Source organism: Streptomyces sp. NPDC052496 (genome assembly GCF_040679095.1).
Lineage (GTDB): Bacteria > Actinomycetota > Actinomycetes > Streptomycetales > Streptomycetaceae > Streptomyces.
Map to the genome: position 1 here is coordinate 1 of NZ_JBFAUH010000025.1, position 115343 is coordinate 115343.

84 protein-coding genes, 1 tRNA gene and 1 pseudogene (1 of these 86 running past the window's edge) are annotated in these 115343 nt (G+C 72.4%); 59 read left to right on the forward strand and 27 right to left on the reverse strand.

Going from position 1 to position 115343, the window contains the following annotated elements:
- Positions 1-156: 156 nt before the first annotated feature.
- Together AB0L45_RS29280 and AB0L45_RS29285 are read left to right on the forward strand one after the other, a co-directional pair.
- Positions 157-843 carry a DegT/DnrJ/EryC1/StrS family aminotransferase gene (locus AB0L45_RS29280; protein WP_365845158.1) on the forward strand — a complete coding sequence of 229 codons (687 nt, stop codon included), beginning with the start codon at positions 157-159 and terminating at the stop codon, positions 841-843.
- Between the two features lie 98 nt (positions 844-941).
- A tRNA-Thr gene (locus AB0L45_RS29285) sits at positions 942-1014 on the forward strand.
- Positions 1015-1100: 86 nt separating this feature from the next.
- Here AB0L45_RS29285 and AB0L45_RS29290 read toward each other — a convergent pair.
- On the reverse strand, positions 1101-3743 hold the full coding sequence (locus tag AB0L45_RS29290; protein WP_365845160.1) for a SpoIIE family protein phosphatase: 2643 nt from the start codon (positions 3741-3743) through the stop codon (positions 1101-1103).
- Positions 3744-4030: 287 nt separating this feature from the next.
- Between AB0L45_RS29290 and AB0L45_RS29295 the strand changes: the two genes are divergently transcribed.
- The 9 genes from AB0L45_RS29295 to AB0L45_RS29335 all read left to right on the forward strand — a co-directional run bounded on the left by AB0L45_RS29295 (position 4031) and on the right by AB0L45_RS29335 (position 19111).
- Positions 4031-9544 carry a HAMP domain-containing protein gene (locus tag AB0L45_RS29295; protein ID WP_365845162.1) on the forward strand — a complete coding sequence of 1838 codons (5514 nt, stop codon included), beginning with the start codon at positions 4031-4033 and terminating at the stop codon, positions 9542-9544.
- A 253-nt stretch (positions 9545-9797) separates the two neighbouring features.
- On the forward strand, positions 9798-10460 hold the full coding sequence (locus AB0L45_RS29300) for a response regulator (protein WP_365845164.1): 663 nt from the start codon (positions 9798-9800) through the stop codon (positions 10458-10460).
- Between the two features lie 225 nt (positions 10461-10685).
- Entirely contained in the window at positions 10686-13511 is a 2826-nt protein-coding gene (locus tag AB0L45_RS29305) for a DNA translocase FtsK (RefSeq protein WP_365845166.1), read from the forward strand.
- A gap of 272 nt (positions 13512-13783) precedes the next feature.
- Complete coding sequence (locus tag AB0L45_RS29310) at positions 13784-14599, forward strand: RodZ domain-containing protein (protein WP_365845168.1); 816 nt, start codon at positions 13784-13786, stop codon at positions 14597-14599.
- Between the two features lie 78 nt (positions 14600-14677).
- Positions 14678-16171 (forward strand): 30S ribosomal protein S12 methylthiotransferase RimO, encoded by a 1494-nt coding sequence (rimO, locus tag AB0L45_RS29315; protein WP_365845170.1) that lies wholly within the window; start codon positions 14678-14680, stop codon positions 16169-16171.
- Positions 16168-16857, forward strand: a complete 690-nt coding sequence (gene pgsA / locus AB0L45_RS29320) for a CDP-diacylglycerol--glycerol-3-phosphate 3-phosphatidyltransferase (RefSeq protein WP_365845172.1) — start codon at positions 16168-16170, stop codon at positions 16855-16857. Before rimO ends, pgsA begins: the two co-directional genes overlap by 4 nt.
- A gap of 324 nt (positions 16858-17181) precedes the next feature.
- Positions 17182-17673 (forward strand): CinA family protein, encoded by a 492-nt coding sequence (locus AB0L45_RS29325; RefSeq protein WP_365845355.1) that lies wholly within the window; start codon positions 17182-17184, stop codon positions 17671-17673.
- A gap of 109 nt (positions 17674-17782) precedes the next feature.
- Positions 17783-18166 carry a helix-turn-helix transcriptional regulator gene (locus AB0L45_RS29330; RefSeq protein ID WP_365845174.1) on the forward strand — a complete coding sequence of 128 codons (384 nt, stop codon included), beginning with the start codon at positions 17783-17785 and terminating at the stop codon, positions 18164-18166.
- A gap of 474 nt (positions 18167-18640) precedes the next feature.
- On the forward strand, positions 18641-19111 hold the full coding sequence (locus AB0L45_RS29335) for a DNA starvation/stationary phase protection protein (protein ID WP_365845176.1): 471 nt from the start codon (positions 18641-18643) through the stop codon (positions 19109-19111).
- Positions 19112-19205: 94 nt separating this feature from the next.
- Here AB0L45_RS29335 and AB0L45_RS29340 read toward each other — a convergent pair whose 3' ends face one another.
- A complete protein-coding gene (locus AB0L45_RS29340; RefSeq protein WP_365845178.1) occupies positions 19206-20588 on the reverse strand; it encodes a methyltransferase domain-containing protein in 1383 nt (460 codons plus the stop codon).
- Positions 20589-20770: 182 nt separating this feature from the next.
- On the opposite strand from AB0L45_RS29340, the gene AB0L45_RS29345 reads away from it, so the two are divergent.
- The gene (locus AB0L45_RS29345) at positions 20771-21190 is read left to right on the forward strand and encodes a PPOX class F420-dependent oxidoreductase (protein WP_365845180.1); all 420 of its coding nucleotides are present in this window, start codon (positions 20771-20773) and stop codon (positions 21188-21190) included.
- Positions 21191-21321: 131 nt separating this feature from the next.
- Here the strand turns inward: AB0L45_RS29345 and AB0L45_RS29350 are convergent, their stop codons facing one another.
- Entirely contained in the window at positions 21322-21831 is a 510-nt protein-coding gene (locus tag AB0L45_RS29350) for a hypothetical protein (protein WP_365845181.1), read from the reverse strand.
- Positions 21832-21909: 78 nt separating this feature from the next.
- A complete protein-coding gene (locus AB0L45_RS29355) occupies positions 21910-22992 on the reverse strand; it encodes a hydroxymethylbilane synthase (protein WP_365845183.1) in 1083 nt (360 codons plus the stop codon).
- 349 nt (positions 22993-23341) lie between these two features.
- Here AB0L45_RS29355 and AB0L45_RS29360 point away from each other — a divergent pair, with 349 nt between their 5' ends.
- Positions 23342-23770: a hypothetical protein gene (locus AB0L45_RS29360; RefSeq protein WP_365845185.1), complete on the forward strand. Its 429-nt coding sequence runs from the start codon at positions 23342-23344 to the stop codon at positions 23768-23770.
- Between the two features lie 201 nt (positions 23771-23971).
- On the opposite strand, the gene AB0L45_RS29365 is transcribed toward AB0L45_RS29360, so the two are convergent.
- Complete coding sequence (locus tag AB0L45_RS29365) at positions 23972-24805, reverse strand: DNA-formamidopyrimidine glycosylase family protein (protein ID WP_365845187.1); 834 nt, start codon at positions 24803-24805, stop codon at positions 23972-23974.
- Positions 24806-25032: 227 nt separating this feature from the next.
- Positions 25033-29892 carry an ATP-dependent helicase gene (locus AB0L45_RS29370; RefSeq protein ID WP_365845189.1) on the reverse strand — a complete coding sequence of 1620 codons (4860 nt, stop codon included), beginning with the start codon at positions 29890-29892 and terminating at the stop codon, positions 25033-25035.
- Positions 29893-30034: 142 nt separating this feature from the next.
- Here AB0L45_RS29370 and AB0L45_RS29375 point away from each other — a divergent pair, with 142 nt between their 5' ends.
- From AB0L45_RS29375 to AB0L45_RS29390, 4 genes are all read left to right on the forward strand, one after another.
- Positions 30035-31042, forward strand: a complete 1008-nt coding sequence (locus AB0L45_RS29375; protein ID WP_365845191.1) for an AraC family transcriptional regulator — start codon at positions 30035-30037, stop codon at positions 31040-31042.
- Between the two features lie 277 nt (positions 31043-31319).
- A complete protein-coding gene (locus AB0L45_RS29380; protein WP_365845193.1) occupies positions 31320-32093 on the forward strand; it encodes an AzlC family ABC transporter permease in 774 nt (257 codons plus the stop codon).
- Entirely contained in the window at positions 32090-32398 is a 309-nt protein-coding gene (locus AB0L45_RS29385; RefSeq protein WP_365845195.1) for an AzlD domain-containing protein, read from the forward strand. The genes AB0L45_RS29380 and AB0L45_RS29385 overlap by 4 nt, the downstream gene beginning before the upstream one ends.
- A gap of 104 nt (positions 32399-32502) precedes the next feature.
- A complete protein-coding gene (locus AB0L45_RS29390) occupies positions 32503-34188 on the forward strand; it encodes a thiol-activated cytolysin family protein (protein WP_365845197.1) in 1686 nt (561 codons plus the stop codon).
- 102 nt (positions 34189-34290) lie between these two features.
- Here the strand turns inward: AB0L45_RS29390 and AB0L45_RS29395 are convergent, their stop codons facing one another.
- On the reverse strand, positions 34291-35217 hold the full coding sequence (locus tag AB0L45_RS29395; RefSeq protein ID WP_365845199.1) for a hypothetical protein: 927 nt from the start codon (positions 35215-35217) through the stop codon (positions 34291-34293).
- Positions 35218-35532: 315 nt separating this feature from the next.
- Here AB0L45_RS29395 and AB0L45_RS29400 point away from each other — a divergent pair, with 315 nt between their 5' ends.
- The 5 genes from AB0L45_RS29400 to AB0L45_RS29420 all read left to right on the forward strand — a co-directional run bounded on the left by AB0L45_RS29400 (position 35533) and on the right by AB0L45_RS29420 (position 41242).
- On the forward strand, positions 35533-35727 hold the full coding sequence (locus AB0L45_RS29400; protein WP_365845201.1) for a DUF3046 domain-containing protein: 195 nt from the start codon (positions 35533-35535) through the stop codon (positions 35725-35727).
- A gap of 260 nt (positions 35728-35987) precedes the next feature.
- Complete coding sequence (locus AB0L45_RS29405; protein ID WP_365845203.1) at positions 35988-37286, forward strand: AI-2E family transporter; 1299 nt, start codon at positions 35988-35990, stop codon at positions 37284-37286.
- A gap of 370 nt (positions 37287-37656) precedes the next feature.
- Complete coding sequence (gene recA / locus AB0L45_RS29410) at positions 37657-38784, forward strand: recombinase RecA (protein ID WP_365845205.1); 1128 nt, start codon at positions 37657-37659, stop codon at positions 38782-38784.
- Positions 38785-38790: 6 nt separating this feature from the next.
- Entirely contained in the window at positions 38791-39480 is a 690-nt protein-coding gene (gene recX / locus AB0L45_RS29415) for a recombination regulator RecX (RefSeq protein ID WP_365845207.1), read from the forward strand.
- A 679-nt stretch (positions 39481-40159) separates the two neighbouring features.
- Positions 40160-41242 (forward strand): hypothetical protein, encoded by a 1083-nt coding sequence (locus AB0L45_RS29420; RefSeq protein ID WP_365845209.1) that lies wholly within the window; start codon positions 40160-40162, stop codon positions 41240-41242.
- A 106-nt stretch (positions 41243-41348) separates the two neighbouring features.
- Here AB0L45_RS29420 and AB0L45_RS29425 read toward each other — a convergent pair whose 3' ends face one another.
- The 8 genes from AB0L45_RS29425 to AB0L45_RS29460 all read right to left on the reverse strand — a co-directional run bounded on the left by AB0L45_RS29425 (position 41349) and on the right by AB0L45_RS29460 (position 48481).
- A complete protein-coding gene (locus AB0L45_RS29425) occupies positions 41349-41726 on the reverse strand; it encodes a rhodanese-like domain-containing protein (RefSeq protein WP_365845211.1) in 378 nt (125 codons plus the stop codon).
- Positions 41723-42262 carry a cysteine dioxygenase gene (locus AB0L45_RS29430; RefSeq protein WP_365845213.1) on the reverse strand — a complete coding sequence of 180 codons (540 nt, stop codon included), beginning with the start codon at positions 42260-42262 and terminating at the stop codon, positions 41723-41725. The genes AB0L45_RS29425 and AB0L45_RS29430 overlap by 4 nt, the downstream gene beginning before the upstream one ends.
- A 75-nt stretch (positions 42263-42337) precedes the next feature.
- Positions 42338-42424 (reverse strand): putative leader peptide, encoded by an 87-nt coding sequence (locus AB0L45_RS29435; protein WP_365845357.1) that lies wholly within the window; start codon positions 42422-42424, stop codon positions 42338-42340.
- On the reverse strand, positions 42421-44640 hold the full coding sequence (locus AB0L45_RS29440) for an FAD-dependent monooxygenase (RefSeq protein ID WP_365845215.1): 2220 nt from the start codon (positions 44638-44640) through the stop codon (positions 42421-42423). Before AB0L45_RS29440 ends, AB0L45_RS29435 begins: the two co-directional genes overlap by 4 nt.
- Before the next feature lie 226 nt (positions 44641-44866).
- Positions 44867-45832 carry an amino acid ABC transporter permease gene (locus AB0L45_RS29445; protein ID WP_365845217.1) on the reverse strand — a complete coding sequence of 322 codons (966 nt, stop codon included), beginning with the start codon at positions 45830-45832 and terminating at the stop codon, positions 44867-44869.
- The gene (locus AB0L45_RS29450; protein ID WP_365845219.1) at positions 45829-46476 is read right to left on the reverse strand and encodes an amino acid ABC transporter permease; all 648 of its coding nucleotides are present in this window, start codon (positions 46474-46476) and stop codon (positions 45829-45831) included. Before AB0L45_RS29450 ends, AB0L45_RS29445 begins: the two co-directional genes overlap by 4 nt.
- Positions 46477-46731: 255 nt before the next feature.
- Positions 46732-47640 (reverse strand): glutamate ABC transporter substrate-binding protein, encoded by a 909-nt coding sequence (locus AB0L45_RS29455; RefSeq protein WP_365845221.1) that lies wholly within the window; start codon positions 47638-47640, stop codon positions 46732-46734.
- Between the two features lie 55 nt (positions 47641-47695).
- On the reverse strand, positions 47696-48481 hold the full coding sequence (locus tag AB0L45_RS29460; RefSeq protein WP_365845223.1) for an amino acid ABC transporter ATP-binding protein: 786 nt from the start codon (positions 48479-48481) through the stop codon (positions 47696-47698).
- A gap of 338 nt (positions 48482-48819) precedes the next feature.
- Between AB0L45_RS29460 and AB0L45_RS29465 the strand changes: the two genes are divergently transcribed.
- The 4 genes from AB0L45_RS29465 (at position 48820) to AB0L45_RS29480 (ending at position 53072) form a co-directional block, all read left to right on the forward strand.
- Positions 48820-49560 carry a response regulator transcription factor gene (locus AB0L45_RS29465; RefSeq protein WP_365845226.1) on the forward strand — a complete coding sequence of 247 codons (741 nt, stop codon included), beginning with the start codon at positions 48820-48822 and terminating at the stop codon, positions 49558-49560.
- A gap of 19 nt (positions 49561-49579) precedes the next feature.
- Positions 49580-50989 carry a HAMP domain-containing sensor histidine kinase gene (locus tag AB0L45_RS29470; protein WP_365845228.1) on the forward strand — a complete coding sequence of 470 codons (1410 nt, stop codon included), beginning with the start codon at positions 49580-49582 and terminating at the stop codon, positions 50987-50989.
- A 225-nt stretch (positions 50990-51214) separates the two neighbouring features.
- Entirely contained in the window at positions 51215-51418 is a 204-nt protein-coding gene (locus AB0L45_RS29475) for a cold-shock protein (protein ID WP_031008163.1), read from the forward strand.
- Positions 51419-51548: 130 nt separating this feature from the next.
- A complete protein-coding gene (locus AB0L45_RS29480) occupies positions 51549-53072 on the forward strand; it encodes a DEAD/DEAH box helicase (RefSeq protein WP_365845231.1) in 1524 nt (507 codons plus the stop codon).
- A 388-nt stretch (positions 53073-53460) separates the two neighbouring features.
- Here the strand turns inward: AB0L45_RS29480 and AB0L45_RS29485 are convergent, their stop codons facing one another.
- Positions 53461-54459 (reverse strand): TAXI family TRAP transporter solute-binding subunit, encoded by a 999-nt coding sequence (locus AB0L45_RS29485; RefSeq protein ID WP_365845233.1) that lies wholly within the window; start codon positions 54457-54459, stop codon positions 53461-53463.
- A gap of 78 nt (positions 54460-54537) precedes the next feature.
- Between AB0L45_RS29485 and miaB the strand changes: the two genes are divergently transcribed.
- The gene (gene miaB / locus AB0L45_RS29490; protein WP_365845235.1) at positions 54538-56022 is read left to right on the forward strand and encodes a tRNA (N6-isopentenyl adenosine(37)-C2)-methylthiotransferase MiaB; all 1485 of its coding nucleotides are present in this window, start codon (positions 54538-54540) and stop codon (positions 56020-56022) included.
- A gap of 253 nt (positions 56023-56275) precedes the next feature.
- Complete coding sequence (locus AB0L45_RS29495; RefSeq protein ID WP_365845237.1) at positions 56276-56986, forward strand: class III extradiol dioxygenase subunit B-like domain-containing protein; 711 nt, start codon at positions 56276-56278, stop codon at positions 56984-56986.
- 154 nt (positions 56987-57140) lie between these two features.
- Here the strand turns inward: AB0L45_RS29495 and AB0L45_RS29500 are convergent, their stop codons facing one another.
- Both AB0L45_RS29500 and AB0L45_RS29505 read right to left on the reverse strand, forming a co-directional pair.
- The gene (locus tag AB0L45_RS29500) at positions 57141-57407 is read right to left on the reverse strand and encodes an antitoxin (RefSeq protein WP_365845239.1); all 267 of its coding nucleotides are present in this window, start codon (positions 57405-57407) and stop codon (positions 57141-57143) included.
- Between the two features lie 38 nt (positions 57408-57445).
- On the reverse strand, positions 57446-57730 hold the full coding sequence (locus AB0L45_RS29505) for a gliding motility protein (protein ID WP_365845241.1): 285 nt from the start codon (positions 57728-57730) through the stop codon (positions 57446-57448).
- 182 nt (positions 57731-57912) lie between these two features.
- Between AB0L45_RS29505 and miaA the strand changes: the two genes are divergently transcribed.
- From miaA to hflX, 6 genes are all read left to right on the forward strand, one after another.
- Complete coding sequence (gene miaA / locus AB0L45_RS29510; protein ID WP_365845244.1) at positions 57913-58851, forward strand: tRNA (adenosine(37)-N6)-dimethylallyltransferase MiaA; 939 nt, start codon at positions 57913-57915, stop codon at positions 58849-58851.
- Positions 58852-58958: 107 nt separating this feature from the next.
- The gene (locus AB0L45_RS29515; RefSeq protein ID WP_365845246.1) at positions 58959-59528 is read left to right on the forward strand and encodes a hypothetical protein; all 570 of its coding nucleotides are present in this window, start codon (positions 58959-58961) and stop codon (positions 59526-59528) included.
- 412 nt (positions 59529-59940) lie between these two features.
- Positions 59941-60885 carry a diaminopimelate epimerase gene (gene dapF / locus AB0L45_RS29520; protein WP_365845248.1) on the forward strand — a complete coding sequence of 315 codons (945 nt, stop codon included), beginning with the start codon at positions 59941-59943 and terminating at the stop codon, positions 60883-60885.
- A gap of 140 nt (positions 60886-61025) precedes the next feature.
- Positions 61026-63332 carry an HD domain-containing protein gene (locus tag AB0L45_RS29525; RefSeq protein WP_365845250.1) on the forward strand — a complete coding sequence of 769 codons (2307 nt, stop codon included), beginning with the start codon at positions 61026-61028 and terminating at the stop codon, positions 63330-63332.
- 389 nt (positions 63333-63721) lie between these two features.
- A complete protein-coding gene (locus AB0L45_RS29530) occupies positions 63722-65491 on the forward strand; it encodes a M1 family aminopeptidase (protein WP_365845252.1) in 1770 nt (589 codons plus the stop codon).
- Between the two features lie 278 nt (positions 65492-65769).
- The gene (hflX, locus tag AB0L45_RS29535; protein WP_365845254.1) at positions 65770-67257 is read left to right on the forward strand and encodes a GTPase HflX; all 1488 of its coding nucleotides are present in this window, start codon (positions 65770-65772) and stop codon (positions 67255-67257) included.
- A 280-nt stretch (positions 67258-67537) separates the two neighbouring features.
- Here the strand turns inward: hflX and AB0L45_RS29540 are convergent, their stop codons facing one another.
- A complete protein-coding gene (locus AB0L45_RS29540; RefSeq protein ID WP_365845256.1) occupies positions 67538-68725 on the reverse strand; it encodes a hypothetical protein in 1188 nt (395 codons plus the stop codon).
- A 548-nt stretch (positions 68726-69273) separates the two neighbouring features.
- On the opposite strand from AB0L45_RS29540, the gene AB0L45_RS29545 reads away from it, so the two are divergent.
- The 5 genes from AB0L45_RS29545 to AB0L45_RS29565 all read left to right on the forward strand — a co-directional run bounded on the left by AB0L45_RS29545 (position 69274) and on the right by AB0L45_RS29565 (position 78889).
- Positions 69274-70761 (forward strand): diaminobutyrate--2-oxoglutarate transaminase family protein, encoded by a 1488-nt coding sequence (locus AB0L45_RS29545; RefSeq protein WP_365845258.1) that lies wholly within the window; start codon positions 69274-69276, stop codon positions 70759-70761.
- 451 nt (positions 70762-71212) lie between these two features.
- A complete protein-coding gene (locus AB0L45_RS29550) occupies positions 71213-73366 on the forward strand; it encodes an IucA/IucC family protein (protein WP_365845260.1) in 2154 nt (717 codons plus the stop codon).
- Positions 73367-73582: 216 nt separating this feature from the next.
- Positions 73583-74299, forward strand: coding sequence for a GNAT family N-acetyltransferase (locus tag AB0L45_RS29555; RefSeq protein ID WP_365845359.1), 717 nt, complete (start codon positions 73583-73585; stop codon positions 74297-74299).
- A 712-nt stretch (positions 74300-75011) separates the two neighbouring features.
- Positions 75012-76874 carry an IucA/IucC family protein gene (locus AB0L45_RS29560; RefSeq protein WP_365845361.1) on the forward strand — a complete coding sequence of 621 codons (1863 nt, stop codon included), beginning with the start codon at positions 75012-75014 and terminating at the stop codon, positions 76872-76874.
- Positions 76875-76915: 41 nt separating this feature from the next.
- A complete protein-coding gene (locus AB0L45_RS29565; RefSeq protein ID WP_365845262.1) occupies positions 76916-78889 on the forward strand; it encodes an ATP-dependent DNA helicase in 1974 nt (657 codons plus the stop codon).
- A 203-nt stretch (positions 78890-79092) separates the two neighbouring features.
- On the opposite strand, the gene AB0L45_RS29570 is transcribed toward AB0L45_RS29565, so the two are convergent.
- Positions 79093-79395, reverse strand: a complete 303-nt coding sequence (locus AB0L45_RS29570; RefSeq protein ID WP_365845264.1) for a hypothetical protein — start codon at positions 79393-79395, stop codon at positions 79093-79095.
- 324 nt (positions 79396-79719) lie between these two features.
- On the reverse strand, positions 79720-80508 hold the full coding sequence (lexA, locus tag AB0L45_RS29575) for a transcriptional repressor LexA (protein WP_365845266.1): 789 nt from the start codon (positions 80506-80508) through the stop codon (positions 79720-79722).
- 543 nt (positions 80509-81051) lie between these two features.
- Here lexA and nrdR point away from each other — a divergent pair.
- Together nrdR and AB0L45_RS29585 are read left to right on the forward strand one after the other, a co-directional pair.
- Positions 81052-81582 (forward strand): transcriptional regulator NrdR, encoded by a 531-nt coding sequence (gene nrdR, locus AB0L45_RS29580; protein WP_365845268.1) that lies wholly within the window; start codon positions 81052-81054, stop codon positions 81580-81582.
- Between the two features lie 119 nt (positions 81583-81701).
- Positions 81702-84575: a vitamin B12-dependent ribonucleotide reductase gene (locus AB0L45_RS29585; RefSeq protein ID WP_365845270.1), complete on the forward strand. Its 2874-nt coding sequence runs from the start codon at positions 81702-81704 to the stop codon at positions 84573-84575.
- A 568-nt stretch (positions 84576-85143) separates the two neighbouring features.
- Here AB0L45_RS29585 and AB0L45_RS29590 read toward each other — a convergent pair.
- Positions 85144-85665: a TerD family protein gene (locus tag AB0L45_RS29590; protein ID WP_365845272.1), complete on the reverse strand. Its 522-nt coding sequence runs from the start codon at positions 85663-85665 to the stop codon at positions 85144-85146.
- 583 nt (positions 85666-86248) lie between these two features.
- A complete protein-coding gene (locus tag AB0L45_RS29595) occupies positions 86249-86836 on the reverse strand; it encodes a TetR/AcrR family transcriptional regulator (RefSeq protein ID WP_365845274.1) in 588 nt (195 codons plus the stop codon).
- A 126-nt stretch (positions 86837-86962) separates the two neighbouring features.
- Between AB0L45_RS29595 and AB0L45_RS29600 the strand changes: the two genes are divergently transcribed.
- Both AB0L45_RS29600 and AB0L45_RS29605 read left to right on the forward strand, forming a co-directional pair.
- Entirely contained in the window at positions 86963-88387 is a 1425-nt protein-coding gene (locus AB0L45_RS29600; protein WP_365845276.1) for an amidase, read from the forward strand.
- Between the two features lie 68 nt (positions 88388-88455).
- Positions 88456-89061 carry a YdbC family protein gene (locus AB0L45_RS29605; RefSeq protein ID WP_365845278.1) on the forward strand — a complete coding sequence of 202 codons (606 nt, stop codon included), beginning with the start codon at positions 88456-88458 and terminating at the stop codon, positions 89059-89061.
- A 155-nt stretch (positions 89062-89216) separates the two neighbouring features.
- On the opposite strand, the gene AB0L45_RS29610 is transcribed toward AB0L45_RS29605, so the two are convergent.
- A complete protein-coding gene (locus AB0L45_RS29610; protein ID WP_365845280.1) occupies positions 89217-89921 on the reverse strand; it encodes a TetR/AcrR family transcriptional regulator in 705 nt (234 codons plus the stop codon).
- A gap of 110 nt (positions 89922-90031) precedes the next feature.
- Between AB0L45_RS29610 and AB0L45_RS29615 the strand changes: the two genes are divergently transcribed.
- The 5 genes from AB0L45_RS29615 (at position 90032) to AB0L45_RS29635 (ending at position 95056) form a co-directional block, all read left to right on the forward strand.
- Complete coding sequence (locus AB0L45_RS29615) at positions 90032-91651, forward strand: ABC-F family ATP-binding cassette domain-containing protein (protein ID WP_365845282.1); 1620 nt, start codon at positions 90032-90034, stop codon at positions 91649-91651.
- 107 nt (positions 91652-91758) lie between these two features.
- Complete coding sequence (locus AB0L45_RS29620; protein WP_365845284.1) at positions 91759-92418, forward strand: histidine phosphatase family protein; 660 nt, start codon at positions 91759-91761, stop codon at positions 92416-92418.
- A gap of 11 nt (positions 92419-92429) precedes the next feature.
- Positions 92430-93335 (forward strand): ADP-ribosylglycohydrolase family protein, encoded by a 906-nt coding sequence (locus AB0L45_RS29625; RefSeq protein WP_365845286.1) that lies wholly within the window; start codon positions 92430-92432, stop codon positions 93333-93335.
- A gap of 296 nt (positions 93336-93631) precedes the next feature.
- Complete coding sequence (locus AB0L45_RS29630; protein WP_365845288.1) at positions 93632-94333, forward strand: ribonuclease HII; 702 nt, start codon at positions 93632-93634, stop codon at positions 94331-94333.
- 66 nt (positions 94334-94399) lie between these two features.
- Positions 94400-95056, forward strand: coding sequence for a hypothetical protein (locus tag AB0L45_RS29635; protein WP_365845290.1), 657 nt, complete (start codon positions 94400-94402; stop codon positions 95054-95056).
- A gap of 462 nt (positions 95057-95518) precedes the next feature.
- Here AB0L45_RS29635 and AB0L45_RS29640 read toward each other — a convergent pair.
- Positions 95519-96034, reverse strand: a pseudogene (locus tag AB0L45_RS29640) (hypothetical protein); the annotation flags it as partial.
- A gap of 235 nt (positions 96035-96269) precedes the next feature.
- Positions 96270-98435, reverse strand: coding sequence for a RecQ family ATP-dependent DNA helicase (locus AB0L45_RS29645; RefSeq protein ID WP_365845292.1), 2166 nt, complete (start codon positions 98433-98435; stop codon positions 96270-96272).
- 429 nt (positions 98436-98864) lie between these two features.
- On the opposite strand from AB0L45_RS29645, the gene AB0L45_RS29650 reads away from it, so the two are divergent.
- From AB0L45_RS29650 to AB0L45_RS29680, 7 genes are all read left to right on the forward strand, one after another.
- Positions 98865-100418, forward strand: a complete 1554-nt coding sequence (locus AB0L45_RS29650; RefSeq protein WP_365845294.1) for a DUF4192 domain-containing protein — start codon at positions 98865-98867, stop codon at positions 100416-100418.
- A gap of 215 nt (positions 100419-100633) precedes the next feature.
- Positions 100634-102616: a glycogen debranching N-terminal domain-containing protein gene (locus AB0L45_RS29655; RefSeq protein WP_365845296.1), complete on the forward strand. Its 1983-nt coding sequence runs from the start codon at positions 100634-100636 to the stop codon at positions 102614-102616.
- 48 nt (positions 102617-102664) lie between these two features.
- The gene (locus AB0L45_RS29660) at positions 102665-103429 is read left to right on the forward strand and encodes an NUDIX domain-containing protein (RefSeq protein WP_365845297.1); all 765 of its coding nucleotides are present in this window, start codon (positions 102665-102667) and stop codon (positions 103427-103429) included.
- 273 nt (positions 103430-103702) lie between these two features.
- Positions 103703-105928, forward strand: a complete 2226-nt coding sequence (locus AB0L45_RS29665; RefSeq protein ID WP_365845298.1) for an ATP-binding cassette domain-containing protein — start codon at positions 103703-103705, stop codon at positions 105926-105928.
- Positions 105929-106099: 171 nt separating this feature from the next.
- Positions 106100-107053 (forward strand): FCD domain-containing protein, encoded by a 954-nt coding sequence (locus tag AB0L45_RS29670; protein ID WP_365845299.1) that lies wholly within the window; start codon positions 106100-106102, stop codon positions 107051-107053.
- A 579-nt stretch (positions 107054-107632) separates the two neighbouring features.
- Positions 107633-109189, forward strand: a complete 1557-nt coding sequence (locus AB0L45_RS29675; RefSeq protein WP_365845301.1) for an RNA polymerase sigma factor — start codon at positions 107633-107635, stop codon at positions 109187-109189.
- A gap of 151 nt (positions 109190-109340) precedes the next feature.
- Positions 109341-110153 (forward strand): serine protease, encoded by an 813-nt coding sequence (locus AB0L45_RS29680; protein ID WP_365845303.1) that lies wholly within the window; start codon positions 109341-109343, stop codon positions 110151-110153.
- A 218-nt stretch (positions 110154-110371) separates the two neighbouring features.
- Here the strand turns inward: AB0L45_RS29680 and AB0L45_RS29685 are convergent, their stop codons facing one another.
- Complete coding sequence (locus AB0L45_RS29685) at positions 110372-110602, reverse strand: hypothetical protein (RefSeq protein WP_003981845.1); 231 nt, start codon at positions 110600-110602, stop codon at positions 110372-110374.
- Between the two features lie 446 nt (positions 110603-111048).
- Between AB0L45_RS29685 and AB0L45_RS29690 the strand changes: the two genes are divergently transcribed.
- The 4 genes from AB0L45_RS29690 to AB0L45_RS29705 form a co-directional block, all read left to right on the forward strand.
- Positions 111049-113169: a DNA topoisomerase IV subunit B gene (locus AB0L45_RS29690; protein WP_365845305.1), complete on the forward strand. Its 2121-nt coding sequence runs from the start codon at positions 111049-111051 to the stop codon at positions 113167-113169.
- 181 nt (positions 113170-113350) lie between these two features.
- Positions 113351-113839, forward strand: a complete 489-nt coding sequence (locus AB0L45_RS29695) for a DUF1453 domain-containing protein (RefSeq protein ID WP_365845307.1) — start codon at positions 113351-113353, stop codon at positions 113837-113839.
- Positions 113840-113912: 73 nt separating this feature from the next.
- Positions 113913-115103, forward strand: coding sequence for a histidine kinase (locus tag AB0L45_RS29700; protein WP_365845310.1), 1191 nt, complete (start codon positions 113913-113915; stop codon positions 115101-115103).
- Positions 115100-115343, forward strand: the 5' portion of a protein-coding gene (locus AB0L45_RS29705; RefSeq protein WP_365845312.1) for a response regulator transcription factor. It continues 434 nt past the right edge of the window; 244 of the gene's 678 nt are visible here — the first part of the coding sequence; the start codon lies at positions 115100-115102; its stop codon lies beyond the right edge, outside the window. The genes AB0L45_RS29700 and AB0L45_RS29705 overlap by 4 nt, the downstream gene beginning before the upstream one ends.

The following is a 115343-nucleotide window of genomic DNA, read 5'->3' on the forward strand; positions in this document are numbered from 1 at the left end:
CTGCAGAGGGGACTCTGTGGGAGAGTAGGACGCCGCCGAACAATTTTTCAGCTCCGGTCCCTGAACCTTGTGGTTCAGGGACCGGAGCTTTTTTGTTTTCGTGGTGCCCTGCTGCGCGTTACTTCATGTTCACTTCAAGTGGTCAGGCTCCCTGGCATGGGGACAGTGGGAACGCTCAGGTCGGCCGGTGTCCGCGCAGGCGACGAGGTGGTGGTGCCGGCGTACGGCAACCCCGAGGTCGCCGAGGCCGTCGTGGAGCTGGGCGCGCTGCCGGTCTTCGCCGACGTGGACGCGGACAGTCTCTGCCTCGACCCGGCCGCGGTGGCCGACGCGGTCACCCCGCGCACGGCGGCCGTCGTCGCCGTACACCGCTTCGGCCGGCCCGCGGACATGGGCTGGATACGGGAGACCGGGCGGCGGTACGGACTGCTGGTCGTCGCCGCCCACGAACCCGGAGCCGACCGGGCCGACCAGGACGGTGTGCGGCGCAGGCAGGACCGTGCGGCCTACCTGAACGGCCGGCTGACCGGCGTGGTGACGCCGGCCGCCGTAGCGGGCCACACCTACGAGCAGTACGTCGTCCGCGTCCCGGGGAACGGCCGTCCGGACCGGGACGCCTTCGCGCGGGCCCTGCGCTCCCGGGGCGTCGCCTGCCACGTGCCCGTACAGGCGCCCGTGTACCGCACGCCGGGGCTGCGGAGGGATGTCTTCCTGCCGCAGACGGAGCGGGCCGTCGACGAGACGCTCGCGCTGCCGGTCCGCAGCGACCTGTCGCGGCGCGAACTGCACAAGATGGCCGGCGCCTGCAACGCGCTCGGCGGTCTGCTGCAGCCGGCGGGTTGAACATCCCTTTTGCGGCGGAGTGCGCTGCGCTTTCCGGGGGATGCGGTGCGCGATTCGGTTTATCGGACGAGTTCGGGTAGAGTTTTCTTCGTTGCCGCGCCCCAATAGCTCAGTCGGCAGAGCGTCTCCATGGTAAGGAGAAGGTCTACGGTTCGATTCCGTATTGGGGCTCCGAGAAAAGGCCCCCGCCATGTGGCGGGGGCCTTTTTCGTGCGCAAGGGCCGGTGCCTACAGGAAGGCCGGGGCTGGCCCCCGGGTCACGCGTTGAGCGCGACCTCGGGGACACGCATGGCGAGAATGGCCATGTCGTCGGAGGCCGGTTCGGCGGCGAAGCGCTCCACCGCCCGCAGGATGCGCGCGGCCACGGCGCCGGCCGTCAGGCCCGTACACGTCGTCAGTACGTCCGTGAGGCCGTCGTCGCCCAGCATGCGAGTGCCCTCGCGGCGCTCGGTGACGCCGTCGGTGACGCACAGCAGGACGTCGCCCGGATCGAGGGTGACGGTCTGTTCGTACAGCTCCAGATCCTCCATGACGCCCAGCAGGGGCTGCGGCTCGGCGGCGGGCTCGACCGTGCCGTCCTGGCGCAGCCGCAGCGGCAGCGGATGGCCGGCGCAGACGACCTTCAGCACGGCGCTGCCGTCGCGCTGCGGCCACAGCTCGCCGTAGAGCAGCGTCAGGAAGCGGCTGCGGGCGCCCTCGTCGAGGATCGCGGCGTTCAGCCGCTCCAGGACGGCGGGGCCGCCGAAGCCCTCCCGGGCGAGCAGCCGCAGCGCGTGCCGGGCCAGGCCGGTGACCGCGGCGGCCTCCGGGCCCGTACCGCAGACGTCGCCGATGGCGAAGCCGTACGCGCCGTCGCGGATGGGGAACAGGTCGTAGAAGTCGCCGCCGACCTCGTTGCCCTCGCCGGCCGCGCGGTAGATGACCTCGACCTCGACGCCCGGGACCTCGGGCAGCTCCGGAGGCAGCAGGCTGCGCTGGAGGGACTGGCTGATGGCCGTGCGCTCCGAGTACAGGCGCGCGTTGTCCAGCGCGAGCGCGGCCCTCCTGGAGAGGTCCTCGGCGAGCTCCAGGATCTCCTGGCGGAAGTGTTCCTCACTGGGCTTGCCGAGCGTGAGCATGCCGATGACGCGATTGCGGGCCACCAGCGGCAGCACGACGGTCTCGCCGCCCACCGCCGACGCGGTCGCCAGGGTGGCGCCGGGGCCCTTGGAGGGGCGGGCCGAGTTGCCGAGGCCGAGGCTGCGCAGGGAGGTGCGCAGGGCCGCGTCGTGGGCGGCGTCGGTCGGCGCGTTCCACAGCCGGGCTCCGGGGGTGGGCACCGGCTCCGGCGGGTCGACCTTCATCAGGAGCGACTTGAGGCCGTCGATGCGGTCCTCGTCCTCGTGCAGGACGTAGGACAGCTCGGGCTCGGAGGCCTGGTCGGCGACGGTGTACACGGCGCACCAGGTGGCGAGGGTGGGCACCGTCATCTGGGCCATCAGGGCCAGCGTCTGGTCCCGGTCGAGGGTGCCGGCCAGCAGGTCGGAGGCCTCGACGAGGAAGGAGAGGGAGCCGCGGCGCAGCCGTTCCAGCTCGGTCAGGCGGGCCCGCTCGACGGCCAGCGCGATGCGGTCGGCGGCGAACTGGAGGCGCAGCGCCTCCTCGTTCGTGTAGCGGCCGGGGGCCTCGGCGGCGACGCCCAGGGAGCCGGTGAGGCGGCCCTCGACCTTCAGGGGGACCGTGACGACGGAGCGCATGCCCGTACCGGAGAGCAGCGGTACGGCGCCCGGGACGGCCGTCAGGTCCTCGTGGACGGCCGGCATGCGGGCGGAGCCGTACCGCCCGGAGCCCGCCTCGACCGGAACCCGGGCGAAGCGCTGACGGGCCGAGGGCAGGCCGGTGGAGGCCCGTACCTCCAGCTCGGTCTCGTCGTCGGTGGCCAGGAGCAGGTACGCGGCGTCGCCGTCGAGCATGTCGCGGGCGCGCTCGACGGTGCGCTGGAGCAGGCCGTCCAGGTCGTCGGGGGCCGGCGAGCCGATGAAGACCTCGAACGGGTCGGCGGGGCCGCGGCCCTCGGGCGGCTGGGCGGCCTGGTCGGGGGCGGGGGTGCGCAGCGGGCTCTGGAGGACGGCGCGCTCGTGGTCGCGCACCAGGAGGCAGACCGTGTACGGCTCGCCGTCGGCGTCGCGGACGCGCAGGTGGGAGGCGTACACCGGGACGACCCGCCCGTCGGCGCCCCGTATGCCGTACGAGCCCTCCCAGCGGGAGAGCTGGAGCGCCTCGGCGATGCCGGTGCCGGTGCCGGGGGTGTGCGGCCAGGCGGCGAAGTCGGTGAGCGGCTTGCCGACGACCTGCTCGGGGTCGTACGCGAAGAGGTCCCGGGCGTCCTCGTTCCAGAAGCTGATGCAGCCGCCGCGGTCGATCTGGACGACGGCGACGCGGACCCGGCTGTCGGCGACCGGCAGGGCGTCCACGGGCAGCGCGGGGCCCGCCGAGCGGGTGCCGGCGGGGCGCTCGGGCAGGTCGAGCTGGAACCAGACGTGCTTCTGCGAGGCGGTGTACTCCACGCCCCAGCGGCTGGCCAGCGCGCCGCACAGCAGCAGCCCGCGGCCGCCCTCGCGGTCCGGATGGGCGAACGCGCGGCCGGTGTTTTGCAGGGGGATCTCCCGCTCCGGATAGCGGTCCGCGACCTCGATGCGCACGCCGCCGTCCGTGCGCAGACACAGTACGTCGGCGGCGGTGCCCGCGTGGACGACGGCGTTGGTGACCAGTTCGCTGGTCAGGACGACGGCGTCGTCGACGATGTCGCCGTAGCCCCAGCCCTGGAGGGTGTCGCGCACAAAGGCGCGGGCGGTGGCGACCGAGCGGCCGACCGGCTCGAACGTGGCAGCGGCCCGCGCGGTGATCACTGGTCTCCTCATGCGTGTGTCGGTGATCTGCTCTCCCACCATGGCGGCGCCCCTCCGAAAGCCTGGTGTGCTCGCCCACTGCCCGTGCTGGACGGCCAGGGCGGGTGGACAGCCGGATGCCAGGTTACTTACCTTCGCCGCGCGTGCGGATGCCGGTCACGTCTGATTGCGCCCCGATCGTGCTCGGGACGGTATGCGATGCTGCCGAACTGTTATGGCCTGGTTGGGCCATGGTGAAACACTGGGCAAGCTCAAAGAGAAGGCCCGGGTAGAACGGTCGACCCTGCGGGAGGGACACGGTGGAGTCTGGCGCAGCGGCGCGGGGCACGAGCACGCGCGCGAAAGGCGGACGTTCCCGGAGCAACGGGACGACTGAGGTGGATACGGCTGCGCTGAACCGGCTGCTGGCTGCACTCGTCTCGATGCGGGACGGGAATTTCCGTAAGCGGCTGACGGTCTCCGGAGACGGAGTGCTGTCGGAGATCGCCGCTGTCTACAACGAGGTGGCGGACCGCAATCTGCACCTGACGGGAGAGCTGGCGCGGGTGCGCCGGGTCGTCGGCCGTGAGGGAAAACTCACGGAACGGCTGGAGGCCGGTGCCTGCGAGGGCTCCTGGGCCGCGGCCGTGGACGCCTCGAACGCCCTGGTCGACGATCTCGTACGGCCGGTGTCCGAGGTGGGCCGGGTGCTCTCGGCGGTGTCCGAGGGCGACCTGGAACAGCGTATGGACCTGCGCTCACGCGGTACGGACGGGACCTCGGCGCATCCGCTGCGCGGTGAGTTCCTGAAGGTGGGCCGCACGGTCAACGGGCTGGTGGACCAGCTGTCGGCCTTCACCGACGAGGTGACGCGGGTCGCCAGCGAGGTCGGTACGGAGGGCAAGCTCGGCGGGCAGGCGCGGGTGCGCGGGATGTCCGGGTCCTGGAAGGACCTGACCGAGTCCGTCAACACGATGGCGTCCCGGCTGACCGCGCAGGTGCGGGACATCGCGCTGGTCACCACGGCGGTCGCCAAGGGTGACCTGTCCCGCAAGGTGACCGTCCACGTCGCCGGCGAGATGCTGGAGCTGAAGAACACCGTCAACACGATGGTGGACCAGCTCTCCTCCTTCGCCTCCGAGGTGACGCGCGTCGCCCGCGAGGTCGGTACGGAGGGCGAGCTGGGGGGCCAGGCGCAGGTCCCGGGCGTCGCGGGGGTCTGGAAGGACCTCACGGACTCCGTCAACCTGATGGCCGGCAACCTCACCGCGCAGGTGCGCGGGATCGCCCAGGTCACCACGGCGGTGGCCAACGGCGACCTGTCGCAGAAGGTCACGGTCAGCGCGCGCGGCGAGGTCGCGCAGCTCGCCGACACGATCAACACGATGACCGAGACGCTGCGTACCTTCGCGGACGAGGTCACCCGGGTCGCCAACGAGGTCGGGGCCGAGGGCCAGCTCGGCGGGCAGGCGCAGGTGCCGGGCGCCGCCGGTACGTGGAAGGACCTCACCGACTCGGTGAACAACGCCTTCCGCAACCTGACGGGCCAGGTCCGCGACATCGCGCAGGTGACCACGGCGGTCGCCAACGGTGACCTGTCGCAGAAGGTCACCGTCGACGTCGCGGGCGAGATGCTCGAACTGAAGAACACCGTGAACACCATGGTGGACCAGCTGTCCTCGTTCGGCGCCGAGGTGACGCGCGTGGCGCGGGAGATCGGCGTCGAGGGCGAGCTGGGCGGCCAGGCCGCCGTACCGGGCGCCGCGGGCACGTGGAAGGACCTCACCGACTCCGTCAACACCGCGTTCCGCAACCTGACCGGTCAGGTGCGCAACATCGCGCAGGTGACGACGGCGGTGGCCAACGGTGATCTGTCGCAGAAGGTCACCGTCGACGTGTCCGGCGAGATGCTCCAGCTGAAGAACACCGTGAACACGATGGTGGACCAGCTGTCCTCGTTCGCCGACCAGGTCACCCGGATGGCCCGCGACGTGGGCACGGAGGGCCGGCTGGGCGGCCAGGCCCGGGTGGACGGCGTCAGCGGTACGTGGAAGGAGCTGACCGACTCCGTCAACTTCATGGCGGGCAACCTCACCTCCCAGGTGCGGCAGATCGCCCAGGTGACGACGGCGGTGGCGCGCGGTGACCTGTCGCAGAAGATCGACGTGGACGCGCGCGGCGAGATCCTGGAGCTGAAGAACACCATCAACACGATGGTCGACCAGCTCTCGGCCTTCGCGGAGCAGGTCACCCGGGTGGCCCGCGAGGTCGGTACGGACGGCAGGCTCGGCGGCCAGGCCCAGGTGCCGGGCGTCGCGGGCGTCTGGCGCGATCTGACCGACTCGGTGAACGGCATGGCCGGCAACCTGACCGCCCAGGTCCGCAACATCGCGCAGGTCGCCACGGCGGTCGCGCGCGGTGACCTGTCGCAGAAGATCGACGTGGACGCCCGGGGCGAGATCCTGGAGCTGAAGAACACCCTGAACACGATGGTCGACCAGCTGTCCTCGTTCGCCGACCAGGTGACGCGGGTGGCGCGCGAGGTGGGCACCGAGGGCATCCTCGGCGGCCAGGCCGAGGTGCAGGGCGTCAGCGGTACGTGGAAGGACCTCACCCAGTCCGTCAATTTCATGGCGAACAACCTGACGTCCCAGGTGCGCAGCATCGGCGAGGTGACCACCGCGGTCGCGCGCGGCGACCTGTCGAAGAAGATCACCGTCGACGCCAAGGGCGAGATCCTCGAACTGGTCACGACCGTGAACACCATGGTCGACCAGCTGTCCCTGTTCGCCGAGCAGGTGACGCGCGTCGCCCGTGAGGTGGGTACGGAGGGCCAGCTGGGCGGCCAGGCCCGGGTGCCGGGCGTCACCGGCATCTGGAAGGACCTCAGCGACAACGTCAACCTGATGGCCAACAACCTGACCATCCAGGTGCGCAACATCTCCCAGGTCTCCGCGGCGGTCGCCAACGGCGACCTGACCAAGAAGGTCACGGTCGAGGCGCGCGGCGAGGTCGCGCAGCTCGCCGACACGGTCAACACCATGGTCACGACGCTGTCGTCGTTCGCCGACGAGGTCACCAGGGTGGCCCGCGAGGTGGGCACCGACGGCATCCTGGGCGGGCAGGCCCGCGTACCCGGCGTCGCCGGTACGTGGAAGGACCTGACCGAGTCGGTGAACTCGATGGCCAACAACCTGACCGGCCAGGTGCGCAACATCGCGATGGTCACCACGGCCATCGCCAAGGGCGATCTGACCAAGAAGATCGACATCGACGCGCGGGGCGAGATCCTGGCCCTGAAGACGACCATCAACACGATGGTCGACCAGCTGTCCTCCTTCGCCGAGCAGGTCACCCGGGTGGCCCGTGAGGTGGGTACGGAAGGCCAGCTCGGCGGCCAGGCCCAGGTGCGCGGCGTGGCCGGTACGTGGAAGGACCTGACGGAGTCCGTCAACGAGATGGCGGGCAACCTGACCCGCCAGGTGCGCGCGATCGCCGCCGTCGCCGCGGCGGTGACCCTGGGTGACCACAACGTACGGATCGACGTGGACGCGGCGGGCGAGATCCTGGAGCTCCAGGACAACGTCAACACGATGATCGCCACGCTCCGCGAGACCACGCTGGCCAACGAGGAGCAGGACTGGCTCAAGGGCAACCTGGCCCGGATCTCCGGCCTGATGCAGGGCCGCCGCGACCTCAAGGACGTGGCGACGCTGATCATGAGCGAGCTGTCCCCGGCGGTCTCGGCGCAGCACGGCGCGTTCTTCCTCGCCGCGCAGCCCGGCGACAGCAACGAGATCGGCGCGGACGGCGGTGAGCCGGGCGCCTACGAGCTGCGGCTGATGGGCTCGTACGGCTACTCGATGAGCACCATGCCGACGACGTTCCGGCCGGGGGAGACCCTGATCGGCACGGCGGCGGCGGAGAAGCGCACGATCCTGGTGGAGAACGTGCCCTCCGGCTATCTGAAGATCGCCTCGGGGCTCGGCGAGGCGCCGCCGGCCAATGTGATCGTGCTGCCGGTGCTCTTCGAGGACAAGGTGCTCGGCGTGATCGAGCTGGCCTCCTTCCAGCCGTTCACCCAGATCCAGAAGGACTTCCTGAGCCAGATCGCGGAGATGATCGCGACCAGCGTGAACACCATCTCCGTCAACACCAAGACCGAGGTGCTGCTCAAGCAGTCGCAGGAACTGACCGAACAACTCAAGGAGCGGTCGGGCGAGTTGGAGAGCCGGCAGAAGGCGCTGGAGCTGTCCAACTCCGAACTGGAGGAGAAGGCCGAACAACTGCGCGCGCAGAACCGCGACATCGAGGTGAAGAACACCGAGATCGAGGAGGCGCGGCAGGTGCTGGAGGAGCGCGCCGAGCAGCTGGCCGTCTCGATGCGCTACAAGTCCGAATTCCTGGCGAACATGTCGCACGAGCTGCGGACGCCGCTCAACTCACTGCTGATCCTCGCCAAACTGCTCGCCGACAACGCGGAGGGGAACCTCTCCCCGAAACAGGTGGAATTCTCCGAGACCATTCACGGCGCCGGTTCCGACCTGCTCCAGCTGATCAACGACATCCTGGACCTGTCGAAGGTCGAGGCCGGCAAGATGGACGTCAGCCCGACCCGTATCGCGCTGGTCCAGCTCGTCGACTACGTGGAGGCCACGTTCCGGCCGCTGACCGCGGAGAAGGGACTGGACTTCTCCGTACGGGTCTCCCCGGAGCTGCCCGCCACGCTGCACACCGACGAGCAGCGACTGCTCCAGGTGCTGCGCAACCTGCTGGCCAACGCGGTGAAGTTCACCGACAGCGGCGCCGTCGAGCTGGTGATCCGGCCGGCCGGTGACGACGTGCCGACGGACATCCGCGAGCACCTGCTGGAGCACGGCGCGCTGCGCGAGCCGGACGCCGACATGATCGCGTTCTCGGTGACCGACACCGGCATCGGCATCGCGTCCAGCAAGATGCGGGTGATCTTCGAGGCGTTCAAGCAGGCGGACGGCACCACCAGCCGCAAGTACGGCGGTACGGGCCTGGGCCTGTCCATCAGCCGGGAGATCGCGCGGCTGCTCGGCGGCGAGATCCACGCCGCCAGTGAGCCGGGCCGCGGCTCGACGTTCACGCTCTACCTGCCGTACAACCCGGGCGGGCTGCCGCCGCAGGGCTACCCGCAACTGGTCGCGGGCGGCCTCGCGCTGGACGCCGAGGCGCGCGACGCGGAGCTGGGGCGGCAGGCCGCGGAGGACGCCGCGCAGACCGGCGTCACGCCCTCCCGGGGCACCGGCCCGGGGCTCGGCCGGCGACGTCGCCGGCCCGCCACGGCTGCGACGCCGCGCCCGGAGCTGTCCGCCGCGCCCACGCCGCCGCCGGCCCCGCAGCCGGCCGCCGAGCCCCAGCCGGCGCCCGCCGAGGAGCCCTGGATCGGCAACGGCCAGGACCTGGTGTCGGCCGGCTTCGACGGCGGCTTCCACGGCGAGAAGGTGCTGATCGTCGACGACGACATCCGTAACGTGTTCGCGCTCACCAGCGTGCTGGAGCAGAACGGGCTGTCCGTGCTGTACGCGGAGAACGGGCGCGAGGGCATCGAGGTCCTGGAGCAGCACGACGACGTGGTGCTGGTCCTGATGGACATCATGATGCCGGAGATGGACGGCTACGCGACCACGGCCGCGATCCGGCGGATGCCGCAGTTCGCCGGGCTGCCGATCATCGCGCTGACCGCGAAGGCGATGAAGGGCGACCGGGAGAAGAGCATCGAGGCCGGCGCGTCCGACTACGTGACCAAGCCGGTGGACACCGACCACCTGCTGACGGTGATGGAGCAATGGATGCGCACGCGGTGACACGTTCGTCAAATGAGGCTCGTAAGGTTCCCCGCATGTTGACTCAGTGTGGCCGGCCACGTGTGGGAGAGCGGTATTCGGGGAACCTTCTGGTCTCTCACTGCGTTTGTGCTACGTGCACAGTGACATCGCGGTGACAGGGTGTGGCGACAGGCGGGGTGCGGCTACGATGACCGGCACAAGGACGGGCGGCATGACAGAGCCGTCCCCTGGGGCGGCGTCCGGTTCATTGCCGGGGCGAGGAGGACGGGCCATGGTGCAGAAGGCCAAGATCCTCCTGGTCGATGACCGGCCGGAGAATCTGCTGGCGCTGGAGGCGATCCTCTCCGCGCTCGATCAGACACTGGTGCGGGCATCGTCCGGGGAGGAAGCGCTCAAGGCACTGCTCACCGACGATTTCGCGGTGATTCTGCTCGACGTGCAGATGCCGGGGATGGACGGGTTCGAGACGGCCGCGCACATCAAGCGGCGCGAGCGTACCCGCGACATCCCGATCATCTTCCTGACCGCCATCAACCACGGCCCGCACCACACCTTCCGTGGTTACGCGGCGGGAGCGGTCGACTACATCTCCAAGCCGTTCGACCCGTGGGTGCTGCGCGCCAAGGTCTCGGTCTTCGTCGAGCTGTACATGAAGAACTGTCAACTGCGGGAGCAGGCGACGCTGCTGCGGCTCCAGCTGGAGAGCGGCCGCGCCGCGGCGGACGAGGCCGGCAAGGAGCCCGCGGGGCTGCTCGCCGAGCTGTCCGCCCGGCTGGCGGCTGTGGAGGAGCAGGCCGAGGCGCTGTCCAAGCAGCTGGACGAGTCGGCGGACGCGGCGGCCATCGCGACGGCGGCGCATCTGGAGCGCAAGCTCACCGGGCTGCGGCGGGCGCTGGACGCCTTGGAGCCCGGCACGGGCAACGCCGCCTCCTGACGGGCGCCGTGCGGAGCGCCGTGCGGCCCTCCAGCGGCCCGCTGGGCGGCCCCTGAGCCCCCGGGCGGGTTCTTCCCGGGGCGCGTCCTGACGCGTCATCACCAGCCGTGCGAGCGGCAGACATCGTGAGCCGACGGCGTGAAGTACGCGGCGCGGCGCGCGACACGAATGGGTGAAGGCCCGAGCGCTCGTGTCACTGTGGCCGTCGCCTGTAATCTCGTCACCATGGCCTCACGTACGTCCGGCAAGGGTTCCCAGAGCACGGCGGGCCCCTCGAAGCAGCGCGCCGGACAGCCCGGAGGCGCCGCCAAGAAGGCCGCCGCGAAGCGTGCACCGGCGAAGAAGGCGCCGGCTCCGGCCAAGAGGGCGCCCGCCAAGAAGACCGCGCCGGCCAAGCGCGCGCCGGCGAAGAAGGCAGCCGCCAAGAAGGCGCCGCCCAGACCGGCACCGTCGCCCACCGGCGGCGTCTACCGCCTGGTGCGCGCCTGCTGGCTCGGGCTGGCGCACGGCGTCGGCGCGATGTTCCGCGGCGTCGGACGCGGCGCGAAGAACCTGGATCCGGCGCACCGCAAGGACGGACTGTCGCTGCTGCTCCTCGCACTCGCGCTGGTCATCGCGGCCGGCACCTGGTCCAACCTCGACGGCCCGGTCGGCGATCTCGTCCAGCTGCTGATCACCGGCGCCTTCGGGCGCCTGGACCTGGTCGTACCGATACTGCTCGGCGGCATCGCGCTGCGCCTGATCCGCCACCCGGAGAAGCCGGAGGCCAACGGGCGGATCGTGATCGGCCTGTCCGCGCTGGTCATCGGCATCCTCGGGCAGGTCGCCATGGCCTGCGGATCGCCCGGCCGGAACGACGGCATAGCGGCCATGCAGGACGCCGGCGGCTACGTCGGCTGGGCCGCGTCCAAGCCGCTGATCTTCACCGTCGGCCAGACCCTGGCGGTGGCGCTGCTGGTGCTGCTCACCGTCTTCGGCCTGCTGGTCGTCACCGCCACACCGGTCAACGCCATCCCGCAGCGGCTGCGGCTGCTCGGCGCCCGGCTGGGCCTGGTCGAGGTGTACGAGCCCGAGCCGGTGGCCGCGGAGGCCGACGCGTACGCCGAGGAGTGGCGCGAGCAGCCCCGGCGGGGCGGGCGGCGGGCCGCCCCCGAACCGGACTACGTCAACGACCCGGACGCCGTCGAGGAGGCGGCGCTGGCCAAGCGCCGCCGCGGGCGCCGTACGCCCCTGCAGCCCGCCGACCGGCCCATGGACGCGGTGGACGTGGCCGCCGCTGCCGCCGCCTCGCTGGACGGCGCCGTCCTGCACGGCGTCCAGCCCTCCCCCCTCGTCGCCGACCTCAGCAGCAGCATCTCCGGCGAGCGCCGTGACGGCGAAGGCCTCGACGAGCGGTCCGCGGCCGGGCCGAGGCAGGACAGCGGCGCGGTGCCGCCCGCACGGGGCGCCGACCAGGGCGGCGCGGGCCAGGGCGACAGGGACAGGCCCTCGGGGCCGGTGCCGGACTTCACGAAGTCCGCGCCGGAACCGTCCGGCGAGCTGCCCTCGCGCGCCGAGCAGCTGCTGCTGTCCAACGACATCACCTACGCGCTGCCGTCGCTGGACCTGCTCACCCGCGGCGGCCCCGGCAAGACCCGCAGCGCCGCCAACGACGCCGTCGTCGCGTCGCTGACCACCGTCTTCCAGGAGTTCAAGGTCGACGCGGCGGTCACCGGCTTCACCCGCGGTCCGACGGTCACCCGCTACGAGATCGAGCTGGGCCCCGCGGTCAAGGTCGAGAAGATCACCGCGCTGGCGAAGAACATCGCGTACGCGGTCGCCAGCCCGGACGTACGGATCATCAGCCCGATCCCCGGCAAGTCCGCGGTCGGCATCGAGATCCCCAACAGCGACCGGGAGATGGTCAACCTCGGCGACGTGCTGCGCTCGGCGGAGTCGGTGGGGGAGGACCACCCGCTGCTGGTCGGGCTCGGCAAGGACGTCGAGGGCGGGTACGTGACGGCCAACCTGGCGCGGATGCCGCACATCCTCGTCGCGGGCGCCACCGGCTCCGGCAAGTCGTCCTGCATCAACTGCCTGATCACCTCGGTGATGGCGCGCGCCACCCCGGACGAGGTGCGGATGGTGCTGGTCGACCCCAAGCGCGTCGAGCTGACCGCGTACGAGGGCATCCCGCACCTGATCACCCCGATCATCACCAACCCCAAGAAGGCCGCCGAGGCCCTCCAGTGGGTGGTGCGCGAGATGGACCTGCGCTACGACGACCTGGCGGCGTACGGCTACCGCCACATCGACGACTTCAACGCGGCCGTGCGCAGCGGCAAGGTCAAGCCGCCGGAGGGCAGCGAGCGTGAGCTGTCGCCGTACCCGTACCTGCTGGTGATCGTGGATGAGCTGGCGGATCTGATGATGGTGGCGCCGCGGGACGTGGAGGACTCCATCGTCCGCATCACCCAGCTCGCGCGCGCCGCCGGCATCCACCTGGTGCTGGCCACCCAGCGTCCGTCGGTGGACGTGGTGACCGGCCTGATCAAGGCGAACGTGCCGTCCCGGCTGGCGTTCGCGACCTCCTCGCTCGCCGACAGCCGGGTCATCCTCGACCAGCCCGGCGCGGAGAAGCTGATCGGCAAGGGCGACAGCCTCTTCCTGCCGATGGGCGCGAACAAACCCGTCCGTATGCAGGGCGCGTTCGTGCAGGAGGACGAGGTCCAGCAGGTCGTGCAGCACTGCAAGGACCAGATGGCGCCGGTCTTCCGGGACGACGTCACGGTCGGCACGGCCAAGAAGAAGGAGATCGACGAGGACATCGGCGACGACCTGGACCTGCTGTGCCAGGCCGCGGAACTGGTGGTCTCCACCCAGTTCGGGTCCACGTCCATGCTCCAGCGCAAGCTGCGCGTCGGCTTCGCCAAGGCCGGGCGGCTGATGGACCTGATGGAGTCGCGCAACATCGTCGGGCCCAGCGAGGGCTCCAAGGCGCGCGACGTGCTCGTCAAGCCGGACGAGTTGGAGGGCGTACTGGCGGTCATCCGGGGGGAGACGCCCTCATAGAGGCCGTCGTCCGGGGGCACCGCCTCCGATTCACCCGTACGGGCGGTCCGAGGGCGGCGCGAGAGATCGTAAGCAACCGTTTCTCCCGGCGATACGTCAAGTTGAGGGAGGTGGTGGGAGGATGGTGCACCATCGGCGGCCGGACCGGGCGTCCGGCGGCCTGACCCGGCCTTCTGATGGCGTACAAAGTCCGCTCTTCCGCTTGCCCGACCCTTTCGGTACACCCCTAGACTGAACCTCCAGCAGGTGGCTCACGCTCGAAAGGCGCCCACGTGTCCATCGGCAACTCCCCCGAAGACGACCGGCCCTCCATCGGCCGCGCCATCCAGCAGGCCCGTCTCGCGGCGGGACTGACCGTCGACGAGGTCAGTTCCACCACTCGGGTGCGCGTGCCCATCGTGCAGGGCATCGAGCAGGACGACTTCTCGCGCTGCGGCGGCGACGTCTACGCGCGCGGGCACCTGCGCACGCTCGCGCGCGCCGTCGGCCTCGATCCGGAACCGCTGATCGCACAGTTCGACGGGGACCACGGCGGCCGCCCCGAGCCGACCCCCGCCGCGCCGCTCTTCGAGGCCGAGCGCATCCGGCCCGAGCGCGGCCGCCCGAACTGGACGGCGGCGATGGTCGCGGCCATCGTCGTGGTCGTCGGCTTCGTCGGTTTCACCCTCTTCAGCGGCGGCGGCAAGGGGAGCGCGGTCGCCGACGGCGACAACACCGCGGCGCCGGTGCGGCCGACCGAGCCCGCCGCCGGCAAGTCCGGCAAGACCGCCAAGCCCAGCACCGTTCCCGGACCCGGGCCCTCGGAGAGCGCCATCGCGGGCGTACCGAAGGACAAGGTCACCGTCAAGATCACGGCGAAGGACGGGCAGAGCTGGATCGCCGCCAAGGACGCCAACGGCCGACTGCTGGAGGACGGCCTGCTCAAGAAGGGTGAGTCCAAGACGTTCACGGACAAGAAGCGCATCGACCTGGTCGTCGGCAATGCCGGGGTCGTGCAGCTGTTCGTCAACGGCAAGGAGATCGAGAAGGTCGGCGACAAGGGAGCGGTCGAGCGGCTGAGCTACTCGGCGGGCCCGCAGGCGGGCTGAGCAGGGCCGGGACGGGGCCGGACGGACGGGGCAACCCTGGCAGCGATGGAGGTTGCCGGGACAAAGTAGGCTGACTCCATGCCCGAACGCCGTACCGTCGCCCTTGTCACTCTTGGCTGCGCCCGTAACGAGGTGGACTCGGAGGAGCTCGCAGGCCGCCTGGCAGCGGACGGCTGGGACCTCGTCGAGGACGCCGCCGATGCCGATGTCGCCGTCGTCAACACCTGCGGCTTCGTCGAGGCCGCCAAGAAGGACTCCGTCGATGCCCTGCTGGAGGCCAACGACCTGAAGGACCACGGCCGCACCCAGGCGGTGGTGGCCGTCGGCTGCATGGCCGAGCGGTACGGCAAGGAGCTGGCCGAGGCGCTGCCGGAGGCCGACGGCGTCCTCGGCTTCGACGATTACAGCGACATCTCCGGCCGGCTGCAGACGATCCTGAGCGGCGGCAGCGTCGAGGCGCACGCCCCGCGCGACCGCCGCAAGCTGCTGCCGATCAGCCCGGCCGAGCGCCAGGACGCCGCAGGCGTCGCCCTGCCCGGCCACGGCGCGGTCGAGCCGGCCCCGGCCCCCGCGGACCTGCCGGAGGGCGTGGCGCCCGCCTCAGGGCCCCGTGCGCCGCTACGGCGCCGGCTGGGCACCAGCCCGGTCGCCTCCGTGAAGCTGGCCTCCGGCTGCGACCGCCGCTGCTCCTTCTGCGCCATCCCGTCCTTCCGCGGCTCCTTCATCTCGCGCCGCCCCTCCGACGTGCTCGGCGAGACCCGCTGGCTCGCGGAGCAGGGGGTGAAGGAGATCATGCTGGTCTCCGAGAACAACACCTCCTACGGCAAGGACCTGGGCGACATCCGCCTGCTGGAGACGCTGCTGCCGGAGCTGGCCGCCGTCGACGGCCTGGAGCGCATCCGGGTCAGCTACCTGCAGCCCGCCGAGATGCGCCCCGGCCTGATCGACGTGCTGACGCAGACGGAGAAGGTCGCCCCGTACTTCGACCTGTCCTTCCAGCACTCGGCGCCGGGCGTGCTGCGCGCCATGCGGCGCTTCGGTGACACCGACCGCTTCCTGGACCTGCTGGAGCAGATCCGCACGAAGGCGCCGCAGGCCGGTGCCCGCTCGAACTTCATCGTCGGCTTCCCCGGCGAGACCGAGGACGACCTCGCCGAGCTGGAGCGCTTCCTGACCGGGGCGCGGCTGGACGCGATCGGCGTGTTCGGCTACTCCGACGAGGACGGCACCGAGGCCGCCACGTACGACAAGAAGGTCGACCCGGACGAGGTCGCCGAGCGCCTCGCGCGCATCTCGCGGCTGGCCGAGGAGCTGACCGCGCAGCGCGCCGAGGAGCGCCTCGGTGAGACCCTCAGCGTCCTGGTGGACAGCGTCGACGAGGAGGACGGGGTCGTGGGGCGCGCCGCGCACCAGGCCCCCGAGACCGACGGCGTGACCCTGCTGCGCACCGCACTCGACCTCGCGCCGGGACGTATGGTCGAAGCAAAGGTCGTGTCGAGTGAAGGCGTCGACCTGGTGGCCGAGGTGCTGTCGGTGGACGGCGTGCCGTGTACTGAGGAGGCGGGCAGATGACCGGAGTCCCGGCTTCCGCGGCCGGTGGGCACCACCGCCCGGCGCCGGCCGTCCGGACGGCCGGGCTGTGGAACATCGCCAACGTCCTGACCATGGTGCGGCTGCTGCTCATACCGGCCTTCGTGCTGCTGCTGATGCACGGCAGCGGCTACGACCCGGCCTGGCGCTCGTTCGCCTGGGCCGCTTTCGCCATCGCCATGATCACCGACCTGTTCGACGGCCACCTGGCGCGCCAGTACAACCTCGTCACGGACTTCGGGAAGATCGCCGACCCGATCGCGGACAAAGCGATCATGGGCGCGGCGCTGATCTGCCTGTCCGTGCTGGACGACCTCTCGTGGTGGGTGACCGGCGTCATCCTCTTCCGCGAGCTGGGCATCACACTGATGCGGTTCTGGGTGATCAGACACGGGGTCATCCCCGCCAGCCGCGGCGGGAAGCTGAAGACGCTCGCCCAGGGCACCGCGGTCGGCATGTACGTGCTCGTGCTGTCCGGGCCGCTGGCGACGTTCCGGTGGTGGGTGATGGCGGTGGCCGTCGTGCTGACGGTCGTGACCGGCCTGGACTACGTACGGCAGGCGATCGTCCTGCGGCGGGCCGGACTGGCTGAGGCGCAGGCCGTACAGGCCGAGGAGCGGGCCAGGACGGCCGCACAGGCCCAGGGCGACGGGGGATCCGTACGGTGAGACGGGGCACCCGTACGGTGAATCCTGGGCCGGCCGCGTGGGCGACCTTGCGAAGTGGTTGCGGAAATGCGTGCTGATATGGAGCGGGGTACGGGTGGGGCCCTGCCTGGAGATGGGCATGGGGCCGCGTGTGACGGTGTGCATGGGGCTGTGCACGACGGTGCCCGTGGGGCCGTGTGTGAAGGTGCGCATGGGGCCGTGTACGACGGTGCGCATGGGGCTGTGTTCCGGGATGTGAGTGGCCCGGTCGGCGAAGAGGCCCCGGAGCCGTCCGCCGAGGGGCTGACGGCGGCGGATCGGGCGCGCGACGTACTCGCCGCGCGGGTGCTGGACGAGCTGGTGGCGCGCGGGGAGAGCCTGGCAGTGGCCGAGTCCCTCACGGGCGGACTGGTTGCCGGAGCGCTCACCGGGGTACCCGGAGCCTCCCGGGCCTTCCGCGGCTCGGTCACGGCGTACGCGACCGAGCTCAAGCGGGACATTCTCGGTGTCGACGGGCCACTGCTCGACGCGCGCGGCGCCGTCGACGCGGAAGTTGCCCGCCAGATGGCCCGTGGTGTAAGGCGTGTGCTGAGCGCGCACTGGGGTATCGCCACTACGGGGGTGGCCGGCCCGGACCCCCAGGACGGACAGCCTGTGGGCACCGTTTTCGTCGCGGCCGACGGCCCCGGCGGAGCGGGCGGCGTGCTGCGCCTGACGCTGGACGGCGACCGCCGGCGGATCCGCCGGGACACGGTGGCGGCGGTGCTCCGGCTGCTGGCGAGTCAACTGACAGAGAACGCGGCGGCACAGGATACGGAACAACGGGGGGAATTTTGATGTTTGCAGCCCTGAGTGAACACGAACTCACGCCCCGCACGGCCGAGGCCCGAGGCGGTACGGTGGGGCGAGAAGGATCCGGATCCGAGGTCCGAGGAGGGAGCCAGCGATGATTCTGCTTCGTCGCCTGCTGGGTGACGTGCTGCGCCGACAGCGTCAGCGCCAGGGCCGCACCCTGCGCGAGGTCTCCTCCTCCGCCCGGGTGTCGCTCGGCTATTTGTCCGAGGTCGAACGGGGACAGAAGGAAGCCTCTTCCGAACTGCTCTCGGCGATCTGTGACGCGCTGGACGTGCGCATGTCCGAGCTGATGCGGGAGGTCAGCGACGAGCTGGCGCTCGCGGAGCTGGCGCGGTCCGCCGCCGCCGGCGACCCGGTGCCCGCACCGGTCCGCCCCAAGCTGAACTCGGTGTCCGTGACCTCGCTGGCCGGGGTTCCGGAGGACCGCGTGACGATCAAGGCGCCCGCGGAGGCCGTGGACGTCGTCGCGGCCTGAGGATGTGGGCGTGGCTTGAGGGTGTGAGCGTGGCTTGGGCCGGGGCTGCGGTTGGAGCTGGAGCTGGGCCCGGGTGCGTGCCGTGGGCTGAAGCCCGGTGCTGTGGCGGCTTGAGTGGTTCGAGCGGGCCGAGTGGCCCGAGCTCGTTGTCCTCGTTTTCCTCGTTATCCTCGTCCGAGTTCCGTTGTCGTCGTTCGAGTCCCGTCGTCCTCGTCCGAGTCCGTTTCCGTGGACTGGCCCCCTTAGAGGCCCCATCGACTTCCCTGAGCCCCGTCCGGCAGCTGCCGGACGGGGCTCAGGGCTTTTCAGGGACTCCAGGGCCGGGCCGAGTGCCGCGGCCGGCGGGACTTTCGTCCTCAGGTGAAGGGGCCGCGCATTACCGCAGCGCATCTGGGTACTCGACCCGTACAGACAGGACCAATCGTTTGTACGATGGGCGAAGCGGAGTCATTCGCCCTGAAAAGGAGTAAATGGATGTCTGTCGTCAAGAGCACGCTGTCCGACGACGACCGCAAGGTGGTCGGGGACGCACTGCAGGGAGCCCTCGTCGACCTGGTGGATCTCTCGCTCGTGGCGAAGCAGGTCCACTGGAACATCATCGGCCCGCGCTTCCGGTCCGTGCATCTCCAGCTGGACGATGTCGTGGACACGGCTCGCGCCTACGCCGACACGGTGGCCGAGCGCGCCTCGGCGATCGGCGTCTCCCCGGACGGCCGGGCCGAGACGGTCGCGAAGACCAGCGGCATCGACACGGTGCAGGACAACTGGATCAAGGACGCCGAGGTGGTCCGCGTCGTGACCGATGCACTCGGCGCCGTCATCGCCCGGATGCGTGAGCGCATCCGCGTCACGGACGAGCCCGACCCGGTCTCCCAGGACATCCTCATCGGCCTGACCGCCGACCTGGAGAAGCACCACTGGATGTTCCAGGCCGAGTCCGCCTGACCGCTTGCGGCCTCCCGGTGATTTCGGGCTTTCCGAGCCTTCCCGGGTCTCCCCGGTGTTTCGTGTTTCCGGTCTGTCCGTGGGGCAGGCCGCCTCAGCGCCCCTCTGACGCCGTCAGGGGGGCGCTGGTGCTGTTGGTGCGGTCGGGGTTAGTGGTAATGGTGCTGGTGGTGCTGGCGTTGCTGTGGGGCAGGGCGTCGTCGATGTGGAGCCGCTGCCCTTCGGTGGTGACAGTGAGGCCGTGGCGGGCGATCTCCGGCTCGCCGGCGTGTATCCATTGCCGGTGAGCCGCCTCGATCTCGTCCCAGAGGCGGCGCGGACCGTGCTGCCGTACGTGGTAGGTCGCGGTCTGCCGGCCGTCGTAATCGACTGCGGCCCATGAGGTGGCGGCGTCGTCGGCCAGCCATAGGCGGGTGTGCACGGGGCGCATGTCTGCGAGGGCGCCTGCGTCGGTGTCGGTGTTGGTGTCGGAGCCCGTGCCGGTGCCGGTGTCGGTGCCGGAGCCCGTGCCGGTGTCCCAGGAGTGCCACACGTCGGGCACACGCAGTCCGATCGCGAACTGTGCGTCCAGGCTGCCGCCCGCCACCGCCCAGGGGGACAGGGCCGTGTCCGAGTGCATGGGGCGCTGCCCCATGCGCAGAAGGTCGCGGTCGAGATCGGCGGTCGCACGCCGGCCGCGCATCACCATGTAGGAGCCGTAGCCCGCGAACCGCCCGGTGGCCGTGGCGTCCGGATGCCGGGTGAGGACGAGCGTCCCGTACGTGATCCAGCTGGTGCTCCACGGCACGACGAGACGGGCGCCGGGCGCCGTCTGCGCGAGCCAGACCGCGGGGACGGAGCGCACGGAGCAGGTGGAGATGAGCCGGTCGTACGGGGCGGCAGCGGCGTGGCCGTGCGCCCCGTCGCCGGTGACGACCGCGGGGGCGTACCCGGCGGCCTCCAGCATGGTGCGGGCGGCCTCGGCCAGCGTCGGATCGACCTCGATGCTCACCACGTTCCCGGACCCGAGGCGATGCGCGAGGAGGGCCGCGTGGAAGCCGGTACCGGTGCCGATCTCCAGCACCCGGTGCCCGTCGGCGAGCGCGGCGTCCTCCAGCATGCGCAGCACCGTGCTGGGCGCGGAGGCGGACGAGGTGGGCTCCTGGAACCCGTCGTCGTCCTCGACGATCTGCGTGACGACCGGCACGTCGCCGTACGCCGCTTCGGCCCAGCGGACCGGTTCCGCGCCGCGGTCACAGGCCACGTACCCGCCGGCCCCGTCACGGAGCCAGACCCGCCCGGGCAGGAACAGGTCACGCGGCACCGCATGGAGCGCCCGCACCCAGCAGGCGGGGACGGGGCGTCCGAGTGCGGTGGCCACTTGGGAGAGGAGTTGGGAGAGGAGGGGGTGAGGGCCGGAGTTGGGGCTTGGGCTGGGGTTGGGGTTGGGGTTGGGGCCGGGGGCGACGGGTGACGGGGCGGGGGAGGCGTGGGTCACTGGTGCTCCGGATCGCCTGGTGGTTGTGGACCGGGCTGCCGAAGGTAGCGGACGGTGACGCGACTGTCCGCCCCGCGTGACGGTGGCGCCGTAGTGGCGTGTCTGTGATTCGGGGAGGTGTGGGCAGACGATCATGTGGGGAAACGAACGCCGGATCAGCAACGTATGGAGGAGTGTCCGCTATGTCGAAACCCCCGCTGCCACAAGACGCGATCGACATGCTGAAGAAGGCCAACCCGGCCGTCATCACGACCCTGCGGTCGGACGGCCAGCCGGTCTCCACGGCGACCTGGTACCTCTGGGACGACGGCCGGGTGCTGGTCAACATGGACGAGGGCCGCAAGCGCCTGCAGCACCTGCGCAACGACCCCAGGGTGACGCTCACCGTCCTCGACGAGTCGAGCTGGTACACCCACATCAGCATCATCGGGCGCGTCACCGAATTCCGTGACGACAAGGACCTGACCGACATCGACCGGCTGGCCCGGCACTACATGGACGATCCCTATCCGCAGCGCGACCGCGGCCGGGTCAGTGCCTGGATCGAGATCGACCGCTGGCACGGCTGGGGCAGCCACAAGGACAGCAGCCAGGCCGGCTGACGGTTCATGTGCGGGACCTCCCGCGGGATTCCGCAAGTGCGGAATTCCGGGGGAGGTCTTCGGCTGTTCAGGGATGTGGATGTGCGGATACGGGCCCGTGCTGTCGCTCTCGCCGCCGGGCTCTTCTGCGTTCAGGCGGCGAGTTCGTACGATTCCAGGCGTTTGATCATTCGGCGGACCACCAGGAGCGGAATCACACCGAAGACACCGAAGGACATGTCGATGAGCTGCCAGTAGAACGGAATTCCGCGGATCGGGCCGCAGATGAGGGCCAGCGGAATGATGCCCGCGCAGGCGATCATGCCGAAGTCGATGACCCAGATGTTACGGACCGGGTCGCGGAACGGACCGTAGAACGCCACCGCGATGACCAGGTGTGCAAACGCCAGCCAGTCCGTTCCGTAGAGCAGGAACGGATACTTCGCGTCGGTCGCCTCCAGCCCCTCCCGAGCCCTGCCGATCCACTCCACCAGCCCCGGGAAATGACCGCCGAGTGGTGATGCGTCGGACCGCAGCAGTGTGTCGGCCCACCGAAGTTCGGTGACGAGCGGAAAGGCCGTCAGTCCGCTCAGTACGAGACCGATGATGAAGACGACCAGCCAGATACGAATACGGCGCCGAAGCGCCTTACGCCCCTCCATGATCGGAGCGTACGCCTGCCTTCAGCGGGCTTTCCCTCCGGGGGCGGGGTACGGAATGCGGGTGGCGCGGCAAGCGGTTCAGAGCGGAACTCCGGTGTCGATCAGGGAGCGGGCGCCCTGGCTCAGCAGTTCGGTGGCGGCGTGCGCGCCGAGTGCCGCCGGGTCGTGCGGGGCGTCGCTGCACAGGTGGACCTGCGCGAAGGCGGTGCCGTCCGGGGAGAAGACCGTGCCGCGCAGGGAGAGCCGGCCGTCCGGGCCGGTGACGCAGTAGCCCGCGATGGGGCTGTTGCAGTGGCCGCGCAGGCCCTGGAGCATCACGCGTTCGGCGGTCACCTCGGTGAGCGTGGGCTCGTGGTTGAGCTGTTCCAGCAGCGCGGCGACGGTGCTGTCGTCGCGGCGGCATTCCAGGGACAGGACGCCGGCCCCGACGGCCGGCAGCATCTCCTCGATCTCGAAGACCTGCCGCACCCGGTGAGCCAGCCCCAGCCGCGCCAGTCCGGCACTCGCCAGGACCATGGCGTCGAGAGGGGCGGATGCATCGTGGTCCTGTTCCTGTCCGGTCCGGTCCTGTCCTGCCCGGTTCTGCCCGGCTTGGTCCTGTCCGGTCTGTTCCTGTCCGGGCGGGTCCTCCCCGGCTCGTGCGGTGCGTGTGCCGTCCAGGAGTTCCAGACGGGTGTCCACCGCGCCGCGTACGGGGACGATCCGCAGGTCGGGGCGGGTGCGCAGGAGCTGGGCCCGGCGGCGTACGGAGGCGGTGCCGACCCGGGCGCCGGGCGGGAGATCGTCGAGGTGGCGCACCGTCGAGTGCTCGGGGACGACCAGGACGTCCCGGACGTCGGCACGCTCCAGGTGAGCAGCGACGACCAGACCCGCGCGGAGCGGCACGTCGCCGGGCACGTCCTTGAGGCAGTGCAGCGCGAGATCGATGGCACCGCTCTGCAACCGCGCGTCCAGCGCCTTGACGACCAGGCCCTTCCCGCCGCTGCTGTCGCCCTCGCCGCCGGGTTCGGGACCGGCCTCGGCCCGGACCGGCACGGTCACGGTCCGCAGCTGCGGGTCGAGCCGGCGCAGCCGTCGGGTGACCTCGGCGGTCTGGGCGAGGGCCAGAGGACTCGTACGGGTTCCGATGCGCAGCTCACGGGCGGGAAAATCGGCGCTCACGGACGGTCTCCGTTCGGTGCATCTCGGGCGGTGCCCGCCGTGGGGCAGTGATCATTCAGTGCAGCGTAAGAGACACCGGCCGACGGGCCGGGGAGATACGGGTTCGAGCTGGTGTACGGGGGTGGGAGGGGGCGGCTGTTCCGGTGCGCGCGCCCCACGCGCCGGGCGGCGGCCACGGGCCGTCTGGATGCGGGCCGGGTGGTGGCGGGCGAAAATACCGGGAGACAGAGATCCGTGGGGACGGGGTATGGACGCACGAGCCCCGTCGAAATGTTCGCGCCGGTTGTGCCCCGGTGCGCCCTCCCGCTGGACGGCTGCGCCCGTCTAGCGTCGACCGGAGGAGGCAGTCATGGCTAGGCACGACTTCTTCGCCCGGTTCGGTATATCCCCGGCCTGGCTGGCGGCCAGGGCCGCTGCCGCGGGTCTGTGGTGGTGGGCCGTACTCCGGCTGACGCTGTGGCCGGGCACGTCGGGCATCGTCGAGGGAGCGGTGGCGGCCGGGGGATGGGGGCTGAGCCTGTTGCCGGTGCACTGCGTGCCGTGGGGGGAGCGGGCGCGGGGCGGGGGGAGGCGTGGGAGTGGGAGCGGGTGGGGGAGCTGGCGAGGTGGGGGTGGGGGTGGGGGTGCGGGGCGGCTTCCCGGTGCTGGCGCCGGTGGCGGTGCCGGTATTGGTGTTGGTATCGGGGGTGCGCTGAGGAGTGGGGTGATCAGGGCGTGGCGGGGGCTGGGGCGAGGTCGGGGTCGGAGCCGGAGTCGGAGTCGGAGTCGCGGGTGGTGAGGTCACCCGATTGGCGGAGGAGGGGTTGGGGCGGGGACCGAGCGCGGGGAGCGTGGCGTCAGGGGGAACGTTTCGGTGGTGGCGCGACGGAGATGACGTAACTGGTCGGGCGTTCTGGCGTTCTGGCGATCTGAGGGGCTGGCGATCTGAGGGACTGGCGACCCAGCGGCCTGGCGGCCCAGTGGTCCAGCTGACGCGCCGTCAGGCCTGATGCTGCGGCCCCGCCTTGATCTCCTCCGCGGCCGTGCCGTCCTCCGGCTGGCAGGTGGGGCACCAGTAGGTGACGCGCTCCTGGGTGGGCGGGCCCTGTTCGCCCGTACGGATCGGTGTGCCGCAGCGGAAGCAGGGGCGGCCGGCGCGGCCGTAGACCCACTGGCGGCGGTCCGGGCGGGCGCTCGGCGTCGTGACGCGGGCGAGGCGGTCCTTGTTGGCTTCCAGGAGTTTCTTGGCGAGGGTGGTGGCGCGCTCCGGGGCGGGCAGGCGGCCGATCGGCAGCCAGGGGGAGGCGCGCAGCAGGAAGCAGAGTTCGCACTTGAAGACGTTGCCGATGCCGGCCAGGTTGCGCTGGTCGAGCAGGGCCTCGCCGAGGGGGCGGGCGGGGTCGGCGAGCAGGCGGCGCAGGGCCTCGGCCGGATCCCAGTCGGGGCCGAGCAGGTCGGGGCCGAGATGGCCCACGGCGTCGTCCTCCTCGGCGGTGCGCAGGAGTTCGAGGACGGGGAGCCGGTAGCCGACGGCGGTGCGGTCGGCGGTGGCGAGGATCGCGCGGATCTGGTGGGCGGGGCCGCCACGCCAGCGTTCGGCGGGCGCGTAGATCTTCCAGGCGCCGTCCATGCGCAGATGGGAGTGGAGCGTCAGGCCGCCCTCGACGCGGGTGAGGAGGTGCTTGCCGCGCGGGACCACCTCCAGGACCGTACGGCCGGAAAGGTCGGTGGTGGCGAGCTTCGGCACGCGCAGGTCGGTTCGGGTCAGCGCCTTGCCGGCCAGCGCTGCGTGCAGGAGGCGGGCGGTGCGCCAGACGGTGTCGCCTTCGGGCATGGAGACATTGTGCCGGGTGGGGGCGCGCGATGGCGGGGCGCGGGGCGTGCGGGGCGCACGGTGGCCAGACGCAGGTGCGCGTGCGGGCGTGGGCCGGGCGCAGGCTTGTGGGGACCGTCATGCGCGGGTCGTCGTGCTGGGACCGTCGTGCGGGGCCGGTGTGCGCGCCGGTCCGTCGTGACACTCAAGGGCGCAGGTCGTGAGATCAAGGGTGCAGGTCATGACGATCAAGGGCGGAGACGGAAGCCGCGTGGGGTGGGGTGGAATCCGGCGGCCTCCAGGGCAGGGGCGAGGGGGGCGGTGAGGGCGGCGGTGCCGTTGACACGTTCCACGGTGATCGTGCCGAGGGCGCCCGCGCGGGCGGCGTCGGTGAGCGCTTCGAGGGCGAGCCGCAGCCGGGTGCCGGCGGGGGAGCCGCCGTCGGGTGCGGTGCTGTCGGGCGAGCCGCTGTCGGGCGCGGTGCCGTCGGCGGGCCGCGTCCAGGCCAGCAGTGTCTTGCCGCCGCGCTCCATGTAGAGCGTCAGTTCGCCGTCGACGAGGACGACGAGGGAACCCGCCTTGCGGCCCGGCTTGTGCGTGGAGCCGTCGGGCGGCTCGGGCCAGGACAGGGCGGCTCCGTACGCGTTCGCCGGGTCGGCGGCGGCCAGTACCAGAGCCCGCTGCGGCCCGGCGGAGCGGCGGTCACCCGGGCCGTGCTGGGCGTACTCGTCGGCGACGCGCTCACGACCGGTGTTGACGGCGCGGAGCCGGTCGACCGCACCGTCCATCGCGAACTGCGCGGCGCCCAGCCCTTCGACCACATAGCCGCGCCGGGCCTGCCCGGTCTCCTCGAAGGCGGCCAGGACGCGGTACGCGGCGGAGAAGCCGCCCTCGACGCCCTCGGCGGACACGGCGCCGCGGGTGACGACGCCATGACGGTCGAGGAGGGTGCGCGCCAGGGCGTGGGCGCGGTGGGTGGGGTCCGGTTCGGCGGCGGGCAGCAGCGACCAGCGGCCGGCGACGGTCGGCGGGCCGGAGCGGGAGGCGGTGGGGCGGCCCGTACGGCCGGTGGCGGCGGTCAGGGTGCCGTACCGGCCGCGGGGGACGGCGCGCTTGGCGCGGTGGGCGGTGGCGCCGGACGTACGGCCCGAGCCGAGGAGGGACCGGAGCGGCGCGAGGGTGTCGTTGGTCAGGCGGCCGGACCAGGCCAGGTCCCACAGGGCGTCGGCGAGCTGGGGGTCCGTCGCGTCGGGGTGGGTGGTGGCGCGGATCTGGTCGGCGAGCTGGCGGAAGAAGAGGCCGTAGCCGGGGGCGAGGGCCTGGAGGACGGACTGGTGCAGGGGGGACAGCTCCAGCGGGTGGGGCGGCGGCAGGAGCAGCGGGGCGGTGTCGGCGAGGTAGAGGGAGACCCAGCCGTCCTTGCCGGGGAGCGCGCCCGCGCCGGCCCACAGCACTTCGCCGGTGGAGGTCAGTTCGTCGAGGAGCGCCGGGGCGTACTCGCCGACCCGGGAGGGCAGGACGAGCTTTTCGAGGGCGGAGGCGGGTACGGAAGCGCCCTGCAGCTGTTCGACGGCGCGGACCAGGCCGTCGATGCCGCGCAGTCCGTACGACCCGCCGCGCTGCGACCCCGTACGCTGCGCTCCCGCTCCGTACGAAGCCTTGGGCGCCGGCGGTCCCACCTGCTGCCACTGCGGCAGGAAGGACGCCAGGGCGGCGGGCGGTACCGGCTCCAGCTCGTGCCGGAGCGCGGCCAGGGAGCGGCGGCGCAGGCGGCGGAGCACCTGGGCGTCGCACCATTCCTGGCCGCTGCCGAGAGAAGGATCAGCGCGCAGCGCTTCCGGGGAAGGGGCGTGGTGGGCGACGAGTGGGCGGAACTCGCCCTGTACCACGCGGCCTGCCGCGGCCAGCCGCTGGAGGGCACCGTCGGTGACGGCCGTGCCGAGACCGAAGCGGGCAGCGGCCTGATCGGAGGTGAACGGACCGTGCGTACGGGCGTAGCGGGACAGGAGGTCGCCGAGGGGGTCCTTGACGGGCTCGGTGAACGACTCGGGAACGCCGACGGGCAGGGCCGTGCCCAGGGCGTCGCGCAGCCGGCCCGCGTCCTCGATCGCGGCCCAGTGGTCCTGGCCGGCGATACGGACCGTGATGGCCCGGCGGGCCGAGGCGAGCTCCCGGACCCAGCCGGACTCCGCGCCGCGCTCGGCCAGTTCGGCGTCGGTGAGCGGGCCGAGCATCCGCAGCAGGTCGGCGACGCCCTCGGGGTCCTTGACCCGGCGGTCGTCGGTGCGCCACTGCAGCTCGCTCTCCAGCTCGGCCAGGACATCGGCGTCCAGCAGCTCGCGCAGTTCGGCCTGGCCGAGCAGCTCGGCCAGCAGCCGGGAGTCCAGGGAGAGAGCGGCGGCCCGGCGCTCGGCGAGGGGGGAGTCGCCCTCGTACAGGAACTGGGCCACGTACCCGAAGAGGAGGGAGCGGGCGAACGGGGACGGCTCGGGCGTGGTGACCTCGACGAGGCGGACCCGGCGGGCCTCGATGTCGCCCATCAGCTCCGTCAGGCCCGGTACGTCGAAGACGTCCTGGAGGCATTCGCGGACGGCCTCCAGCACGATCGGGAACGACCCGAACTCGCCCGCCACCTGGAGCAGCTGGGAGGCGCGCTGACGCTGCTGCCACAGAGGGGTGCGCTTCCCAGGGGTGCGGCGAGGCAGCAGCAGGGCGCGGGCCGCGCACTCGCGGAACCGGGAGGCGAACAGGGCCGAACCACCCACCTGGTCCGTGACGACCTGGTCGACCTCACCCTTGTCGAAGACGACGTCGGCGGCGCCCACGGGGGACTGCTCGGGGTCGTACTCCATGCCGCGGGCCGCCGGGTCGAAGTCGCCGGTGTCGCTGTCGAGGAGGTCCAGGCCCATCAGGTCGGCGTCCGGCAGACGCAGCACGATGCCGTCGTCGGCATGCATGACCTGCGCGTCCATGCCGTAACGCTCGGCGAGACGGGCGCCGAGGGCCAGCGCCCAGGGGGCGTGCACCTGCGCGCCGAACGGGGAGTGCACCACCACCCGCCAGTCGCCCAGCTCGTCGCGGAAACGCTCGACCACGATCGTGCGGTCGTCGGGCACATGGCCACAGCTCTGCTTCTGCTCGGCGAGGTACGACAGGACGTTGCCCGTCGCCCAGTCGTCGAGGCCGGCGGCGGCCAGCCGCTCGCGGGCGGCCTCCGGGGCGAGCGAGCCGATCTCGCGGAGGAACGCGCCCAGCGCGCGGCCCAGTTCGAGCGGGCGGCCGAGCTGGTCGCCCTTCCAGAAGGGCAGCCGACCGGGCACTCCAGGGGCGGGGGAGACCAGTACCCGGTCGCGGGTGATGTCCTCGATGCGCCAGGAGGTCGTACCGAGCGTGAAGACGTCACCGACGCGGGACTCGTAGACCATCTCCTCGTCCAGCTCCCCGACCCGCCCACCGCCCTTCTTCGGGTCCGCGCCGGCGAGGAAGACGCCGAAGAGGCCCCGGTCGGGGATCGTGCCGCCGGAGGTGACGGCCAGCCGCTGCGCGCCGGGACGGCCGGTGACGGTCTGCGCCACCCGGTCCCAGACGACGCGCGGCCGCAGCTCGGCGAAGGCGTCGGAGGGATAGCGGCCCGCGAGCATGTCCAGCACGCCGTTGAACGCCGACTCCGGGAGGGCCGTGAAAGAGGCGGACCGGCGGACCAGGGCCAGCAGCTCCGCTACGTCCCAGGTGTCCATCGAGACCATCGCGACCAGCTGCTGGGCCAGCACGTCCAGCGGGTTGGCGGGGACGCGCAGCGACTCGATGGAGCCCGCGCGCATCCGTTCCGTGACCACCGCGGCCTGCACCAGGTCGCCACGGTATTTGGGGAAGACCACGCCCCGGGACACCGCGCCGACCTGATGGCCCGCCCGGCCGACGCGCTGGAGGCCGGAGGCGACCGACGGCGGGGACTCGACCTGCACCACCAGGTCGACCGCGCCCATGTCGATACCCAGCTCCAGGCTGGACGTGGCGACCACGGCCGGCAGCCGCCCCGCCTTCAGGTCCTCCTCCACCTGGGCGCGCTGTTCCTTGGACACCGAGCCGTGGTGGGCGCGGGCCAGCAGCGCGGGCGCCCCCTTGGCGGCGCCGGCCTCGGCCATCAGCTCGGCGGGGGAGTGGTCCTCGGGCAGCGCCTCGCCGGTGGCGCGCTCGTACGCGATCTCGTTCAGCCGGTTGCACAGGCGCTCGGCGAGGCGCCGGGAGTTGGCGAAGACGATCGTCGAGCGGTGCGCCTGCACCAGATCAGCGATCTTCTCCTCGACATGCGGCCAGATGGAGGGTTTCTCACCGGTGTCGCCTTCCTGGACGGGCGAACCGCCCAGCTCCCCCAGATCCTCGACGGGGACGACCACCGACAGGTCGAACTCCTTGCCGGACGGCGGCTGGACGATCTCCACCCGGCGCTGCGGCGACAGATAGCGGGCCACCTCCTCGACCGGGCGCACCGTCGCCGACAGGCCGATACGGCGGGCCGGGCGCTCCAACAGGTGGTCCAGCCGCTCCAGGGAGAGCGCCAGGTGGGCGCCGCGCTTGGTGCCCGCGACCGCGTGCACCTCGTCCACGATCACCGTCTCGACGCCTTCCAGGGCCTCCCGGGCCGAGGAGGTCAGCATGAGGAACAGCGACTCGGGGGTGGTGATGAGGATGTCCGGCGGCCGGTTGGCGATCGCGCGGCGCTCGGCGGCCGGGGTGTCACCGGAGCGGATGCCCACCCGGATGTCGGGCTCGGGCAGCCCGAGGCGGACGGACTCCTGGCGGATGCCGGTCAGCGGGCTGCGCAGATTGCGCTCGACGTCGACTGCCAGGGCCTTCAGCGGGGAGACGTACAGCACGCGGCAGCGCTTCTTCGGCTCGGCGGGCGGGGGGACGCTCGCGAGCCGGTCGAGCGAGGCGAGGAAGGCCGCCAGCGTCTTGCCGGAGCCGGTCGGCGCGACCACCAGCACGTCCGAGCCCTCGCCGATGGCCTGCCAAGCGCCCTCCTGCGCGGCGGTGGGCGCGCGGAACGCTCCCGTGAACCAGTCGCGGGTCGCGGGGGAGAACGAGTCGAGCGCTGCCTTGGCCATGTCCCCCATCGTGCACGGCACCACTGACAATCGGCGGTGACCCGCCGCCCACCTGCGGCGATACCGGCGGCGCCGGCGAACTGCGGCGTCCACGTGCCGGACGGGCAGGCCGTGGCGGGCCGTGCCGCAGCACAATGACCGCATGGCGGGGAGCGGGGCGGAGGACACGCGGGACGCGGCGAACGGGAAAGGCCCGGCGAGCGGGAAAGGGCCGGCGAGCGGGAAAGGCCCGGCGAACGGGAAAGGCCCGGCGAACGGGGAGGACGAGGTGGCGGCGGGTGCGGACGTCCGTGACGCCGCGGGCCCGGCCGCCGCGCGAACCGGCCGCACGGGCGGCGAGTGGGCCCGGCACTGGCAGTACGCCGAACTCCCCGGCCTGGACCTGCTGCGCGCCCGCTACGTACGGCACTCCTTCCCCCGCCACACCCACGACGGTTACGTCCTGGGTGCCGTCACCGGAGGCGTCGAGCGGGTCAGGTTCCCGGACGGCGTCCGGGACGCCGGGCACGGCGGCATCGTCATGATCAACCCCGAAGTGCCGCACACCGCGCAGGCCGGCGCGCCGGAAGGCTGGTCGTACTCCACGCTCTACCCCTGCGAACAGCTCGTCGCGGACATCGCCGCCGAGACGACCGGTCTCACCGGCACCGCCGCGTTCACCGAGGCCCTCGTGGCCGACGCCCACGCCGTCCGCCTCGTCGACGGCGTGCACCGTGCCGCCGAGGCCGGCAACGCGCTGGCCGCCGACAGCCTGCTGCGCCTCGTGCTGGCCCGGCTGCTGCGGCGCCACGGCGGCCCGATGCCGACCCGAACGCCCGCCACGGCGGGAGCACGCACCGCCGAACGCGCCAGGGCGCTCCTGGAGGAGCGACTGACCGCGCCACCGACCCTGGAGGGGCTGGCGCGCGAACTGGACACCAGCCCGTTCGCCCTGCTGCGCGCCTTCAAGGCCGCGTACGGGATGCCCCCGCACGCCTGGCTCACGGACGCCCGCGTACGCCGGGCACGCCGGCTCCTGGAGACCGGTACGGCACCGGCGGAGGCCGCCGTCGCCGTCGGGTTCACCGACCAGCCGCATCTGAACCGCCACTTCACCCGGATCGTGGGCGTGCCGCCGGGCGCGTACCGGCGTGCGCGGGCGGGCGCGTGACGAGGCGCGCGGGCGGGCGAGTACCAACGTGCGCGGGCAGGCGGCGCAAGAACGTACAAGACCGCTGGGGACGCGGCTTCCTAGGGTCCGGGGCGTGGCACAGCGAACAGAGCAGACGCAGCGAACAGCACAGATGCAGCGAACAGCACAGATGCAGCGGACAGTGCAGACGCAGCGGACAGCGCAGACGCAGGGGACAGCGCAGCCGGGGCGGACACCGCGAACGGATCAGGCGAATCAAGCAGATCAAGCAGATCAAGCAGATCAAGCAAAACAGGTGGAACGGGCGGAACGGGCGGAACAGGAAAAGTGCGCGGAACATCCACCGCGGCCGACGCCCCGGCACACGGTCGGGGCCGCGCCCCCTTCCGCGGTCGTCAGGGACGCGCTCGGCGTCGGCGTCGCCGTCGGGTTGTCCGGTTTCGCCTTCGGGGTGACCGCCGCGGGCTCGGGGCTGACGGTGCTGCAGGCCTGCGCGCTGAGCCTGCTGGTCTTCACCGGTGCCTCGCAGTTCGCGCTGGTCGGCGCGCTGGCCGCGGGCGGCAACCCGTTCACCGCGGCGGCCGGTGCGTTCTTTCTGGGCACCCGGAACGCGTTCTACGGACTGCGGCTGTCCGGTCTCCTCGGGCTCCGGGGCGCGGCCAAGCCGTTCGCCGCCCACTGGGTGACCGACGAGACCTCGGCCGTCGCCCTGGCCCAGCCCGACCGGCGCGGCGCACGGCTCGGATTCACGGTCACCGGGCTGACCCTGTACCTCCTGTGGAACCTCACCACGCTTGCCGGGGCCGCGGGCGCCGATGCCCTCGGTGACCAGGCGGCATGGGGCCTCGACGCGGCCGGCCCCGCGGTCTTCGTGGCGCTGCTGGGGCCGATGCTGAAGTCGGTGGCGGAGCGCGCCGTCGCGGGGGCCGCGGCCGTGCTCTTCCTGGTGACACTGCCGGTGCTGCCGGCGGGCGTACCGGTCCTGGTCGCGGCGCTCGCCGCACCGGCCGTCCTGTTCCTGGAGGGGCGCCGGTTCCGTACCGGCATACGGAAGGCGGACGCACGATGAGTGTCTGGATCGCGATCGGTGTCACCGCCGTGGGCTGCTACCTGATGAAGTACCTCGGTCTTCTCGTGCCGGCGGGCACTCTGGAGCGGCCGCTCGTCAAGCGCCTCGCCGCTCTGCTTCCGGTAGCGCTGCTCGCCGCGCTCATCGCTCAGGAGACGTTCAGCGACGGGCATCAGCTGCTGTTCGACGCCAGGGTGGCGGGCGTCGGCGCCGCGGTGCTCGCACTGCTGCTGCGTGCGCCGTTCCTGCTGATCGTGGCCGTCGCGGTGGGGGTGACGGCGGGGATCAGGGCGCTGGGGGGCTGAGGACGGCGGTGGGAATGCGCCCGGTTCAGGCCCTATCCAGATGGAGGAGCCGGCACCAGAGTGAGGGCCACAAACCAACGCAACAGTGATCAAAGGGGGGTACTGTGAGTGATACCCGGAAGTCGCTGCTGGAAGAGCTGACACAGGGGGCCCCGGCCTGGGCGGTACAGCGTGAGGACGGGTCCTGGGGGGTGGAGTGGCCCGTCGAGGCCGACCGTTTCGAGCTGCTGGGGCGCCCGGCGGACAGCGGCGCGGACGCCGAAAGTCTCGCGCACGTGGCGGCCGTGGCGGCGCTGACCCTGCCCAAGGACGTCGATACCGCCGCGATGGGGGCCTACGCCGTGCTCGCCACCGCCGGCGGCCGGCCGGTGGCGCTCTCCGTGGTCGGTACCGGGGAGCGGTCCGGGAAGGTCGACCTGGCCGCGCAGCTGGCCGCCTGGAGGCAGTGGAACGAGCTGGCCCCGCAGAAGCCGGACGAGAAGGAACCGACCAGCGCACCGAAGGTCGACTACGTCAACGGCGTCAAGCGCACGACGCAGTCGTGGACGGCCACCAGGACACCGGAATCGATCGTCACCTTCAACCCCAACACCAACATGATGTTCCCCGGGGCGATCGTCCAGGCCGGCCCCGCCATCCGGCAGGGGCACCTGATCGCGGCCCAGATCGAGGACAGCGAACGGGCACCGCTGACCATCGTGGTGGACGCCCTGTCCGGCGGGAACAGCAGGGTCGTCGACGTACCGAGCTACGGCAACGTCCTGGACGCCGTCAAGGACATGGTCAACGGCCGGCCGAACAGCTCTCCCGACATCATCTTCCGCAAGACCGAGGGATACAGCAGCACCGAGGCCGCGCTGTCGCTCGGCCTGTCGGCCAGTTTCGGCGGGTTCGCCACCTCCTTGAACGTGGAGGCCCGGCGCAAGGAGAGCCAGAACACCCTGATCGTCTACCTGCGCGAGCGCGCCTTCACCGCCTCCTGCGCGATGAGCACCCCCAATGCCCTGATCAACGACACCTTCACGCAGGAACGCCTCGCCCGGCTGGTCACTCTCGGCGCCATGGGCACGGACAACCCGCCCCTGATCGTCTCCGACGTCGTCTACGGACGCGTCCTGACGTTCTCCTTCACCTCCACCGCCTCCGAGTCGGAGATCAACGCGGCGCTGGAGGCCAGCTACAAGGGGTTCGGCAACGTCGGCGCCGAGCTCAAAGCCCGCTACCTGCAGATCATCGGGCAGTCCAGCATCGAGGTCATCAGCCTGGGTGGCGACCCGGGCGTCATCAAGGACCTCCTGCAGACGGGCGACATCAGCAATTACTTCGGCGAGCGGCACACCCTGGAGCAGTACTCCCGGATGGGTTACGTCCTCAAGACGCTGGACGGCCGCCCCGCCAAGATGAGCGAGAGCACCGACTACGACCAGGTCGTCTGGGGCGGCGAAACCCCCGTGACACTGACCCTGCAGCCCCCCGCCCGGATGACCTTCGGGAACAGTCACCTCCTCTTCCCTCTCGATCTGATGATCGATGGGAAGGTCACCGAGTACGCCTCCCGGCCCGCCGTGTCCGGCGTCCGTCATTTCTCACCGGGCTCCGCGGACAACACGCCGTTCGCCGTGATGTACCGCGCGAAAGGGGGCAGCGGCTGGCTCGGCCCGTTCTCGGCCGCGCCGCCCCGCGACTTCCTGATCAGCCAGGACGAGTTCCATGAGGTGCGGATCCCGCTCGGCGACGAGATCAGCGCGTTGTCGATATCGGCCCGGTGGACCCGGGTCGCCCCGCAGTAGAAGGCCGTCCTGCGGCCTTTCGCGCGGGAGCACACGTCCTCGGCGGTGGACAACCGGCTCACCCGGATCAGCGAACTGACGGGATCCGTTCGCCGCGGTCCGTTACCGACCGGTGAGGCGCCCGTACGCGCGCAGTGTCAGCAGCGCCGCGAGCGTGACCATCGGGCGGCCCTCCAGAGCCGTCACGGGGGTCCACACGCGCCAGTTCACGGGCCAGCCGCCGTCCTCCCGCTGGAGGGCGGCGAGGTGGTCCAGCGCCCGGTCCGTCTCCGCGTCCGTGAACCAGCGGCGGGCGAGCGAGTCCGGGGTGGCCGCGTAGTCGTACGCGAAAGGGTGCTCACCGGGCGCGTAGCCGTCGGGTACGGGGGTCTCCGCCGCCCGGTCGGGGTCCAGGAGGACCAGCCGCTGATCGCGTACCACGGTGCCCAGACGCTGCGCGGCGGCCTCGGCGCGCGGCCGGTCGGGCGCGCCCTCCAGGAAGGCGAGCGCCGCCCGCACCTCGTACGGATGGGTGCGCTCCAGGGACTCCACCACCTGCCAGCAGAAGTCCGTGGCCCGGAACAGCCAGGCGTGCCACACCTCGTTGCGGTGCAGCAGGCCCACGACGGGCCCGGTGGCCAGGAGGGTGCTCGGCGGGTCGTCGGCCGCCGGCAGCCACGGTGCGGCCGGAAAGCTCCGCGCGGAAGGGTGCACGGCGGGCAGCGCGCCTTCCAGGGTGGACGCCCCGGTCAGGTAGCGGCAGATCCGCTGCGCCCGCTGGCCGCCGCAGCGCCCGACGAGGTCGAGGACGTACAGGGCGTGCGCGGTGTGCAGCGGCTGGCTGAGCGGTCCGCGCAGGTCGGGCTCCAGGGCGTGCCCGTAACCGCCGTCGGGATTCGCGTACGCGGCCAGCGCGGCGTCGACACCGTCCGGGCTCCCGCCCAGGAAGTGGTACGCGAAACGGCGCTGTTCGAGCACCCGGGCAGTGAGCCAGATGAAGCGCTCGGCACGTGCCAGTGAGGTCGGCTGTGGTGCTCCGTTTTCCGCCATGGACCGACGGTAGGGCCGTGCGCGCCGCCCGGCACCGGCGCGGACACGGCTGCACTCTCAGGGGCGGGATACCGGACGCGCGCGGTTGACGGCCGCCCTGCCGCACGTCGCGAGACCTGTCCCCGGGGCGGGGTGTCCCGTGCTGTCGTGGTTCCTCTCAGGGGGAGCCGGCCGGCGAGGAATTACGCTGCGTACGTGCACGCACCGCGCGTCGCCCCAGGAGGCCGCGCCGTCGGGGGCACGTGGCCCTGACGGCCGCGGGGGAGTGCGTGGTACGGGAAACGTGCAGGTTACAGCGAGTGCGGAGTGGTTCTTATGCGGTTGACGGTCTTCTGGGAGCGGATGGCGGACCACTTCGGTGCGGCGTACGCCGACTCGTTCGCGCGGGATCATGTGATGTCCGGGCTCGGCGGGCGCACCGTGCACCAGGCGCTGGCGGACGGGTGGGAGGCCAAGGACGTGTGGCGGGTGGTCTGCGCGGCGATGGACGTGCCGTACGACAAGCGCTGACACCGGCGGCTGCTCCGGCGCACCGGAGGGCCCAGGCCCCGCGGCTCGGCGGCGCCGGGCGGCGGTGGGGGGCGTGCGGAGCTGCCGGAAACCGGAGGCCGTGCGGAGCCGTCGGGCACCGGGGCCGTGCGGAGCCGTCGGGCACCGGGGGACCGTGCGGAGGCATCGGGTGACGGGGGCGGACGCGGCGGGGGGCGCCGGGTGGGCGCGGTGAGCGGGGCAGGACGGGAATTGTCGGACCGGTGAGCGACACTGGGCCCGTGCCAGCGACCGAGAATCCCACCAGCCACGACGACCCACGCCCCGGAGGAACCGCCCAGCGGATGCCGCGGTGGCTGCCCCGCGCCATGGTGCTGGCGCTCGCCCTAGTGGCCTGTTACCAGCTCGCCACCTGGGCCTTCCACCAGCTCATCTCGCTCCTGCTGAACGTGCTGATCGCCTTCTTCCTCGCACTGGCCGTCGAGCCGGCCGTGGACTGGATGGCAGCCCGCGGGATGCGCCGCGGGGGCGCCACCGGGCTGGTCTTCCTCGGGATACTCGTCGGGACCGCGGGCTTCTTCGCGCTGCTCGGCTCGATGCTCGCGGGCCAGATCGCCACCATGGTCCAGGAGTTTCCGCAGTACCTGGACTCGGTCATCAGCTGGATCAACACCACCTTCCACACCCACCTCTCGCGGGTCGAGGTGCAGAACAACCTGCTGCGGTCCGACTGGCTGCAGAAGTACGTCCAGGACAGCGCCAACAACGTGCTCGCCGTCTCCGCGACCGTCCTGGGCAGCCTGTTCAACCTCCTGACGGTGGCCCTGTTCTCGTTCTACTTCGCCGCCGACGGCCCCCGGCTGCGCCGCGCCCTGTGCTCGGTCCTGCCGCCCTCCCGGCAGACCGAGGTGCTGCGCGCCTGGGAGATCGCGGTCGCCAAGACCGGCGGGTATCTCTACTCCCGCGGCCTGATGGCGCTGATCTCCGGCATCGCGCACTACGTCCTGCTGGAGATCCTGGGCGTCCCGTACGCCCCGGCGCTCGGCATGTGGGTCGGGCTCGTCTCCCAGTTCATCCCCACCATCGGCACGTACCTCGCCGGCGCGCTGCCGATCCTGATCGCGTTCACCGTCGACCCCTGGTACGCACTGTGGGTCTTCGGGTTCGTCGTGGTCTACCAGCAGTTCGAGAACTACCTGCTCCAGCCGCGCATCACGGCCAAGACCGTGGACATCCACCCGGCCGTCGCCTTCGGGTCGGTGATCGCCGGCACGGCGCTGATGGGCGCGGTCGGCGCGCTGATCGCCATCCCGGCGACCGCGACGCTGCAGGCGTTCCTGGGGGCGTACGTGAAGCGGTACGAGGTCACGGACGACGTACGGGTACGGGGCGGCGGCCGGCGCCGGCGCGCGTCCTCGGCCCTGCGGCGGCTGCGCCGGTCCCTGCACGACGAGCCGCCGGCCGCGCCGCTGGAGGGGCGGGGGACTGGCGACGGCCGGGACGATCGGGGCGGTCAGGACGGCCAGGGCGGCCGGGGCAGCCAGGGCGGCCAGGACGGTGCTGACGGCAAGGGAGAGTGAGGCGGCCGGGGCAGATGCTGCCCCAGCTGCTTGGCCGTCCCGGCCTCCGGCTTCCTGGCCCCCAGTTCCCAGCCCCCGGCCTCCGGTCGCCTGATCCCCGGTCTCCGGCCGCTTGGCCCCGGTCTCCGGCCGCTTGGCCCCGGTCTCTGGCCGCCTGACCCCCGGTCCCAGCCGTCCGCCCCATGGGCCCCGCGTGGCGCGCTTGACACTGAAATCGAACATCTATTCTTATGAGACGTCCGACCCGTGTCTGCGCCCGGAGTTCCCGGGAGTTATCCACAGGCCGGAGCCGGGTCCGGGCGCATTGTCAGTGGCAGGCGTTAGCGTCATGGACGTGAAGCGATCGACTCAAGCAAACCGGGTGGAAGCCATGGCAGGCACTGACCGCGAGAAGGCGCTGGACGCCGCGCTCGCACAGATTGAACGGCAATTCGGCAAGGGCGCCGTGATGAGGATGGGTGAGCGTCCGAACGAGCCCATCGAGGTCATCCCCACCGGGTCGACCGCACTCGATGTCGCGCTCGGCGTCGGCGGCATCCCGCGCGGCCGTGTGGTGGAGGTCTACGGCCCGGAGTCCTCCGGTAAGACGACCCTGACCCTGCACGCGGTGGCGAACGCGCAGAAGGCCGGCGGCTCCGTCGCCTTCATCGACGCCGAGCACGCGCTCGACCCCGAGTACGCCAAGAAGCTGGGCGTGGACACGGACGCACTGATCCTGTCCCAGCCGGACAACGGCGAGCAGGCCCTGGAGATCACGGACATGCTGGTCCGCTCCGGCGCGCTCGACCTCATCGTGATCGACTCGGTCGCCGCCCTGGTGCCCCGGGCCGAGATCGAGGGTGAGATGGGCGACTCCCACGTGGGTCTCCAGGCCCGTCTGATGAGCCAGGCGCTGCGGAAGATCACCAGCGCGCTCAACCAGTCCAAGACCACCGCGATCTTCATCAACCAGCTCCGCGAGAAGATCGGCGTGATGTTCGGCTCGCCGGAGACCACGACCGGTGGCCGCGCCCTGAAGTTCTACGCCTCGGTGCGTATCGACATCCGTCGTATCGAGACCCTCAAGGACGGCACCGAAGCGGTCGGCAACCGCACCCGCTGCAAGGTCGTCAAGAACAAGGTCGCCCCGCCCTTCAAGCAGGCGGAGTTCGACATCCTGTACGGCCAGGGCATCAGCCGCGAGGGCGGCCTGATCGACATGGGTGTGGAGCACGGCTTCATCCGCAAGTCCGGCGCCTGGTACACCTACGAAGGCGACCAGCTCGGCCAGGGCAAGGAGAACGCCCGCAACTTCCTCAAGGACAACCCCGACCTCGCCAACGAGGTGGAGAAGAAGATCAAGGAGAAGCTGGGCATCGGCGTCAAGCCGGAGGACCTGGCGGAGCCCGGCGCGGACGCGGCGGGTGCGGCGGCCGGCGCGGAGGCCCCGGCCAAGTCCGTACCGGCACCGGCCGCCAAGGGCGCCAAGGGTTCCAAGGCCGCCGCGGCCAAGAGCTAGTCCGTCGTGACGCGGCGAACGGAATGGCCCGACGACCACGGCTGCGGCCCCGGTACCGAAGTCGGTCACGTCGGGGGGCGTGACGACGAGGGCCGGGGTGGCGGCAGCGCCGCGGGCGGCGCCGAGAACCGTAGGAAACGCAAGGACGGCGGTGGTTCCTCCTCGTCGAGGGCCGAGGCGGGACCGCCGCGTACGCCCGAGGAGCAGGCGCGGGCCATCTGCCTGCGCCTGCTCACCGGGTCCGCGCGGACGCGCAAGCAGCTCGGGGACGCCCTGCGCGAGCGGGGCATCCCCGAGGACGCCGCACAGGAGGTGCTGTCCCGCTTCGAGGAGGTGGGGCTGATCGACGACGCGAAGTTCGCCGGCGCCTGGGTGGAGTCCCGGCACCACGGGCGGGGCCTGGCCCGCCGCGCGCTCGCCCGCGAACTGCGCACCAAGGGCGTCGACCCGGCGACGGTCGACGAGGCACTCGGGCAGCTGGACTCCGAACAGGAAGAACGCACCGCCCGCGAACTGGTCGACCGCAAGCTGCGCACGACCCGCGGCCTGGACCGGGAGAAGCGGATACGGCGCCTCGCCGGGATGCTGGCCCGCAAGGGATACCCGGAGGGCCTCGCCCTACGGGTGGTCCGGCAGGCGCTGGAGGAAGAAGGCGAAGACCCGGAGCTGATGGAGTACCACCTGCCGGAGGCGTGAGGCGGCGGGTCGTGGAGCGGGGGGGGAGCTGCTCGGTGAAGAGGTGACAAGGCGGAGGGGGTGACCGAGCGGGCCGGGTGGGCCGGGTGGGAGCGGTGTGGCTTGAGCCGGGCCGGTGGGCGGTGCCGCCGCGTCAGCCGCCTCTCGGGGAGAGTCCCCCCTGGGGTACGGAGGTTGGCTCCAATGTGGCGTGGGTGCTGTGAGCAGCAGGCTGCGGTGCATGATCTTTACTCGAACGCGTGGACGGTTCACGGTGCCCGGCGCCCTCACCCTGGGATGTGCCACGGCCGTACTGGCCACCGTGACCCCGGCGGCCGCAGTGAACCCGGCGACCGCAGCAACCGCGGTGACCGTGGCGACCTCAGCGACCGCAGCAACCGCGGTGACCTCAGCGACCGCAGCAACCGCGGTGACCTCAGCGACCGCAGCAACCGCGGTGACCGCGGCGACCGCAGCAACCGCGGTGACCTCAGCGACCGCAGCAACCGCGGTGACCGCGGCGACCGCAGCAGCCGCGGTGACCGCGGCGACCTCAGCGACCCCGGCAACCGAAGCGCCCCCGGCAACCGCAGCGACAGCGTTACCCAGAGGCGCGGACGCGGGCCCGAGGGCCGGGGCAGCAACCGCGTCACTGCCCGCAGCCGTCGCCCCCCAGCGGCAGGCGGCTCCCGGATCGGTCGTGTCCGTGACCCTCGTCACCGACCGGGATGCCGAGGAGGTCGCCGCGCGCCTGGAGAAGGCCGGTATCGATGCGGCCCAGGTCCGCTACGGCGTACGCGCCCACCGCATCGTCTACCGCACCCGCGGCCTGCGGGGCGAGCCCACCACGGCCAGTCAGCTGGTCGCCACCCCCAAGAACGGCGAGCGCGCCCTCCAGGCCGTGTCCTGGCTGCACGGCACGACCGTGTACCGGGGCGACGTGGCCTCGGTGAACGAGCAGTCCACCGACCGGGCGGCGGCCCTGCTCTTCGCCTCGACCGGCCGGGCCGTGTCGGCGCCGGACCACCTCGGCCTGGGCGAGGGCCCCGGCACCCACCCGTACGGGCACCCGCAGGCGACCGTCACCGCCTCGGTCGACGCGCTGCGGGCGGCTCGCGCGTTCGCTCGGCAGGAGCGCCGTATCCTCGACTGGAAAGTGCTGGTCAGCGGCTTCTCCCAGGGCGGCCCCGCGACCATGGTGGTCGGCCGGGCCCTGCAGCGGGGCACCGACCCGTACTTCCGCCTGGGGGCACTCGCCCCGATCGCCGGCCCCTTCGACCTGAGCGGTTTCGAAGCCGCCGCGGCCGACGACAAGATCGTCCGGTCGTCGCTCTACCTGGCCTACTTCGCGACCGCGTGGGACCGGATGTACGGCCTGTACGACACACCCGGGGAGGTGTTCCGCGCACCGTACGACGCCATGGTGGAAACGCTCTTCGACGGTGACCACGAGACGTCGGAGATCGCGGCGGCGCTCCCGGCGGCCTCGAAGGAGCTGTTCACCCCGGAGTTCCTCGACCGGATCCGCAGCCCACGGGGGAAGCTGCGGCACCAGCTGGAGCCGCTGAACACCACCTGCGACTGGCGCCCGGACGTGCCGGTGCACCTGTACCACGCCGAGGGCGACAAGGACGTGGCGATCGGCAACGCCCGCCACTGCCGGCGCCAGCTGACCGCCAACGGGGCCGCCCACCAGCTCACGGACGTCGGGGACGTCGACCACAACGGGACGGTGCGCAAGGCCCTGCCGCTCGTGGTCCGGCAGTTCGACGCCGTGCGCTGAACCGACGGCGGGTCCGCACCGAAAGGACCCGCCGTCACCCCGTCCCCCGTAACCCCGCAACTGCCGTCGCCCCCGTGCCCCCCGTAACCCCGCACCTCCCGTCACCTCATGCGAGCACCGGCAGGCCCGCCGCCCGCCACGCCTGGAAGCCGCCCACCAGGTCGGTCGCCCGGTACAGACCCAGCTGCCGCAGGGAGACGGCCGCGAGGCTCGACGCGTAGCCTTCGTTGCAGACGATCACCACCGCCAGGTCGTGGCGCGTGGCCTCGGGGGCGCGGTGGGCGCCGGTGGGGTCCAGGCGCCACTCCAGTTCGTTGCGTTCGACGATCAGCGCGCCCGGGATGGTGCCGTCGCGTTCGCGCAGGGCCGCGTAACGGATGTCTACCAGGAGCCCGCCGTCCCGCTGGACCGCCGCGGCCTGTTCGGGGGACACCCGGTCCAGTTCGGCGCGCGCCGCCTCCAGCAGCGCGTCGACGGCGCTCACCGCCAGTCCTCGGGGCGCTCGACCTCTTCGAGGCGCAGGACCGGCCCCGTACGGCTGTAGCGGCGCATCAGCGGCAGCGGCGGGTAGTAGGCGTGGACCGAGACGGCGTGCGTGTCCTCGGAGAGGTTGAGCACCTGGTGGACGTGGTGCGGGCCGAAGGCGCGGCCGCGGCCGCCGGCCAGCTTCCGCTGCCGGTCCACGCCGTCCGCCAGTTCCAGTATCTTCCAGCCCTCGGTGGGCAGCTGGGCGGCGAGCGACTGCTCGGTCAGCTCACCGGCGGCGGCGGCGAACGCGCCGTACGAGCCGCCGTGGTCGTGCCAGCCGGTGCCCGTACCGGGCGGCCAGCCGATCAGCCACGCCTCACTGCCGCCGGGACCGTCCAGGCGGATCCACGTACGGCCTTCGGGGTCGAGGGGGAGGGAGGCGACGAGTGCGGCGTCGGCGGAGGTACGGCGGGCGAAGTCGAGGAGTTCGGCGGCGCTGGGGCCGCCGGTGGCGGCAGGGCGCGGGCGCGCGGGGGTACGTACGTCGGGCACAGGAACCGTCCTGAGTGATCGCGAAGAGGCGCGCGGGCAGCGTGGAGCACGGCGGCGCGCAGGGGAAAAGGCGAATCAGCAGGACGGACGACACACGCAGCCCGCGTAGCGGACCAGGTCCAGGTGGAACCTCCGCCAGAAACGCGAACCGTTCTCCGTCACGTTCCGGAGTCAAGCACGCGGCTTCCCACAGGGTCAACCGCCGGCCGGACCTCCCCCTCCGGCACGCCCCGGACCGCGTCCCCGCCGGCCTGCGGAAACGCCTCCTCCGCGGACGGCGACCCACTGGACGGAGGCCCACCGGACGGCAGTCCACCGGACGGAGACCCACCGGACGGAGACCCACCGGACGGCGGCCGCACCGAACCCGGAAACGCACCTCCCGATCCCGCACCCGCCCCGCCGCCGACCCCGGCGCGGGCCCCGCTGCCGGCTTCCGCACCGGCCTTGCCCCCGGGACCGCTTCCCGAGCCGCCTCCGGAACCGCCCTCGGAACCGCCCCCCGCGCCCCCGCCCCGAACCGCCTCAGCACACGCGTACAGTTCGGCCGGGCGGACCCCGCCCATGGCCGTGACCAGGTGGCCGTCCGGCCGTACCACCAGGACGGTGTGCGCGACCGCACCCGGGTAGGCCTCGGCGACCAGTACCTCGGCGGGCATCGGCAGGGCGTCCACCGTCTTGGACAGGCGCGGCATCAGCCCGGCCGACTTCCAGTGCCGCCGGTCCCACACGCCCGTTCCCGGCGCGACCAGCACCACCAGCAGGCCCCGTCCCAGCCGGGCACGGAGCGGCACCTGCGAGCCGTCCGAGGCCGTCACGGGGACGTCCGCGACCGGCGCGCCGGGCTGCGTCCCCACCGCCATCGCGCACGCCGGGTCGGTGACCGGGGCGAGCGGGGAGCGGGCGTACGCGGGGGGCGCGCCGAGTGGTCCGCGCCCCAAGTGGCCGTCGGTGAGCATCGCCGTGTGTCCGCGCGCCGCCCCTGGGAGGACGGCCCGCCACCGTCCGCCCCGCTCGCCGTCGCGCAGCAGCGGCAGCGCCCGGTCGGCGGCGCGCAGCCGGGCCGTGACGGCGCCCCTGCGCTCGGCCTGGTAGCTGTCCAGCAGGGCCTCCGAAGCGCCCTGGTGCCAGGCCAGTGCCAGCTTCCACGCCAGGTTCTCGGCGTCCCGCAGGCCCTCGTCCAGGCCCTGGGTGCCGAGCGCGCCGAGCAGGTGGGCGGCGTCACCGGCGAGGAAGACGCGCCCGCGCCGCCAGCGCCGCGCCAGGCGGTGGTGCACCGTGTGCACGCCGGTGTCGAGAAGTTCGTACGGCGGGACGGCCGGCCCGCGCGCCCCACTCCCGGCCCCGCCCCCGGCCCCGTGCGGCGCCCCCGACGCCCCACTCCCGGCCCCATGCGGCATTCCGCCCCCGGCCCCATGCGGCACCCCGCCCCCGGCCCCATGCGGCACCCCATGCGGCATTCCGCCCCCGGCCCCATGCGACAGCCCACCTCCAGCCCCATGCGACGCCCCATTCCCGGCCCCATGCGGCACCCCGCCCCCGGCCCCGTGCGGCGCCCCCGAGACCCCACCTCCAGCCCCATGCAGCACCCCGCCCGCGCTCCCAACCCCAGCCCCCGCCTCCGCCGACCACACCGCCAGCGAGTCGCGGATCCGGGCGACCAACGCGTCCGGGGTGACCAGGTCGCGGCCGGGCGGCAGCAGCCAGTCCAGCCGCCACACCCCGCCGGGCAGCGGCCGGGCCGTCACCTCGCCCCCGGACCCGCCGCCCTGCCGCGCGGGCGAGCGGTGCAGCAACGCCTCGCCGGGCCAGGGGAGTTCCGTACGCAGCGCCGCCACCGCGTGCCGCTCGACCGCCGTACGGCCGGGGAAGCGGATCTCCAGCAGCTTGCGGACCGTCGAGCGCGGGCCGTCGCAGCCGATCAGGTAACCGGCACGCCACCACGCGCCGTTGGCGCCGCGGGTGTGGGCGCTGACGCCGTACTCGTCCTGCCGCAGCTCGTCGAGCCGGCTGCCGGCGACGATCCGCACGCCGGGCTGTGCGGCGAGCGCGGTGCGCAGGGCCCGGGTCAGCGCGTGCTGCGGCACATGGACGGGGGAGGGGTTCTCGGGGCCGAACTCCACCCGCTCCAGCAGGCGCCGCCGGCGCACCGAGCGCCAGGCCGTCCAGCGGGTGCCGGCCGATTCCAGGGCCGGGCCGCAGCCCAGCCGCTCCAGGAACGCGGTGGTGTCCGGCCGCAGGACGACGGTGCGGGCGGGCCGCGGGTCGACCGCGCCGGGAGCTTCGTCCAGGACCACGCACGGGACGTCGAGGCGGGCGAGGGAGAGGGCGAGCGCGAGGCCGACGGGGCCGGCCCCGACGACGATCACCGGGTCCACGACATGGCTCCCCGGGGCCGCAGGAACTCCGCGCCTGGGGCGTGCACCGGACCACGTGCCCTGATCCGGCCCGGGGCCGGACACAGGCTCTTACGGGACGTACAGGAACTGGCAGTTGGAGCCCGGTGCGCGATCACACAGCGTATGCAACCCATTGCGGGCGCCCGCGTCAAGTGACGGGGGCAGTGGCGCACGCGGCACTGCCCCCGTCCACGGTGTCACACCGTCAGCCCCCGGCGCCGCCCCCGCCGTGGATGTCCGGCGGCCGCCGGGTGTCGACCGGGCCGCCGGGCGTGCCGTCGGCCGCCTCCAGCGCGTCCGAGGCGGTGACCGGCTCGGCGGCCCCGGCCATCACGATGCCGGTCTTGGCGCGCCGACCGCGCCGCTCGATCCAGTTGGCCAGCGCGGACAGCGCCAGACACATCGCCACGTAGATCGCGCCGGCCACGATGATCATCGGCACGTACGGGTTCTCGTCGTTGACGACGATGGTGCTGGCCATCTGCTGGATCGTGTACAGCAGTTCCTCGAAGGTGATGACGTAGCCGAGCGAGGTGTCCTTGAGGGTCACCACCAGCTGGCTGATGATCGTCGGGAGCATCGCCCGGATCGCCTGCGGCATCAGCACCGTCGTCATGACCTGCGTCTTGCTCATGCCCAGCGCGTACGCCGCCTCGCGCTGCCCCCGGGGCACCGCGTTGATGCCGGCTCGCAGTACCTCCGCCTGCACCGAGCCGTTGTAGACGGTCAGGCCGACGACCAGCGCCCAGAACTGCGGGCTGTCGCCGGTCAGGCCCAGCTCCTCCTTGTAGGAGAGCAGGATCACCCACAGGGCGTAGATCGTGATCAGCAGCGGGACGGCCCGGAACAGCTCGATGAACCCGGTCGCCAGCCAGCGCACCGGTTTGTGGTCGGAGAGCCGGGCGACGGCGAGCAGTACGCCGAGCGCCAGCGAGAGCACGGCGGCGACCGCGAAGACCTGGAGGGTCGTCAGGACACCGTTGCGGATGTTGGTGCGTACGCCCGCGTTGTTGAAGATGTTCCACATCTCCGGGTCGAACTGGCCCTTGGCGGCCAGCCGCGCCACGGCGAAGACGAGCAGGCCGACGACGGCGAGCGCGCCGCCGACGGTGTAGACGCGGTTGCGGACCTTGGCCTTGGGCCCTGGGGCGTCGTACAGGACGCTGGTCATCGGGCCACCTCCAGGCGGCGTTCGAGCAGCCGGAAGATGCCGCTGATGGCGAACGTGATGATCAAGTAGGCGAGGGCGATCCAGAGGAAGATCCAGCCGATCGGCCGCCCCTGGTCGTTGAGGAGCTTGGAGACGTTGAACAGTTCGGCGTTGCTGAAGGCGCCCGCGATGGCCGAGTTCTTGGTGAGCGCGATCAGGATGCTGCTCAGCGGCGGGATCACGGTACGGGTGGCCTGCGGCAGCACGATGATGCGCAGCGTCTGGACGAAGGTCATCCCGATGCTGCGCGCGGCCTCCGCCTGGCCCAGCGGCACGGTGTTGATGCCCGAGCGCACGGCCTCGCAGATGAACGAGGACGTGTAGAAGCCCAGCGCCAGGGTCGCCAGCACGAACGGGCTGATGCCCGGGAAGAAGATCTGCGGGACGACGAAGAAGGCGACCAGGAACAGCAGGGTGAGCGGGGTGTTGCGCAGCAGCGTCACCCACGCCGTCCCGAAGGCGCGCAGCGGGGGCACCGGCGAGACCCGGAAACCGGCTATGAGGAGGCCCAGCAGGAGGGCGAGCGCCGCGCTGGCCGCGGTGAGCGACACGGTTCCGAGGAACCCGGTGCGGAACTCGGGGAGATAGTCGAGGAGTACGTTCATGGGTTCTCCGCGGTAGCGGTCAGGGTCAGCAGCGGCGGACGGGTGGACGGTGGCGCGCGGTGTACGGGAGCGCGGCCCGGCGTGCGGGCGCTTCCGCGCGCGGCGTACGGATGTACGGCCGGTGGCGCGGGCGTGGCCCGCGACGGCGTGCGCGCGGGCGGTCCGGCGCGTGGATCGTCAGGCACCCACGCCCCGTACGCCCGCCGAGGCGGCGTACGGGGCGTGCGGCAGCGGACAGCGGTGGCGCGGCCTGGATCAGCCGCGCGGCAGCGGCGTCTCCGGCGGGACGAAGCTGGTCCCGGACTTGCCGAGAGTGCCTTCGTACGCCTTCTTGTAGTCGCCGTTCTTGATGTGCTTCTCCAGCGCGTCGGTGATCGCGTCCCGCAGCGCCTTGTCGCCCTTCGTCAGGCCGACGCCGTACGGCTCCTTGGTGAACGGCTTGCCGACGACCCGCAGCTTCTTGGGCCGCTCGGCCGCGTACCCCTTGAGGATCGCGTCGTCCGTGGTGACCGCGTCCACCTGGCCGTCGAGCAGCTGCTTGACGCACAGCGAGTACTTGGCCAGCTCGGTGGTCTGCGCGCCGTACTTCGGCTTCTTGATCTCCTGGAGCGGGGTGGAGCCGACGATCGAGCAGACCTTCTTGCCCTTGACGGTGTCCGGGCCGGTGATCGACTTGTCGTCCTGGCGCACCAGGAGGTCCGCGCCCGCGGTGTAGTACGGGCCCGCGAAGTCGATCTGCTTCTTGCGCTCCTCGTTGATCGTGTACGTGCCGACGTAGTAATCGACCTGGCCCTTGGAGATCGCGGTCTCGCGGACGTTGGAGTCGACCGTCTTGAACTCGATCTGCTTCTCGGAGAAGCCCAGGTCGGCGGCGATCATCTTGGCGATCTCGATGTCGAAGCCGGACCGCTTGCCGGTGGTGTCCTGGAAGCCGAGGTAGGGCTGGTCGGCCTTGGCGCCGATGGTGATCTTCCCGGCCTGCTTGGCCTTCTTCCAGGCCGGCGAGTTCACGTTTGCCTTGTCGTTGACCGCGTACGTACCGCTGAAGACGTCCCCGCCGGACGCCTTGTCGCCTGCCGTGCCCGACTCGCCGCCGCATGCGGTCGCCGTCGCCGTCAGCGCGAGCACCACCGCACCCGCCGCGGCCGTCTTACGAATCCTCATGGTGAACATCCTTCGGTTCTGCGGAAGTTGGCAATCATGATGACCGGCCGCGGGGTCAGTGGTGAAGGATCTTCGAGAGGAAGTCCTTGGCCCGGTCGCTGCGCGGGTTGCTGAAGAACTGATTCGGCTCGGCCTCTTCGACGATGCGGCCGTCCGCCATGAAGACGACCCGGTTGGCCGCCGAGCGGGCGAAGCCCATCTCGTGCGTGACCACGACCATCGTCATGCCGTCCCGGGCGAGCTGCTGCATGACCTCCAGCACCTCGTTGATCATCTCCGGGTCGAGAGCGGAGGTCGGCTCATCGAAAAGCATGACCTTGGGGTCCATCGCCAGGGCCCGGGCGATGGCCACCCGCTGCTGCTGCCCACCGGACAGCTGGGCGGGGTACTTGTCCGCCTGCGTACCGACCCCCACCCGGTCCAGCAGGGCCCGGGCCTTCTCCTCGGCCGCCTTCTTGTCCGTGCGGCGGACCTTGGTCTGGCCCAGCATCACGTTCTCCAGCACCGTCTTGTGCGCGAAGAGGTTGAAGGACTGGAAGACCATGCCCACGTCGGCGCGGAGCCGCGCCAGCTCGCGCCCCTCCTGCGGCAACGGCTTGCCGTCGATCGTGATGGCGCCGGAGTCCACGGTCTCCAGCCGGTTGATCGTGCGGCACAGGGTCGACTTGCCGGACCCGGAGGGCCCGATCACCACGACCACCTCACCGCGCCGGATGGTCAGGTCGATGTCCTGGAGTACGTGCAGCGCGCCGAAGTGCTTGTTCACGTTGTCCAGCACGACCAGCGGGTCGCCCGCCGGCGCGGGCCCCTTGTCGCTCTTGGTCACCGATACTTCGCTCATCGGCGTACAGCTCCGTCCTCCTCGGTTGGGGAGGACCCTAGTAACGCCCTGCGACCAGCGTCATTACATCTGAGCGGGATTTGAGCATAACGATACGGCCGCGAAGGGACACGCGGCGTGAACGGGGCGCGCGGGCCGGGCGCCCCGGTGTACCGGCTGCATAACGGAACCGTCCCTCCGGGAATACCCCCTTGACGTGCGTGCCGTCCATCGCCGTAGATGCCTTTTGGCCGCTCCGCGGACGGCCCGTGCCCGTACGCGCCCGCGTGCGGCCGTACACCTATGCGCCCGCGCGTCCAGATATGCGCGGCCGGGCACACATCGTGAGGAGGGGGCCGGTGCGGCTGCTGCTCGTGGAGGACGACGACCATGTCGCGGCCGCCCTGTCCGCCGTGCTGTCCCGGCACGGCTTCGAGGTCACGCACGCGCGCAGCGGCGAGGAGGCGCTGCAGGCGCTGCTCCCCGGCGACCGGGCGCCCTTCGGGGTGGTCCTGCTCGATCTCGGCCTGCCCGACCAGGACGGCTTCGAGGTCTGTGGCCGGATCCGGCGCCTCGGCAGCACCCCGGTGATCATGGTGACCGCGCGGGCGGACGTACGGTCACGGATCCACGGGCTGAACCTCGGCGCCGACGATTACGTGGTCAAGCCCTACGACACCGGCGAACTGCTCGCCCGGATCCACGCCGTCAGCCGCCGCCGCCCCTCCGCGCCGGCCACCGCCAAGGAGCCCCCTGCCGAGGAGGGCGCCCCGAGCGACGGGCTGCGGCTCGGCACCGTCACCATCGAACTGTCCACCCGGCAGGTGTCCGTGGACGGCACCACCGTCCCGCTGACCCGCAAGGAGTTCGACCTGCTCGCCCTGCTCGCGCAGCGGCCGGGCGTCGTCTTCCGGCGGGAGCAGATCATCAGCGAGGTGTGGCGTACCAGCTGGGAGGGGACCGGCCGGACCCTGGAGGTGCACGTCGCCTCGCTGCGCGCCAAACTGCGGATGCCCGCGCTGATCGAGACGGTGCGCGGGGTCGGCTACCGCCTGGTGGCCCCGCCGGCCGCCGTGTCACCGGCCGGCCCGGCCTCCTGACGGCCGGCGGCACCGCACCGTGCGCACCCGACTCCTCCCGCTCCTCATCGTCCTGCTCGCCGGGGTGCTGCTCGCGCTCGGCTTCCCGCTCGCCGGCATCAACGCCACCGTCGAACAGCAGCGGGTGGTCGTCGACCGGATCGACGACGCGGCCCGCTTCGCCTCCCTCGCCCAGTACGTCACCACCAGGCCGGGCGGCGGGAGCAACAGCCCCGACGAGGACGAACGGCAGGCCACGCTCGGCGCCGAGCTCAAGCGCTACCACGAGCTGTACGGCATCCGCGCCGGCGTCTTCTTCCGCGACGGGACGCCCATGGCGGCGGCGCCCGCCGGCTGGCGCGTACCCGAGGAGGGCGAGGGGGCGCGGGCCTTCAGCGAGGCGCTGGCGGGCCGCCGCAGCCACGACCCCCGGCAGATCTGGCCCTGGGACGAGGACGGCCGGATCCCGGTCGCCTCGCCCGTCGTCCGGGACGGCGACGTGGTGGCCGTCGTCGTCACCGACTCGCCCACCGGGCAGATGCGCTCGCGCATCCTGCACGGGTGGCTGCTGATCGGGGCGGGGGAGTGCGCGGCCATGCTCGTCGCGGTGGCCGCCGCCTTCCGGCTCACCGGGTGGGTGCTGCGCCCGGTGCGCGTCCTGGACGCCGCGAGCCACGACATCGCCACCGGCCGGCTGAAGTCCCGGGTCGCCGCCGCCTCCGGGCCGCCGGAACTGCGCCGCCTGGCCCGTTCGTTCAACGAGATGGCCGACAACGTCGAGGATGTGCTGGAGCAGCAGCGCGCCTTCGTCGCCGACGCCTCCCACCAGCTCCGCAACCCGCTCTCCGCCCTGCTGCTGCGCATCGAGCTGCTCGCCCTGGAGCTCCCCGAGGGCAACGAGGAGATCGCCTCCGTCCGTACGGAGGGCAAGCGCCTGGCCCGGGTCCTGGACGACCTCCTGGGCCTGGCGCTGGCCGAGCACGCCGCCGCCGACCTCCAGCTCACCGACGTCGCCGCGCTCGCCGCCGAACGTGTCGAGTCCTGGCGGCCGCTGGCCGACGACAAGGGGGTGCTGCTGTCCTACGAGGGCCAGCGGGCCGTCACCGGCTGGACGGACCCGGTCGCGCTCTCCAGCGCCCTGGACGCGCTGGTCGACAACGCCCTGAAGTTCACGCCCGCCGGGGAACGGGTCGCCGTCGGCGTGGCGCCGGCCGGCGAGCACGTACGGATCACCGTCCGCGACCACGGACCCGGCCTCACCGAGGACGAACTGGCCCGGATCGGTGACCGCTTCTGGCGCAGCAGCCGCCACCAGAACGTCTCCGGCTCCGGCCTGGGCCTGTCGATCACCCGCGCGCTGCTCGCCGCCGGCGGCGCCACCCTCTCCTTCGGGCCGCACCGGCCGCACGGACTGCGGGTGACCGTCGAGGTACCGCGCACCGCGCCCTGACCTGGAGGTTCCGGCGCCGTCCCCGTACGGTCGTCCGCCGCCGTGGAGGTGTGTTACCGTTGGTGGTGTTGCAGTTGTTGTACCCATGAACTTTGTGCGCGCCCGGAGGCTGGAAGCCCCGGGCGTTCCTTGTTTTCCGGACCTTTCTCCGGTGTGGGGCGATCATCTCGGCGACAGGGAGGCCGCGCAGTGCGGTCTCCGGTTTGCCCCTAGAAGGAGAAAAACATGGCCACCGGCACCGTGAAGTGGTTCAACGCGGAAAAGGGCTTCGGCTTCATCGAGCAGGACGGCGGCGGCCCCGACGTCTTCGCCCACTACTCGAACATCCAGGCTCAGGGCTTCCGCGAGCTCCTGGAGGGCCAGAAGGTCAGCTTCGACGTGACCCAGGGCCCGAAGGGCCCGCAGGCGGAGAACATCATCCCCGCCTGACGGACCGCGCGTCCGCGGACGGGGCCCGCACCGACCGGTGCGGGCCCCGTCCGTATCCGTACGGCCCGTTCCGTACGCCCGCCGGTGCGCGCCCGCCACCCCGCGACCGCACCGCAGCCGCACGACCCGTATGCGTACGCCCCGTACCCATGCGGCTCCGAGACCGCACGGCACCGTTCCGTACGCGCTCGGCCTCCCTGCCACCGAAGGGCTTTCAGTGACCCGAGCGAACGCACCGCGACAGAGCGCCGCCTCCCAGCCGTCCCCGCGGACGGCCCCCCAGCCGCCCGCCGTCTCCTTCGACGAGCTGCCGCTGGCACCGGCCCTTCTCACCGCGCTGCGCGCGCAGGGCGTCACCGAGCCGTTCCCCATCCAGGCCGCGACGCTGCCCGCCACCCTGGCGGGCCGGGACGTGCTCGGCCGCGGCCGCACCGGCTCCGGCAAGACCCTGGCCTTCGGTCTGGCGATGCTCAGCCGTACGGCGGGCCGCCGCGCCGAGAGCAAGAGCCCCCTGGCGATGGTGCTGGTGCCCACCCGCGAGCTGGCCACCCAGGTCACCCAGGCGCTCGCGCCGTACGCCACGGCGGTCGGCCTGCGCACCACCACGGTCGTCGGCGGCACCTCGATCAACCGTCAGGTCGACGCGCTGCGCAAGGGCGCCGAGATCCTGGTCGCCACCCCCGGCCGGCTCGCGGACCTGCTGGACCGCGGCGCCTGCAAGCTCGACCAGGTCACCGTCACGGTCCTCGACGAGGCCGACCAGATGACCGACATGGGCTTCCTGCCGCAGGTCACCCGCCTGATGGAGAAGGTGGACCCGAACGGTCAGCGGATGCTGTTCTCCGCGACGCTCGACCGCAACGTCGACAAGCTGGTCCGCCGCTTCCTGACCGACCCGGTCACCCACTCCGTGGACCCGTCGGCCGCCACGGTCACCACCATGGAGCACCACGTCCTGTACGTGGACGACACCGACAAGCGGGCCACCACGACCGAGATCGCCGCCCGCGACGGCCGCGTGATCATGTTCGTGGACACCAAGCGCGGCGCCGACCGGCTCACCAAGCACCTGCTGGCGCAGGGTGTACGGGCCGCGGCGCTGCACGGCGGCAAGTCCCAGCCGCAGCGCACCCGCACCCTGGAGCAGTTCCGCACCGGCCAGGCCACCGCGCTGATCGCCACCAACGTCGCCGCCCGCGGCATCCACATCGACGGCCTCGACCTCGTGGTCAACGTCGACCCGCCGACCGAGGCCAAGGACTACCTGCACCGCGGCGGCCGCACCGCGCGGGCCGGTGAGTCGGGCACCGTCGTCACCCTGGTCACGCCCGGCCAGCGCCGGGACATGAGCCGGCTGATGTCCCGGGCGAAGATCACCCCCGGTACCGCGCGGGTCCGCCCGGGCGACAGTGAACTGATACGGATCACGGGCGCGCAGGCGCCGTCCGGAGAGCCGGTGGTGATCGCCGTTCCCGCGCAGCAGGAGCGGGCCAAGCCCGCGGGCGGCGGCAGCGGACGGCGGCGGCCGCGCCGCGGCGGTTCCGGCGGCGGCTCGGCGGGCGGCGGCAGCGGCGCCTCGGGCGGCGGCCGTCCGTCCCGCCGCCCCTCCCGCGCTCCGAAGGGCCCGCGCACCCCGCGGGCGCCCAAGGCGTGAGGCGCGCCTCCTGGGCTTCCGCGGTGTGACCCGCGCCGGGGTGTGAAAGGCGTGACGCGCTGCACTCCGTGGGTTTCTACGGGATGAGGCGCGCCGGAGGCGTGTAAGCGTGACGCGCTGCACTCCGTGGGTTTCCACGGGCTGAGGCGCGCCGGAGGCGTGAAAGGCGTGACGCGCTGCACTCCGTGGGTTTCCACGGGCTGAGGCGCGCCGGAGGCGTGAAAGGCGTGACGCGCTGCACTCCGTGGGTTTCCACGGCATGAGGCGCGCCGGAGGCGTGTAAGGCGTGACGCGCCGCACTCCGTGGGTCTCCACGGCATGGCGCGCGCCGGGGCGTGCACGGTGGTCCGTGCACGCCCCGGCGCTTTCAGTTCACGGACCCGGCGTCCTACGGCTTCTCCGACACGTAGTAGCGCCGCGCGCCCTCGTGCAGCGGCAGCGGATCGGTGAACACCGCGGTCCGCAGGTCCACCTTCTGGGCGGCGTGCACCTCCGTACCGATCCGGTCCCGGCTCTTTATGACGGTCCGGGTGATCGCCTCCGTCAGCACCGGGTCCTGCCGGTCGGTGGTCACCAGCAGGTTCGCGACCGCGATCGTCCTGATCGCCTGCCCCTTCTGGACCTGCGGATACGCGTCGGCCGGCATCACGGCCGCCCGGTAGTGCCGGGTCCGCGCGCCCTGCCGGTGCAGCGCCGGGATCAGATCCCCGAGCTGGACCAGCCGTACGGGCATCCGCCGGGCGACCTGCTGCACGGCCGAGGTCGGCAGCCCGCCCGACCAGAAGAAGGCGTCCAGCTCGCCGTCCTCCAGCAGCTTCGGCATCCGGTCGATACCGACGCGTACGGCTTCGATGTCCCGGTCGAAGTCGAGTCCAGCCGCTGCGACCAGCCGCCGGGTGATCAGCTGGACGCCGGACCCGTCCGCCCCCACACCGACGCGCAGCTTCCTCAAGTCCTTGGCCGAACCGACCGTGGAGCCCGCGGGGACGACCAGCTGCATGTAATCGTCGTACAGCCGCGCGCAGGCCCGCAGCCGCGCCGCCTCCCGGGGCTTGAGGCGCTGCAACTCGGCCACCGCGTCCACGGTCGCGATCGCGAACTCGGCGTTCCCCTGCGTCAACTGGGCCAGGTTGTCCAGCGACCCCGCACTGTTCATCAGCCGCACGTCGACCTGCGGCAGGTCCCGGCGCAGATCCTGCTTGAGGAGCTCCCCGTAGCGCGCGTACACGCCGGAGCGCACGCCGGTGGTCAGCGTGAGCTGCCCGCCGGGCGCGGGCGGGCCGCCCAGCGGCAGCAGCCACCACAGCAGCAGGCCGAGCGCGGTCAGCGCCGCGGCCGCCGCGAGCAGCACCCGGCGCCCGCCGGTGCGGGGGAGTACGGAAACCATGGGCGGGATCCTGCCAGCCCCGCACCGGGAAAGGGAGGGGCGAGGCGGCGGCGCGAGGACGTACCCTGGTCGATTGAGATGAGTGCGAAGACATACGAGGTGCGCACCTACGGGTGCCAGATGAACGTCCACGACTCCGAGCGGCTGTCGGGCCTGCTGGAGGACGCCGGATACGTGCCCGCGCCCAAGGGGGCCGACGGGGCCGATGTCGTCGTCTTCAACACCTGCGCGGTGAGGGAGAACGCCGACAACCGGCTCTACGGCAACCTCGGCCAGCTCGCGCCCAAGAAGGCCGCGCGCCCGGGCATGCAGATCGCCGTCGGCGGCTGCCTGGCCCAGAAGGACCGCGACACCATCGTCAAGAAGGCCCCGTGGGTCGACGTGGTCTTCGGGACGCACAACATCGGCAAGCTGCCGGTGCTCCTGGAGCGCGCCCGCGTCCAGGAGGAAGCGCAGGTCGAGATCGCCGAGTCGCTGGAGGCGTTCCCCTCCACGCTGCCCACCCGCCGCGAGAGCGCCTACGCGGCCTGGGTCTCGATCTCCGTCGGCTGCAACAACACCTGCACCTTCTGCATCGTCCCCGCCCTGCGCGGCAAGGAGAAGGACCGCCGCCCCGGCGACATCCTCGCCGAGATCGAGGCGCTGGTCGCGGAGGGCGTCTCCGAGATCACCCTGCTCGGCCAGAACGTCAACGCGTACGGCTCCGACATCGGCGACCGCGAGGCGTTCAGCAAGCTGCTGCGCGCCTGCGGGAAGATCGAGGGCCTGGAGCGGGTCCGCTTCACCTCGCCGCACCCCCGCGACTTCACCGACGACGTCATCGCCGCCATGGCCGAGACGCCGAACGTGATGCCGCAGCTGCACATGCCGCTGCAGTCCGGCTCGGACACGGTCCTCAAGGCGATGCGCCGCTCGTACCGCCAGGAGCGCTTCCTCGGCATCATCGAGAAGGTGCGCGCCGCCATGCCGGACGCCGCCATCTCCACGGACATCATCGTCGGCTTCCCCGGCGAGACCGAGGAGGACTTCGAGCAGACCCTGCACACGGTCCGCGAGTCCCGCTTCGCGCAGGCCTTCACCTTCCAGTACTCCAAGCGCCCCGGCACCCCGGCCGCCGAGATGGAGGGGCAGATCCCCAAGGAGGTCGTCCAGGCGCGCTACGAGCGGCTGGTGGCCCTCCAGGAGGAGATCTCCTGGGAGGAGAACAAGAAGCAGGTCGGCCGCACGCTGGAGGTCATGGTCGCCGAGGGCGAGGGGCGCAAGGACGACGCCACGCGCCGGCTGTCCGGCCGCGCGCCCGACAACCGCCTGGTGCACTTCACCCGCCCCGAGGAGCCGGTCCGCCCCGGCGACATGGTGACCGTCGAGATCACCTACGCCGCGCCGCACCACCTGCTCGCCGAGGGCCCGGTCCAGGCCGTCCGCCGTACCCGCGCGGGCGACGCCTGGGAGAAGCGCAACGCCGCCCCGGCCGACAAGCCGGCCGGCGTCATGCTCGGCCTGCCGACCATCGGCGCGCCGGCCCCCGCCCCGGCCCCGGCGGCGGGCTGCGGGTGCGACTGACGGCCTGAGGGCGGGCGAACCGGACGGGGCGCCCAGACCCGGGCCTGAGGCGGGGCGCTCGGATGGGGCGTCGGGGTCTGAGGACGTGGCAATCGGATGGGCGCCGGGGCCTGAGGCGGGGCAGTCGGAGGGAACGCTGGGGTCTGAGGACGGGGCAACCGGACGGGGCGCCCGGGCCTGAGGCGGACAACCAGCCGGGGCGCCCGGGCCTGAGCCCGCGTCCCGTCGGTGCCGCCTTGCTAGGGTTCCAGCCATGCTTGTCGCCGCCGCCGTCTGCCCGTGTCCGCCGGTACTCGTCCCGGAGGTCGCCTCCGGAGCCGCCCCCGAGCTGGACGGCCTACGGGCCGCCGCCGTGGACGCGGTCGGCGTGCTCGCGGCGGCCCGGCCGGACCGGCTGGTCGTCGTCGGCCCCGCCGAACAGGCCGGCCGCGGGCCGCACGCACAGGGCGCGGTCGGTTCCTTCCGCGGCTTCGGCGTGGACCTGGACGTGCGCCTGGGCGCCGCCGAGACGGCCCCGGAACGGCCGCTTCCGCCGTCGCTGTCGGTCGGCGCCTGGCTGCTGACCCGTACGGACTGGGCGGACGCGCCGGTGGAAGGGCTGGGCGTCGGAGAACCGCTGGCCGCCGACCGCTGCCTCCAGGTCGGCCGGGAGATCGCGGCGTCTTCGGAGCGGGTCGCCCTGCTGGTGATGGGCGACGGCAGCGCGTGCCGCACGGTGAAGGCCCCGGGCTACTACGACGAGCGGGCCGAAGACTTCGACGCCGCCGTGGGGCGCGCCCTGGCGGCCGCCGACACCGAGGCGCTGGCCGGGCTGGACGCGGAGCTGGCGGACGAGCTGAAGGCCTCCGGGCGGGCCTGCTGGCAGGTCCTGGCGGGCGCCGCACAGGGCGCCGGGCTGCGCGGCGTGCTGCTGCGCGAGGAGGCGCCGTACGGAGTGGGGTACTTCGTGGCGGCCTGGTCCTGAGACGTACGCAAGCCGTGCCGGCAGTGGCGCCCGCCGTGCCGGCAGCGGTGCCCGCCGTGCCGGCAGGCAGCAACGCGACGGCCGCGGAGCGCATCGCTCCGCGGCCGTCGCGTTGCTGTCCGGGCCGCCCCGCCGCAGGCCCGGCGGGAGAAGGTCAGGAGGCCGGTCCCTGCGGGCCGGAGCCGCCGGAGCCCTGACCGCCGGAGCGGCGGGACTCCTCGGACAGCCTGCCGAGGGCGTCCTTCGCCTTGCCCGCGCCGGTCCCGATCTGGCTGCTGTACTTGCCCTTGGTCCTCTCGTCGACCGCCCGCGCGGCCTTGTCGAGCCCCTGCTCGATCTTGTCCCCGTGCTGCTGCGCGAGGTCACCGGCCCTGCTCCGCAGCGGACCGAGCCTGGCCTTGAGGTTGTCCAGCAGACCCATGGGCACCTTCCTTCGTCTTCCTTCGTACGGTGTGCGCCTTACTTGCGGGCGCCTTCCCCGGCTTCGCTGTCCGCAGCCTCCCCGGCCGACTGCTGCTTGGGGATCTCGACACCTTCGGCGGCCGCCGCCTCGGCGGCCTCCTCCGCGGACGGCTTCCCGTCCGCCGCCTCGCCCTGTTCCGCCGACGGGGCGGCCTCGGCGGACGGCTCGGCACCGGGCTCCCCGCCCTCCGGGGCCGACGGTTCCGCCGTCAGCGTGGCGGCGCCGGCCTCCTCCGTCGATGCCTCGTCCTTGCGGCGACGAAACCGTGAAAACACGCCCATAACTACTCCAGACCTTACTCGTGTGGGCGAAATCCCGGGGCGCCCGGAGCGTCCCATTGCGCCGCCCGCGGGCTCCGGTCCGTGAACCGGCGGCCGGAACCTCGCAACAGGCAACGAACACGAAGGCGAGCCGTCACGTCGCTCGTTCGAGATGCGGCCCCGAGGTTTGCGAGACTGGGCCGGTGAACACCGCAGTTCCCGCACCCCGGGTCATCGCCGTCGTCGGTCCCACCGCGGCCGGAAAGTCCGATCTGGGCGTCGCGCTCGCCCGCCATCTCGGTGGCGAAGTCGTCAACGCCGACTCCATGCAGCTCTACCGGGGTATGGACATCGGCACCGCCAAGCTGACGGTGCCCGAGCGCCAGGGCGTCCCGCACCACCTCCTGGACATCTGGGACGTCACCCGGGCCGCGAACGTCGCCGAGTACCAGCGTCTGGCCCGCGCCGAGATCGACCGCCTGCTCGCCGAAGGCCGCACTCCCGTCCTCGTCGGCGGCTCCGGCCTGTACGTACGCGGCGCCATCGACGCCCTCGACTTCCCCGGTACGGACCCGGAGGTACGCGCCCGGCTGGAGGCCGAGCTGGCCGAGCAGGGCAGCGGTGCCCTGCACACACGGCTCGCCGCCGCCGACCCCGAGGCCGCCCGCGCCATCCTGGCGAGCAACGGGCGCCGCATCGTGCGCGCCCTGGAGGTCATCGAGATCACCGGCCGCCCCTTCACCGCCAACCTCCCCGGACACGAGGCGGTCTACGACACCGTGCAGATCGGCGTCGACGTGGCACGCCCCGAACTGGACGACCGCATCGCCCGCAGGGTCGACCGGATGTGGGACGAAGGCCTGGTCGACGAGGTGCGGCGGCTGGAGGGCGAGGGGCTGCGCGAGGGGCGCACCGCCTCACGGGCCCTCGGCTACCAGCAGGTGCTCGCCCAGCTCGCGGGGGAGTGCACGGAGGAGCAGGCGCGCGCCGAGACGGTCCGTGCCACCAAGCGGTTCGCGCGCCGCCAGGATTCCTGGTTCCGCAGGGATCCCCGGGTCCACTGGCTCAGCGGGGGCGCCGCGGACCGCGCGGAACTCCCGGGGCGGGCGCTGGCGTTGGTCGAACGACCGGTCACAGCCTGATCACGTCATGGCATCGGGACGCTCCGGCCGTCATCCGGGCCCCCGGGAGCGTGTCATCATCGACCTTCGATCGAGGCGTGCAGTCGGAGTGGGGAGGGCGCGTGGCGATGGAGGCCGGCCCTCGCAACAGACCGCAGCAACCGGACGGGCCGAGAGACGGACAGCGGGACGCGGCGGAGCCGCTGACCCAGGACGGGCCCGGGGCCGTCGGCCCGGTCGGGCCTGCCCTGGACCACGCGGCGGCCGTCGGGCCCGACGGTCCCGACGCTCTGGGTGAACCGGTTCGCCCGGAGCCCCTGGACGCCGGGGACGGCCCCGAGGAGGCGGCCGAGGGCGGCGAGTCCTTCCGGGAACTGCGCCCGCCGCGCAAGCTGCGCATCTGGCAGCTCGCGCCCATCGTGGGCCTGGCCATCCTCGGCTCGTTGATGTTCGCCTTCCCGCTCGCCTTCGAGTTCGGCGGTGACGGCGGCGCGGTGATCTCCATGCTCGGCCTGCTGCTCTTCGGCTGCGCGGCGGGCTGGGGCATGATGGCCGCCCGCCGGGTCGGCCACACCTGGCCCGGCCTGCCCGCCCGCGGCTCCGGCCGACGCCCGGACTGGCGCGTCGTCCTGGCGTACGCCGCGGTCGTGGCCGTCCTGGCCCTGCTCGCGGTCTGGCGGGTCGCGCGGCTGCACTGAAAAGGCGCGGCGCATGGGGCCGGGGCATGGACCCCGGCGAGCCCGGCGGAGCGTGTCGAACGGCGGGGGCCGACCGAGGCCCGGGGCGGGGTGTACGGACCGTACGAGCGCCGCGTGGGACGTATGAGCGCCGCGTGGGACGTACGGGCATGGTGCGGGCCGTACGGGCATGGTGCGGGGCGTACGGGCGTGGCGCGGGCCGTACGGGCGTGGCGCGGGGCGTACGGGCATGGTGCGAGCCGGGACATGCGCGGGCCGGAAACGTGCCACGGGTGCCGGGACGTGCGCGGGCCGGACACGTGCCACGGGCGCCGGTACATGCGCGGGCCGGACACGCGCCACGCGCGTGTCCGCACATGCCCTGACCGGGCCTGCGGCACGCGCTGTCACTGCCGCGCCGTACGATGCAGGCATGACCGACGCACAGGGGACCGTAGAGGCCACGGGGGCCGCCGTGAGCGCCGCCACGACCGCCGCGAGCGGCTCCGGCGGCCGGGGCATCGCCTTCCTCAAGGGGCACGGCACGGAGAACGATTTCGTGATCGTCCCCGACCCGGACGGCGCCCTGGAGCTGTCCGCCGAGGCCGTCGCGCGGATCTGCGACCGCCGGGCCGGCATCGGCGGTGACGGCCTGCTGCGCGTGGTGCGCTCCGCCGCCGACCCCGAGGCCCGCGCCATGGCCGGTGAGGCCGAGTGGTTCATGGACTACCGCAACGGTGACGGCTCCATCGCCGAGATGTGCGGCAACGGCATCCGCGTCTTCGCCCGCTACCTCCAGCACGCCGGCCTGGCCAAGGAGGGCGAGCTGGCCATCGCCACCCGCGCCGGCGTACGGACGGCGCGCCTGGCCGCGACCGGTGAGGTCACCATCTCCATGGGCCGTGCCGAGCTGCTCCCGGACGGCGTGACGGTCACGGTCGGCGACCGCAGCTGGCCCGCCCGCAACGTGAACATGGGCAACCCGCACGCCGTCGCCTTCGTCGAGGACCTCGACCACGCCGGAGAGCTGCGCGAGGTCCCGCCGTTCGGCCCAGCCGCCGTCTACCCGGACGGCGTCAACATCGAGTTCGTCGCCGACCGCGGCCCGCGCCACGTGGCCATGCGGGTGCACGAGCGCGGCGCCGGCGAGACCCGCTCCTGCGGCACCGGCGCCTGCGCGGTCGCCGTCGCCGCCGCCCGCCGGGACGGCATCGACCCCGCGGTCACCAACAGCCCCGTCACGTATACGGTCGACGTGCTGGGCGGCAGCCTGACGATCACCGAGCTGCCGGACGGCACGGTCGAGATGACCGGCCCCGCGGTGATCGTCGCGCAGGGTGCGATGGACCCCGCGTGGCTGGTCACGGCCCTCGGCTGAGACTTCGCTCGAATGGGTGATCCGGTTCACGCTGGGCGAGAGCGGGACAGCGCTGCGTGATGGGCTCGGTAGCATCAAGCACCGGCCCGGGCGACTGACTGCGGGCGCCCAACCGCCGGTCGACGCCGCCGGAGGTGCCCATGAGCGCAGAGGCCACGAACCCTGGTAACCCCGTCGCGCCTGCCCAGGCCGGTCCGTCCGACCTGGGGGAAGCCTCCCATCGCAGACGGGGCCGCCCCCGCCTGGAGCTGCGCGGACTGCGCCGCATCGGCCGGGCCGCGCTGCTCGGTCCGGCCCCCCGCGACGGCCTGCCGGACGCCCTGGAGCACGTCGCCAAGGTGCACCGCGCCCACCACCCGGACGCCGACCTGGACACCCTGAGCCGGGCCTACGCGCTCGCCGAGTCCTCGCACCGCGGACAGCTGCGCAAGAGCGGCGAGCCGTACATCACCCACCCGCTCGCGGTGACCCTGATCCTGGCCGAACTGGGCGCCGAGACCACGACCTTGACCGCCTCCCTCCTCCACGACACCGTCGAGGACACCGAAGTGACGCTGGATCAGGTCAGCAGCGAGTTCGGCAAGGAGGTCTGCTACCTGGTCGACGGCGTGACCAAGCTGGAGAAGGTGGACTACGGCGCCGCCGCCGAGCCGGAGACCTTCCGCAAGATGCTGGTCGCCACCGGCAACGACGTCCGCGTGATGTCCATCAAGCTGGCCGACCGGCTGCACAACATGCGCACCCTCGGCGTGATGCGACCCGAGAAACAGGCCCGGATCGCCAAGGTGACGCGCGACGTGCTGATCCCGCTCGCCGAACGGCTGGGCGTGCAGGCGCTCAAGACCGAGCTGGAGGACCTGGTCTTCGCGATCCTGCATCCGGAGGAGTACGCCACCACCCGCGCCCTGGTCCTCGGTCACGCCGGCCGCGCGGGCCCGCTCGACGCCATCGCGGAACGGGTGCGCACCGTCCTGGGCGAGGCCGACATCGACGCCGAAGTCCTCATCAGGCCCCGGCACTTCGTCTCCGTGCACCGGGTGCGGCTGGCGCGCGGCACGGTCACCGGCGCGGACCTCGGCCGGCTGCTGGTGCTCGTCGCCGAGGACGCCGACTGCTACGCGGTCCTCGGCGAGCTGCACACCTGCTTCACCCCGGTCGTCTCGGAGTTCAAGGACTTCATCGCGGCGCCGAAGTTCAACCTCTACCAGTCGCTGCACACCGCCGTCTCCGACGAGGACGGCGCGATTGCCGAAACGCTCATCCGCACCCACCGCATGCACCGCGTCGCGGAGGCCGGGGTGATCGCGCTGGGCAACCCGTACGCCCCCGCGGACGGCTCCGACCCGTCAGCGCCGGTACCGGACGGCGCGCAGGGCGCACAGCCGGCCGAGGACGGTGAGCGCGTCGACCCGACCCAGCCCGGATGGCTGTGCCGCCTCCTGGAATGGCAGCGCGCCACCCCCGACCCGGACACATTCTGGACCTCGCTGCGCGACGACCTCGCCCAGGACCGGGAGATCACGGTCTTCTGCACGGAAGGCGGCTTCGGCGACGGCGGCGGCACGGTCGCCACGGACCGCGCGGGCACGGGTACGGGCGGCACCGGCACCGTCGGCCTGCCCGCCGGCGCGAGCTGTGTGGACGCCGCGTACGCGCTGTACGGCGAAGGGGCCCACCACTGCATCGGCGCGCGCGTCAACGGGCGCCTGGCGACGCTCTCCACCGCCCTGAGCGACGGCGACAGCCTGCACCTGCTCATGGCCCCCGACTCCGCCGCCGGGCCCTCGCCGGACTGGCTCGACCACACCCGTACCCCGGCGGCCCGGCTCGCCATCTCACGCTGGCTCGCCGCCCACCCCGGGGAGGAGACGGGAACGGGGGAGGGCCAGGTGGGGGCGGGTACCCCGAACGCCGCCGGCGAGCCGCGGGGCGCCGGGGCCGGCCCAGCCGCCGGGCGTCACGGCGGCGACATCGCCACCCTGTCCACCGACCTCCCCGGCGCGACCGTACGGCTCGCGGGCTGCTGCACCCCCGTACCGCCGGACAACGTCACCGGCTTCGCCGTACGGGGCGGCATCGTCACCGTGCACCGGGCGCTGTGCCCCGTGGTGGCCCGGATGGCCGCGTCCGGCCGGCAGCCGGTCGGCGCGCGCTGGCGCGGTGCGGGCAACCGCGTACAGGGCTGCCGGGTCACCCTCCTCGCGGAGGCGTTCACCCGGCCGCATCTGCTCGCCGATCTCACCGAGGCGATCGCCGCCGAAGGCGCCGCCGTGGTCGCCGCGGCCGTCGAGCCGCCCCGTGAGCAGCGCGTACGCCACACGTACACGCTCCACCTGCCGGACGCGGCCAAACTGCCGTCCCTGATGCGGGCGATGCGGCAGGTGCCGGGCGTCTTCGACGTGCTGCGGGCGGGGCGGGCGCAGCCGAGGGTGGCGGCGCGGTCCTGAGGGGCGCCTGCGGCCCCATGCGTGCGCTTGAGGGCGTGGTCCTATGCGTGCGCTTGAGGGGCGTGGCCTCATGCGTGCGCTTGAGGGGCATGGTCCCACGCGTGAGGGGCACGGTCCCACGCGTCCGCACGAGGCGCACGGCCCCATGCGTGCGCTTGAGGGGCGCGGCCCCACGCGTGCGGTTGAAGGGCGCGGCCCCACGCGTCCGCATGAGGGGCACGGCCCCACGCTTCCGCATGAGGGGCACGGCCCCACGCGTCCGCATGAGGGGCGCGTTCGGCTTCCGCCTGCGCCCCTCCGGCCCTCTACGGGCGCAGGGATCCCCTCGTTCGGGTGCCGTACTGTCGCGTCGGCCACGGGCGGGGGCGCCACGCTGATAGCGGTTTGTCATGCCGCTTTCCTCGTCCCGCCCCGCCCCCGGCCCCGGACCGGGCTCCGAAGGCGCCCCGTCCCGCCCCCGTCCACGCCGCCCCGCCGGAGCCGCTGCCCGCCGCCGGAGCGCGCTCGGCCTGCTCGCCGCCGCCACCCTGGTCGCCGCCGGCCTGCCGGCCGCCGCACCGCTCGGCGTCGGTGACCGGCTCTACCCGCACCTCGGCAACCCCGGCTACGACGTCCGCGCGTACGACATCGCCCTGACGTACTCCGGACGCAACGACCGGCCGCTGGAAGCCGTCACGAAGATCACCGCGCGGGCCACCGCCCGCCTGAAGCACGTCAACCTCGACTTCGCGCACGGTGCCGTCCGCTCCGTCGAGATCGACGGCCGGCCCGCCGCCCACGTCAGCCGCGGCGAGGACCTCATCGTCACGCCGCACCGCGCGGTCCGCGCCGGCACCCCGCTGCGGATCGTCGTCCGGCACACCAGCGACCCGCGGCCCCCCAAGGGCGGCAAGGACAAGGATGTCGGCTGGCTGCGCACGAAGGACGGGCTGGTGATGGCCAACCAGGTCGACGCCGCGCACCGCGTCTTCCCGGGCAACGACCACCCCTCGGACAAGGCGCTCTACACCTTCCGCGTCACCGCCCCCAAGGACCTGACCGTCGTCGGCAACGGCACGCTGGTGGCGCGCTACCCGGGCGCCGTACAGGTCAGGAGCGTGGTGCCGGCGGAACCGGGCGTACGGCAGCCGGCGGCCGCTCCGGCCACCACCACCTGGGTCTACCGGTCCGCCCACCCCATGGCCACCGAAGTGGCACAGGTGTCCATCGGGCGCTCCGCCGTCGTCCGCCGCACGGGGCCGCACGGCCTGCCGCTGCGCGACGTCGTACCCGCCGCCGACCGCAAGCGCCTGGAACCGTGGCTGGCCGAGACGCCCGGCCAGCTCGCCTGGATGGAGCGCAAGGTCGGCCGCTACCCCTTCGAGACGTACGGCGTCCTGCTCGCCCAGGCCGAGACGGGCTTCGAGCTGGAGACCCAGACGCTGTCCCTCTTTGAGGAGCGGCTGTTCACCACGGGGCAGTACCCCCGCTGGTACATCAAAGCGATCATGGTCCATGAGCTGGCGCACCAGTGGTTCGGCAACAGCGTCTCCCCGCGCACCTGGTCGGACGCCTGGCTCAACGAGGCGCACGCCACCTGGTACGAGGAGCTGTACGCGCACGAGCACTCCGGGATGTCCATGGACGAACGGACACGGCGCGCCTACAGCGTCTCCGACCGGATGCGCGCCGAGGGCGGCCCGCCCGGGGCCCCGAAGATTCCCGCGCCCGGCAACAAGACGGGCATCTTCCGCCCGGTCATGTACGACGGCAGCGCCCTCGTGCTGTACGCGCTGCGAGCCAAGATCGGACCCGCCGCCTTCGACCGGCTGGAACGCGCCTGGGTGACCCGTCACCGGGACGGCGTCGCGGGCACCACCGACTTCGTCGCGCTGGCTTCCCGGGTCTCGGGCCAGGACCTCGGGAGCTTCTTCCGCAGCTGGCTGTACGACAAGAAGACACCGCCGATGCCGGGCCACCCGGACTGGAAGAGCCACTACCGGACGCCGCAGCCACCGGCGCGCACGCCGGGCGCGAAGCCTGCGGGGAAGCCCGCGCCCAAGCCGGGCGCTAAGCCTGCGGGGAATCCGGGCGGCAAGCCGGGCGCTAAGCCTGCGGGGAAGCCGAGCGGCAAGCCGGGCGTGAAGCCTGGTGGCACCCCGGCGCACAAGCCGGGGTGAGCCTGACCGCGCCCCGGCGCCTCCCACTCCCTCGCGCCCCCACTCCCTCCCACCCCCTCCCACTCCCTCGCGCCCCCCACGCCTCTGGCGCCCCTCACACCCCTGACGCCTCGCCCACGGAAAATCCGTAGGACGGTGACCAGCCGTCGTGCGACCATCGTCTGGCCGATGACGGGGCCGCCGCCGGGAATCTCCCGGGCGGTCCGGACGTTGTCACGATCGAGAGTCCCGGGGCCACGCGGCCCCGCACGGGACGTCCCAACGACGCAAAGGATCAAATGACCTCCTCTTCTTCCCTTCCACAGGACCGACAGCGCCTCCCCGAGAGCCGCCGGGCCGACGCCCTGATGGAAGAGGACGTCGCCTGGAGTTACGAGATCGACGGGGAGCGTGACGGCGAGCAGTACGACCGCACGGAGCGGGCCGCCCTGCGCCGGGTGGCCGGACTGTCCACCGAGCTCGAAGACGTCACCGAGGTCGAGTACCGCCAGCTGCGCCTGGAGCGTGTCGTGCTGGTCGGTGTCTGGACCACGGGCACGGTGCAGGACGCGGAGAACTCGCTCGCCGAGCTCGCCGCCCTGGCCGAGACCGCCGGCGCGCTCGTGCTCGACGGCGTCGTCCAGCGCCGCGACAAGCCCGACCCGGCCACGTACATCGGCTCCGGCAAGGCCCTGGAGCTGCGCGACATCGTCCTGGAGTCCGGCGCGGACACGGTGGTCTGCGACGGTGAGCTGAGCCCCGGCCAGCTGATCCACCTGGAGGACGTCGTCAAGGTCAAGGTCGTCGACCGTACGGCCCTGATCCTCGACATCTTCGCCCAGCACGCCAAGTCCCGCGAGGGCAAGGCGCAGGTCTCGCTGGCGCAGATGCAGTACATGCTGCCGCGGCTGCGCGGCTGGGGCCAGTCGCTGTCCCGGCAGATGGGTGGTGGTGGCTCCGGCTCCGCGGGTGGCGGTATGGCCACGCGTGGTCCCGGTGAGACCAAGATCGAGACGGACCGGCGGCGGATCCGCGAGAAGATGGCGAAGATGCGCCGGGAGATCGCGGAGATGAAGACCGGCCGCGACATCAAGCGGCAGGAACGCCGTCGCCACAAGGTGCCCTCGGTGGCCATCGCCGGGTACACCAACGCGGGCAAGTCCTCCCTGCTCAACCGCCTGACCGGGGCCGGCGTCCTGGTGGAGAACGCGCTGTTCGCCACCCTGGACCCGACCGTGCGCCGGGCCGAGACGCCCAGCGGGCGGCTCTACACCCTCGCCGACACCGTCGGCTTCGTCCGCCACCTGCCGCACCACCTGGTTGAGGCGTTCCGCTCCACGATGGAGGAGGTCGGCGACTCCGACCTGATCCTCCACGTGGTCGACGGTTCGCACCCGGTGCCGGAGGAGCAGCTGGCCGCCGTGCGCGAGGTGATCCGCGACGTGGGCGCCACCCACGTACCGGAGATCGTCGTCGTCAACAAGGCGGACGCCGCCGACCCGCTGGTCCTCCAGCGGCTGCTGCGCAACGAGAAGCACGCGCTGCTGGTCTCGGCCCGCACGGGCCAGGGCATCGACGAGCTGCTCGCGCTGATCGACGAGGAGCTGCCGCGGCCGCAGGTCGAGATCGAGGCGCTGGTGCCGTACACCCAGGGCGCGCTGGTCTCGCGGGCCCACGCCGAGGGCGAGGTGATCTCCGAGGAGCACATCGCGGAGGGCACGGTCCTCAAGGCGCGGGTGCACGAGGAGCTGGCCGCCGAGCTCAAGCCGTACGTGCCTGCCGCGTGACGCGACGGCCGTAGGCGCCGCCCCGTAGGGGGCGGCAGTGACGAGGCAGTACGAAGGCCCGCCCCCGGAGACCGGGAGCGGGCCTTCGCCATGTTCTGCTGCCCGTGTTCTTCTGCTGCTGCGGGCGGCGGCGGGGCCGGCCCCGTACCCGTCGTACGGATACGGGACCGGCCGTGTGCTCACCCGGCGCGAACCGGGTGCCCACCGCTCACGGCGTCCGCCTGGCCGGCCCCACGCGCTTCGGTCACCGCGCGTGTCCCGGCCGCCTCGGCGATCCTGCCTACTTCGACGCGAACTTCTTGCTCATCGCGCCGTACATGCTCTTGGCCTCCGGGCCGAGGTGCGGGCCCGCCAGCCAGCCGGCCGGACGCGGGCCGATCGAGGTGTTCGACACCAGCGTCGGCTTGCCGTCCGAGCCCTTGGCGAACCAGGGGCCACCGGAGGAACCGGCGGTCATCAGGCAGCCGATGCGGTACATGGTCGGCTTCTTGGCGTCCAGCGAGAGCCGGCCCGGCTTGTCGGTGCACTGCTGCAGCGTCGCACCGTCGAACGGCGCCTCGGCCGGGTAGCCCTGGGCGGTGAGGCTGGAGATGTCCGGGATCGCCGAGGCGTTGAAGTCCACCGAGTAGGCGCCGCCGGCGACCTCTTCGAGGGACTTGCTGCCCGCGCCCTTCTCCGGCGTCACGTGCATGATGGCGAAGTCGTACGGCGCCATCGGCACGCTGTTGCCCTGCGGACCGCCCTGGCTGATCCACTGGTTGGAGGTCGACGCGCCGTCGGCCCACCACACGCCCTTGGGGAACATCTGCTCCCGCGAGGCGTTCTCCAGCTGGGCCGCGGACTTGCCGCTGTCGTTGAACGACGGGGCGAAGACCATGTTGCGGTACCAGCCGCCGGACTTGCCGGCGTGCACGCAGTGGCCCGCCGTCCAGACCAGGTTGGACTTGCCGGGGTGCGCCGGGTCCTTGACCACCGCGCCGGAACAGACCGCGTGGCCCTCGGGGGTGTCGAAGAAGATCTTGCCGAGGCCGGGCGCGTTCTGGCCGAACGGCGGCTTGACGGCCTTGGCCTGGACCGGACGCGGGTCCGGGTCGGTCCGCCCCTGATCACCCGAGATGTCCTTGGGCGTGGGCTCCTTCGGCGGCTTGGCCTTGCTCGCCCGGTCCGGATCCCACAGACCCTTGATGATCGGGTTGATGAAGTCACTGGCCTCGCGGAGCCACTTGTCCTTGTCCCAGTTCTTCCACTCGCCGTTCTTCCACTTGTCCAGGTCGACGCCGTGTTCCTTGAGCTTGTCCTGGATGTCCTTGGGGATCGTGAAGCCACCCCCGCCCGCACTGCCCTGTTCCGCGGACTGGCTGGGCTTGCCGTCCGCCTGGTTGCCCTCGGGACCGCAGCCGGTGGCGGTCAGCGCCACCACGGCGGTGAGGGCGGCCGCGGCCAGGACCGGCCGACGTATGGATCGCATGGGTGAACTCCCCCTGGTCTGTTCTGGCGTGCCGCGGACACGCGGCCGTCCCCGGGCGGCCCTGCCGCGCCGTGGGTGACCGTGCCGGTCTTGCCCCGGACGTGCCCGCATCTGCTGTTTTGTCATGCACCGGAAAGCTGGGCGCAGGACCCCACTATGCCGGTGCCGTTGGGGACGACGGTGGGCGGGGCCCCGGTTCCGGTTCGGCGGGGATCTTTCCGAGGGGGTGGTGCGGAGGCGCGTACCGGGGGCGCGGTACGGGGCGGGGTGCGCGGATGGCGCGCCACCGGGCGCCTGCCCGCGCCCGCGAACAGCAAGGATCTTGCGGTAGGCCGTGCTCTCCCGCGGGCGGCGTCGTTGATACGTACGGGGGCGGCTGAGCCGTGTCCGGCGGCAGGGGAAGTGGTCCGCCGGCCAGGCCCGGCGACCTGCCGACAGCGGACCAGGCCCGGTGCGCGACGGAAGCGGCCCGATGGGGCGCGGCCGGCGCGCGGCGGGCCCGCCCGCAGTTCAACAGAAGAGTCCAGCAGCAGGAGGACCGAACCGCCGTGGCCTTGACCCAGCCTCTGCCGATGGCACCCCCTCCCGCCCACGAGGGCATCCTGCGACGGCAGTCGCTCCGCGAGTCCGCCGCCCGTACGTACGCGCGCTCGCTGCCCATCGTCCCGGTGCGGGCCCGCGGGCTGACCATCGAGGGCGCCGACGGCCGCCGTTACCTGGACTGCCTCTCCGGGGCGGGCACCCTGGCGCTCGGCCACAACCACCCCGTCGTCCTGGAGGCGATCCGCTCCGTCCTGGACTCCGGTGCCCCGCTGCACGTCCTCGACCTGGCCACGCCGGTCAAGGACGCGTTCGTCACCGAACTGTTCGCCACCCTGCCGCCCGAGCTGGCCGCCCACGGCCGCGTCCAGTTCTGCGGACCGGCCGGCACGGACGCCGTCGAAGCCGCCTTCAAACTGGTGCGGACCGCGACCGGCCGGGAGGGGCTGGCGGCCTTCACCGGCGCGTACCACGGCATGACGGCGGGGGCGCTCGCGGCGTCCGGGGGCGCGCGCGACACCTCCGTGCTCCGTCTCCCGTATCCGTACGACTACCGCTGCCCCTTCGGCACGGGCGGCGAACGCGGCGCCGAACTGGCCGCGCGCTGGACCGCGAACGTGCTCGACGACGACAAGAGCGGCATCGCCCGGCCGGCCGGAATGATCCTCGAACCGGTCCAGGGCGAGGGCGGGGTGATCCCCGCCCCCGACAGCTGGCTGCGCCGGATGCGCGAGATCACGGCGGCACGCGGCATCCCCCTCGTCGTGGACGAGGTACAGACCGGCGTCGGCCGCACCGGCGCGTTCTGGGCCATCGGGCACAGCGGCGTGGTGCCCGACGTCCTGGTGCTGTCCAAGGCGATCGGCGGCAGCCTGCCGCTCGCCGTCATCGTCTACCGCGAGGAACTGGACACCTGGCGGCCCGGCGCTCACGCGGGCACCTTCCGGGGCAACCAGCTCGCGATGGCGGCCGGCGCGGCCACCCTCGCGTACGTCAGGCAGCACGACCTGGCGCGGCGCGCCGGTGAGCTGGGCGCCCGCATGATCTCCCGGCTGAGCGGGCTCGCTACCGAGCACGACTGCGTCGGTGACGTACGCGGCCGGGGTCTGATGCTCGGCCTGGAACTGGTCGACCCGGACGCCGCACCGGACCCGGCGGGCGCCCGCCCGGCCGCCCCCGCGCTGGCCGCGGCCGTCCAGCAGGAGTGCCTCGACCGGGGCCTGATCGTGGAACTGGGCGGCCGCCACAGCTCGGTGGTCCGGTTGCTGCCCCCGCTCACCATCACCGACGAACAGGCGGACGCGGTCCTCGACCGCCTCGCCGACGCGCTGGCGGCCGCGGCGCGGGCCGGGGCGGGCGGGGGAGGGCGGACCGCTGGGGGCCGGGGGACCGCTGGGGCGAGTGGTGTGACTGCCGGGGCGGACGTGGAGCTTGCGCCGGACGGGCATGGCGGTGCGGCGGCCCGGCACGAGCCGACCCTCGGGGCGACGCCGTGAGCCGGGGCGTGCGTTGCGCGGGGCAGAGGAGGGCCGGGCGGCCGGGTACAGGTACTGGGCGGTCGGTTACGGGGGCGAGGCGTCTGGGGCGCCCGGTGTGCTCGGTGTGCCTGTCACGTCCGTCCTGCTTGGCATGCCGGGCGTGCCAGGTATCTCGCCGTGTGCCTTCATCCTTGCTCGCGTGCGCCGGCCTCCGCGTCTGCGCCTGCGCTGGCCTCCGCGTCTGCGCCTGCGCCGGCCTCCGGGTCTACCCCTGCGCTGGCCTCCGCGTCTGCGCCTGCGCCGGCCCCCGGGTCTACCCCTGCGCCGGCCCCCGCGTTCTCGGACGCATCGGTCCTCGCGGCCGCACGGCTCTTCCCGGGCGTCCGCCCGTCCGCCGCCCCGCACCGCCTCATCGCCCCACCACCGTCCAGACCGCGCCCACCGCGCCGACCCTGCGAGGCACATCCCGATGAACGAACGCCCCGGCCCCGACGGGACTCCGGCAGACGAGCGCCGTCTGCCCCGTGAACCCCTGGCCCGGCTGCGGGAACCCGCCGTGCCGCGCCAGAACCGGCGCGCCGCCGCCCACGACACCGCCGAGGGCGGCGAGCACGGCGGCCATACCGGCTGCGCCGTACGGCTCGGCCATCACGAGCGGCACGGCCACGAGGACTGCCACGGGCTGGGTGCGACCCGGGTCGTCACCGTGTACACGGACGACGAGGACGAGGCCAGGGCCGCGGCCGAGACGGAAGCAGGGGCGCGCACGGAAGCGGGGGCGCAGACGGGAGCGGGGGCGGAGGAGGCGCGGCCGCCCGCGCAGGACCGGCTGGACCACCAGGACCCGGCCGTCGCCGCCGACGCGGCCGGTGCCGAGAGCCTGCTCCGCTGCTGGATCCGCGAGAGCGGCACGGCCCGCCCGGCGGGCGACCGGCTGCGCATCCCCCTCGACGCCAGCGCGGCAGTCCTGCACGTACCCGTCCTGTACTGGTCGGACACCGGCTGGCACCGTCTCGGCGCACCCGTACTGGAAGGCGCCCCCGCCGACGCCGCTCCCCTGGACGCCGTGACGCTCGCCGCCCTGCTGCGCCGCGAGGCCGTACGCGGGGGCACGCATGACGGCGCAGGCCGCCCCGCTCCCGACCACCCCGCCGGAGTGCCGGACAGCGAGAGCGCCGACCTCGTCGGACGCGTCGCCGACTCCGTACGGCACACCGCCGTGTTCCTCGCCGACCGGCGCGCCGCCCCCGCCGACGACCACGGTCGCTCGCGCTTCCTCGCCGCCGAACAGGCCCTGCTCTTCGGCCACCCCATGCACCCGACCCCCAAGAGCCGGGAGGGCCTGACCGAGGCCGAGACGCGCGCGTACTCCCCGGAGCTGCGCGGCGCGTTCCGCCTGCACTGGACGGCCGTCCACCGGGACGTGTTCGCCGCCGCCTCGGCCTGGACCGAGCGCGGCCGCACCGTCCCCGCCGAGCACCTGGCCGCCCGCCTCGCCGCGGGAGCGCCGCCGGCGCCCGCCGGCACCCTGCCGCTGCCGATGCACCCGTGGCAGGCCCACCAGCTCGGCCACCGCCCGGACATCGCCGCGCTGTACGAGGTGGGCCGCCTCCACGACCTGGGCCCGGGCGGCCCCGCCTGGCACCCCACCTCCTCCGTACGCACCGTCTTCCGTCCCGGCTGCGACGCCATGCTCAAGCTCTCCCTGGGCGTGCGCATCACCAACTCCCGCCGCGACAACCTCCGCAAGGAACTGGAACGCGGCGTCGAGGTGCACCGGCTGCTCCGCACCGGCCTGGCCGCACAGTGGCGGGCGGCCTTCCCCGGCGCCCCGGGCTTCGACATCGTCCGCGACCCGGCCTGGTTCGGTGTCACCGGAGCCGACGGTCAGCCGGTGCGCGGCCTGGACGTGGTCGTCCGGCACAACCCCTTCACCGCCACCGACGACGCCGTCTGCATCGCCGCCCTCACCTCGCCCCGCCCCTGGCCGGGCCACACCGGCCTGCGGTCCCGGCTCGCCGACGTCATCGGCAGGCTCACCGCCCGTACCGGACGGCCGGCCGGCGCCGTCGCCACCGAGTGGTTCCTGCGCTACCTCGAAGCGGTGGTACGGCCCGTCCTCTGGCTCGACGGCACCGCGGGCGTCGCCCTCGAAGCGCACCAGCAGAACACCCTCGTCCTGCTGGACCGGGACGGCTGGCCCGCCGGCGGCCGCTACCGGGACAACCAGGGCTACTACTTCCGCGAGTCGCGCCGTACGGAGCTGGCACGGCGGCTGCCCGGCATCGGCACCACCAGCGACACCTTCGTCACCGACGAGGTCACCGACGAACGCTTCGCCTATTACCTCGGCATCAACAACGTCCTCGGCCTCATCGGCGCCTTCGGCTCCCAACGCCTGGCCGACGAGGCGGTGCTCCTCGCGGCCTTCCGGCGGTTCCTCACCGACGCCGCCACCGGACCGGCGGAACACCGTTCACCGCTGCCCGGCCGGCTCCTGGAGGCCCGCACCCTGCGCTGCAAGGCCAACCTGCTGACCCGGCTGCGCGGCCTCGACGAACTCGTCGGCCCGGTCGACACCCAGTCCGTCTACGTCACCATCCCCAACCCCCTGCACCCCTGATCTGCTGACTGACCTGCTGACTGACCTGCTGTCCGTCCCGCTGTCCGACCTGCTTCCTGCCCCCGTCTCCGCATCAGCCCACCGCCCCCGACTCCCCGCCCGCCCGCCCCGTGACCTCGTGAGGAGGCCCGGAAAGGAGAGAGCGCCATCGTGCCCCCCACCGAATCCGGCATCGACCCAGGAGCCGCCGAGACCTTCGGCCACCCCTTCACACCTATCGAAGCCACCCCTGAAGCCCCACCCGAAGCCCCTCCGGACGACGCGCTCGACGACACCCTCGACCTGCACCTGCCGCCCGACATCACGGCGCTGTTCAGCGCGGCACCCCTGTCCGCCGACCCGGCCGACAGCCCGGGCGGCGAAGACCTGCTCGACCACATCGCCTGCTGGAGCCCGGCAGCCACGGCCGCCGGACCGTTCCAGCTCGTACCGGTACGCATCGAACGCGACCTGCCGCTGATCTCCGCCTGGATGAACGACCCGGCCGTCGCGGCGTTCTGGGAACTGGCCGGGCCCCAGGAGACCACCGCCGCCCACCTGCGCGCCCAGCTCGACGGCGACGGACGCAGCGTGCCCTGCCTCGGCGTACTGAGCGGTGTCCCCATGAGCTACTGGGAGGTCTACCGCGCCGACCTGGACCCGATCGCCCGCCATTACCCGGCCCGGCCGCACGACACCGGGCTGCACCTGCTGATCGGGGGCGTCGCCGACCGGGGCCGCGGCATCGGGACGACGCTGCTGCGGGCCGCCGCCGACCTCGTCCTGGACCACCGCCCGCCGTGCGGCCGGGTCATCGCCGAACCCGACCTGCGCAACATCCCGTCCGTCGCCGCCTTCCTCGGCGCCGGGTTCCGCTACGCCGACGAGTTGGACCTGCCCGCCAAGCGCGCTGCCCTCATGGTCCGCGACCGCGCCCACCGCCGCCTCCTGTGACCACCCGCCCAGCGCGCCCCCACCGCCGACGTCCCACCGCCGGCGGCCCCCGCCTGCCCTGCCGCACCCACCACACCCCCACCGCCCCCCTGCCCGGCCGACGGCTCCAGCCACGTACGCCACTCCAGCCATGCCCGCCGGTCCGGTCACGTCTGCCGGTCCAGTCACGTCTGCCGGTCCGGTCACGCCCGCCCCGTCGGCTTCATCCTTCGCTCCGGTCACGTCCTCCAGTCCCGTACGGCCTGCTCGGCCGTCCCCTTCGCACTGCCCGCGTCTCCACACCTGACCCCCTTTCTCCACGCACTGTCCGTGTCGCTCAGGTCTCGTCCCCAGGAGTCCCGCCTTGCGTCCTTCTTCCGAACCTCTCCATAGCCCCGCGTCCGGCGCCGGCGACCCCGGCAGCAACAGCCCGGGCCCCCGCAGCCGCGGCGCCGACAGCCCCGGCAGCCCTGCCGCCCCGGGGCACGCCATCACCGGCCACGTCCCCACCGGCCACGCCTTCCCAGCCGCCGAGGCCCCCGATGTGCCTGAGGCCCTCAATATCCCTGAGGCGCCCGATGCCTCTGAGGCACCCGATGCCCCTGAGGCGCGAGGTGTCCTCTCTGAGGCCCCCGGTGTCCCTGAGGCACCCGCAGCCTCCGCGACTCCCCGAGACGAGCCCCCCGGCAGCGGGGCGGACAGTCACCGCGCATGGCAGAGAGCCGCTCGCCGACTGCTCGCCAAGATCCTGGCGGAGTTCGCGTACGAGGAGGTCATCACCCCCGTACCCGACCCCAGCACCGCCTCAGTCCCCAGCACCACCTCCGTTCCCGGCCCCCGTGACGGCCACGGCCCCCCAGCTGACGCTCCCGCCACCGCCCCCGCCGACGCCCCCAACAGCGCCCACGCACACGCCCCCCACAGCGCCCCCAGCACCCTCACCCGCCACACCGCCGATGGATCCCGCCCCTATCGCGTGCGCCTGAGCGACGACGTGACCTACCGCTTCCGGGCCCGGCGCGGCGCGTACGGACACTGGCGTGTCGATCCCGACTCGATCACCCCCACAGGCGACCCCCTTCACTTCCTCTTCCACGCCCACGACACCGTCCTGGGCCTGTCCGGTGACACCACCGGCCACCTCATCCGCGAGCTGACCGCCACCCTCGCCGCCGACACCCGCCTGGACGCCACGGCCCTCAGCGCGGCGCAGCTCGCCGACCTCGATTACGCCGCCCTGGAAGGCCACCAGACCGGCCATCCGTGGCTCGTCGCCAACAAGGGACGGCTGGGCTTCTCGGCGACCGACGCCGCCGTCTGGTCACCCGAGGCCCGCACCCCGCAGCGCCTGCCCTGGATCGCCGCGCACCGCCGGCTGGCGGTCTACCGGGGCATCCCGGCCCTGGCCACCCCTGATCGTCTCTTCGCCGATGAACTCACCCCCGACATCCGTGCCGCCTTCGCCGGCACCCTCTCCTCGCAGGGCCTCGACCCCGCCGACTACCTCTACCTCCCTGTCCACCCCTGGCAGTGGGACGAGACCGTCGCGCCCCTCTTCGCCCCCCAACTCGCCGACAAATCCATCGTCCCACTCGCCACTGACAACGACCTGCGACTGCCCCAGCAGTCCATCCGCACCTTCCTCAACCTCAGCCGCCCCCGGGCCCGTACGGTCAAGCTGCCGCTCTCCGTCCTCAACACCCTCGTCTGGCGCGGCCTGCCGACCGAACGCACCATCGCCGCCCCCGCCGTCACCGCCTGGGTCCACGGCCTGCGCGACGCGGACCCGTACCTGCGCGACGAGACCCGGGTGATCCTGCTCGGCGAGACCGCGTCCGTCACCGTCGAGCACCCCCTCTACGACCGGCTGCCCGGCGTCCCGTACCAGTACAAGGAGCTGCTGGGCTGCATCTGGCGCGAGCCGATCAGCCGCCACCTGGACCCGGGGGAGCGGGCCCGCACCCTGGCCGCGCTCCTGCAGACCGACCCGCACGGGCGGGCTTTAACAGCCGAGCTGGTGCACCGCTCGGGCCTGGCACCCCGCGTCTGGCTGCGCCACCTCTTCGCCGCCCTGCTGCCGCCCCTGCTGCACTTCCTCTACCAGTACGGCACGGTCTTCTCCCCGCACGGCGAGAACGCCATCGTCGTCTTCGACGAGCAGGACGTCCCCACCCGCCTCGCGGTCAAGGACTTCGTCGACGACGTCAACACCAGCGCCGAGCCGCTCCCGGAACACGCCTCCATGCCCGCCGACGTCCGCGCGGTGCTGCTCACCGAACCGCCGGACTTCCTCACCCAGTTCATCCACTCGGGTCTCTTCGTCGGTGTCTTCCGCTACCTCGCCCCCTTGTGCGAGCAGCAACTGGCCGTCCCGGAGGCCGAGTTCTGGTCCCTCGTACGGGCGGAGATCCTGCGCCACCAGGGGCGCTTCCCGCACCTGAAGAAACGCCACGAGACCTTCGACCTGCTCACCCCCCGCATCGCCCGGCTGTGCCTGAACCGCAACCGGCTCCACCTCGACGGTTACCGCGACCGGGCCCAGCGCCCGCACGCCGCCGTCCACGGCACCGTGCCGAACCCCCTGCACCACCCGTGACCGAGCAGATTGTCAGTGGGCCCGCGTAGGGTGGCAGCGCTATGACGAAGCCCTCCCTCCCCGACCTGCTGCACGCCGCCGTCACCGCTGTCGGCGGCACCGAGCGCCCCGGCCAGATCGCCATGGCCGAAGCCGTCGCCGAAGCGGTCGACGACAACAGCCACCTGCTCGTACAGGCCGGCACCGGCACCGGAAAGTCGCTCGGCTATCTGGTGCCGGCGCTGGCCCACGGCGACCGTGTGGTGGTCGCCACGGCCACCCTCGCGCTCCAGCGCCAGCTGGTCGAGCGTGACCTGCCGCGTACGGTCGAGGCCCTGCATCCGCAGCTGCGCCGCCGTCCGCAGTTCGCCATGCTCAAGGGCCGCTCGAACTACGTCTGCCTGCACCGCCTGCACGAAGGCGTCCCGCAGGAAGAGGAAGAGGGCCTCTTCGACCCCTTCGAGAACGCGACGCCCACCAGCAAGCTGGGCAAGGACCTGCTGCGCCTGCGCGACTGGGCGGACGAGACCGAGACCGGTGACCGTGACGATCTCACCCCCGGCGTCTCCGACCGTGCCTGGGGGCAGGTGTCGGTCTCCTCGCGGGAGTGCCTGGGCGCCTCGAAGTGCGCGTACGGCGCGGAGTGCTTCGCCGAGGCCGCCCGTGAGCGCGCCAAGCTCGCCGATGTGATCGTCACCAATCACGCCCTCCTGGCCATCGACGCCATCGAGGGCGCCCCGGTGCTGCCCCAGCACGACGTGCTGATCGTCGACGAGGCCCACGAGCTGGTCTCCCGCGTCACCGGAGTGGCCACCGGGGAGCTGACCCCCGGCCAGGTCAACCGGGCTGTCAAGCGCGCCGCCAAGCTGGTCGACGAGAAGGCCGCCGATCAGCTGCAGACCGCTTCGGAGACCTTCGAGCGGCTGATGGAGCTGGCCCTGCCCGGCCGCCTGGAGGAGATCCCCGAGGACCTGGGCTACTGCCTGATGGCGCTGCGCGACGCGGCCCGTACGGTGATCTCGGCCCTCGGTACGACCCGCGACAAGTCCGTCCAGGACGAGGACGCCGTCCGCAAGCAGGCCCTGGCCTCGGTGGAGAGCGTGCACGCGGTCGCCGAGCGCATCGCCAACGGTTCCGAGTACGACGTCGTCTGGTACGAGCGCCACGACCGCTTCGGCGCCTCCCTGCGCGTCGCGCCGCTGTCCGTGTCCGGCCTGCTGCGCGAGAAGCTCTTCACCGACCGTTCCGTCGTGCTCACGTCAGCCACGCTCAAGCTGGGCGGGGACTTCAACGGCGTCGGCGCCTCGCTCGGCCTCGCTCCGGAAGGCACGGAGGGCGAGGACGTCCCGCGCTGGAAGGGTCTGGACGTCGGGTCGCCGTTCGACTACGGCAAGCAGGGCATCCTGTACGTCGCCAAGCACCTCGCCCAGCCGGGCCGCGAGGGCAGCCGTACGGACATGCTCGACGAGCTGGCCGAACTGATCGAGGCCGCCGGAGGCCGCACCCTCGGCCTGTTCTCCTCCATGCGCGCGGCCCAGGCCGCCGCCGAGAACCTCCGCGGCCGGCTGGACATGCCGATCCTCCTCCAGGGCGAGGAGACGCTCGGTGAACTGATCCGCACCTTCGCGGCGGACGCCCGTACGTGCTTGTTCGGAACGCTCTCCCTGTGGCAGGGCGTCGACGTACCCGGTCCGAACTGCCAGCTCGTGGTCATGGACCGGGTGCCCTTCCCGCGCCCCGACGACCCCCTGATGAGCGCCCGGCAGAAGGCCGTGGAGGAGGCCGGCGGCAACGGCTTCATGGCGGTCGCGGCGACCCACGCCGCCCTCCTGATGGCCCAGGGAGCGGGCCGGCTCGTACGCGCCACGGGCGACCGCGGCGTCGTCGCCGTCCTGGACCCGCGCGTCGAGCGCGCCCGCTACGGCTCCTTCCTCCGCAGGTCCATGCCCGAATTCTGGTACACCACCGACCGCAACCAGGTCCGCCGCTCCCTGGCCGCCATCGACGCCGCGGCCAAGGCGGCGGAGGAGGCGTGAGCGGGCGGCACGGGACCGGCTCAGGGGCGTAACGGCAGTACAGGCGGTACGAGGCAGCACGGGCACTACGAGCCCTACGGGCACGACGGACACGACGGGCCGACCAGACGGCAGCGCAGGCCACCAGCGCCCGCTCCAGGCCCCCTCCAGGCCCCCTCCGGCGCCCCCCACGCAGCGCTGCGGGGACACGAGCCGGCCCGCCCTCACCAGGGAGGCGCCGGGCTCGCCTCGGCCACCCCTCGTTCGGCCAGCCACCGGCCCAGCTCCCGCGGACGGACGAGGGGGCGTTCGCCGCCCCACCGCTCCCATTCCAGCCCCCCGCCGAGGTGGTGGGTCAGCACGCCGAGGACCTTTCCCCGCTCCCCTCGGACGGTGAACCGTACGTCGCCCGGGCACATGCACACGAAGGCGAAGGGCGTCGGTACGGCTTCCAGCAGACCGGCCAGTTCGGCGATCTCCGCCGCGTCACCCACCAGGACATCCCGCTGACCGGATCCCGGTCGCACCGAATCCACCTCGACGGAACGGGCCCCCGCCCACACCCCGTCGATTTCCCGCAGCCACGCCCAGCCCACCCGTCGCCCCTCCGTTCATACGGCCCCGAAGGACACCGAACTCCCGCACCGAACCCACCGTTAATTCACCGCCGAATTCCCGAGCGGGCCCGCGCCCACTCCCACCCAAACCCCGCAGTAACCCCCGCCTCAATTGAGCAACCCCCGCCCCGGACCACCACCGAGCGAAACGCAAAAGCAGCGCCGCGCCCTTTCGCGCGCACAAGCAAGCCCCGGGACCGGCGCAGTGGCCCCGGGGCTCGGTCGTGGGGTGGGTCAGACCCGCCGCAGCACCGCCACCACCTTGCCGAGGATGGTGGCCTCGTCACCGGGGATGGGCTGGTACGCGGAGTTGTGCGGGAGCAGCCAGACATGGCCGTCCTCGCGCTTGAAGCGCTTGACCGTGGCCTCGCCGTCCAGCATGGCCGCGACGATGTCGCCGTTCTCCGCGACGGGCTGGCGGCGTACGGTGACCCAGTCGCCGTCGCAGATCGCGGCCTCGACCATCGAGTCACCGACGACCTTCAGCACGAACAGCTCACCGTCGCCGACCAGCTGCCGGGGCAGCGGGAAGACGTCCTCGACCGACTCCTCGGCGAGGATGGGGCCGCCGGCCGCGATCCGGCCGACGAGCGGGACGTAGGACGCGGCAGGCTTGCCGGTCGTGTCGGTGGGCGCGCTGCTCGGCTGGTCGGAGCCGCGGACCTCGTACGCCCTGGGGCGGTGCGGGTCGCGGCGCAGGAAACCCTTGCGCTCCAGAGCCATGAGCTGGTGGGCGACGGACGAGGTGCTGGACAGCCCGACCGCCTGGCCGATCTCGCGCATGGACGGCGGATAGCCGCGGCGCTGGACGGAATCCCGGATGACCTCGATGACCCTGCGCTGCCGGTCGGTGAGTCCCGAACTGTCGGCACGGATGCCTGGAGGGCGGCCGGGCAGTGAGCGGGCCGGCTTCTGCCCCTCGGGATTCATTGCGTCGTCCATCGGCGGTTTCCGGGTCGGATCGAATCGGCTCTGGGAGTGGCTCTGGGCGGTGATGGTGGCGCTGTCTGCGGTGGTGGTCACGTCGGCCCCTCTCGGAATGTGCTCCCTAGTTAGCCAACGGTAGTTGCTTTCGAAAGGTTGCGCCAAACACACGTTCGAGTGAAAATTTCAGGATTAGCTGACCTGATCACGGGCTTAGGTGTATAGCCGAAAGGCAATTCGGGTCATTGCGGTACTCTTCGCCCCGAGTTGATGGCCGGGAGTGCGCGCCGTCCCGCCGGGTACGGACCGGGCGCCGCGACGTGCCGATTCTGTCATCCCCGCCCCGCCGGAGGCGCCCCCGGGGTCCGTCCCGTACCCTCGTCGGCGGCCCTGCGAGTGGCCCCCGACGCCCCGCCCCGCCACGACACGCTGGGGACGCGCGTGACCTCCCAACACCACATGTAGTGCTTTCATGACTACAGCGACCCAGAAGTTGTGGTGTCGGTGTCTCTGGGGGCTCTGGGGATCGCCTATGCTTGGGGTCGCTCCGAGGGGCCCGTGAGGGCGGCCCGGAGGTCATTGCCGTACGCCGGGACCATGGGCGTACGACCGTAATTTTTCGAGGGTGAGGAGGGTGAATCCATGCATTGCCCCTTCTGCAGGCACCCCGACAGCCGGGTGGTCGACAGCCGCACCACCGACGACGGCACCTCGATCCGCCGGCGCCGCCAGTGCCCGGACTGCTCCCGCCGCTTCACGACCATCGAGACGGCGTCCCTGATGGTGATCAAGCGGAGCGGGGTCACCGAGGCCTTCAGCCGCAACAAGGTCATCGCCGGCGTGCGCAAGGCGTGCCAGGGCCGGCCGGTCACCGAGGACGCCCTCGCCAAGCTGGGGCAGCGGGTCGAGGAGGCGGTACGCGCCACCGGCAGCGCCGAGCTGTCCACCCATGACGTCGGGCTGGCCATACTGGGCCCGCTGCAGGAACTCGACCTCGTCGCTTACCTGCGTTTCGCGAGCGTGTACCGCGCCTTCGACTCGCTGGAAGACTTCGAGGCGGCCATCGCCGAGCTGCGGGAGCAGAGCGAGCGGGCAGCGCCCGCGCGGGAGTGCGGTTGTGAAGGGGGCGCCGGGCAGCCGGCGGTCCCGGTGCCCGCCCCCGCCGCCGACTGAGATCGGCACATCACAGACCTGACCAGGGCAAATGCAGGCGCCCTGGTGCCAGACAGACACACACCGTGCCACGGGAAGAAGTGCGCACATATGGGCGTTTGCCCGTACAGGGAGGCGGAATGACAGAGACGACGAGCGGCCCGGCACGAGGCTCCCGCGCCAAGGGCAGCAAGGCGAGCAAGGGTCTGCGTATCGAGCGCATCCACACCACTCCCGGCGTGCATCCGTACGACGAGGTGGCGTGGGAGCGCCGTGACGTCGTCATGACCAACTGGCGCGACGGCTCGATCAACTTCGAGCAGCGTGGCGTCGAGTTCCCCGAATTCTGGTCGGTGAACGCGGTCAACATCGTCACGAGCAAGTACTTCCGCGGCGCGGTGGGCTCCGACACCCGGGAGTCGAGCCTCAAGCAGCTCATCGACCGGGTCGTCAAGACGTACACGAAGGCCGGCGAGGAGAACGGCTACTTCGCCTCCCCGGCGGACGCCGAGATCTTCGAGCACGAGCTGGCGTACGCCCTGCTCCACCAGGTCTTCAGCTTCAACTCCCCCGTGTGGTTCAACGTCGGCACGAAGCAGCCGCAGCAGGTCAGCGCGTGCTTCATCCTCTCCGTCGACGACTCCATGGACTCGATCCTGGACTGGTACAAGGAAGAGGGGATGATCTTCAAGGGCGGCTCCGGTGCCGGCCTGAACCTCTCCCGCATCCGCTCCTCCAAGGAACTGCTGTCCTCCGGCGGCAACGCCTCGGGTCCGGTCTCCTTCATGCGCGGCGCCGACGCGTCCGCCGGAACGATCAAGTCGGGCGGCGCCACCCGCCGCGCCGCCAAGATGGTCGTCCTGGACGTGGACCACCCGGACGTCGAGGCCTTCATCGACACCAAGGTGAAGGAGGAGGAGAAGGTCCGCGCCCTGCGTGACGCGGGCTTCGACATGGACCTGGGCGGCGACGACATCACGTCCGTCCAGTACCAGAACGCCAACAACTCCGTCCGCGTGAACGACGAGTTCATGAAGGCCGTCGAGACCGGCTCGAAGTTCGGCCTGCGCGGCCGGATGAACGGCGAGGTCATCGAGGAGATCGACGCCAAGGGCCTGTTCCGCAAGATGGCGGAGGCCGCCTGGGCGTGCGCCGACCCCGGCATCCAGTACGACGACACGATCAACCACTGGCACACCTCGCCGGAGTCGGGCCGGATCACCGCCTCGAACCCGTGCAGCGAGTACATGCACCTGGACAACTCCTCGTGCAACCTGGCCTCGCTGAACCTGATGAAGTTCCTGCGCGACGACGACAAGGGCAACCAGTCGTTCGACGCCGAGCGCTTCGCCAAGGTCGTCGAGCTGGTCATCACCGCGATGGACATCTCCATCTGCTTCGCGGACTTCCCCACCGAGAAGATCGGTGAGACCACCCGCGCCTTCCGCCAGCTGGGCATCGGCTACGCCAACCTCGGCGCCCTGCTGATGGCCACCGGCCACGCGTACGACTCGGACGGCGGCCGCGCGCTGGCCGGTGCCATCACCTCCCTGATGACCGGCACCTCCTACAAGCGCTCCGCCGAGCTGGCCGCGGTCGTCGGCCCGTACGACGGTTACGCCCGCAACGCCGACGCCCACAAGCGCGTCATGAAGCAGCACTCGGACGCCAACGGCGCCGCCAAGCGCATGGACGACCTGGACACCCCGGTGTGGGCCGCGGCCACCGAGGCCTGGCAGGACGTCATCCGCCTCGGCGACAAGAACGGCTTCCGCAACGCGCAGGCCTCCGTGCTGGCCCCCACCGGCACCATCGGCCTGATGATGGACTGCGACACCACGGGCGTCGAGCCGGACCTGGCCCTGGTCAAGTTCAAGAAGCTGGTCGGCGGCGGCTCCATGCAGATCGTGAACAACACGGTCCCCAAGGCGCTCAAGCGGCTCGGCTACCAGCCGGAGCAGGTCGAGGCGATCGTCGCCCACATCGCCGAGAACGGCAACGTGATCGACGCCCCCGGCCTGGACCCCGCGCACTACGAGGTCTTCGACTGCGCCATGGGCGAGCGCTCCATCTCGGCCATGGGCCACGTACGGATGATGGCGGCGGCCCAGCCGTTCCTGTCCGGCGCGATCTCCAAGACCGTCAACCTCCCCGAGTCGGCCACCGTCGAAGAGGTCGAGGAGGTCTACTTCGAGGGCTGGAAGCTCGGCCTGAAGGCCCTGGCGATCTACCGCGACAACTGCAAGGTCGGCCAGCCGCTCTCCGCCAAGAAGAAGGAGGAGGAGAAGAAGGCCGAGGAGAAGCCGGCCGAGAAGGTCGTCGAGTACCGTCCGGTCCGCAAGCGCCTGCCCAAGGGCCGCCCCGGGATCACCACCTCCTTCACGGTCGGCGGCGCCGAGGGCTACATGACCGCCAACTCCTACCCGGACGACGGTCTGGGTGAGGTCTTCCTGAAGATGTCCAAGCAGGGTTCGACCCTCGCGGGCATGATGGACGCCTTCTCCATCGCCGTCTCGGTGGGCCTCCAGTACGGCGTGCCGCTGGAGACGTACGTCTCGAAGTTCACCAACATGCGCTTCGAGCCGGCCGGCATGACGGACGACCCGGACGTGCGGATGGCGCAGTCGATCGTCGACTACATCTTCCGCCGCCTGGCGCTGGACTTCCTGCCCTTCGAGACCCGCTCCGCGCTCGGCATCCACTCCGTCGAGGAGCGTCAGCGCCACCTGGAGACCGGTTCGTACGAGCCGGTCGAGGAGGAGCTGGACGTCGAGAGCCTGGCCCAGTCGGCGCCGCGCCACCTGGAATCCGCACAGGAGCCCTCGACGAACGAGATTCTTGAGGAGACCGCGGCCCCGGCCCCCAAGCAGGCGCACACCAACGCGGAACTGGTGGAGATGCAGCTCGGCATCAACGCCGACGCTCCGCTGTGCTTCTCCTGCGGCACGAAGATGCAGCGCGCGGGCAGCTGCTACCTGTGCGAGGGCTGCGGCTCGACCAGCGGGTGCAGCTGAGAAACAGCGGAATCGCGTCGGAGCGTCATCCGGCGTAGCTGATTCCGCAGAGTGATCTCGCTGTGAGGGAGGGGCACCGGTCTTGGGCCGGTGTCCCTCCCTTTCGGCATGAAACAGCCTTCCGAAGCTGCGGGGTGCACCATGGCGCAGCAAAAGGCGCTGCGGGAGACGTACCTCGAAGTCCTGGGCCGAGCGGAGTGGACCCGGGCCGCGCGCGACGGTTTCGTGGCGGGCGACAACCGGATACGACGGTTTCGTGGCGGCGACAACCGGATGCGGTGGCTCGCCGAGCGCCGATCGCCGAGCGCCGCGGTTGAGGCTGCGGGCGTTCCCCGATCGAGATCCGAATTTCGGGGAATGACGCGCGCCAGGGGAAAGTGGTCTCCGCCAGTAGGCCGGACGCCTCGGTATGACTGACTGACCAGGGTGGGGAGCCGCGATTCCGGCTCCCCACCCTGCTTCGTGTACGAGGCCCGTCGGCCTACCTGAACGCGCGGCGGAGGGGTGGGCCCGACAGCGTTTTCGCGTCCGAGAGTGGTTTCTCCGCGGCGTCAGGGGGTGGTGTCTTTCAGTCGCCCATGACGGTGACGAACGTTTCCGGGTCGGTGTCGAAGCCCCTTACGGAAGGGTGGAATCGCCACTCGTCCGACGCGTCGCGGCCGAATTCCGCTATCACCGCCGCGGTGGCTCCGGCGACCTCCGAGAAATCGCCCGCCGCCAGCTCGTCGTAGCCCTCGTTGACGCGGAAGGCGGTATGGGAGATCTCCCCGAACGTCTTGCGTCCGCCGCGCTGCTGAATGGCCACGCCGACGACCACGCGTGCGTAGATGTCCGCCAGCCGGTTCAGCTCCAGCACCATGGCTTCGTCGGTACCCAGGCCCAGGCCGGTGCGGCTGTCACGGCTGAGAATGATGGTGCCGTCGGGCGAGCGGCTGTCGAAGTGCACCAGGTAGCCGGGCGTCCCGCGCGGATCGTCCTTCGTGTACGTCGCGGCGATGAGGTCCAGGTCGTGGGCCGGCGCGCCCGCGGGGCTCGGATCCCACTTGAGGGTCACTTCCACTTTGCCGATCCCTTTGTTGAGGCTGCTCACAGAGATCCCTTCCGGTGTTGCAACTCCCGGGCTGTACAAGGCGTTCCACCAATGGTGTCACGCCCCGCACGCCCTGCCCCGGCGGTCGGGGCGACGCCGTCCGGTCGGAAGGACTGGTACGCGTACTGCTCCTCCGACGTTTTCCGTACGACTGGAGTTCCACCAGTACTCCGTCCGGGGTACGCAGAGGGGCCGTACGCAGGTTGAGCCCCCGGTCAGGGCGGTCCTGCGGCTGCGCCACGATGTCGGCTCCGTGGGCGGCGAGTTGACGAGTGGCGCCGTCCACCACGGGCACGCGCAGCACCGGCATGGACGCATCCTGACCCGTCGCCCCGACCGGCAGCGCGTCCGTGCCGACGGCCTGCGCCATGGCCGCGCGCGAGTGCAGTACGAGGACCGCCCGCCCGTCGAGGTTCCCCCCCGTGGGCGTACTCGGCCTGCGGGATGACTTTGACGGGCGCCCGACGCCCGGCAGGTCGCGCTAGGCGCCTTCCCGGAAGCGCGCGGCCGTTGCGAAGCTCTCCACCGGGAGGCGCGGATGGAGAGCGTCCATGGTCGGGAGGGTACGTGCGAACCGGTGGGGTCAGACGGCCAGGTCGCCCCAGAGGCGCGCCAAGTGGCTGTCCAGGGCGTCGAGTGCCGCCTCCGGTGTGAGGTGCCCGATCAGGACGTGGGTGGTCAGACCGTCGGTGAGAGCCAGCAGGGTGCGCGCTTCGCGCTCCGCGTCGGGGGACGCGGTGGCCTCGGTGATCAGGCGCGTGAACAGGCCGTGCAGGTCGGTGTAGTTGCCGCGCAGGATCTCGGCCAGTGCGGGGCTGACCGCGGCCTGGGCGACGAAGGCGAGCCAGACGCGTGCTTCGGCGCGGTGTTCGGGGCGCAGCAGGGAGACCTCGGTGGTCGCGTGCCCGAGGGCCGTACGGGCCGACTGGGCGGGGGACTCGGTGAGCCGCGCCGTCACCCGCGCGGAGATCCGCGCTCCGATGTGGCCGAGCGCGAAGACCAGCATCTCCTCCTTGGTGCGGAAGCAGCGCTGGACCGCCCCCATGGACACGTCGGCGCGTGCCGCGACGTCCCGCAGGGTGACGCCCTCCAGGCCGTGCTCGTCGGCGAGGCGGCAGACGGCGTCGGCGATCTGCCGACGGCGGCTCTCGTGGTCCACCTGCTTGGGCATGCGGCACTCCCGGTATTGCGATGCGTGCGTATCGATGACAAGGGTACGATGTGATGCGCTTGCATCGGAACGTGGGCGCGACAGGCCCGTGCCTGTCGAGGAGCACCCGAGGAGAAGGAGTACGAAGTGGGAGCGCAGCAGGCGCTGTGGAAGCTGCCGGCCGGGGCCCAGGCGGCCGCCGTACGGAGCGGAGAAGTCACCGCCGTCGAGGTGGTCGAACACCACCTGGAACGCATCGCCGAGATCAACCCGGCCGTCAACGCCGTCACGCAGCTCCTCGCGGACCGGGCGCGGGCGGACGCGGCCGCGGTGGACCGGCGCCGCGCCGCGGGCGAGGACCCGGGCCCGCTCGCCGGCGTGCCCTTCACGGTCAAGGAGACCACCGCCATCGAGGGCGTACCGACGACGTACGGCGCGGAACGCTTCCGCCACAACGTCGCGCGCTCCGACGCGCCCCCGGTGGCACGCCTGCGTGCCGCGGGCGCCGTACCGATCGGCCACAGCAACATGCCCACGCTCGTCCTCGCGGGCATCCACACACGCAGTGAGCTGTACGGCGACACCGCCAACCCCTGGGCGCCGGGCGTCACCCCGGGCGGGACCAGCGGGGGCGACGGCGCCGCGGTGGCCGGCGGCATGGCCGCGATCGGGCTGGGCAACGACTCCGGCGGATCGGTGCGGATACCGGCGTCCTTCTGTGGCGTGGCGGGTCTGAAGCCCACCTACGGGCGCTTTCCCGCCGACCACCGCCTCGGTGCGGAGGACCCGGGGCTCGCCACTCAGGTGCTGGTGGTCGACGGACCGCTGGCCCGTACGGTCGGTGATCTGCGGCTGGCCTACGAGGCGCTCGCGGGCACGGACCCGCGGGATCCGCGGGCCGTGCCGGCGCCCCTGTACGGCGCGCAGGTCCCGCGGCCGGTGAAAGTCGCCGTGGTCGGTGATCCGGGCGGCAAGGGGGTGCACCCCTCGGTCCGCAAGGCCGTCGAGGATGCCGCCGACGCGCTGCGCGACGCCGGGTACGAGCTGTGCGAAGTCCCGGACGTGCCGTGCCTGGACGAGGCGCTGGAGGTGTACGGCCGGATGACGCTGGCCGAATTCGCGCCCACCTGGCCCGTGGTGCGCACTCTCCTGGGCAAGGAAGGGCATCGCTACATCGAGATGTCGATGGGGGCGCGCGACGACGTACCGGTGGACGTGCCGGAATACCTGCGCCTGACGGGCGCGCGGCTCGGCATCCAGAGGGCGTGGGCCGCCTTCTTGGACACCTACCCGCTGGTGCTGGCCCCCGTCTTCACCGAGCCGCCCTTCGCGCCGGGGCTGGAGGTGCGCGACCAGGAGAGTCACGCGCGCGTCCAGCGGGCCATGCGCCTGTGCACGGCCACGAGCCTCGTGGGCGTACCGGCGGTGGCCGTGCCGACCGGGGTGACGCAGGGGCTCCCGTACGGTGTGCAGCTCATCGGCCGCGCCTACCGGGAGGACCTGTGCCTGGAGGCGGCCGAGGCCGTGGAGCGGAGGCTCGGAGTGATCACTCCCATCGACCCGCGCTCGTAGGGGAGTTCGGTGTGGTGGGAGCGTGACGCGCGGTGATGCCGGGCCCCGGCGGGCCGTACGATGGCGCGGTGCTGGTCAAGTGGATTAGATGCACGGTCGTCGACCGCCGGGGGTTCGAGAGAGGACAGCGGAAGTGGGCGGGGCTGCTCGGCGAACCGGGTTTCCGGGGGCAGGGCGGCGGGTGGAGCCGGACGCGGCCGTCGGTCGCGCATCTGGTCGCCTTCTGGGAGAGCAGGGCGTTCTACGACTCCTTCATGGCGCGCTCGCACGACCGGCTGGCCGCCTCCCAGGTGGGCACGTTCAAGGACTCCCGGGTGCGCCTGTTCGAGTACGAACTCGACGTGAAGGTGGGCTTCCGGCCGGTGTTCGCCGACGCCGACGTGCTGCGGATAGCCCACTGCCAGGTGCGCGCCGACCGGGTCGAGCACTTCATGCTGATGCAGGAGAAGGTGTGGAATCCGGCCATGGCCGGCTCCCCGGGGATGCTGCGCGGGCTGATGGGGCGCGCTCCGGGGGAGGAGTTCCTGATCCTGTCGATGTGGGAGTCGGCGGCCGAGCGGGGCAAGTACCGGCCGGAACGGGTGGAGCGGCTCGGCCTCCGCGCGCAGACGGAGGCCGATGTGCGGGCCGTGACGGGCGATGTGGCCGATCTTGAGCCGTCGTGGACGGTGTGAGGGGGCCTCGTCCGGGGGCTGGTGGCTGCGCGGGTGGCTCGGCGTGTCGTGGGTGCTGTTTTCGGTGGGCTTCAGTGGGTTTCGGTGGGCTGATGTCTCTGGGGCGCGTCTGCGTGGATGCCCGGCCCATGGGGGTGCGTACGCCCGGCTCGCGGCTACGCGGGCGCGTCGGTCTCCTCCGGTACGGCCCCGTCGCCACCTGACGCGGCGGGTGCCCCGCCCCTCGATGGGGTGAAGACTCCGGCGCGCGCGGCTGCCATGGCCGCCGCGGCGGCCTGGTCGGCGGTGTGCCCGTCGACCGGTTCGCGGGTGACGAAGAGCCGGAAGAAGAGCGGTGCGCAGGCGGCGCGCGTGAGCGCTCCGGCGTCGATGCCGTTTTCCCGCGCGGCCGGGAGTTCGCCCCGTTCGACCGCGCGCTGCACCAAGGGTTCGCAGCGCTTGAAGCGCTCCCCGTAATAGGCGCGCAGGGCGTCGGCGGCCCGCTGCGACTGGAAGGCGGCCGCGATGATCGCGGAGCCGGAGGCCGATGTGGCCGGGTCGGTGAACGACTCCACCACCTCGCGGCCGAGCGCGCGCAGATCCCCCTCCAGCGACCCGGTGTCGGGGGGCGTCCAGCTGTCTTCGCCGGCCAGGTCCAGGGCGTCGGCCAGCAGCCCTTCCAGGCTGCCCCAGCGACGGTAGAGCGTCGTCTTGTGCACGCCCGAATGCTCCGCGACGTACTCGACGGACAGGCCGGGGTAGCCGTGCTCGACCAGGCCGGCCAGCACGGCGTCGCGGACGGCGGCGCGGGTGCGGGCGGTGCGGCCGCCCGGGCGGCGGGTGCCGGGGCGCGGGGCGGGGGATTCCGGTTCTTCGGGCAACTGCAACTCCTGTTGCGTTAGATCGGCGCGTGTGCCATCATCGTCGTAACGCTACAAGCGTAGCGTTTGAGTTCGGGGTGCGGTGTCGCACCGTCGCGTCGGGGGGCCGCATGACCACACAGATCGCACTTCACGCCGTGTCCAAGTCCTACGGCGACCGGCTCCTGCTGGACGGCGTCTCCCTGGCGGTGCGCCCCGGCGACCGGGTCGGCGTCGTGGGGGAGAACGGTGCGGGCAAGTCGACCCTGCTGCGGATACTGGCGGGCCTGGAGCAGCCGGACGAGGGCCGGACCGTGCTGACCGCCGACGGCGGCACGGGGTATCTCGGGCAGGTCCCCGACCTGCCGGCCGGCTGCACGGCCGACCAGGCGGTGGACGCGGCTCTGGCGGAGTTGCGGGACATGGAGGACCGGCTGCGCGCGCTGGAGGCGCGTCTGGGTGCCGGAAGACCGCAGGACATGGAGGAGTACGGACGCCTCCTCGGCGTCTTCGGGCTCCGCGGCGGTTACGAGGCCGACGCGCGGGTCGACAAGGCTCTGTACGGCCTCGGGCTGCAAGGCGTAGAGCGGGACCGTCCCTTCGGCAGCCTCTCCGGCGGTGAGCAGGCCCGGCTGGGGATCGCCTGCCTGATCGCTGCGTCACCCGAGGTGATGCTGCTCGACGAGCCGACCAACCACCTCGACGCGGCGGCGCTCGACTGGCTGGAGGGCGCGTTGGCGGCCCACCGCGGCACCGTCGTCGCGGTCTCGCACGACCGGCTCTTCCTGCAGCGTGTGGCCGACACGCTCGTCGAGGTCGACGCCGACCGCCGGACCGTCGTCCGGTACGGCGGCGGATACGGCACCTTCACCGCCGCCAAGGCCGCGGCCCGCCGCCGCTGGGAGCAGGAGTACGAGCAGTGGTGCGCCGAGACCGCGCGGCTGGCGGAGTTCGCGGCGGGCGCCGCCCATGACGTCGCCCGGGGCCGGGCGATCAAGGACAACAACAAGATGGCGTACGACCGGGCCGGCGGCCGGGTCCAGGCCTCGGTGGCCGGCCGGGTGCGCCATGCCCAGGAGCGGCTTCGCCGCTTGAACGCGGACCCGGTGCCCAAGCCCCCGGAGCCCGTCCGCTTCCGTGCCGGACCGGCGGCCGGGGACACTGAAGGCACGCTCGTCGAGCTGGACGGCATACGGGTGGGGGACCGGCTGGCCGTGGACGGGCTGACCGTCGCCGCGGGGGAGCGGCTGCTGGTCCACGGAGCCAACGGCGCGGGGAAGAGCACACTGCTGCGAGTGCTGGCGGGCGTGCAGCAGCCCGATGCGGGCACGGTCACGCGGCGCGGACGCATCGGCTACCTGGCTCAGGAGATACCGGTGTCCCGGCCGCGGGAGCGGCTGCAGTCGGCCTTCGGCCGCGGCCTGTCCGGAGCCCCGGAGGAACTGACCGAACTTCTGCTGTCGTTCGGTCTGTTCCGGGAGAGCGATCTGCAGGTCCCGGTGGGTGCCCTCTCGGCAGGGCAGCGGCGCCGGCTGGCCCTGGCCCGCCTGCTCGCCCGCCCCGCCGACCTCCTGCTTCTGGACGAGCCGACCAACCACCTGGCGCTCGGCCTGGTGGAGGAGCTGGAGGCGGCGCTCGCCGCCTGGCCGGGTGCTCTGGTCGTCGTCTCGCACGACCGGCTGCTCGGTCGCCGCTTCGGCGGACGCCGGTGCGAGATACGGGCTGGGCGGGCGGTGTGCGACGAGCGGTGACCGAGGGCGAGCAGGGGGTCGGCGGACGGTGACGGTGCGGCTGTTCCGGCCGGGGCGGGGTACGGGGGCATGAGGCATGTACAGAGCAACCGTTTTAGGGTGGCGGCATGGCACGGCCCCGACGCATCGTCCTCATCCGGCACGGAGAATCGGAGGGGAACACCGACGACACGGTCTACGAACGGGAGCCCGACCACGCGCTGAGCCTCACGAAGGACGGGCTGCGGCAGGCAGAGGAGGCCGGCAGCTCGCTGCGCGCGATGTTCGGCGACGAGGGGATCTCCGCGTACGTGTCGCCGTACCGCCGCACGCACCAGACCTTCCAGGCGCTCGGTCTCGACATGGACCGGGTCCGGGTCCGCGAGGAGCCGCGGCTGCGCGAGCAGGACTGGGGCAACTGGCAGGACCGCGAGGACGTACGCCTGCAGAAGGTCTACCGCGACGCCTACGGCCACTTCTTCTACCGTTTCGCGCAGGGGGAGTCCGGCGCCGATGTGTACGACCGCGTCGGCGCGTTCCTGGAGAGCCTGTGGCGCAGCTTCGAGAGCCCGGACCACCCGCCCAACGTCCTGATCGTCACGCACGGCCTGACCATGCGGCTCTTCTGCATGCGGTGGTTCCACTGGACCGTGGCCGAATTCGAGTGCCTGTCCAATCCGGGGAACGCGGAGTGGCGCTCCCTGCTCCTGGGCCCGGACGGCCGGTACGTGCTGGACCGGCCGTTCGAGCGCTGGTGTGAACCGGAGTCGTACGGCATCACCGGTTAGAGTGCACACCGATGAGCGCCGACCACCGTGACGCAGACCGCTTCGAGCGGGCTCTCCGCAGCCTGCGCGGACTTTCCCTGGGCGATGCCCTCGGCTCCCAGTTCTTCGTTCCCGCCAACTACCCCAGCCTCAAGCGCCGTGAGCTGCCACCGTCGCCGTGGCAGTGGACCGACGACACGGAGATGGCCTGTTCGGTCGTCGCCGTGCTCGCGGATCACGGCCGCATCGACCAGGACGCGCTGGCCCGTTCCTTCGCCGACCACCACGACGTCGACCGGGGCTACGGCCCAGCGGTCAACCGGATGCTCCGGCTGGTCCGGGAGGGCGGCGACTGGCGCGAGCTGGCCTCGGCGCTCTTCAACGGCCAGGGCTCCTGGGGCAACGGCGCGGCCATGCGCATCGCCCCGCTCGGTGCCTGGTACGCCGACGACCCCGAGCAGGCGACGCACCAGGCCGAGATCTCGGCCTACACCACCCACCAGCACCGGGAAGCGGTGGTCGGAGCCATGGCGGTGGCCGCCGCGGCCGCCCTGGCCGCCGCCCCCGGCCGTACGGGCGGCCCCGAGGCGCTGCTGGACGACGTACTGGCGCTGATCCCGCGCAGCGCCGTACAGGCAGGTCTGCGGCGTGCCCGGGACATGCTCGACTACGGCAACGCCGGCACGGTCGCCGCGGTGCTCGGCTGCGGGCGCCGGACCAGTGCGCACGACACCGTCCCGTTCACGCTGTGGGCCGCCGCCCGCCACCTCGGCGACTTCGAGCAGGCGCTCTGGGCCACGGCCCAGGCCGGCGGTGACGTGGACACGACGTGCGCCATCGTCGGCGGAATCGTCGCGGCCGCGGGCGCCGCGCCGCCCAAGGACTGGCTGGAGCGCACGGAACCGCTCCCGGGCTGGTTGCCGAAGCTCTCCGGCTGAGCCGTAGCGGGGGCGGGCGGTGAAGGCGCCGGGCGGGAGTGCGGGGGAGTGGGCGAGAGCGGGGCGGGGCCAAGAACGCTCTTCGCGCGCGTAGTTGATCTAGCTCCGGAGGGGGGAGAGCGCCGACCGTGCGCCGGGGGTGCCGTCCCGCGGACTCGCCTGGTCGCGAACCCGCTGATCAGCCGCCGCGCCGCCGCCCTCAGGGGCGGTGGCGATGATCGGCTCCGGGGGGCGGGGCGCTCAGGCGGTACCCGGTGCGCACGACCGCCACGATGAGGCGTACGCTTGCTGGCGCCATGCCGTACGAGCCCCCAACCCACACCGTCGAGCGATCGCTTCGCGCCACCACGGGCGCCAAGATCATCGCTGGGGTGGACGAAGTCGGACGCGGCGCCTGGGCCGGCCCGGTCAGCGTCTGCGCAGCCGTCACCGGACTGCGCCGCCCGCCGGACGGACTCACCGATTCCAAGCTGCTGACACCCAAGCGACGCAATGAACTCGCCGAAGTGCTCGACGGCTGGGTCACGGCGCACGCCCTGGGCCACGCCTCTCCGGAGGAGATCGACGAGCTGGGCATGACCGCGGCGCTCCGGCTCGCGGCCGTACGTGCCCTGGAAGCGCTGCCGGTCCGTCCGGACGCGGTCATCCTCGACGGCAAGCACGACTACCTCGGTGGTCCCTGGAAGGTCCGTACGGTCATCAAGGGTGACCAGTCCTGCATCGCGGTGGCCGCGGCGTCCGTGCTCGCCAAGGTCCGCCGTGACGCGATGATGGGTGAACTCGCAGGCGTGCACGCCGACTTCGCGTTCGCGGAGAACGCCGGTTACCCGTCGCCCGCGCACCGTACGGCGCTGGAGGAGTACGGCCCCACGGCGTACCACCGGGTGTCGTGGTCCTACATGGACGCCCTGCCCCGCTGGCGCCACCTGAAGAAGGTGCGCAGTACCCCCGAAGCAGCCGCTCTGGAGGCCGGTGGCCAACTCGGCTTCGACTTCTGAGCGGTGCGGGCATGAATTCGGTACCCGATGACGTGTTCCGCACCTACGTTTGATAGACATCCTTTTATGCCTCTCATCCCCGAGGAGCCTCAGATTCACGAGAGTGTCCCGGGTCACCGCGCAACTCCGGCCGCCGGCCGCACCGCGTCGACCCCCCGTCCTGTTCCTGGCCCCGGTCCCCGCCCCGCGCCTCCGCGCGGCGCCCCCGCGGCCAGCGCCCGCCCCGGCAAGCCCGGACCCGCCACGCCGTCCCGCGGGCCGGCCGGCGCTCCTCCGGCGCAGCGCCCGGGCCCCCAGCAGCCCACCGCGACCGCCGGTGCCGCCGGCGCCGCTTCCGGAGCGCAGATCCAGCTGATCCCGGCCCCGCAGTCCGGCGCGCTCGACGCCGCCGAGGAGGCCGTCGACCTGCTGCTGGACTCCGGACGCGCGCCGGGCGACATCCTGGTGCTCACCACCGGTGAGATGCACCCGTGGGCCGCCCACGAACTGTCCTTCGGTGAAGCGGCCTACTGGGCGCAGCAGGATGCCGCGGACGACGTGTTCTACGCGGACGCCACCGCCGAGCGTGCGACCGGACGGCCCGTCGTGGTCGTCGCGGTCAACGGTGGCGCCGAGCAGACCGTCGCCCAGGCCCTGCCCGCCGCGATGACCCGGGCCGGCGCGCTCCTGGTCGTCTGCGGTGACCCGCAGCGGATCAACGCCCTCCTGGGCGTGCACGCCTGACGGGCGTTGTCAGGGGGAGCCCGGCGGCCACGGCCGTCCGGGCGTCTCGCGTCGGGCGCCCGCGTACCGTCAACGGGCCGCGGCGCGTCGTCGCGCTTCCCGTGTGCCGGCCGTGCCGCGTCGTGGTGAGCGTCGTCCGTCCTCGTACGACGGTTCCGAAGCGGGCCGCGGCCCCTCGGCGTACGGCTGCGGGGCTGGCGCGCGCGTCCGTTCCGCGGAGCGGGACCGCTCCGCCGGAGTGAGCCGTTCCGGTGAGTCGGGCGATGGCGGTGGTCCGGACCGCCGTGCTGCGCCGGTGTGCCCGGACGCTCCCGGCGGCGCGGCGCCATCGGCCTGCCCGGAGGCTACCGGCGGGGTCTGCCCCGGCGTTCTGCGCCGCTCGACCGGACCGGGCTGTTCCGGTACGTACCGGTGCGGCGGTGGTCCCGTACCGTCAGGGCGGGCGGGGCGTGCCACAGAGCGTGGCCGGCGGCCGCCACGGCCTTCGCCCAGCACCTGCCAGCCGCTGCGGGTCAGCGTGATGTACGCGCCGCAGCGAAGCCCGTGCAAAGTGCACGCGTCGCGCAACCCCCACATCCAGGCACCGTCCGCCTCCGTCCAACGCGGGTCGCCCTCCCGGCAGTAGAGCAGGACGGCCGTACGGACCGGCACCCGCAGCCGCAGATCGTGCGGGACGACCCGACGCAGCTGGGCCAGGAGCGCGTTGCGGAACTCCCAGCCGTCCGGCGCCGAGGCGCGCTGGACGAACGAGGCGCTGGCGACGACGCGTTCCTCGGGGCCGAGCACCGCCACGACGGCCGTCGAGAGGCCGGGCAGGTGCCGGTCGTGCAGGCCGGTGACCACCTCACGCGGGTTGCGCAGCAGGGGAATACCGGCCGACGCCCACTCGGAAGGCTCCAGCATGCGGCTCAGCCGGGCGGCGGAATCGGCGGACGTGGGCAGGGAAACATCCGGGGGCTGAGCGAAGCCGAAGGTCACGGTCCTCCCTTCGTCTGCGCGTCCGCACGCCGGAGGGCGGCCGGCCGTGCGGGCACGGTGCCGTACCGCCGTACCGGGCCGCGGGCGACGGGTACGGGGAAGCGGGGGTCCAATTCTTACGTTCGTACAGACATGCGGCAATGAACGCGTCGCGCGCACAGCCGGAATCGGGCGCGGCGCCTGCGGTATTCATGCCCGCCGCACGGGCCCCTGACGCCCGACCACCCCCTTCACCTCACCCTTGTACGGCAAGGACCAGCGGAAACACTCCGGAGGCTCCCGCCTTGCGCAGCAGCCGGGCGGCCACGGCCAACGTCCAGCCGGTGTCCGCGTAATCGTCCACCAACAGCACCGGGCCGGCCGCCGACGCCAGGGCCTGCGCCAACTCCGGCGGCACACTCAACGACCCGTGCAGCGCCCGCAGTCGCTGCGCGCTGTTGCTCCGCGGAATCCGAGGGTCCGGTCCGTCCTCGCCGTACGTCACCGTCCCCAGGAACGGCATCCGCCCGACGGCGGCGATCCGCTCTCCCAGGGAACGCACCAGCTGCGGACGGGTACGGGAGTCCAGCGTCACGACTCCCATCGGACGCGCCGGGGCGTCCGCGGCCCCCGAGGCCCAGCCGCCGGGGCCCTTGGCCCAGTCGGCGAGCACCGTCACCACCGCGGACGCGACATCGTCCGGAATCGGTCCGTCGGGGGCCTGCGCGGCGAGCATCGGCCGCAGCCGGTTGCCCCACCCGATGTCGGACAGCCGGCCCAGCGCCCGCCCGGTGGCGGCCTGCTCACCTGCCGGAATGCGGCCCTTGAGATCGACACCGATGGCGGGCAACCCCGTCGGCCACATCCGCCGCGGCTCGACCTCCACACCAGGCCGCCCCAGCTCACCGCGCGCCGCGTCCAGCGACGCGGTGGACACGTCCGCCGTGAAGCGCGCGCCCGCGCAGTTGTCGCACCGCCCGCACGGCGCCGCGGCCTCGTCGTCCAACTGCCGCCGCAGGAACTCCATCCGGCAGCCCGTGGTCGTGGCGTAGTCCCGCATGGCCTGCTGCTCGGCCGCACGCTGCCGCGCCACCCAGGCGTACCGCTCGGCGTCGTACGTCCACGGGCGGCCGGTCGCGGTCCACCCACCCTTGACGCGGTGCACCGCACCGTCCACGTCGAGGACCTTCAGCATGGTCTCCAGGCGGGAGCGGCGCAGTTCCACCAAGGGCTCCAGGGCCGGCAGCGACAGCGGCCGGTCCGAGCCCGCCAGAACGTCCAGCGTCCGGCGCACCTGCTCCTCGGGCGGGAACGCCAGTGAAGCGAAGTACTTCCAGATCGCCTCGTCCTCACGGCCGGGCAGCAGCAGCACCTCGGCGTGCTCGACACCGCGCCCGGCCCGCCCGACCTGCTGGTAATAGGCGATGGGGGAGGACGGCGAACCGAGGTGCACCACGAACCCGAGGTCGGGCTTGTCGAAGCCCATCCCCAGCGCGGAGGTGGCGACCAGCGCCTTCACCCGGTTGCCGAGCAGGTCGTCCTCGGCCTGCTGGCGGTCCGCGTTCTCGGTCTTCCCCGTGTACGAGGCGACCGTGTGGCCGCGCTGCCGCAGAAAGGCGGTGACCTCCTCGGCCGCGGCGACCGTGAGCGTGTAGATGATCCCGGAGCCCGGCAGCTCGTGCAGATGGTCGGCCAGCCAGGCCAGCCGGTGCGCGGCGTCCGGCAGCGGCAGCACGCCCAGGCTCAGGCTCTCCCGGTCCAGCGGACCGCGCAGGACGAGCGCCTCGGCGGCCCCCTCGCCCGTTCCCAGCTGCTCCGCCACGTCGGCCGTGACCCGCGCGTTGGCCGTCGCCGTGGTGGCGAGCACGGGCACACCGGGCGGGAGGTCGGCGAGCATCGTGCGCAGCCGCCGGTAGTCGGGCCGGAAATCGTGGCCCCAGTCGGAGATGCAGTGCGCCTCGTCGACCACCAGCAGACCGGTGGCGGCGGCCAGCTTGGGCAGCACCTGATCGCGGAAGTCGGGGTTGTTGAGGCGCTCCGGCGACACGAGCAGGACGTCGACCTCGCCCGCCGCCACCTCGGCCTGGATCGTGTCCCAGTCCTCGGTGTTGGACGAGTTGATCGTGCGCGCGCGGATGCCGGCCCGGGCCGCCGCGTCGACCTGGTTGCGCATCAGCGCGAGCAGCGGCGAGACGATCACGGTCGGGCCGCTGCCGCGCTCGCGCAGCAGCGCGGTCGCGACGAAATAGACCGCCGACTTGCCCCAGCCCGTGCGCTGCACCACCAGCGCGCGGCGGTGCTCGGCGACCAGCGCCTCGATCGCCCGCCACTGGTCCTCGCGCAGCCGGGCCGTGCCGCCGGGATCCCCGACGAGGCGGGAGAGGACGGCATCGGCCGAGGCGCGCAGGTCTTCGTTGCTCATGGCTCCATGCAACCCGATGCCACTGACAACGCGCGAACCGCCGCCCGATCCTGTGGACAACTTCCGTCACCCGTGAGTTATCCACAGGGGTCGCGGCGGCACGGCGATCCGCGGGATCTTCGAGCCATGAACCAGCACAGCGAAATGCCCAGCCAGCCCGAACAGCCTCAGCGATCCGGTCGATCCGATCGGTCCGATCGACTCGGTCACTCCGATCGACTCGGTCGGTCCGATCGGCCGGAACAGCCCGGTCAGCCGGAAAGGAGTGGTCGACCGGAAAGGAGTGGTCGACCGGGACGAGACGGCCGGCCGGAGCGGAGCGACCAGGTACGACCGGGTGACCAGCCCGACCTGCCGAGCCGTCCCGGGAGGCTCGACCGACCCGCACGGCTCGACCAGCCCACCAAGATCGACCGAACCCGCCCGCCCATGCCGCCCACGCCACCCGCTCCGGCCCCGGCCCCGACCGCAGCCGCAGCCCCGACCCCGCCCACCGCCCCGCCCCCGCCCGCAACCCCGCCCCCCATCGCAGCCCCGGCGAAAGCCACCGGGGACGGCGACGAGGACACCGAAGGACCCAAGGTCACCCTGCGCGGGCCGGCCGAGCTGGCCGACGCGCTGCCGTACCTGCTCGGGTTCTTCCCGGACGACAGCATCGTCCTCGTCGGCCTGCACGGCGAGCGGGGGCGTTTCGGCAGCCGGGCCCGCCTCGGCATCCCGCCCGACCGGTCCCAGTGGGCGTACGTGTCCGAGCAGCTCGCCGGTTCGCTCGTGACGCTCGGCGAGCAGCGCCGTTCCCGCCCCGAAGGGATCATCGTCTACCTCTGCCAGGAACCGGCGACGGGCGAGAGCGGCCGGGACGTCAAGGAGCGCCTCCTCCCGCTCGCCCAGCGGCTGCGCATCGCCTGTGGCGCGCTGGACGTCCCGGTGCTCGACGCGCTGTGCATCTCCGACGGCCGCTTCTGGTCCTACTGCTGTCCCGACTTCCGCTGCTGCCCCGCCGAGGGCACGCCGCTCACCCCGCCGGGTACGTCGGTGATGGCCGCCGCCGCTGCCTACGCCGGCATCCAAGTGCGCGGATCCCTGCGTGAATTGGAATCCCGGCTGACCGCGTGGACCGGACCGCGCGCGGCGGGGCAGACCAGCGCGCTGGACGCCGAGGCCCACGCACTCGTCCCGCGCATGATCCAGGAGGGGACGGCGGCGCCCATGCGGGCGGAGACCCTGGCCCGGGCGAGGGAACTGGTCCGCCGGTTCCGCGAGGACCCGCCCAAGGGCAGCCGGCGGGCCAGGGACGCCTGCGACGACGCACTCCTGACCGACGCCGAGGCCGCCCGTCTCATCATCGGGCTCCAGGACCGCGTCGCCCGGGACCGCGCCGCGGAGTGGATGGAGGGGCCCGACGCCGAACCCTCGCTGCGCCTGTGGCAGGCGCTCTCCCGCCGCTGCGTCGGCGGATACGCCGAGTACGCCGTGGCACCGCTCGCGCTGGCGGGCTGGGTCGCCTGGGCGACGGGCGACCAGCCGTCCGCCCGCATCGCGCTCGGCCGCGCGCTGAGCCTGGATCCCGAATGCCTCTTCGCCCAGTTGCTGCACAGCGGCATCAACCAGGGACTGGACCCGGAAGCGCTGCGCCGCTGCCTGCGGGAGGAGCAGGACGAACGGGCCGGTGGCGCACGAGAAGGCGGCGTCGTACTGGCGTCCGGGTGTGACTCCGTACCGGTGCTTGTGGACGGCCCCGCGCCCGTGCCCGGCTCCTCGCCCGAGGCCACCCGGCCGGGTGACCCCCGCCGCGGCGGTCAGCCGGCACGACCCGCCGCATCGGACGGCCCCGGCAGGGCGGAGCGCCCCGGTGGGAACGGACGTTGCGGTGGATCGGACCGCCCGGGCGGTCCGCGCGGCAGTACGCGCCCCGGTTCGCGTACGACCCCCGGCCGGGACGGACGGCGTTCCGCCCGCAACGGCGACCGGAGCCGGCCGTGAGCCCGCCGGTGCGGGAGCGCCGGCGTGACCTGGGCGCCGGCCCTGGCGTTCACCTCTGTGGCGCAGTCCGTATGGATCCCAGACCCCAGCAGGGAGCGCAGAGAGTGTCAGGCATGGTCCCCACCGCTCAGCCGGCCCGCCGGGCATCCGGAGATCACCGTTCCGGGGTGCCCCGGCCACCGGAACCGCAGCCTGTCCACGGGACCTTGATCTGCGTGGCGCTGCCGGCCCTCGCCATCTCCTCCGAAGAGGGCCAGCTCACCGGACGGGGGACGGACGGCTTCTACCGCGCGGGACGCCGTGTCCTGTCCCGCTGCCAATTGAGCGCGGGCGGCGCCGAACCCGTCATCGTGCAGGGCAGGTTGGTCGCGTCGGACCGGGCGCGGTTCGTCGGCACGGTCCGTACGGCCGTCGACCGCGGCCCGGACCCCGAGATCCGTGTGGAACGGCTGCGGTCCGCCGACGGCGTCGAACGGATCACGTTCCACAGCAGCGCGCCGCGCCGGGTACGGCTGCCGGTGGAACTACGGCTGGGCACGGACCTCGCCGATCTCGGTGCGATCGCCGTCGGTGTCGCCGGCCCCGAACTGCCCGCCAGTGTGCACGGGTCGGGGTTGCGCTGGTCCGCCGGGGGAGCCCATGCGGTGATCGCCGCGACACCGGCCCCCACCGATGTCATGGCCTCGGCCGGTCTGCTGTGCTGGGAGCTGGACCTGCCGCCCGGTGGCCAGCACACCATCGAGGTGCGCGTCCGGCTGGAACATGCGACGTCGGGGGCGTTCGCCGGCCGGCCGGGCCCGCCGCTCCCGGCCACCCGGGGCGGTGAGCAGCCGCCTCGCCCGTGGTCGGCGGCGCGGCTCCAGTGCGACGACCCCCGGGCCGAAGCGCTGCTGGCCGTCGGCCTCGACGATCTCCACGGTCTGCTGATGCGTGGCCCGGGCGCCCCTACGGACACGTACGTCGCGGGGGGCGTGCCCTGGCGCTGCGGCCTTTCGCCGGCCGAGGCCCTCTGGGCCGCGCGGATGCTCCTGCCCCTGGGCACCCGGCTCGCGGCCACCACCTTGCGCACGCTGGCGCATGTCCAACTGACCGGTTCGGGGGCGGATTCCGGTCGAATTCCGGGTGCGCTCCGGGACGCCGGTCCGTACGCGCCCCCAAGTTGCACGGGCGTCGAAGCGACACTGCTGTTCCCCACGGTCCTCGCCGAGGCCCGCCGCTGGGGACTGCCCGACCGTGAGACCGAGCAACTGCTCCCGGCAGCGGAGAGCTGCCTCAGATGGCTGCGTACGGCCGTGAGCGACGGAGACGCGCCCGGTGACGGAGCCCTGGGCGGAGGCAGCGGCTACGTCCCCGATCCGGCACCCGGAGGGCCGTACCGCTGCGCCACCCAGGCCCACGCACACCGCGCCGCGCTGCTCGGCGCCGACCTCCTCGACGGCTGCGGCAGACCGGGAGCGCCGGCGCTGCGCGAGTGGGCGGCCGGGCTGCGGGCACGGTTCCGTGAGGAGTTCTGGGTGGAGAACCGCAGTGGCGGCAGCCCCGCCGTCCTGCGCACCCCGGGCGGCCGGCTGCTTCCGCACTTCGGTTCCGCGGCCGTCCATCTCCTGGACACCGGACTGCTCGGCGGCGGCCGCACAGCTGTCGGTCTGCTCGACCCGGCACGCACGGAGCGCCTGGCCCGCCTCCTGGGAAGCCCTGCCATGGACTCGGGCTGGGGTCTGCGGGGGCTGGGCGTCAAGGAGGGCGGTTACAACCCCTTCGGACACCGAAGCGGCGCCGTACGGGTCCACGAGACGGCGGTCGCCGTCGCCGGCCTGGCCGCCGCGGGCCATGAGAAGGAGGCCGCCTCCCTGGTCCGCGGGCTCCTCGACGCCGCGCAGAGCTTCGCCTACCGGCTCCCGGAGATGTACGCGGGCGAGCAGCGCACCCGTGACGGCGCACCCGTGCCGCACCCCGCGGCCTGCCGGCCGGCTGCCGTGGCCGCCGCGGGCGCGGTGCACGCTCTGACCGCCCTGGCCGGGGTGCGCCCCGACGTCCCGGCGGGGACCGTGGCGGTCCGCCCGGTCGGCAGCGCGCCGCTCGGCGCCATGCAGTTCACGGGGCTCAGCGTCGCCGGACAGCCGTTCGCCGTACGGATCAGCAGGCTCGGCCTCGGCCTGGTCGAGGAGGCCGCGAATGGCTTGCAACTGGGGGCCTGAGATGCGTCAGGGCCTGATTATCGTCAGGCGGACGACTATGATCGCGCCATGCCTCCCTACGACCCGTCGGCCTTCCCCCCGTTCGCCGTTACCGTCGACCTGGTCGTGCTCACCGTGCGCAGGCACGCGCTGTGCGCGCTCGCCGTACGCCGCGGCGAGCCGCCGTTCCAAGGGCGCTGGGCCCTGCCGGGCGGGTTCGTACGGGCCGACGAGGACCTGGAGGCGGCCGCCGCCCGGGAGCTGGCCGAGGAGACCGGACTGCACGCCCACTGCCCGGCGGGCCCGCCTCCGCCGTACGGCGCGCATCTGGAGCAGCTCGCCACCTACGGCGACCCCAAGCGTGACCCCCGGATGCGGGTGGTCAGCGTCGCCCACCTGGTGCTCGCGCCGGACCTGCCCGCCCCGACGGCGGGTGGCGACGCCCACAGCGCGCGCTGGGCCCCCGTCGACACGCTCCTGGACCAGGACGGCGGCCTCGGCCGCGAAGGGGAGCAGTCCGCCCCGCTCGCCTTCGACCACGCCCGCATCCTCGCGGACGGGGTGGAGCGGGCCCGCTCGAAGATCGAGTACTCCTCGCTCGCCACCGCTTTCTGCCCGCAGGAGTTCACCGTCGGGGAGCTGCGCAGGGTCTACGAAGCGGTGTGGGGTGTGGCACTGGACCCCCGGAACTTCCACCGCAAGGTCACCGGCACACCGGGCTTCCTGGTGCCCACCGGCGGGACGACGACCCGTCAGGGGGGCCGCCCCGCCCAGCTGTTCAGGGCCGGCGGCGCCACCCTGCTCAATCCGCCGATGCTGCGTCCGGAGGTCTGAGCGGCGGGTCGGCGGACCTGGGCACGTCCGGGGCGCGGGGAGCTGCCGGCGGTTCGGGGTGCTGTAGCGGTGTGATGGGCGACGGCCGGTCGGTGGTACGGAGCGCGGGTGGCCCGGCGCCCCGGTGTCGCTGGTGGCGGGGTGTGACACGCGTGGGCATCAACTGCGGGGCATTACCGGCAAAACGGACACTCGGGGTTACCGTGGCCGGGTGAGTCCCCACCTCCTGCTCCGCACCGCTACCGCCAGGCCCCGCACCCCGTGGGGGGCGCGATGATCCAGGCCATCGGGCTGACCGGCGGCTCCCGCGAGAGGCGGCGCCCCGCCGTCGACGACCTGAGTTTCGAGGCCCCCGCCGGCCGGATCACCGTCCTGCTCGGCGACGAGGGGGCCGGCAAGACCACCGCTCTGCGCCTCATGCTCCAGCTGGAGAGCGGCCGCGGCGTCGCGCTCTTCCGTGGCCGCCCGCTGCACCGCGTGCCGAACCCGGCCCGCGAGATCGGCGTGGTCTTCGGCGACGTCCCCGGGCATCCCGCCCGTACGGCGCGCGGACAGCTGCGGATGCTCAGCGCCGCCGCGGGGGTTCCGGCGTCCCGCGCCGACGACGTCCTGGACGTCGTCGGCCTCAGCGGCCTGGCCGGCGAGAAGCTCGGTGCCTTCTCGCGGGGCATGGACCGCAGGCTCGGCCTGGCCGCCGCTCTCCTCGGCGACCCGCACACCCTCCTCCTGGACGAGCCCTCCCGGGACGTGTCCCCGCGCGAGGCGGCCTGGCTGCACGGGCTGCTGCAGGGCTACGCGGCGCAGGGCGGCACCGTACTGGTCACCTGCCGCGACGCCCGGGCGGCTGCCCGGCTCGGCCACCGGGTGGTCACCGTCGAGGGCGGCAGGCTGGTCGCGGACCAGAACGTCGCCGACTTCGCCCGGACCCGGCTGCGCCCGCGCGTCGTCGTCCGCTCCCCGCACGCCGACCGGCTCGCGTCCCTGCTCGTCGACGAGGCGCAGCGCGTGCGCCCGGGAACGGACCCGCACACGGGTCGCGCGGTCGAAGTCGTACGGGAGAGTGGCAGCCGTATCGCCGTCTACGGCAGCAGTTGCGCGGCCGTGGGGGACACGGCGTTCCGGCACGGCATTCTCGTGCACCGGCTCGCCGACGAGGTGGGGGACACCGGCCCGGTCACCGCGCTCGACCGTGCCGACGGCCGTACCCGTTCCCGTGCCCGCACCGTGCCGACGGCCGCGCAGCCCGCCACGTCGGCTTCGGACACGGCTGCCGCCTCGATGGCCGCCATGATCCACACAGCGAGGGGCGCGTCTGCCGACCCCGGTACCGACGTCACCGCCTCCGCCGCCCCGGAGAACGGTGATCGAACGACCTCGGTCCGCTCCCCGCACGTCCTGACAGGCCAACTCGTCGAGCACGCGTCGTCGGTCGGTCCGACGCCGTCCGTCGGCCCTACGCCACCGACCGGGCCCACGCCGCCCACCGGACCCGTGCCACCAGCCGACCCGGCCCAGTCGCACACAGGAACACCTCCCGCGTACGTGCTCCCCTCACCCACCCCGACTCCGACCCCCGCCCCAAAGCTCAACCCGTCCCCTGCCTCCACCTCCCCCTCCACCCACAAACCCCTGAAGCCCCTCCGCACCTCCCTCCCCCCAGGCCCCCCTGGCCCCGCCCCGGTCTCACCGGAAGACGCGGCCCGGAAGCTCGTCAAGCTGCGGCTGTCCGGTCGGGGGCCGGAATGGCCGTTGCTGTACGAGTTCCGGCGGGCCACGACCGACCCCACCGGCCCGATCGTCTTCGTGCTCGCGCTGGCGGTGGCCATGGTCTTCGCCCTGGTGCTGGCCCGGGCCGGCGACAGCTCGCGGGTGCATGTGCTCACCGGCTGGCCGCGTCAACTTCCGTTCCCTCCGGTCGCGCTCGCGGCCGGGCTGATCGGGGCGCTCTCCTTCGGTCAGGAGTTCCGCTACCCGGCGCTCGCCCCCGAACAGGGCACCGTGCCGCGCCGCCTCCACCTGCTGGTGGCCAAACTGCTGGTCAGCGGTGCCGCGGCGGCGCTGCTCGCGCTCGGTACGCTGCTGCTCGACAGCGTGGCGGTGGGTGGCCTGTTCGGTGCGGCGGGCCTGCCGGCCGGGGGCGACCTGAAGGTGCTGACCGTCAGCTGGACGGCCCTCGTGGTCGGTTGTTCGTGGGCGGGTGTGCTGGCCGCGGGTGTCTTCCGGTCCACCGCGACGGGGCTGGCCGTGGTCCTGGCCGTTCCGGTGCTCGTGCTGCCCCTGGTACAGCGGGCGTTGGCCGCTCCGGGCGCCCGGCCCCTGGTCGGGCTTCCCGCGCGGCTGCGTTCGGTGGCGCTGGTGCAGTGGCCGTCCGGCTTCGATCAGGCGGTCGCGGCGGCACTGCGGCTGGTGGCCCAACCCGTGGGCTGCGCACTGGCGTTGTCGCTCGCCGCGCTGGCCCTCGCCTATGCCCTCACCGCCCTACGGAAGCGGGCCCGCTGACCCGCACGGCCCGCTTTCGCGCGCAGTTGGCGCGGCGGCGAATGAGCCCTCCCGTGGGGAGCACCTTTCTTTCCGATAAAGCGTCAATTGGGGAATGATGGGCGATCACCCTTTCGTGTGCTTTTCACCAAAGACCTCAAGGGGCCCGGGGGCGTCGCCGACAAATGATGCGTGAGTACCCTTGCGCACACCATGATGACCGCGGCTCGCCCCGCCGACACCGGCCTCGCCGGTCCGGGCGAGCTTGACCGCTACCCCTACGCCGCCGCGGGCGCACCCGGCGCCGGCGGTGTCGCCCATGCTCCGGGCGCCGAGCGGGCCGACCGCGTGCCGCCCGTCTGGGACGGGCCCGAGGCGGACATGGCCCGGGCCGGCCGCCGCGCGGCGGGCAACCGCGGCCGCGGGCTGCACGGCCAACTCGTCCAGCAGCTCGGCCAGATGATCGTCTCCGGCGACCTCGGGGCGGACCGTCCGCTGGTGCCCGAGGAGATCGGCCAGCGCTTCGAGGTCTCCCGCACCGTGGTCCGCGAATCCCTGCGTGTCCTGGAGGCCAAGGGCCTGGTCAGCGCCCGACCGAACGTGGGCACCCGAGTACGGCCGGTCAGCGACTGGAACCTGCTCGACCCCGACATCATCGAGTGGCGGGCGTACGGCCCACAGCGCGACGATCAGCGCCGGGAACTGTCCGAGCTGCGCTGGACCATCGAACCCCTGGCCGCCCGGCTCGCCGCCGGCCACGGCCGCGAGGACATCCAGCAGCGTCTCGCCGACATGGTCGAGATCATGGGGCACGCCGCCGCCCAGGGGGACACCCTGACCTTCGGCCGAGCCGACTCCGAGTTCCACACCCTGCTGCTCCAGCTCGCCGGCAACCGCATGCTGGAGCACCTCTCCGGCATCGTCTCCTCCGCCCTGCACGTCTCGGGCGGCCCGTCCGGCGGCTGTGAGCGCCCCGCGGAGAAGACCGTGGGCCAGCACATGCGGATCGTCGACGCGATCGGCGCCGGCGACGCGGCGGGCGCCGAGGCTGCGATGCGTGCCCTGCTGAGCGCCCACGGCGAGACCGGCGGCCAGGGCGCCGGCGGTGCCGGGGATCACACCGTCCCGCCGCCCCGCGAGCACTGAGGGGCCGGCGCCGCCGAAGATCCCAGCCCACCGGTGACCCGTACCGGCCGGGAGGATCCGGCCGGGAGACATGCGCCCGTACGGAACGGGAGGCGCGGCCGTACGGGGCGGAGCGTCGGACACGGTGCGGGCCACCCGGGGCGCGAGGGGTGGACGCCAGGCGCACGGAGTGCATGGGGGCGCACAGGGCGTGCGGACGCCGCCGGAGCGTACGGGCGTGGGCGCGGGGCCCGCGGCAGTGCGCCGCCGCGCGTGAGCGGCGCGCCCGAGCCGATGTACGTCAGGCCGCCGGGCCCGGGAGCGTGATCCGGGCCCGGCGTTTGCTTGGGAGGATTGCGCACCGTAGAGGGGGGAATGTCTGGTTATGCGGTGTGACTCGGGCCACGCAGATTGGGCGTAACGCTCGCCGGGGAGGCGCGATGACTTAAGAGGTGATAGCCGAGGAGGGAATGCGAGCGGCGTTTTCGGCGCTGTTCAACTCCCCGGCTTCCCCTGCGCCGTCGGTCCATCCCCGCCGACGGTCGTCGGCTCCGATCCACCGTGGACGGGGTCGGAAGCCGTTTCCATCGTTCCGAGAGGTTGTTCGTGTCGGCCAGCACATCCCGTACGCTCCCGCCGGAGATCGCCGAGTCCGAGTCAGTGATGGCGCTCATCGAGCGGGGAAAGGCTGATGGGCAGATCGCCGGCGATGACGTGCGTCGGGCCTTCGAGGCTGACCAGATTCCGCCAACCCAGTGGAAGAACGTTCTGCGCAGCCTCAACCAGATCCTCGACGAGGAGGGTGTGACGCTGATGGTCAGTGCCGCAGAGGCGCCCAAGCGCACCCGCAAGAGCGTCGCAGCGAAGAGTCCGGCGAAGCGCACCGCCACCAAGACCGTCGCGGCCAAGACGGCCACGGCGAAGAAGGCCACCACCGCGGCCGCCCCGATGGGCGAGATGTCGTACGGCGAGGCCGAGGGCGGTCCTGAGAAGAAGACGGTCGCCAAGAAGGCCGCTGCCAAGAAGACGGTCGCGAAGAAGGCCACCGCCAAGAAGACCGTGGCGAAGAAGTCCGCCGCGAAGAAGGACGTCGACGAGCTCCTCGACGACGAGCCGATCGAGGAGGCGGCGCCCGCCGGCAAGGGCGAGGCCGCGGCCGAGGTGCCCGAGGGCGCCGAGAGCGCCGGGTTCGTCCTGTCCGACGACGACGAGGACGACGCCCCCGCGCAGCAGGTCGCCGCGGCCGGCGCCACCGCCGACCCGGTCAAGGACTACCTCAAGCAGATCGGCAAGGTCCCGCTGCTCAACGCCGAGCAGGAGGTCGAACTCGCCAAGCGCATCGAGGCGGGCCTGTTCGCCGAGGACAAGCTGGCCAACTCCGACAAGCTGGCGCCGAAGCTCAAGCGCGAGCTGGAGATCATCGCCGAGGACGGCCGCCGCGCCAAGAACCACCTGCTGGAGGCCAACCTCCGCCTGGTGGTCTCGCTGGCCAAGCGCTACACCGGCCGCGGCATGCTCTTCCTGGACCTGATCCAGGAGGGCAACCTCGGTCTGATCCGTGCGGTCGAGAAGTTCGACTACACGAAGGGTTACAAGTTCTCCACGTACGCGACGTGGTGGATCCGCCAGGCGATCACCCGCGCCATGGCCGACCAGGCCCGGACGATCCGTATCCCCGTCCACATGGTCGAGGTCATCAACAAGCTGGCCCGTGTCCAGCGTCAGATGCTCCAGGACCTGGGCCGCGAGCCCACCCCGGAGGAGCTGGCCAAGGAACTGGACATGACCCCCGAGAAGGTCATCGAGGTCCAGAAGTACGGCCGTGAGCCGATCTCGCTGCACACCCCGCTGGGCGAGGACGGCGACAGCGAGTTCGGTGACCTGATCGAGGACTCCGAGGCGGTCGTGCCGGCCGACGCGGTCAGCTTCACGCTCCTGCAGGAGCAGCTGCACTCCGTCCTGGACACCCTCAGCGAGCGGGAGGCGGGCGTGGTCTCCATGCGCTTCGGCCTCACCGACGGTCAGCCCAAGACGCTGGACGAGATCGGCAAGGTCTACGGCGTCACGCGTGAGCGGATCCGTCAGATCGAGTCGAAGACCATGTCGAAGCTGCGCCACCCGTCGCGCTCGCAGGTTCTGCGCGACTACCTGGACTGATCCGGAAGCGGTCGCTCCGGACGGCCGTACGAGTGCATTGCGGGCCCGGCCCCCCTCGGTGGGGGCCGGGCCCGCGGTGTGTCCGGGTGCGTGATGCGCCCAACTGTCTCACCCTGGGTGTGCGAACACTTCCGCACAGTCAGGAGCGTGTATGCGTGCCTACGTCCGGGCCGCCCTCGGGGCCCTCGCCCTGGTTCTCGCCGTACCGGCCACCGCGCGGGCGGACGAGTCGGTGGTGGGAGGCCGGCAGGTGAAGGTCTCCGACAACCCGTGGATGGTGGCCGTCGCTTCCCGTTCGCGCTTCGGCTCCGACCGGTCGGGGCAGTTCTGCGGCGGGGTGCTGGTCGGCCGCGCGACGCTGGTCACGGCGGCGCACTGCCTGAGCCGCGCGGTGCTGGGCGTGGAGTGGCAGCAGGTCAAGGACCTGCGGATCATCGTGGGGCGCGAGGACATGCGGGGCCGGGGCGGGGAAGAGCTGGTGCCGCGGCGGGTCTGGGTGAACCCGTCGTACGACAGTTACAGCAACGCCGGAGACATCGCGGTCCTCACCCTCGGCAAGCAGCTGCCGAAGGGGCGGGCACTGGCGATGGCCAAGGCCGGCGACCCGGCGTACAAGGCGGGTACGCAGGCGAATGTGTACGGCTGGGGGGACACCACGGGCAACGGCTCGTATTCGGCCACGCTCCGTTCGGCGCAGGTCCAGATGTTCTCGAACGCAGCCTGTAGCAGGGCGTATCCGGGCAATGCGGACGGTCGGTATCTGTCCGGTTCCATGCTGTGCGCGGGTACGTCGGCCGGCGGCCGGGACGCCTGCCAGGGCGACAGCGGCGGGCCGCTGGTGGCGCGGGGCCGCCTGGTGGGGCTGGTGTCCTGGGGGACGGGCTGCGGGAAGGTGGGGAAGCCGGGCGTCTATACGCGCATCTCAGCGATGATCAAGCACGTGACCGCACACGGCGCCGGCTGAGGGCCGCGGAGCGGGTGCAGGGGCCATGGAGTGGAGTATGCGCCGGCAGGGCCTCAGGGTGCCACGGGAGGCGCTTCAAGGTGCAGCCGTGACTGGACGGTGGTCCGGGGAGCCGCGGTCGTGGGAGCAGACGAGTGCGGGCGGCCCCCCGGTGGTGCCGGGGGACCGCCCGCCGCACGGCCCTAGGCCGCTACTCGCTCGTCGTCGGATGCGATGTGTCAGCGTTCCTCGTCGGACGCGGACGCGGGAGAGGCGGTCAGCCGCTCCGTCTCGTCCTGTATTTCCGCGGCGATCTTCTTGAGTTCTGGCTCGAACTTGCGGCCGTGGTGGGCGCAGAAGAGCAGTTCGCCGCCGGACATCAGAACGACGCGCAGGTATGCCTGGGCGCCGCAGCGGTCGCAGCGGTCAGCGGCCGTCAGCGGGCTCGCGGGGGTCAGAACAGTAGTCACGTCGCCTCTTCTCTAGCTCGACGAGCTGTCGTACCAGGGTCAACATCCAACCAGGCCGAAAACGTTCCCGCTCGTGCCTTATTCCCTGAAAATTTTTTTCCAAGGGGGCCGGGTGTTGCCGGGTGGCGGCGAATGAGCCGTATTGCGTGGTGGTCTGATTCACGTTGGTTGCTGGGTTTTGTCCTCCCGGCTGGCTTGCCGGTTGTTCAAGAGGACGTGCCCGGAGCCTAAATGGTTCATGCCTCGAAGGGAACGTGATGTGCGCGGCACTGCGCTCTCACCCCTTCGAGGTATCGAACACGTGAACGAAAGTCTACTACCATGGCCACCGTCACGGGTGGCGTCACATCGGCTCTACCGGGCCTCGGTACGCTCTCACCGGCGACACCGCCACGACCGGGTCCGCGGAATGCGGACCACCAGTAATTCAGCGAGGAGCGAACCGCGTGACCGCCGAGATGTCCGTGCCGTCCACCGCCGTGCTGACCGGGGCAGACCGGGACGGGTCCAACTACACCGCGCGGCATCTGCTCGTCCTGGAGGGACTGGAGGCCGTCCGCAAGCGCCCGGGCATGTACATCGGCTCGACGGACAGCCGTGGCCTGATGCACTGCCTCTGGGAGATCATCGACAACTCCGTCGACGAGGCGCTGGGCGGCTACTGCGATCATATCGAGGTCATCCTCCACGACGACGGGTCGGTGGAGGTCAGGGACAACGGCCGCGGCATCCCGGTCGACGTGGAGCCGAAGACCGGCCTGAGCGGCGTCGAGGTCGTGATGACCAAGCTGCACGCCGGCGGGAAGTTCGGCGGCGGCTCGTATGCGGCCTCCGGTGGCCTGCACGGCGTCGGCGCCTCGGTGGTCAACGCGCTCTCCGCCCGGCTGGACGTCGAGGTGGACCGCAACAGCAAGACCCACTCGATCAGTTTCCGCCGCGGCGTGCCCGGCATCTTCACCGAGTCCGGCCCCGACGCCCCCTTCGACCCGGCCAACGGTCTGCTCAAGGGCAAGCGCATCCCCAAGACCCGCACCGGTACGCGGGTGCGCTACTGGGCGGACCGGCAGATCTTCCTCAAGGACGCCAAGCTGTCCCTGGAGACGCTGCACGCCCGCGCCCGCCAGACCGCCTTCCTGGTGCCCGGGCTGACCCTGGTCGTGCGGGACGAGCGGGGCGTCGAGAGCGAGGGCCCGACCGAGGAGACCTTCCGCTACGACGGCGGCATCAGCGAGTTCTGCGAGTATCTGGCGCAGGACAAGGCGGTCTGTGACGTGCTGCGCCTGTCCGGACAGGGCACCTTCAAGGAGACCGTGCCGGTCCTGGACGAGCGCGGTCACATGACGCCCACCGAGGTGACCCGGGAGCTGGGCGTGGATGTCGCGCTGCGCTGGGGCACCGGCTACGACAGCACGGTGCGCTCCTTCGTCAACATCATCGCCACCCCCAAGGGCGGCACGCATGTGTCCGGATTCGAGCGGTCGGTGACCAAGACCGTCAACGAGGTGCTGCGGTCGGCCAAGCTGCTGCGGGTCGCCGAGGACGACGTGGTCAAGGACGACGCCATGGAGGGCCTGACCGCGGTGGTCACCGTGCGGCTGGCGGAGCCGCAGTTCGAGGGGCAGACCAAGGAGGTGCTGGGCACCTCGGCCGCCTCCCGCATCGTCGCGCAGGTCGTCGCCAAGGAGCTCAAGGCGTTCTTGACCTCCACCAAGCGTGACGCCAAGCAGCAGGCCCGGGCGGTCTTGGACAAGGTCGTGGCGGCGGCCCGCACCCGTATCGCCGCCCGTCAGCACAAGGAGGCCCAGCGCCGCAAGACGGCCCTGGAGTCCTCCTCGCTGCCCGCCAAGCTGGCCGACTGCCGCAGCGACGACGTCGAGCGCAGTGAGCTGTTCATCGTCGAGGGTGACTCGGCGCTGGGCACCGCCAAGCTGGCGCGCAACTCCGAGTTCCAGGCGCTGCTGCCGATCCGCGGCAAGATCCTCAACGTCCAGAAGTCGTCGGTCTCGGACATGCTCAAGAACGCCGAGTGCGGCGCGATCATCCAGGTCATAGGAGCAGGTTCCGGCCGTACCTTCGACATCGACGCGGCCCGCTACGGCAAGGTCATCTTCCTCGCGGACGCCGACGTCGACGGCGCGCACATCCGCTGCCTGCTGCTGACGCTCTTCCAGCGCTACATGCGCCCCATGGTCGAGCAGGGCCGGGTCTTCTCCGCCGTGCCGCCGCTGCACCGCGTCGAGCTCGTCCAGCCCAAGAAGGGCCAGGACAAGTACATCTACACCTACTCCGACAACGAGCTGCGCCAGACCCTGCTGGAACTGCAGCGCAAGAACATCCGTTACAAGGACAGCATCCAGCGCTACAAGGGCCTGGGTGAGATGGACGCCGACCAGCTCGCCGAGACCACCATGGACCCCCGCCACCGCACCCTGCGCCGCATCAACATCAGCGACCTCGAAGCCGCCGAAAAGGCCTTCGACCTGCTCATGGGCAACGAGGTCGCGCCGCGCCGGGAGTTCATCACCAGCTCCGCCTCCACGCTGGACCTCTCGCGCATCGACACCTGACGGATCGCTGCGGGGGCGCGTGAAGCGTCTGCGCGCGCTGGTACGGGCGCCTCTCCACCCGCGGGTGGAGAGGCGCCCGTAGCCTTTCCACCCGGAGCCCACCCGTACGCCGATCCGGGCGGTGGGGCCCGCTCCGTAGCGTCGGGACCGTTGTTGTTCCCGTGCCACGGAGGCCCAGGTCATGAGCGGTCTGCTCAACATTCTCGTCATCGTCGCGGTCATCGCTCTGCTGGTCGTGCGGCAGTTCACACCGCAGCGGCTCGCGGCGGAGAGCAAGCGCTGGTGGCTGCTGCCCGCCGTACTGGCCTTCATGGCGGTGCGCGAACCGGGCCTGGTCGACAGTGCGCACCCCACCGGATCCGCCGTCCTGCTGACCGTCGGCGTGCTGCTCGGCCTGCTCACCGGCGCCGCCTGGGCGTGGACCATGCGGATCTGGACGGACGCGGACGGGCAGGTCTGGTCCGCCGGCCGCGCGATGACCGCCGCGGCCTGGCTCCTCGGTGCGGGACTGCGGTTCGGTCTGTACGGGGTCGCGGTGCTGGTGGGGGTCCACCTGGGCACCCAGGCCACGATGCTGTCCGTGGCCGCCACGCTGCTCGCCCGTACGGGCACCTTGGTGTGGCGCGCCCAGGCGTCCCGCCCGGCGTACCGTATGGCTGCCGGTGGCTGAGATCACGACGGCGCGCCCCGGCGAAACGGGCCGGCGGCCCGGCCCCGGGAGCACCGTGCCGGAAGGATCGTTTGTGCCGCTGAGTATCTGGACGAGCTGGCCCTCTCGGGAGACGCCCTCCCGAGAGGGATCGAGCAGGACGCGCGTGTGGGTCGGCCGGGCCATCCGCACCGTGGTGATGGCGGGCCTGCTGTGGAGCGCGCTGGCGGACCGGGAGTTCCGGGACGCGGGAGTGGCGCTGGGGCTGGCCGTGGTCGTGCTCTGCGGCCTGGTCCTGTGGAGGTTCTTCCGTACGACGTTCCAGCAGCGACTGTGGCCGGCGCTCGGTCTGCTGGTGCTTCTGGAGGCCGGCGCGTTCTGGTTCGACGCAGAGGGCGCGCGGGTGCCGGCCACCGTGGTGTGGGGGACGATCGCCGTCGTCTCGATGGCGCAGCTACCGCTGGCGGCCGCGGTGCCGAGCATGGTCGTGTCCCTGGCGGCGTACGCCGCGCGCAGCCCCGACGGCTGGCTGTCGATCACGGCGACCGTCGTCGGGCTCGGACTGGCCGGATACGTCGTACGGCTGGACTCCGAGGCGCGGGGCAACGCGCAGCGGCTGCTGGCCCAGGAGCGGGCCGCCCGTAAGGCCGAGGCCGAGACGGCCGCGCTGGCCGAGCGGGGCCGTATCGCCCGGGAGATCCACGATGTACTCGCGCACAGCCTGAGCGCGCAGTTGGTGCACTTGGAGGCGGCCCGGCTGCTGATCCAGCGCAGCGCGGATCTTGAGGCGGACCGGCAGCAGATCCTGGAGCGGGTCGTGGCGGCGCGCGGCATGGCCAGGGAGGGCCTGGACGGCACACGTCAGGCACTGTCGGCGCTGCGTGGCGAGATGGCCCCGGTGGAGGACTTCCTGCGCCATCTGACGGCCGTGGACAACGCTCGCCTGGAGGTGACGGGAGAGCGGCGTGAACTGCCGCCCGAAGCCGGTCTCGCGCTGCGCAGGGTGGCCCAGGAGGCGCTCACGAACGTACGCAAGCACGCGCCGGGAGCGCAGGTGACCGTGCGTCTCTCCTACACGGAGGGCGAAGTGGAGCTGGAGGTACGGGACTCCGGCGCACGCAGGAAGCTCCGCGGCGGTGGGCCGGGGGACCTGGGTGATCTCGGCTCGTCCGGTTCCGGGTACGGTCTGCTGGGGATGCGGGAGCGCGCCGAACTCCTCGGTGGAACGCTGGATTCCGGTCCTGTCGAGGAGGGCTTCGCGGTGCGGTTGAGGGTGCCGGTATGACGGCGCGGGTGCTGGTCGCCGACGACCAGACGGTGGTGCGCGAGGGAATCGTGATGCTGCTGGGACTGCTGCCGGGCATCGAGGTCGTGGGCTCGGCCGGGGACGGCGAGGAGGCGCTACGGCTCACCGCCGAACTGGCCCCTGACGTCGTCCTGATGGACCTCCGGATGCCGCGCTGCGACGGCGTCCAGGCCACGCGGAGGATCCGTACGGAGCACCCCGGCACCGAGGTCGTCGTGC

What these genes read in the sequence shown, in the direction of transcription:
- AB0L45_RS29280 (WP_365845158.1), top strand. Translation starts at nt 157, where the DNA reads ATGGGGACAGTGGGAACGCTCAGGTCGGCCGGTGTCCGCGCAGGCGAC.
- AB0L45_RS29290 (WP_365845160.1), bottom strand. Translation starts at nt 3,743, where the DNA reads ATGAGGAGACCAGTGATCACCGCGCGGGCCGCTGCCACGTTCGAGCCG.
- AB0L45_RS29300 (WP_365845164.1), top strand. Translation starts at nt 9,798, where the DNA reads ATGGTGCAGAAGGCCAAGATCCTCCTGGTCGATGACCGGCCGGAGAAT.
- AB0L45_RS29305 (WP_365845166.1), top strand. Translation starts at nt 10,686, where the DNA reads ATGGCCTCACGTACGTCCGGCAAGGGTTCCCAGAGCACGGCGGGCCCC.
- rimO (WP_365845170.1), top strand. Translation starts at nt 14,678, where the DNA reads ATGCCCGAACGCCGTACCGTCGCCCTTGTCACTCTTGGCTGCGCCCGT.
- pgsA (WP_365845172.1), top strand. Translation starts at nt 16,168, where the DNA reads ATGACCGGAGTCCCGGCTTCCGCGGCCGGTGGGCACCACCGCCCGGCG.
- AB0L45_RS29330 (WP_365845174.1), top strand. Translation starts at nt 17,783, where the DNA reads ATGATTCTGCTTCGTCGCCTGCTGGGTGACGTGCTGCGCCGACAGCGT.
- AB0L45_RS29335 (WP_365845176.1), top strand. Translation starts at nt 18,641, where the DNA reads ATGTCTGTCGTCAAGAGCACGCTGTCCGACGACGACCGCAAGGTGGTC.
- AB0L45_RS29345 (WP_365845180.1), top strand. Translation starts at nt 20,771, where the DNA reads ATGTCGAAACCCCCGCTGCCACAAGACGCGATCGACATGCTGAAGAAG.
- AB0L45_RS29350 (WP_365845181.1), bottom strand. Translation starts at nt 21,831, where the DNA reads ATGGAGGGGCGTAAGGCGCTTCGGCGCCGTATTCGTATCTGGCTGGTC.
- AB0L45_RS29360 (WP_365845185.1), top strand. Translation starts at nt 23,342, where the DNA reads ATGGCTAGGCACGACTTCTTCGCCCGGTTCGGTATATCCCCGGCCTGG.
- AB0L45_RS29365 (WP_365845187.1), bottom strand. Translation starts at nt 24,805, where the DNA reads ATGCCCGAAGGCGACACCGTCTGGCGCACCGCCCGCCTCCTGCACGCA.
- AB0L45_RS29370 (WP_365845189.1), bottom strand. Translation starts at nt 29,892, where the DNA reads ATGGCCAAGGCAGCGCTCGACTCGTTCTCCCCCGCGACCCGCGACTGG.
- AB0L45_RS29375 (WP_365845191.1), top strand. Translation starts at nt 30,035, where the DNA reads ATGGCGGGGAGCGGGGCGGAGGACACGCGGGACGCGGCGAACGGGAAA.
- AB0L45_RS29385 (WP_365845195.1), top strand. Translation starts at nt 32,090, where the DNA reads ATGAGTGTCTGGATCGCGATCGGTGTCACCGCCGTGGGCTGCTACCTG.
- AB0L45_RS29395 (WP_365845199.1), bottom strand. Translation starts at nt 35,217, where the DNA reads ATGGCGGAAAACGGAGCACCACAGCCGACCTCACTGGCACGTGCCGAG.
- AB0L45_RS29400 (WP_365845201.1), top strand. Translation starts at nt 35,533, where the DNA reads ATGCGGTTGACGGTCTTCTGGGAGCGGATGGCGGACCACTTCGGTGCG.
- recA (WP_365845205.1), top strand. Translation starts at nt 37,657, where the DNA reads ATGGCAGGCACTGACCGCGAGAAGGCGCTGGACGCCGCGCTCGCACAG.
- AB0L45_RS29445 (WP_365845217.1), bottom strand. Translation starts at nt 45,832, where the DNA reads ATGACCAGCGTCCTGTACGACGCCCCAGGGCCCAAGGCCAAGGTCCGC.
- AB0L45_RS29450 (WP_365845219.1), bottom strand. Translation starts at nt 46,476, where the DNA reads ATGAACGTACTCCTCGACTATCTCCCCGAGTTCCGCACCGGGTTCCTC.
- AB0L45_RS29455 (WP_365845221.1), bottom strand. Translation starts at nt 47,640, where the DNA reads ATGAGGATTCGTAAGACGGCCGCGGCGGGTGCGGTGGTGCTCGCGCTG.
- AB0L45_RS29460 (WP_365845223.1), bottom strand. Translation starts at nt 48,481, where the DNA reads ATGAGCGAAGTATCGGTGACCAAGAGCGACAAGGGGCCCGCGCCGGCG.
- AB0L45_RS29475 (WP_031008163.1), top strand. Translation starts at nt 51,215, where the DNA reads ATGGCCACCGGCACCGTGAAGTGGTTCAACGCGGAAAAGGGCTTCGGC.
- AB0L45_RS29480 (WP_365845231.1), top strand. Translation starts at nt 51,549, where the DNA reads ATGCGTACGCCCCGTACCCATGCGGCTCCGAGACCGCACGGCACCGTT.
- AB0L45_RS29485 (WP_365845233.1), bottom strand. Translation starts at nt 54,459, where the DNA reads ATGGTTTCCGTACTCCCCCGCACCGGCGGGCGCCGGGTGCTGCTCGCG.
- miaB (WP_365845235.1), top strand. Translation starts at nt 54,538, where the DNA reads ATGAGTGCGAAGACATACGAGGTGCGCACCTACGGGTGCCAGATGAAC.
- AB0L45_RS29495 (WP_365845237.1), top strand. Translation starts at nt 56,276, where the DNA reads ATGCTTGTCGCCGCCGCCGTCTGCCCGTGTCCGCCGGTACTCGTCCCG.
- AB0L45_RS29500 (WP_365845239.1), bottom strand. Translation starts at nt 57,407, where the DNA reads ATGGGTCTGCTGGACAACCTCAAGGCCAGGCTCGGTCCGCTGCGGAGC.
- AB0L45_RS29505 (WP_365845241.1), bottom strand. Translation starts at nt 57,730, where the DNA reads ATGGGCGTGTTTTCACGGTTTCGTCGCCGCAAGGACGAGGCATCGACG.
- AB0L45_RS29515 (WP_365845246.1), top strand. Translation starts at nt 58,959, where the DNA reads ATGGAGGCCGGCCCTCGCAACAGACCGCAGCAACCGGACGGGCCGAGA.
- dapF (WP_365845248.1), top strand. Translation starts at nt 59,941, where the DNA reads ATGACCGACGCACAGGGGACCGTAGAGGCCACGGGGGCCGCCGTGAGC.
- AB0L45_RS29525 (WP_365845250.1), top strand. Translation starts at nt 61,026, where the DNA reads ATGAGCGCAGAGGCCACGAACCCTGGTAACCCCGTCGCGCCTGCCCAG.
- AB0L45_RS29530 (WP_365845252.1), top strand. Translation starts at nt 63,722, where the DNA reads ATGCCGCTTTCCTCGTCCCGCCCCGCCCCCGGCCCCGGACCGGGCTCC.
- hflX (WP_365845254.1), top strand. Translation starts at nt 65,770, where the DNA reads ATGACCTCCTCTTCTTCCCTTCCACAGGACCGACAGCGCCTCCCCGAG.
- AB0L45_RS29540 (WP_365845256.1), bottom strand. Translation starts at nt 68,725, where the DNA reads ATGCGATCCATACGTCGGCCGGTCCTGGCCGCGGCCGCCCTCACCGCC.
- AB0L45_RS29550 (WP_365845260.1), top strand. Translation starts at nt 71,213, where the DNA reads ATGAACGAACGCCCCGGCCCCGACGGGACTCCGGCAGACGAGCGCCGT.
- AB0L45_RS29565 (WP_365845262.1), top strand. Translation starts at nt 76,916, where the DNA reads ATGACGAAGCCCTCCCTCCCCGACCTGCTGCACGCCGCCGTCACCGCT.
- nrdR (WP_365845268.1), top strand. Translation starts at nt 81,052, where the DNA reads ATGCATTGCCCCTTCTGCAGGCACCCCGACAGCCGGGTGGTCGACAGC.
- AB0L45_RS29585 (WP_365845270.1), top strand. Translation starts at nt 81,702, where the DNA reads ATGACAGAGACGACGAGCGGCCCGGCACGAGGCTCCCGCGCCAAGGGC.
- AB0L45_RS29595 (WP_365845274.1), bottom strand. Translation starts at nt 86,836, where the DNA reads ATGCCCAAGCAGGTGGACCACGAGAGCCGCCGTCGGCAGATCGCCGAC.
- AB0L45_RS29615 (WP_365845282.1), top strand. Translation starts at nt 90,032, where the DNA reads ATGACCACACAGATCGCACTTCACGCCGTGTCCAAGTCCTACGGCGAC.
- AB0L45_RS29620 (WP_365845284.1), top strand. Translation starts at nt 91,759, where the DNA reads ATGGCACGGCCCCGACGCATCGTCCTCATCCGGCACGGAGAATCGGAG.
- AB0L45_RS29625 (WP_365845286.1), top strand. Translation starts at nt 92,430, where the DNA reads ATGAGCGCCGACCACCGTGACGCAGACCGCTTCGAGCGGGCTCTCCGC.
- AB0L45_RS29630 (WP_365845288.1), top strand. Translation starts at nt 93,632, where the DNA reads ATGCCGTACGAGCCCCCAACCCACACCGTCGAGCGATCGCTTCGCGCC.
- AB0L45_RS29635 (WP_365845290.1), top strand. Translation starts at nt 94,400, where the DNA reads ATGCCTCTCATCCCCGAGGAGCCTCAGATTCACGAGAGTGTCCCGGGT.
- AB0L45_RS29645 (WP_365845292.1), bottom strand. Translation starts at nt 98,435, where the DNA reads ATGAGCAACGAAGACCTGCGCGCCTCGGCCGATGCCGTCCTCTCCCGC.
- AB0L45_RS29650 (WP_365845294.1), top strand. Translation starts at nt 98,865, where the DNA reads ATGCCGCCCACGCCACCCGCTCCGGCCCCGGCCCCGACCGCAGCCGCA.
- AB0L45_RS29660 (WP_365845297.1), top strand. Translation starts at nt 102,665, where the DNA reads ATGCCTCCCTACGACCCGTCGGCCTTCCCCCCGTTCGCCGTTACCGTC.
- AB0L45_RS29665 (WP_365845298.1), top strand. Translation starts at nt 103,703, where the DNA reads ATGATCCAGGCCATCGGGCTGACCGGCGGCTCCCGCGAGAGGCGGCGC.
- AB0L45_RS29680 (WP_365845303.1), top strand. Translation starts at nt 109,341, where the DNA reads ATGCGTGCCTACGTCCGGGCCGCCCTCGGGGCCCTCGCCCTGGTTCTC.
- AB0L45_RS29695 (WP_365845307.1), top strand. Translation starts at nt 113,351, where the DNA reads ATGAGCGGTCTGCTCAACATTCTCGTCATCGTCGCGGTCATCGCTCTG.